Here is a 115,343-nt window from a genome sequence, read left to right on the forward strand (position 1 = left end):
GGCAATAGCCGTGGCTTTCTGATTCTCCGTGATCCCGTCCGGCCAGGTCAGGTAATGTTCGATAGCCGCTCCGTGTTCCATGAAGACGGCAGGCTCATCCCCTGCACTCGCATCCAGATCCCCGTAAAGAATTGCAGCGGCTTTTTCGGACCCGTCTTCAGCAGCCGGGGCAAGCTGAACCTTTTTGCCGGTTGCCGTCACAATGCCCACCACGGTTCCGGAAACATGATTGCCGCCGGAAAGAGTCCCGGGCATCATGATAGGCGGATGATCCCCGATAAAATTTTTGTCTTCAAACGTTCTGGTTGTCATTCCAAAATCCTGCATGGTATGATCTCCTCTTTAAAATTCAGGTTAAGGCCTATTAGCCGTTGACCAGGTTGGCATATTCGGAAGCCTGATCTTCAACGCTTTTGCCCGATGCCTTTTCCTTGTCTTTTTCCAGTCCCACCCCATTGGAATGCGCATTTTCCAGCCCAGCCAGGATTTCTGCCCGGCTTGATTTATCGTCGTCATCTTCCCGGGCCTTATTTGACTGACCGAAAATTTCTTTCAGAGAATTGGCCACATCAGCGCTTGCCCCGGAATTAACAACAACCGTAAATTTTCCGGCGGCATCTTCGCCCAAAACTGCCCCGGCAAGATCCAGAACCCTTTTGGTTTCAGCGTCAACCGCATCCTTGATTTTCTGTTCATTCTCTGCAGCAGCCTCGGCTTTTCCCTTTTCCAGGACCTGGCCATACAGATCAGAGTGCTCATTTTTCAATGTTGTAAGATCCATGATCTTCTCCTTTTTTAAAATTAATGCGAAATATGATTCAAAATCCTGTTCAACCCTGTCGATTAAACCTTTCTCCAGGGCCTCTTCTGCAAGGAAAACTTTACCATCAGCCATGGCCAATGCCTTTTCAGCATCAACCCCCCGGTTCCGGGCCACGGAATCGACAAAAATCGTGTAAAGGTGGTCAAGCCGTGTCTGGAAATAATCCTTGGCCTGTTTACTCAAAGGTTCGTCTTCATTCCCCAGGGCTTTATAAGTTCCTGCCGTAAGGTGGGTGAAATTCAAGCCCGCGTTTTCATTCCATTTTGACCAGTCAACATGAACCGTCCGCACACCGATGCTTCCCACGCTGGCAGTGACCGGGGCTGCAATATGCCGGGCCGCAGAACCGATCCAGTAGGCTGCCGAACACATCAGGCCATCTGCATAGGCGTAAATGTGTTTCTTTTTTCCCGCATCAAAAATAAAGTCCGCAAGTTCCTTACACCCGGTTACAAGCCCGCCCGGAGAAAAAATCTTTAACGCTATGGCCTTAACGGCGGGATCATTGATTGCCGCTTCAACCTGGTTGCGGATCAGATCATATGAAAACCGATAAAGGGAATATTGAACCGGTATGATTGCAATTTCATTTTGAATATTGAGATTTACACCCTTTTGACCGCCGTCTGAAAAAGAAGCGGCCATGTCTTTATTCTCGGCCTGAAGCCGGCGGGCAATGGACTCCAGGGCATCTTCCGTAATGGCCCAGGGCTCGGACAGTATATTAAAATCACTTTTCAGAATCATCGGACGGCTCCTTTTGAGATTGTTTTTTCACCTCGGCGGGCGGAATGATATCAAGTTTCCTTTCCAGTTTCCGTTCGCAGGACCTTTGCTGCAGGTTGGCTTCGTAATCCCCGCCGCCGATCTCCGCCGTAACACCCGCAAGTGTGGAAATGTTATGCTGAATGGCCAGAATATTGGCTTTGATTTCTTTTAACGGATCTACGTTGCCCTTGCGCGGCGGAATCCAGGTGGCACGGGTATAGGCGTGAACCGCATCATACCAGTCCGGGGACCCTTTCGGCAGAACGATCATGCCCCGCAGCCAGGCCTCTTCAAGCACCATGCTCCACACCGGCTGGCAGAATCCGTCCACCATCCATTTTTGATACATGGCAAATACCCGCCCGGCTTCCAGCAACGCCGCCCTGGCGGACGAATAATTGGTTTTTGAAAAATCTTTGGCAATCACTTCATAGGGCATGCCGATGGAAGCACCAATGGCCCGCAGAATCCGCTCCACAAAAGCGTCAAAGGAATTACCCGGGCGGTCGCTTTTAAGAACATGGGGCTTTTCATTGATATTGCCGTAAAGAACCGTACCGGGTACGGATTCATGATACCGTGTTTTTTCAGCATTCGGATCAGCACTGCGCATCCCTTCAGCCGTGCCATAGGGATCAGAGGTTTCGATAAACACAGGGAAAGAAGATGCAATGATGGCACCCACCACCTCAAATTCAAGATAGTCATTGAGATCTTTGAAAAACTTCATGGCAGGTGCAAGGATGGAAACACCCCGAACCTGTTCTTCTGTTTTGGCGATGAAATTATGGATTGCACCTGGCCGGTGTCCGGCCTTGGCCCTGACTTTGGTAAAATCACAGGAAGCAAGATCATAGTTTATGAATGCATCATCAGGATCAGCCACCCAGTATCCGGTGGGCATGCCGTATTCCCCGAACTCCACCCCGTCCTTGATATTTTCTTTTTCCGTCAAATCAGAAGGCGTGTATACTCGCAGCGGATCAACCGCCTGCAGGGCCAGGGAAAATACCCTGCCCGGACGGTTAATCATCAAAGGAATGCGAAAGAATTCCCCTTTGATAAGCATGGTTCGTATGGCCACAAGACAGTTCTGCCAGAAAGAAAGCCTGCCTGCAGCATCACTTTCCTGCTGCCAGATATGCCAGGCCCACTCCGCCTGGGTCTGAAATTCCCGGGACTGAACCTCGTTCCAACCCAGAACCTTTGCATTCGGTCTGGACTGGGGCTGCAACCCGGTTCCAACGGAGTTGACGGCAATGGAATCAATACTGGATGCGGCATGGGTGTCATTTGCGGCAAGATCCTCGGCCCGGTCTGCAATGACCTGTCTTTCCATCCTTGCGGAATAGGCAGTGTTCCTGGATACAAACCAGTTTGAAAGGGTCCCGCGTAATCCACCGGCAACCCTTGACACCTCATATGATCCGTATGGTTTGGCCCCGGTCTGCCGCAATGGCCGGTTATCAGGTCCGTAAAGGACAGGAGGATTGCCGCTCATCTTACAACCCTCCCCTGTCTCATTACTATCCGCCCGGTTCCCGCCTCAACCCGGTCTTTTTCTGCATAAAGTTTATCAAGTTTTTTCTCAATAAACTCAGCATCAACCCGGGTCAACTGCCTGCCGGAAATAGTATACGTCTGTCCGAGGCTTACCGCGTCGTCAGCCGCCTCCCACAATTCTATTTTTTTATTAATTCTGTCTAAGGTATATCGTGCCATAGCCCACAGGCTACCACAATATATAGGGGCAGGTCATGCACACCATGCGCAGTATGCGCACTATGCACAAATACTATTAGATAAATGAAATAATCTTCTAATAGTAAAAAAGCCCGGTAAATTGACCGGGCTTGAGGTGGTGTTGATTTGTACTATTTTATCATATTTCAAACAGAACCCGAGTTATAAAAAACTTCTTCCAGCAATTCAAAATAAGTTAAAAGAGAACTTTCTTCCCTGACCTTATCAAGAAGATACAAATTGAAAACATCATCTATTATTTCCATAGCCTCTTCACTCAGTTTGTAACCCGTTCTTTTAAAAGAATTGTGATGTCTGCCAATTGGTTGTAAATGATCTAACCGGAGAATTGATTCCTTAGGGCCGCCCAATGGCAGTTTATCCCAGATAAATTGAGGATATCTGACATGCCTGACCCGTTCTATGAATTCCGGATTGTACCCGGCCCTTGTTCCGTCCCTGTCAGCCCCGTAATACGGAGCCACAAGATATGTTTGAGCCGTACTATTTTTCGGTTGTCCTCTTCTAACCTTTTGTTCCACTAAATGCCTTGTTTTTCCGATTACCAGGCATGGCCTTAATTTTGCTTTATAGGCGGTCCAAACCTCTTTATCATTCAAAGACATGGCTGCAACTGGAAGGTCTTCACGTTTTCTCGGAGCTTCAATGTTCAACGGAGCGATTTTAACAATTGCTTTATCGTGAATTCTGGCTTCTTGCCTTCCTACCGGGGTAATGGTGTTTGGAATCTGATCAACATATGGAATAAATGCTTTAACGAGGAATCCTCGCTCAACTGTTTTAGAATCGTTTTTTTTCCACCAGGAAGATGAAGGTTCGACTATGGATTGAAGAGAATCATCAGGGAAAGACATTTATTCCGAAAAATCTCCTTTTCGTGATTGTGATTTCCAAATATCAGAAGAAAAACGGGCGTCGAATTCCATCTTGGGTATCGGATCACCGCCAAGACTTTCAACCCAATCCAAACCCTCATCATAAATATCATCATATAAAGGCTTCACTGGAGATTTTATAAACCCATCCTTTTTTTGAGTTTGTTGCGACGCTCTTTTTTCCCTTATGGCCTTCATGGCCTTTCTGAACTTTTTCTTTTTTTTGATCGTTAACCGGTCCCATTGAAGTTCATATACCGGCTTTTCTTTTTTCTTTTTTACGGCAAGAGAAAAGTCAAGTAACTCTCCCGGGGCCGCGGAAATCATTGGTGCAGTTCTGTATACATACCCCAAAAGACTTGGAGTATCTTTGTTATATTTATGAATATCATCCTGAAGTCTGGCACTTATCACCAGGGGAAGGGATTTTCCTTTTTGCTCGAACAAATCATAATTTGCCAAAGAATATCTGATAAAAGTTTCGTTTTCTTCATACCTGCTGTCAATCAACCTTTTTTCAGCGTTTATTTCAGCAAGGGCGGGATCAATGCAACAATGCACCTCATTATTCCAAGGTCCGAAATTATGAAACTTCCATTCTATTCCTGTGTAGGACTCTCCATTATTATATTGGGCATATGCGAGATCCGCCAGATAGACGTATTTGATGATATGAATTGGACCTAAATCCCTGTCAAAAAAGTCATCTTCTTGACCTGCAGCCAGCAACGCATACTGGATAATATTATATATTCTTTTTCGATTCATAAAATATCAACTTTCTTTCGTATTCCAAAGATAAGCTTGTTAAAATAAGAAAACAAGAATAAAAAATCAACCCATTCTTTGTTTGGGGGTTATTTTATTTGGCAGGGGTGATGATAACGTATTCATGAGCAGATACGGCAATGGGTTTTCCGGATAACGCTGAGGGTAACGGGCAGCAAGGGTTTCCAGTAAAATTAATTAAAAGTACCACCGTTCCAAAGTTGTTTCAATATTTAATAAAAAGCCGCCCCTTGCTGTTCGGTTGACCCGTTGGTTGTGTGCCGGGCACGGCACACGTCTTAAGGGTGAGCCTGCATCTTCCTTTATGGAAGTCAAGGCAAGTCCCAAGCCCAGCCAGATGGAGGCGAAGGGCATAGTGTTATCACAACGGGGTCCCGGTGACGGTACTCCGGAAGGCAGTGGCTTCGCCGAGGCGGAGTGGCACAAAAGTACGGGGTGACGTACAGAAATCGAGTTAGGCGTGCATTTGCGGGACGAGCCTGCAACACAAGGTAAAGTCCTCTATCCATTATAGGCAATGTCCGTATACTCGGCACCCACGTATTGAAAGACGTGTGTTTTACCCCGGGAGATCTTCCATGCTGCCCTGGGATGCCGCGTGCGGCAGAAATTGGCTGAGGGCAGGGTAACCTGCTCCGACCGCATGGAAGAAGTCAGCAGAGGGCATAGTAGCCGCAGGAAAACGAGCCGTGAATTCCACGGAGGACTCACCCCGGTGAAGGCCCGAACGGTGCCCGGACCGAATGGTACGGGTAAATGATAGAGACAAATAGGAGGTGTATACTTATGGACATATTGCCACAGCAGATGGAAATGTTCACAGCGTTACAGATCACCGAAAGTCCGACAGAAAGTTCCCGACTCATGGAGTTTATCCTTGAAAGGGGAAACATGTTCAGAGCATTAAAAAGGGTCCGTAGCAACAAAGGGGCACCTGGAATCGACAACATGACCGTTGATCAACTACCGGGTTACCTCAGACGCCACTGGCCCAAAGTTAAGGGAAAGTTGCTGCAGGGAAACTACAAGCCATTACCGGTGAAAAGGAAAGAAATTCCTAAACCCGATGGCGGAGTAAGACTGCTCGGCATTCCAACAGTTTTGGATCGTTTGATCCAGCAAGCCGTCAGCGAGATATTGCAGCAAATATGGGACCCGCATTTTTCTGAGTCCAGTCATGGATTCAGACCTGGAAGATCCCAGCATGATGCCATACTCCAAGGCAAAGTTTATCTGCTCTCAGGATATACACACTCTGTTAATATGGATCTTTCCAAATTTTTCGACAGAGTGAACCATGACCGCCTCATGAGCCGTCTGGCTGAAAGAATAAAGGATAAGCGGGTTCTCAAGCTTATCCGAAGTTACTTAACAGCCGGTGTCATGATCGACGGGGTGGTTGTATCTGCCGCTGAAGGAACTCCTCAAGGCGGCCCTCTTTCACCAGTGATCTCAAATATCGTTTTGGATGAACTGGATAAAGAGTTGGAGAAAAGAGGGCATAAATTTGTCAGATACGCTGATGACTTTGTCATATATCTCAAGAGCAAGAAAGCGGCCGAACGTGTTATGAAAAGTGTTACACGGTTTATAACCGTAAAGCTCAGGCTCAAGGTCAATGAAGAGAAAAGCAAGGTCAGCCGACCATGGCTGGACAAATTTCTCGGCTACACATTTATCAGTATGTGCGGCAAGACCAAGATCCGCATACACCGGAAAACAATCGAGCGCTTCAAAGAAAGGGTTCGAGAATTAACAAACCGGAACTGTGGTCTAAGTCTTCCCCAGATCATTGATAAATTGAATATGTACATCAGGGGATGGTGGAATTATTACTGTCTCACCGAAGCAAGACACATATTCAAGTCCTTGAACGGCTGGATTATCCGCCGCTTGAGATGTGTTGTATGGAAACAGTGGAAAAATCCCGGAACGAAAATCCGGAACCTGCTTAAACGAGGCATACCGTTTCAATATGCCGTCACTTGCGGAAATTCCCGCAAGAAACACTGGCGCATGAGCAGGGTTAAATGGGTTGTCATGGCTCTGCCAAACAAATATTTCCTTTCTCTTGGATTATTTCTGCCCGGGAACTAATCTGCCTGATCAGCCGAACCGCCGGATACGCGATCCGTATGTCCGGTGGTGTGGGAGGGCTCCTCAGTGATGGGGGGTCCTATCCCGATAGCCTTCAAGTTTTCCATTGGCACCGCTCATATTTTCACCTGATCGATGAAGAAACCGTTCAGGCAAAGCCGCACACCTCGATCTTGGGCTTCTTGATATTTTGCCTTGTCTCGATAGAGGACCTTGCCATTGATCAATATTTCAATTACAGGGTCACGACTGCCTTCATGAAGGTGGAAGGAAAAGGCTACGCGCTCGGCTAAATGAACCTGTCCATCGGTACTCTGCATGGAACGAGGAGAGAAGCTATCAATAGGTGAAACGTCGTCGCTCCACTTTCGATCTTCTGGAAAAATGCTAATACGAACTGTTGTGTTGACGCCTTCAGACGGTAGTTGTAAGGGTTTTGTAAGCACCCTATAACCTTGGGCGTTACGACCGTACTCACCTTCAACCACAGTAAAGCCCATAGACTTCCAAAATGGGATTGAAGACAATGGTTTGCATTCGATTTGAAGCACCATTTCGTCTTGCTCCAATGCGAGATCAATGCAATGCTCCACAACGAGGCGACCCAAGCCCTTCCCTCTCCAACTGTTTCGAATTTGCAGAATGCCTGATTGAAGCAGCTGACCCCACTGGTAACCGATAGGAATGCCTTCCATTTTGTCTAATAGGACGAGAAGATTACCTTCTTGATGGCATTGTTTGGTTAAGTTCCAGTTGCAGAGAAAATTACCGTGAACGCCCTGGCTCTTTTCTTCCTGAAGCCACTCATGAATCCTCGGCATGTCTTCGTCTGTTGACCATCGGATCTCTAATGGCCAGTTCTTACCATCTATTTTATGAAGAATTGATTTACTCAACGGATCACCTCTTTAAAGCGCTAATCACTGATTATCAGGTCTACTTGCCTTGATAAGTTGCAAAAAAGGTTAATATCAGGTCAAGTTCCATTGTTGGACATCTGATTCATATCGACTATTCTAAAACCCAATGGTGCAGACATCCAGATGCTGAGTCAGTATCAATATTTTCGTTGTCTGTAAAGATATTTTACTTGCCAACTTTTGTGAAAAAGTAATTTATTGTGATGGAATATGGCAAATTAATTTTTATTGGAGAAAAAAATCATCCTGGGGAATTCAGCTTAAATAAACTTTTTGTATCAGCAACTTTACTTTTGTTCAAATCCAGGGCAACCGCACCGGCAACCCGGGATAAAAATCAATCACTCATCAAGCATCAAGAACCCGAATTCCCAAAACCTGCCAGACCCTGCCACCGTCGTTCCTTGGCCTGTAAGTTCGGATGCCGCCAACCAGCGCATATAATTCCTTGAAAAACACCGCCCTGGAAAGGCCGGGTTCACTGATTTCACTGCAATAGTGCCGATACCTTTCAAAAAGACTATTCTTGCTGGTCATTCCGTCCTCATCAAGCTCGCAGATATCCTCCACAAACCCGCGGACGGTTTTATCCGCCCTGTCAAAGTCAGCCTGGGCGACTTCCGGGTATTCATCATCCATGAATAGCTTTTATTTCCAATCGTACTCCAAGTCCGTTTAAAATACTGACAAGCGTTTTTAAGGTAGGATTCCCTTTTTTAAACATCCGGTAAAGGGATTGTCTTGTCAATCCGGTTTTTCTGGCCAGTTCCGAAACCCCGCCGTCTTTTGATTTAGTGATATAAAAAATCGTTTTCATCAAGCTTTTGAAATTATCATCTTCAGAATTTAAATCCTGGAGCGTGTCCCGTAACAAATCAGGAATTAACCCCGGATTTTCTTTTAACTGCTCAATGATAAAATCATCCATGTCCTGCATGGATTTGATATCTATTTTTCCAGTTCTTTCAGCCATTTTACAGCCCTTTCAATATCCCTGTTCTGGTTTGACTTTGTGCCACCGAGCAGCAATAACATGGTTGGAGATATCATGGTGTAATAAATTCGGTGGCCGTCCTTAAACCGCAATTCAGCGATCTTGTCTCTCAGGTGTTTGTGGTCTCCAAGATTGCCGGTTGTAATCTGAGCAAACCGCCTGATTATTTTTGTTTTGGCCTTGTTTTCAAGAGTCGCAAACCACTCTTTAAAAATTGATTTTCCGTTTTTCTCGGAAATCTTAACTTTCATGACCTTTGTCTCTTTCATGGCTTATAGTGTATGCATATAATTTACATTTGTCAAACAAGAACTTGGAAATAAAATTCATCCGTGTGCTTCTTCTTCTCATCAGCAATTTTATTTTTATTCAAATCCCGGGCAACCGCTCCGGCAACCCGGGATCAGAATCAATCACTCATCAAGCATCAAGAACCCAAATCCCCAAAATCTGCCAGACCCTGCCACCGTCGTTCCTTGGCCTGAAAGTTCGGATGCCGCCAACCAGCGCATATAATTCCTTGAAAAACACCGCCCTGGAAAGACCGGGTTCACTGATTTCATTGCAATAGTACCGGTATCTTTCAAAAAGACTATTCTTGCTGTTGAGCCTTTTTCAGTCGCAGCCCGAAATAGGAAACGGTTCCGCTTTTCATCTTCTCAAATCCGGCTGATAAAATAGCCCCAAATTTCTTTTGCGTCAGCATCTTCATTATCCTCTGGTTCCGGCACCAGGAGCAAAAGGCATTGTACAGGGCCGTGGACGATTCCTGGTACTCTTCGGAAAACTCGCACTGATCAGCCAGAAAGTCTTCAATGACCTGCTTCCCCCATTCCAATGTGCCCACATTTGTTTTGAGCTTTTTTTCATCCAGCTTTTGAATAAGATCATCCACCGGCATACCGGTAAAATAATTCAGCGCCCGCAAGGCTGCCTCTCCCCCGAGATACCTATCCGCACTTTCCACCAGCTTGGACATGGGGAAATACATATTCCCGGCTTTTTTCACACCACTGTCATTGATAAACCCGCTCTGATCGGTTCCCGGTATCTGGTATCCCCCGGTTTTGCGGATGCTGGGCAGGACGTCATTGAAAACCCATTTCCTGAAAATCTCGGCTTCCGGTTTATTAGATCTGAATATCAAACGGTAAAGACCGGGTTCATTGATGACAACCACATTTTGTTCGCCACCAGGGGTGCGCATTCTTTGCGCTCCCTTTTCATCATCGTCCAAAGTTCTGATCGCATCTCTTGCTCTTGGATATTCAAGTATATTGCAAACATCCTTTGCCACCCACCAGGACTCTCCGTTCTCATCCTGAATTACCCTGACCAAATGATCACCAAAATTAAACGGTATAATAGTTTTATTCATGACAGTCTCCTTCTGTAATAAAAGAATCCCTGAGTTTAAAAAACATCGAACTCATTCCATCGGCCATTTCCTGGGAAAGCCCATGGATGCTTTGATACATACCGATAACAAGTAGAAAACAGAACTCACCTTCTTTGATTGAAAAAGATGGAAAAACCGGGTTGCCGGTACAATTCGGAAACGGGATAACATTGATTGGCAAGGCCTGATCAGACCGGGGACATTCTTGTGAAACGTGGATGGATTTGTTCATAGCGGATCTCCTTGTGAAAAAATTATTTGATCCCGCTTTTGCCATGTCAAAAACAAAAACGGGTTGAATCTGGTTGACATACCGGCCCACAAGGAAACCGGCGGGTCTTGCGACCCCCAGACCCAACCCGCGAATAAACAGGCTGAGACGCGCAACAAAAAAAGCGTCAAAAAAACAGACGCCGTTGCGTCTTGTGGATTCCGGATGTCAAACCAGATCGTGGATTTTGCCACGATGGGTTCAGCATATCAGAAGCCGGAAATCTGTCAAGACGTTTTTACGCTTCATTCATCTTGCGGATAAAGATTGCGTAAGATTGTCCGGATATTGCCCTTCAACTCAAACGAACGCACCTTTTCATATGTTTTGATCAAATCCCAATCGACATCCGGATCATTGTCGTTGATCAGAGCGATATTATGACCGTTGTGAACGATCTGAAACCGGCCCACTTCTGCAAGCCCGGATTTATTGGCCAAAATGGAATATATCTGACTAAGCTGGGGGGTGAAAATTTCTCTACAGTCATGGCAAACCATGCTATTATATCCAAATTTTGAAAACATACTGGGAAACTCCTATGAAAAATTTAATTTATAAAACAGAGCCTGAGTATTGCACCGATATTAAAAAGGCCCTATCGAAAGACTTTGAGCTTTTGCCGGAGGAAACAATCCACTGGCCCATTGAAGGAGAAACGAAAAGAGTCGATTTCATCATTCACCCAAAAGCCCACCTGATAAAACACGGCTTTGACGCCGAAAAAATAGCCATTGAAGTAAAAAGCCCGATAAACAAAAATCCTGAAGCCGTCAAAAAACTACTGGACTGCATCTCTCAAGCCCACTCTTACACCATGTGCAAACATAACGGAGAGTACATTGATTTTGTCTTGATCTATCCTGCAATAGAGCTGTTTTTTGAATATGATTTTATCTACAAATACAAATCAGATCCTCGAAACAAGTACACCCGACAAGAGATCAATCTTTTGCACAGAGTGCTGCAAAGGGCAAATATCGGATCACTGAAAATCAATCAGGAATCATATCAAATCAATTTCGCAGGAACCCGATTTTATAGCCCAGAAAAAGGTAGATCAAAAATTAAAAATCTTGGAAAAATTCGCAGAATTGGATCACAAAAAATAATTCTGAAATAATTCCAGCACAACCCATTGTTTGTAATGTTATCCCATATTTATCTTTTCCTGATTGAACGCTTTTGATGAACACCCCAAGTTAGCCGCAATTCATGCTGCATTCATCCAAAAATTTTTCAATTTTACTTTCCTTAACCCGAATACCCTGCCTGCTGCCGATTTTAAACGCCGGCAAAGCGCCTTTTTCAATGAGGTTGTAAACATGCCTTCTACTGCATTGAAGCCTTTGCCCTACCTGGTCAACATTCAAAAGCCGGTCTCTGACCTTTTCCATAGCCCCTCCCAAAATTCTATCTTCTGTTGAACCATGACGGCCGGGACCTCGACCCCGCATCCCGACCATGGCTTTCATTTTTTTCTAAAGCTTTCACTGGTTGATTCGGATTCGGGAACAAATTCACACCACCCCCCGGCCATTCCCAGTCCGCCACGATAGAAGCAATGCACTCACAATCAAGGTAATGATTATCTTTGCGTATCCGCTCCCAGGTTTCCACACCCTTATCATTGACCTGCTTTTCCTCCGCCGTGATCTGCCGGGCATAATCAAGCTGGGTTTCTTTGTGCAGATATGCCCCGCCCTGGTCTTTTTCCATGGCTTTAAACATCCGCTCATAAAACATGTCCTTGAGTTTGTCCGTGTCCAGGATCGCCAGCCGCATGCCCATGCGCAGCGGCTTGCCGGACGGAGTTTTATTTAAGATCGATCCCATTTTCATTTTTGTGGGAAGAGGATTTGAAGACCCTTTGCAGCCCCACACCCGGCAGGTCCTGCTAAAGCCCGCATAATCCTGGAGCCACAGATAAGCCTCTTCTGTGGAAGAAATCTCTTTTTTATATTTACCGCCACCGGTATCCAGCCCGGCCCGCCAGATCCGCATGTGCCTGTCCGAATTTTCAACCGGATAAACCTTTTCAAACAACAGGTCTTCCAGTTCCTTCCAGGTGCCAAGCTGATGGTAATCAATCAGCCAGCTCGTATAATCCTTTGCCCAGGCCCGGACTACATACGGGAACCCGGTCTTTTGCAGATCAATACCCGCCGTGAGCGCAACGGCAGCTTCCGGCACCACCTGGGGCGGCAATTTAGTCTTACATCTCAAAACCTCTTCATCTTCCTTTTTGGCCAGGACCTCGTATTCTTCCCAGGGCATGGCCTCAAAACTGTTTCGAAAATCCTTGAGCTTTTTCTTGGTTTTCATCCCTTTCAAAAAGGCGGCGGCACATTCACTCAACGACACAAAATAACTGTTCCATGCAGGCAGGTGAAACCCCACGTTTGCCGGACGGAATTTTTCAAGATAGCTCTCAATGGAAATAACGGTCCCCCTGGCGATCCAATCCCCATTCCGGGCGGCACGGTTTCTGATATTATCATCCCACAACTCTTGGCAATGTTCGCACTCGTACCGGGCCAGCTTTTTGTTCTTGATTTCTTTTGGATCGGCTTTTGATCCGCCGTCCCATTTAATCCGTTTCATCGTCATCAACTGCAACTGGCCGCAGAACGGGCATTTGACATGGTAGTCAAAAATCACATCCGTGTTGTGATTCAACTCCTGCCAAATATTACCGGATTTAACCGTGGGGGTGGATATCTTCCAGTGCTTTGAAATATCCCTGTAGGTGATCAGCCGCTTATCGATCAGATCCAGGGGAGAGGCCTCCTTTTTGGCATCCCCGAAACCAGGCTTGTCGATCTCATCGGATATGACATACCGGATTGGTTTATTTGCAAGGGCTGATACAGACCCGGCCCAGCCAAAGTAAATGGTCATGTGCTGCAGGTTGATACGTGACGATGACAAATCCTTTTCATAACCGGTCAGGTACGAGCGCAGCCGGACGGAGTTTTGCAGCATCGGAGTCACCCTGTCCTTTGCATTGTCATTGGATGTCTTTTCATCCGGATAGGTATACAGGATATCCCCAGGTGCAAGATCGATCCGGGAACCGATAAAGCTATGCGCCACCTCGGATATACCGGTCTGGGGAGACTTGCAAACAATAATCTCCCGGACAAACGGCAAAGCAGCCGCATCCATAATACCCACGGAATACGGGGTAACACTGTTTTTCCACAACCCCGGCAACACGGATTTAACCAGGACCCGGTGTTTTTCCGACCAGACCGAAGGCTTGATCTGCTTACGCTTTCTCAAAACTTTACGTTCAGCCCTGGAAAAAGCCACATTGACGGACAGCACCCCCTCAATCATCAAACCGGTCAGGGTTTGCCACAGCTCCCGGGAACACCACGCCGGCCTTTTTACCCGGATCTCTTCTTTTTCTTTGAATAACAGAGTCATGATTTTACTCCTCCTCAAACATAACCTGAAAAGTTCTTGTGGTGGCATAGCTGTTCAACTCCGCTTCCAGAGAACTGTGAAGGGCCTGCAGAAAATCCGGGGCCTTTTCAGGCTTGCCCCCGACCAAAGCGATCCACTCCCCCACATTGGTTTTAAAACTATGCTTCAAACCCGTCTCCAGGATCACGGCCCGCGCCGCCAGCTCCGCCTCAAAATCCTTGCGCGGCAAATACTTGCCCTGGTCCCGCTCCAGCTCAAACCGCTGCTTTTCTATTTTCAGATTCAGGCTTTCCACTTCCCTGGACGTCTTCCGGGCATGAATATCGCTCAAGTCCTCAATACTCCCCTCTTTTCTCTCCAGGTTGGCGGCATAAGCCCGAACCTCGGTTTCCGGCACTGTGCCGTCATCATTCACCCGGATCAGATTCTTGCCCTTGTCCCTGGAAATCTTGGATTTTGAAACCTTGAACCCGGCCTGGTCCAAATGCCGCACCACGGCCCGCAGGCTTGGAAATGAGGACGGTGTATTAATGCCTTTTTTGGTCATACGGCCTCTATTTTGTAATCTTTTACAACCATGCCTTCCGACTTATTCCCACGGACATGGGGCTGCCACCAATACAGGCCCGTATATTTTCCGAAAAGCGGAGAATCTTTCGTATAATTTTTAAAATGACCCCGGCAAAGGTGAATTTTCATTTTTATTCCCGAATCCCCGGTGCCGCTTTTGTTTTCGCTTTTTGACGGCAGTACAAGCTTTAAGGTTTTATATACAAACAATTCCTGTTTGCCCTTTTTCTTTCTTTTTTTGTTTAATTTCGCCGGTGGGTGATTATCCTCGGTCACAACGTTTTTGCAGTTCAGAAGCATCAAGGCTGCATTCAATGCCACCAGATCCCGATGGTCGTCCTGCATCAAACCCTGGGACATCCGCATAAATTTTCTGCCCATGGGAATAGGGAAAATGTTCGATGCATAATACGACTGTATAACTTCCGGTGATCCACCATTTCTTTCTATATAAGGCGTTAACAGTTTCCTGAGTTGCTCATTTTGTCCAATCGTCTTGCCGACGGAAATAAGATATTGCTGGGGACTGGCGATCCATTTTCCGTAAAATCTTGGCCAGTTTACAATCCAGGCCATCATCGTGCTTCCGCCAAGGTCCTTGACCAGGACACCGCGCTTGGGGACATCCTCTTCCATGGCCACGTCAGGTGCAAAATTTTCAAATTCAAACCAGCAAAGATCATAAGGCAAACGGACATGCTCCCCGCATTCTCCGTAAAACACCCTTGATTTTTCATGGAAAATTTTGTCCATCGGAGTTATGAAATCCTGGAATTTACCCAAGTGGAAATGCTTGGCCTGTTTTATGGAGTCGATAATAAGCCCGATGCCCTCATTAAAATGGTTGTTTTCAAGAATGTTGTTCTTTCTCAAACAAGCCAGATCTTCTACCACATGATGTCCGTACATATATTCCCCTTTATTGAATTTTAATAAATTAAAACCGCATTAAACCGCATTTTCATTCATCCACTCTTTACCGGACTTGCAGTTACCACCATGGATAATGGAGTCCTTATGATAAACCCGCAGATACCAATGAATTTCATCATCCCCGAAGAACAGGTCCCGGATGCGTTGCCGAATCGCACGATTTTGGAACCCCGGATCAAACAGGATTTCAGCACGGGTTTCTTCTGCATGTATTTTAACCGGATATTTTGACAGAAGCATTTGCAATTCCTGGAGAGGATACATTTCTTCAGGAATCTTGTAGTCCGTGTAGGTTTCCAGGGTCAGTGCCGGTGGAAGCCCGGCCAGGATCCACTCTTTGATCGCCACCCCGGCCCGGAATGCTTCACCGGGATCCTTGCCCTGGGGAACCGGCCACCGTCTGGCATTGTCAAAGTTGTCCAGCCACCATTTTGAAGCCTTGCGCCCGGCTTCGTCATAATCCAGGGCCACCAGGATGCGAAGGGCCTTTTTCAGCCGGTAAAACACGCCGGAACCGGGCTTGATGGCCGCAGACCCCAGGGCCACCGAACCGGTTATGGAGCCTGCCTGCCGGGCAATCATCATTTCATCCAGCTCCGATTCAACCACCACAAACGCCTTGTGATCCGGATTATGACCCATGACATCCTGGCCGGATCCGGGAACGGCGTAATACTTGATATCTTCCTTGGACCGCAGATCCGCTCCGGGCCGTCGAATCCTGATCCGGTATATACGTCCGTCCTTAAAACACGGGATAACAATTCCCCTGGGGATCCAGAGCATTTTCTTTTTGCCGTTGGTTTTCTTGATTACGGGCAGGCCCCAGGCTTCCCGTGGCCGAAACATGCAGTCTTTCCCTTTTTCCCCCTGGAACCAGCCCAACCTGAACCCTTTGACGGCCTGGAGGTCCAGTCCGCGCCCGGCAACGTAACCAAGAACCTTTTTGTTCTCCAGGAGCGCCTGGTGAGACTTGTCCACAAACTCTTCGGCTTTCATCCGCCATGTTTCCACCGGTTCCTCATATGTCCGGGGCCTGAACTCTTTATTCCGGCCATCCGAAACCGGGCGGTACCCGGCAGGCCGGTAATTATCCGGCATGGACCGACCCGCAGCCCGGAACGCCTCCCGGTAATAACAGCCCCGGAAATCCACCAGAAACTGGACGTCATCCCCAGCTTTACCGCACCCACGGCACCAGTAAGAACCACGCCCCCCCTTATCAGCCGGCCAGACGCGAAAACGGTCCCGACCTCCACACGACGGGCACGGCCCGGCATACTCCCCTCCGTTTGTGGAAGACACCTTTTTCAGAACGCCACCAGCACCGCCGATCAACTCAAGCAATCCCATACCGGTTCTCCCTCCCGGACCTGCCGGACATATGCCGGACAAGAAAAAAAGAACGTCCGAAATCCTGAAAGCCTTTATTAATAGTCTTTTTATTTTTCCTTTGGACCTTTGGACCTTTTTCACCAGAAAAAAGAAAAATAAAAATAAGAAAAAATATTCTATAGTTTAGGAAATTTTTGTCCATTTGTCCGAACCTTCCAATCCCTGTGCTTTTTTTCAAGCAAATTCAGTGGGATATATACTTGGATTAATCCTTGAACAGCTCGTTTACACCGTCCGAACCGTCCGAGTCCGAAAGCAGGCCCACACCGTGATAGGTAACGGTCCCACTTTTGGACTTCTCAAACCGTTTTCCGAACAACACACCGAACCGCCGCATCTTCGGTTCCTTGTTGGAGACGTTTTTATGCCACCACTCCACAAACGCCTCATATACCTTGGTCGCGTTCACATGATAATCCGTACCGGTGACGCAGCACTCCCGGATAAAATCACCGACAATATCCTCTTCCTGCTTGTACGCTTCCACGGCCTGCTTGACCGCTGCAGGCCTTTTCAGCCCGATCTTCTGAAATTCAAGACACCCCTTCACCATCCAGGCCAGGATCTGGGGATGCTCGGCCTTCAATTTTTCTTTCAGCTCCAGATCCGCCCGCCGTTCAAACTCCTTTTCCGGCTCCCGGTTCACAAAAGACAAGGTGAACGGGATTTTGACCATCCGTTCCCAGAACGCAAAATCATCTGCTGGTGCATGAGGGTCGTTGTTGGTCTGCAGGAATAAGGTATGGGTGGGCTTGAAATTGACTTCATACTTATCATTCGGATTCCTGCCGGCCATGGTGTCATCGCCGGTCAGCCATTTGACACGGGACGGTGATATCTTGCAGTTCTGGTCCGTCTCAGAGGCAAACACGAACCGGCGCCCACGAAGGGCCATGATATCCGGTGTCGGCCCGGAGGAATTGGTGATCCTGCCCTGATCCAGGAGCATTTCAGACCGGACGGCCCCGGCCAAAGGCCCCATGATTTCGGTTATTCGCTCGATGATCGTGCCTTTGCCATTCCTGCCCCGGCCGGACATGACAATAAAAATACCAACCACCACCATGCCGATCAGCCCCAGGCCGATCAGCCTCTGAAGGAACCGCACCATTTCTTCGTCACCGACCAGGATCTCCATCAAAAATTTTTCCCAAGCCGGGGCCTCGGAATCTATACCGTCCTCGGGCCAAGCTACCGGACTGGCTTTGAGCAGATAATCTTTTTGACGACCAGGCTCCAGCTCACCGGTTCGAAGATTGATCACCCCGTTTGCGCACGGCAGCAACCAGGGCTTCTGGTCAACCTCTTCCCCTTCAATTGCAAGGGGATTTTCAGACGTGCAGGCAAAATACAAACAATTCAACCGCCGGCGCTTTGTTCGAAGAGCCGAAACCCGTTGATTCAACAATTTGCGTTTGACCATCAACTCTCCTACCGGTTCATCTTTGGCTTCAAGCTCACGCATTTTTGATGATGTGCGTTTGGCTTCATCCTGGTAGACCCTGGCCACTTTCTCCACCGAAGCAAGGGCACGGCTTTTTTTATCAATTTCCCAATGATGATCGGACCAACACATCCAGCAATCCATGGAAATGTTGAATACAAAATCATTTGGGAACAATTTCTTAAACAGCTCTCCATCACCCAATTCATTCTGATTCAGGCACTCCATAATAAATTTGGAATCCAGGCCATCACCACCGCCACCATCCTCGGTCTGTTCATCTTTACTGCGCTTCATGACCTGTTCCTTTAAATTTAACACCTTACCCATTTCGTATCCTCGCGAAAAATATTTATAAATTCAACATGTTGTCCCATGTCCCTCCCATTTTAAAAATTAAGTAGACACGTCGACCGAGCTGACACGACCCCTGTAAAACAAAGCCCCGGAAGGACCCAAAAACGTTTTGATAGAATCTCCTGATGATTGGACTTTGGTTTGAGTTTTTCAGTGAAAGGGGCGCGGGGATGGCCGGGGACGCAATCTTCCCCCCTGAAGGGCTACCGGCCAACGCAAATTGTCCGGGTCGTTTTATATCCGTTATCCGGAAAATTTTTTTCAAAGCTGATTCACCTTATTCTGATCATATTTGGGAAGCAAAACGCCCAGGTAACAGCCGCCGTTTTTTCCTGTTTTCACTTTCAAGCCGCATGAACAGGACTGATCACCATTACCGCCTCGGTCACACTCTGAGCAAGCCACCATGGGACGGCCACGATTGTCTTTGTAGGAATGTTTTGGACTCATAAGATATCTCCTGTTTTGATCATATGATTGATGCCGGTTGATACAGCATCATTGATTATTGATTGAAAGCCGGATTCGCACAGGCCAGCTCCGGCAAGCATTTTTATAAGGAAAGTCACACAGTGGAAAAAGGCCCGTTATTAACGCCACGGTGCCGGGCGCAAAAAATTTATCAGACATAAAACACACGCCCCGGGAACACGCTTGGATTCAAAAGGCCCTGGTGAAAGCTCAACATGGCATCTTCGACATCCTGACGGAATTTCATGTCCGTGGCCTCCCTGATCCCGTCCGGGTGGCAGTGCTGATTGTTGGCAATTTTATTGAAATAGATTTCGTGATAATACGGCATATGACGCTCGGCATAGGCCAGCATGCCCTGTGCCAGATCATGGAACCCGGCCACCCAGGTATAGGCTATGACATCGATGATGGTTCGATCCGTAATAACAATATCAAACCGCTCCAGGGCGGTCAGTTCCTGTTTGATCTGATTGCCGAACAACCATTGCTGCGCCACTTCGGTGGTTTCCTTATTAATAGGATATGGGCAGAAGGCCTCCTGGTCGCACAGAACATGAACCGATTTTTTCGGCTGCAGGTATTTCAGATCTACGGCCATGCGATAAGCTGCTGTAGATTTGCCGGTGCCGTGTGTGCCTGAAAATGAAATGATCCTGGACATTCAATAATACTCCTTTTTTCCGGTTAAAGGGTTCATGATGGAACGCTTGCCTTTTTCAGGCTTTTTGGTTTTCTGTACGGGAAGCGTGGCCTTAAGCTCCGCAATCCTGCGTTTTGTTTCCTTGACTAACTCTTCCATTGAATCAATGGCCTTTATTATTGCCAGATGCTCCGGTTTCAGTTTTGTCAGGGACATGATTACCTTCCCGTACCTGTCGCGGATTTACCGTCCGGGACGAATTCAGTTAAAACCGCCTTGTATTTTGCTTTCAGATCAGCCAGGGCGCTCATGGCCTCATCACACTCCTTGATGCCGGTCAAAGCCTCAGACCGACTGACCTTGTTGTCTTCAAGGGCCTGAAGCGTGGCCCGGAAAGCTTCGCCCGATTCCTTGTCGGCATTGGACAAGAGTTTTAAAAAGCCCTTGTTTTTATCCTGATTTTTTGGAATGGTGAAAATGCCCCGATCCATGGAATTCAGCATCATGGAAACGGGTTTGAAATTGCCCGTTATACAGCAGATCTTAAAAATGGTTTTGAACCCCAGTTTATATCTTGGCTGGCCGTCAGGGTTTTCCGGGTCCGGGGGATTGACCTCCAGATTATAATTTGGATCAAGCTGCTTATATAAAGAATTGACCGAAATCCCCAGGTAGTCGGCTAATTCCTTGGAACCGTAATCATGGGCGATTTTCTGCAACTCAAGTAACGCCCCTCTCCAGTCAACATGCACCATAACAATCAATCCCCAATTCCGTTATTTACAATTTGATCCTGTTTTGATTGATTATTACGAGTTCGCCTTCCATTCATAAAAACAGGAGATGAAAAATGACTTATCAAGATGTATTGATCCAAATCCTTTCTGAAGTAACCGGCAAACCAAAAACAGAAGTTGGAAATCTTTTTGATGCAATTAAAACGACGATCCCACCAGGGCATAAATTTGATGAAGAGCTCCCACCTGAAAAGGCGAAAAAAATACTTTCCGACCTCCGAAAGGAAAAAAGCGGGATACTCACTTGGCTTGCTCAAGGCGCTATTAATGCTGAAAAAAAAGCCGGACATGCTTAAGCCACCAATTGCTTGAACAATTCTCGAACTTTTTCACAAATAATCCAGTAGTCATCATCCGTTCGAACAATTGTTCTCAAAAACTTTTCAAAGTCATACAAACCATGGTGGTGGTCATCAACACGGCGCTGCCGTGGTTTGAATACACCTTCAACCGATTCTGAAACCAGATCACGTAATTCCTTATATTTTTCCGCAACATTTTTTCTATCGAGGTTGGCACCTTTAATATCAAGCTCTTTGGCTATGTCCAAAATTCTGATTTTTTGATCATTGGTCAGTGATTCCATTGGAAACTCTCCTTAAAGTTATGGTTCATAACAAACACCCGCCGTGCCTGTTATTTTTATTTGAAAACAATGTGGCTATTCTGCAATCAATTAAGTTCATGCAACCAACATTTTTGGACTTTCTGTTTGCTTTTTACCCGTTTTCGGATTATCTTCTGACTTAGAATGTGTGTCTGACAAACATAATTCAGGAAACCGGAGCTGTATGATTTTTAAAACAACATCACCGGGCGGAGTTGTTTTGCCGGATTCATAAAAGGAAATATTGTAACGTTTTTTATTAATTAATGGGGAAAGCTGATCTTGAGTTAAGCCAAGTGCTTTTCTTGAAACTTTAATAAAAGTTGCTGTATCCATAATTAGCTCCCAATAAAGTGTGTATTACAAGCATTGTGTGCTTAAAATACACACATATATTTGGCCATGTCAATATTTTTTTGCTTAAATTTTAAGCTTTTTTTTAATGAAGTTATGAAAACATCTGAAATAATAAAGAATTTAAGAAAAAAAACGAGCTTAAAACATAAGCATATAGCGGACGTTTTAGGTATGAGCCGCTCAAATTATGGAAATAAAGAAAACGGCAAAATTTCTTTCACAGCCGATGAACTTTTTTTAGTCCTTGAATTCCTAAGAAAACATGTAACAGAAGAAGAATATTTAAATTCTATCACCGACTTAATAGGATCACAAAGCCAGGCCGTAAAAACCGAAATAAAAAAGTCCACTGACCAGCAAAAACAAAAAACACCAGTCCCGATGGACTCCGCCATCCAGATCCTCCAGGAGGCCTTGGAAGAAACCGGCGTCAAAATCAATGAAAAACAAAAACAGGCTGTCCTTAAAATACTCCGGGAAGAACTGGCAAAATCAGAGAATAAAACAAAAGATGATATCAAAAAATATCTTGAGGTTTTTGGGAAATAGAGGTCAGCTTCAATCCACGCCTGATACCGTATTTAACCGATATCCTTATCAATGACATGCGGGAGTTTTATTTGCATTTGTAAATTGTATTATAGATTCAATTTTTCATAAAAAAAAATGCAAAAATAGGGGTTTTCCCTGATTGACTTTTACTTATTTGGATTGTATGTCATAAACACATTGTTCGCAAAAAATCATTAATTACCGATCAATTCATCGGATGAAATTGAGAATTTTTAACAAGAAAAATAATAATAACAGGTGATATATGATTCCACAAGGCGTCAAATATGTAGGCTTCCCATGGTTTGAAAAAAAGAATTTCAAGAAACTGATGAAACTATTCGTTGACAACCATCTTTTGCATGATTCCTATGGTGAATGGCTCAAAGATGCTGAGCATAAATATAACTCTCTCAAGGAAAAAGGCATCACCGTCGACAAAGTCAACATCGATCCGAAGACCTTTCCTTCGTGGTGTAAAAGTAGAGGCTTGAATATCGATACCAAGGCAAGGATGGAGTTCGCCAACGAGTTTGTTGCCAGAAAGTATCTCGGGAAATAAAGCAACTACCTTACTTTTGCCATTATCAATTGATATTACGGCTTTATTGTTACTATGCTGTTTGTTTTTGAGATTCATCTTTTATTACTCCAATTAATTTATCGTAAAAGATAATGCACATTAACAATATATACTCTTTTATACAATGAAAATAAATAAATAAACTCAGGACAAAGCTATTCGATATATTCAAGAATACGGCTGAACCCTGAAAAGGGGCCGGTTAAATTGTATGTCATAAATACATTTTTTATTGACACAATTGATACTCTATTTTATAACGGCTGGGATTTTATACGATTGCATTTTATGCTATTGTTGTTATTATTAACGAAAAAGGAATCAAAAAGAAGGAGGTTGTTATGGCGATACCAATTGCACCGACCCCCGTCTTAAAAGGCAAAGAAGCCGTTGAATTCCAGAAACGTCTTGATGCCGATTTAAAACGGCCGGTTTCATTGGTCGACACACCCAAACTTGAAAAAGCGCGTAAATTAATCAAACAGTATGCCGCACAATACAAGAAATAGGATCAATGAAGACGGGTGGCTCTTAACAAAATTAGTCGACTTTAACTTATCTAAAAACTTCGACTGTGGGGATTGCGATTTGAATGAATATTTCAAAGAAGACGCAGTTGCCCACAGAGAGGAACTTTTAACAGAAACATATCAACTGACAGATACCTCATCGGAGTTACCCTTCCCCATCGGCTTGGTAAGTTTATGTAATGATGCTGTCAGGAAAGAGAAAATCAAAGGGCAGGATTTTTACAAAGACCTTGCAGACAAAAAGCGATACCCGGCCTATCCTGCTGTTAAAATAGCAAGGCTTGGGATTCATATTGATTTTCAAAACGTAAATATGGGTCGGCACATGATTAATTTAATAAAAAGAATGTTTCTGGATGATAATAGAACCGGCTGTCGACTGCTAACTGTGGATGCGTATAACAATGAAAATGAAAAGGTTGTTAATTTTTATAAAAAAAACGACTTTCAATTTTTTAATAATAAAGACGCAACCAGGCAAACCAGAGCAATGTTTTTTGATTTAAAACGACTGTCCTTACATTTAAAATAATTATCCTATCTTGATTCATTAGTTTTTGATGGGGAAGTTATTTCGTCCTCATTCCTAATCAATCTCGACTCTGTTTCGTCCGTTTTGTTTTGCAGCATACAAAGCCTTATCCGCATATTTGATAAGTGAATCTATTGAGATATTTTCATCATTCCATCTTCCTGCGACACCTATACTAACGGTTATTCCAGTTATATTCCCGTCTAAATTCAGAATCATTTTTTCAATGGCCTGCCTCAACCTTTCAGAAATAGTTGCGGCAACCTTACGATTCGACTCTGGCATTATCAATATGAATTCTTCACCTCCGAATCTTCCGAGATGGTCGACATCGCGTATATTAGCTGCAATTGTTGCAGCGAATTCTTTTAATACTTGATCTCCACACTGATGCCCCCAAGTATCATTTACATTTTTGAAATGATCAATATCAAACATCAACACTGAAAGCGGGGTATTCATTCTGATCGAACGCCTCATTTCAATCTCTGCCTGAATTTCAAACTGACGTCTGTTAAAAACTCCAGTCAAAGGATCAATCGCAGCCAATTTTTCAAGCCTTTGCATCAACATTCGCTGTTCGGTAATATCGTAAAATGTGATAATTGTACAAACATGGCTTTTGTTTATGATTTTTATCTGTTTTAAGGATAATTTTAAAAAGACCTTGCTGGTATCAGTTTCTAAAACAATTTCCATACCTGCAATAGAAAAATTATTAATACCGTCTATTATTTCTGGCTGAAAAACAAAAAGCTGCTCCAGACTCTTTCCAATGGCTTTATCGTTGATTGACTTAAATAACGTAGAGCAACGTTTATTAAAATCAATCAGTTGTAAATCAGGATTAACAACAAGTATGGCATCATTCATTTCATCAAATACAACATCCCTTGCAACTGGAACAATATTGAAAAGCGAAAACCAATAGATGGCGGACGCATAGAGAATCGCACTGATTGTAAACATGTAAGGGTTAATATCAAAATGTTTCGGAGCAATTCCGCCCAAATAAATCAGTAAAGTAAACCATTGAAGAATCAATGCGACCATAATCAACAGCGTCTGCATTCGGTACACAAATGCTGTTTTAAAAAAATACTTAATAAACAAAACTGTACAATAACTTAGTGCATAGAGAAGATATATAATATTTATGAAATAAAAAATACCTGCCTCGAAACTCAACATCGGCCCAAAATGAGAGTTAAAGACAGCAGGATTTTTATAAAAAAGTTGGTGATACTGATTTGTCCACCTAGCAACAAATGAGATAAATGGGACTATAAAAAATAATAAACTCCTAATACAGGTTACTTTTTCCCCATAACCTGTATAGCATAAGGTGAAGATTATTAATAATCCGGGTATAAATGGTATTCCGATATATTGAAATTTAGACCAGAAAAGCATGGATTCCAAATTTACGCTCATCCGCTCAAATGCATAACCAAGTGCATAAATAGCTGCTGCTGCTGTAAAAAGTGAAAAACTGAAATTCAGGGGAGTCAATTTAAATCTTAAACTATAGATACAAAGAGAAATACAGAAAAAAAAACTTACAAAAAGCATTATATCGGGCAATCCTATCTCCATGCTATAAATATCATTCTCATGAATTGTAACTTCTTATTTTTCATACGCTACTCATTCTTTATCAATCAAATTAACAGGTTAAATATATTTTTTATAAAATAGCTAAATATTTGAAATTATTAATATTCAAATCAAGCCAAAGCCGTATCTTAAATTTGAATGGCATTTGAAATAACAAAACTAACGTTTGGGTAACGGGCGGCAAGGGTTTCCAAAAAAATTAAATGAAAGCACATCATTCAAAAGTTTTTTTAACCTTTAAAAAGAAGGAGACCCTTACTGTCCGGTTCACACGCTGGTTATCTTTAAAATTTTGTATAGCTAAAAGAGGCTGTCATTCAGTTTAAATTATAAAGTCTACTGACATTAAAACGTTCAAATTCAATTTGTCATGTTGTTAAGATTCAAAAATTAAAGAAAAACAAGAGTATCCTGTTAAAAAGACCATGGGTTTTTATTAACAAGGGTTTTTAAGCTTTCTCCGAATATTAACTTTTTGTACAAAGTTAATATTCAGATAGACATGGATCACTGTCTTTTGATCTTCTCAACCACATCCTTTGGAATATCCCTGGCCCTGATATTATCAGGGTTGGAAAGGTCCATGCATATCCGCTTTTCAAAACCTTCCACCGTTAGTGTGTCATCCGATGCAAGTGTGATCCTGTGATTCAGGTGAACGGTCTTGTCTGTCAGTTCTTCAATGCCGGTGGTGATCCGGATGGTCTCATGATAACGGCCCGGTTTGAAATAGCGACATCCGGTCTCCACCAGTCCGAACCCAATCTGCCTTTTTCCCATCAAATCGTTCAAATTTACGCCCAGAGACTCAAAAAAAAGGTGGCCGCAAGCGTCGATCCATTCATAATAACGGGGGTAAAACACGATTCCCACAGAATCCAGGTCACCCCACATGATTTTCCGTTCCACAATATTTTGATATGTCATTTGAGTTCTCCATTATTGTGCTAAATCAGAGTTATAATAATGATCTGCCTGATCCCGGTCCTTCGAGGACAGAAAAAACTAAAATTTTCTTATAAAGTGGCCCCCATGTCAAGACCTTTCTTGTTGTTTCCTTTTAACAATGAATCTCGTTAAATTTTTGACACAATAAAAATGGAGCTGTTTTAACAGTTTACCTCCTTCCAGTATCTTCTTACATCATAAAAGCCATAACCCCTTTAAATATCCGAATATTAACTTTTTACCAAAAGTTAATATTCAAATTCTCTGAAATGAGAAATTATAAATATACATTTCCAAAGTCAATATTAATTATTATCCTATCTATGAGCATACTAATGATCCAATTTTTTATATACTAAAGTGGATCAATTCCAAAACTGCGGTTGCTGAACGCTTGGGTAACGGGCAGCAAGGGTTTCCAATAAAGTTAATTGGAAGCACATCATTTAAAAGTTTTTCAACCTTTAAAAAGAAGGAGACCCTTGCTGTCCGGTTCACCCGCCTGTTGTGTGCCGGGCACGGCACACGTCTTAAGGGTGAGCCTGCATCTTCCTTTATGGAAGTCAAGGCAAGTCCCAAGCCCAGCCAGATGGAGGCGAAGGGCATAGTGTTATCACAACGGGGTCCCGGTGACGGTACTCCGGAAGGCAGTGGCTTCGCCGAGGCGGAGTGGCACAAAAGTACGGGGTGACGTACAGAAATCGAGTTAGGCGTGCATTTGCGGGACGAGCCTGCAACACAAGGTAAAGTCCTCTATCCATTATAGGCAATGTCCGTATACTCGGCACCCACGTATTGAAAGACGTGTGTTTTACCCCGGGAGATCTTCCATGCTGCCCTGGGATGCCGCGTGCGGCAGAAATTGGCTGAGGGCAGGGTAACCTGCTCCGACCGCATGGAAGAAGTCAGCAGAGGGCATAGTAGCCGCAGGAAAACGAGCCGTGAATTCCACGGAGGACTCACCCCGGTGAAGGCCCGAACGGTGCCCGGACCGAATGGTACGGGTAAATGATAGAGACAAATAGGAGGTGTATACTTATGGACATATTGCCACAGCAGATGGAAATGTTCACAGCGTTACAGATCACCGAAAGTCCGACAGAAAGTTCCCGACTCATGGAGTTTATCCTTGAAAGGGGAAACATGTTCAGAGCATTAAAAAGGGTCCGTAGCAACAAAGGGGCACCTGGAATCGACAACATGACCGTTGATCAACTACCGGGTTACCTCAGACGCCACTGGCCCAAAGTTAAGGGAAAGTTGCTGCAGGGAAACTACAAGCCATTACCGGTGAAAAGGAAAGAAATTCCTAAACCCGATGGCGGAGTAAGACTGCTCGGCATTCCAACAGTTTTGGATCGTTTGATCCAGCAAGCCGTCAGCGAGATATTGCAGCAAATATGGGACCCGCATTTTTCTGAGTCCAGTCATGGATTCAGACCTGGAAGATCCCAGCATGATGCCATACTCCAAGGCAAAGTTTATCTGCTCTCAGGATATACACACTCTGTTAATATGGATCTTTCCAAATTTTTCGACAGAGTGAACCATGACCGCCTCATGAGCCGTCTGGCTGAAAGAATAAAGGATAAGCGGGTTCTCAAGCTTATCCGAAGTTACTTAACAGCCGGTGTCATGATCGACGGGGTGGTTGTATCTGCCGCTGAAGGAACTCCTCAAGGCGGCCCTCTTTCACCAGTGATCTCAAATATCGTTTTGGATGAACTGGATAAAGAGTTGGAGAAAAGAGGGCATAAATTTGTCAGATACGCTGATGACTTTGTCATATATCTCAAGAGCAAGAAAGCGGCCGAACGTGTTATGAAAAGTGTTACACGGTTTATAACCGTAAAGCTCAGGCTCAAGGTCAATGAAGAGAAAAGCAAGGTCAGCCGACCATGGCTGGACAAATTTCTCGGCTACACATTTATCAGTATGTGCGGCAAGACCAAGATCCGCATACACCGGAAAACAATCGAGCGCTTCAAAGAAAGGGTTCGAGAATTAACAAACCGGAACTGTGGTCTAAGTCTTCCCCAGATCATTGATAAATTGAATATGTACATCAGGGGATGGTGGAATTATTACTGTCTCACCGAAGCAAGACACATATTCAAGTCCTTGAACGGCTGGATTATCCGCCGCTTGAGATGTGTTGTATGGAAACAGTGGAAAAATCCCGGAACGAAAATCCGGAACCTGCTTAAACGAGGCATACCGTTTCAATATGCCGTCACTTGCGGAAATTCCCGCAAGAAACACTGGCGCATGAGCAGGGTTAAATGGGTTGTCATGGCTCTGCCAAACAAATATTTCCTTTCTCTTGGATTATTTCTGCCCGGGAACTAATCTGCCTGATCAGCCGAACCGCCGGATACGCGATCCGTATGTCCGGTGGTGTGGGAGGGCTCCTCAGTGATGGGGGGTCCTATCCCGATATGCCATTGATTTCTGATTCTTTTTATTGGTCTGTCATAGCGAGCTTTATTCCAAGTGCTGCAAAGGTGGCAGCAAAGGTACGTTGTAAACAAATAATGATCCTGGGTGAATTAACTACGTATCTACGAACACCATTTGCCGAAATACCATAAAATATGAATACGACTAAAGTCATGGCCATGAACATTAAACTGAGAAGAACCATATTTAAAGTTGGCGAGGAAGCATTTGGATTTACAAAAAGAGGTAAGAAAGCTAAAAAAAATATAGAAAGTTTTGGATTGAGAATGTTGATCAAAAATCCTCTTCTGACTATTTGCCATAATCCAATCTTTGTTGAAGGCGAGTCGAATTTTAATGAGCCTGTTTCTCTCCACATAGCCCAAGCTAAATACAACAAATACGCAGCACCTGCTAATTTGATAACTTGGAATGCGAGAGCACTCATATGAATAATAAAAGATAATCCAAGTATGCTTGCAGATAAATGCGGTATAATTCCTGCTGTGCAGCCAAAAGCAGCCGCAATACTTGCTCGCCAACCAAGGAAAAGGCCATTAGAAATCGTATAAATCACCCCCGTACCTGGTATCAGAACAACGACAAGTGACGTTATCAGAAATTCTGTACTAAACATTTTATTTTCTCCTTAAGCATATGTGACTTTTGATACACGGGTATAACGCTTGGGTAACGGGCAGCAAGGGTTTCCAATCAGTTGATTAAAAGCACATCATTCAAAAGTTTTTTCAACCTTTAAAAAGAAGGAGACCCTTGCTGTCCGGTTCACCCGCCTGTTGTGTGCCGGGCACGGCACACGTCTTAAGGGTGAGCCTGCATCTTCCTTTATGGAAGTCAAGGCAAGTCCCAAGCCCAGCCAGATGGAGGCGAAGGGCATAGTGTTATCACAACGGGGTCCCGGTGACGGTACTCCGGAAGGCAGTGGCTTCGCCGAGGCGGAGTGGCACAAAAGTACGGGGTGACGTACAGAAATCGAGTTAGGCGTGCATTTGCGGGACGAGCCTGCAACACAAGGTAAAGTCCTCTATCCATTATAGGCAATGTCCGTATACTCGGCACCCACGTATTGAAAGACGTGTGTTTTACCCCGGGAGATCTTCCATGCTGCCCTGGGATGCCGCGTGCGGCAGAAATTGGCTGAGGGCAGGGTAACCTGCTCCGACCGCATGGAAGAAGTCAGCAGAGGGCATAGTAGCCGCAGGAAAACGAGCCGTGAATTCCACGGAGGACTCACCCCGGTGAAGGCCCGAACGGTGCCCGGACCGAATGGTACGGGTAAATGATAGAGACAAATAGGAGGTGTATACTTATGGACATATTGCCACAGCAGATGGAAATGTTCACAGCGTTACAGATCACCGAAAGTCCGACAGAAAGTTCCCGACTCATGGAGTTTATCCTTGAAAGGGGAAACATGTTCAGAGCATTAAAAAGGGTCCGTAGCAACAAAGGGGCACCTGGAATCGACAACATGACCGTTGATCAACTACCGGGTTACCTCAGACGCCACTGGCCCAAAGTTAAGGGAAAGTTGCTGCAGGGAAACTACAAGCCATTACCGGTGAAAAGGAAAGAAATTCCTAAACCCGATGGCGGAGTAAGACTGCTCGGCATTCCAACAGTTTTGGATCGTTTGATCCAGCAAGCCGTCAGCGAGATATTGCAGCAAATATGGGACCCGCATTTTTCTGAGTCCAGTCATGGATTCAGACCTGGAAGATCCCAGCATGATGCCATACTCCAAGGCAAAGTTTATCTGCTCTCAGGATATACACACTCTGTTAATATGGATCTTTCCAAATTTTTCGACAGAGTGAACCATGACCGCCTCATGAGCCGTCTGGCTGAAAGAATAAAGGATAAGCGGGTTCTCAAGCTTATCCGAAGTTACTTAACAGCCGGTGTCATGATCGACGGGGTGGTTGTATCTGCCGCTGAAGGAACTCCTCAAGGCGGCCCTCTTTCACCAGTGATCTCAAATATCGTTTTGGATGAACTGGATAAAGAGTTGGAGAAAAGAGGGCATAAATTTGTCAGATACGCTGATGACTTTGTCATATATCTCAAGAGCAAGAAAGCGGCCGAACGTGTTATGAAAAGTGTTACACGGTTTATAACCGTAAAGCTCAGGCTCAAGGTCAATGAAGAGAAAAGCAAGGTCAGCCGACCATGGCTGGACAAATTTCTCGGCTACACATTTATCAGTATGTGCGGCAAGACCAAGATCCGCATACACCGGAAAACAATCGAGCGCTTCAAAGAAAGGGTTCGAGAATTAACAAACCGGAACTGTGGTCTAAGTCTTCCCCAGATCATTGATAAATTGAATATGTACATCAGGGGATGGTGGAATTATTACTGTCTCACCGAAGCAAGACACATATTCAAGTCCTTGAACGGCTGGATTATCCGCCGCTTGAGATGTGTTGTATGGAAACAGTGGAAAAATCCCGGAACGAAAATCCGGAACCTGCTTAAACGAGGCATACCGTTTCAATATGCCGTCACTTGCGGAAATTCCCGCAAGAAACACTGGCGCATGAGCAGGGTTAAATGGGTTGTCATGGCTCTGCCAAACAAATATTTCCTTTCTCTTGGATTATTTCTGCCCGGGAACTAATCTGCCTGATCAGCCGAACCGCCGGATACGCGATCCGTATGTCCGGTGGTGTGGGAGGGCTCCTCAGTGATGGGGGGTCCTATCCCGATATACACTTGAAATAAAATGAATGTATATTGATAAAAACCTATGGCATAATTTTCTAAAATAGTTGCTACTACCTTGAAGCAGTTAATTCAACGATATGTTTTGCCGCCTCTTGGACCAAAACATTTCTAGCCTTATCAGCTCCCTGCAAAGTCGTGGCACCTCCATATTCGTTATTAAACCCGACTTCCAGCCCTGTAAAACGCTCTTGACCTTCCATCTCTGCAAATACTTTCCCGTCTGATGAAATGTATTTCGCAGTATAAATCAAAGACCCTCGACCAGCGCCAAACCCGATAATGAGCCTCGCCGCTGCATTCCCAGGAGAGAAAGTCTTCACATCAACGGCAAGAGTCATCCCTTCTTTTTCATCATCGATATCAAAACCTGCAATGATCAATTTCGCTTTCAAGTACTTCTCTAAATCATGCAGCAACCTATCATCCACGCCTTGCCCAGCTCCATTAATGTGTATTTCAGATATGTTATTTGAAATTGATGCCAGATTACCTGATGGGGCTTGAGCGATATGCTTTGTTGAACATCCAGTTACCAGTACAACTGCAATAAAAATAAAAAATATTGCTTCTCGATATTTGTTCCTTCTCATGATGCCTCCTTCATGTATAACGATTGGGTAACGGGCGGCAAGGGTTTCCAATAAAGCTCGTTGAAAGCACATCATTCAAAAGTTTTTTCAACCTTTAAAAAGAATGAGACCCTTGCTGTCCGGTTCACCCGCTGGTTCAAGTAAGCCGCTACGCGGCAGATTAAGCCGTATCATCATTGTTCAATTCCATTGCTCATGGTATCTTGTTACCGGCTTGCAGGTCGGTATCTTCACCCGACAAGGTTAAAGAAAAAAGGAAGATACCATGAGCAATTTAATCAAACGTTTTAAAGAAGATCTCCAACTTGCCGGTTATGCAAAAAGGAGCATTCAATCCTATACCAGTTCGGTTTTAAGACTACAGCGCTTTTACAATAAACCATTAGAAGATATCACTGAAGAACAGCTCCGTCAATACTGGCTTTGCTGCCAGAATGAATTCGGCTGGAGCGCTGCTACTCTGCGGATCAGTTACTCTGGTATTCAGCATTTTTTTACCAAAACGCTGGTCCGGTCCTGGAACATTTTCAACGACATCAAATGGAAGCGTGAGCAGACCTTACCGACTATTCTGAGTCTGGAGGAAGTCAGAAAGATTATTTATGCCCTTCCCACTGTGCAAAGTCATGCATTTTATTTGACATTATATTCCATGGGACTGCGTTTAAGGGAGGCAACAACACTTCAGGTCAAAGATATTCTTTCCGACAGGGGACTTGTGCATATTCACGGTGGAAAGGGTGCCATGGACAGGACGGTGCCTTTACCCAAAATAACCCTGTTGACGTTGCGCAAATACTATAAAACCCATCGCAATTCAAAATGGATATTCCCTGCTTTGGGCCGCAATGGCGGTAAGGACGCTCAATATGCCAAAAATCATGTCAGTGACAGTGGGGTTCAAGGCGTTTTGCGATCTACTTTGAAACGCCTGAAGTTTAAAAAACATGTTCACCCTCATGTCTTCCGCCATGCCTATGCGACGCATTTGCTGGAAGCTAATATCCCCATACGCCATGTGCAAAAAATATTAGGCCATAAAACCCTTAAAAGCACCATGATTTATCTGCATGTGACCACACAGGCCCAAGTTGATTCCAATGACAAAGTTTCCAAAGTCATGCAGGGGGTGTTGTCATGAGTGCTGTTCAAAAAATCTTCCAAATGTATGGGCCGAAATATCTGACACTTTATGGAGATCGAATGCCGAAGTCTCATAAAAAAACCATACGGGATATCAGTGCCTGCAGAAAGGGTTCCTTTGGAACAATGGTGTATGAATGTGATGACTGCCGTAATCTGCATTTTATTCACTGCTGCTGCGGCAATCGTCATTGTCCCAACTGTCAGCAGAGTAAAGCGGACCAATGGCTGGATCAGCAGATGAAAAAGCTGCTGCCGACCTATTATTTCCTGTTAACCATTACACTTCCCCAGGGCCTGCGGGATGTTGTAAGGTCTCATCAAAAATTATCTTATGGTGCCCTGTTTTCATGCACCAATGAAGCCCTGAAAAAACTGGCACAAGATACACGGTTTATCGGATCTGATCGAATCGGATATCTGGCAGCCCTCCACACATGGGGCGGCATGCTTCAGTATCATCCACATTTGCATATAATAATTCCCGGAGGTGCTTTATCTGATAATGACCAATGGCTTTCTTCCAGACAGGATCTGTTTGTTCACACAAAACCTCTGGCGGTCATTTTTAAAGCCAAATTCAAAGATGCCATAAAAAAAGCCGGGCTGCTCGATAAAATTGATTCCGCAGTATGGAAACAGCAATGGGTGATTGACAGCCAGGCCGTGGGGCAGGGACAAAATTCCCTGCGCTATCTTTCAAGATATGTGTTCCGGGTTGCCATCTCCAATAATCGTATTAAAAGCATTGAAAATGGCGTCATCAAATTTTTGTATAAAGACCGTGAAAAAAAGAAGTGGAAAACTATGGCATTGGATGCCATGGAGTTTATCCGACGGTTCTTGCAGCATGTTCTTCCCAAAGGGTTTATGAAAATTAGACATTATGGATTTCTCAATCCCAACAGCGCATTGTCCATAGAAAAAATCCGTGAACTCATCTCATTCATCCATGACATTATTGCTCTTTTTATTAAAATCCCGGAACTTGAAATACCGGGTATTAAATGCAGCCATTGCGGGCATGATTTGAAATTTATTTTCTTTGCAAAGCCGGAACCAAGAGGCAGGCCCGGATAACTTCACAAAACTGACTACCCGGTGTTGCTCGACTTTAAAAACAGCCTGATAAATGACTATCGACATGCTTCAGTATCCGTACGCCAAATTGACGGTATTTTAATTTTTGACCTGGGTTTTAAGGGCTGAAAACGACCTGAATTTTGATTTTTACATCAGGATAAAGGCCATCTTTTGATATTTTAATCACATCTTGTCATAAACACATCCAGCAAATCGTTAACCTTTCCCCCTATTGATCCGCGGCTTCTTGAACCATAGGATTAGTACCGAGCCTCGTGCCTCGGCACGGTTACTAATCCTTTATTTGTTATGCGGTTTTGTTTGTTCTATGTCCTATTAGACCGTGCCAATATCCTTTTAATCTATTTTTAAGTTTATGCCTGCAATCATCGCAGAATGCTGGAAGATTTGGCATGTTAGTTTTTTCCCTTACCCATATTAGATCAGATGTCGATCTACGATTAAGTAACTCACCGCAATCATCACAGTAGATCTGTGAAAACACTTGTTTTTTCTTTTTATATTTTTTACTCATTAATATCCTTAACGTATTATTTTAAACTGAGGGCTATCATTTTAAGCTAGAACACCCCGTAGAATAAGGATCTTCTGAAAGGGCTTGTTTCTGAGGCTTACACGCTGAAAGATTCTCATCTATCGGTTCAAACTGTCCCGCTTTAGTCAGTAGCTAAGCTGAGCATAACGCTTGGGTAACGGGCAGCAAGGGTTTCCAAAAAAGTTAATTGAAAGCACATCATTCAAAAGTTTTTTCAACCTTTAAAAAGAAGGAGACCCTTGCTGTCCGGTTCACCCGCCTGTTGTGTGCCGGGCACGGCACACGTCTTAAGGGTGAGCCTGCATCTTCCTTTATGGAAGTCAAGGCAAGTCCCAAGCCCAGCCAGATGGAGGCGAAGGGCATAGTGTTATCACAACGGGGTCCCGGTGACGGTACTCCGGAAGGCAGTGGCTTCGCCGAGGCGGAGTGGCACAAAAGTACGGGGTGACGTACAGAAATCGAGTTAGGCGTGCATTTGCGGGACGAGCCTGCAACACAAGGTAAAGTCCTCTATCCATTATAGGCAATGTCCGTATACTCGGCACCCACGTATTGAAAGACGTGTGTTTTACCCCGGGAGATCTTCCATGCTGCCCTGGGATGCCGCGTGCGGCAGAAATTGGCTGAGGGCAGGGTAACCTGCTCCGACCGCATGGAAGAAGTCAGCAGAGGGCATAGTAGCCGCAGGAAAACGAGCCGTGAATTCCACGGAGGACTCACCCCGGTGAAGGCCCGAACGGTGCCCGGACCGAATGGTACGGGTAAATGATAGAGACAAATAGGAGGTGTATACTTATGGACATATTGCCACAGCAGATGGAAATGTTCACAGCGTTACAGATCACCGAAAGTCCGACAGAAAGTTCCCGACTCATGGAATTTATCCTTGAAAGGGGAAACATGTTCAGAGCATTAAAAAGGGTCCGTAGCAACAAAGGGGCACCTGGAATCGACAACATGACCGTTGATCAACTACCGGGTTACCTCAGACGCCACTGGCCCAAAGTTAAGGGAAAGTTGCTGCAGGGAAACTACAAGCCATTACCGGTGAAAAGGAAAGAAATTCCTAAACCCGATGGCGGAGTAAGACTGCTCGGCATTCCAACAGTTTTGGATCGTTTGATCCAGCAAGCCGTCAGCGAGATATTGCAGCAAATATGGGACCCGCATTTTTCTGAGTCCAGTCATGGATTCAGACCTGGAAGATCCCAGCATGATGCCATACTCCAAGGCAAAGTTTATCTGCTCTCAGGATATACACACTCTGTTAATATGGATCTTTCCAAATTTTTCGACAGAGTGAACCATGACCGCCTCATGAGCCGTCTGGCTGAAAGAATAAAGGATAAGCGGGTTCTCAAGCTTATCCGAAGTTACTTAACAGCCGGTGTCATGATCGACGGGGTGGTTGTATCTGCCGCTGAAGGAACTCCTCAAGGCGGCCCTCTTTCACCAGTGATTTCAAATATCGTTTTGGATGAACTGGATAAAGAGTTGGAGAAAAGAGGGCATAAATTTGTCAGATACGCTGATGACTTTGTCATATATCTCAAGAGCAAGAAAGCGGCCGAACGTGTTATGAAAAGTGTTACACGGTTTATAACCGTAAAGCTCAGGCTCAAGGTCAATGAAGAGAAAAGCAAGGCCAGCCGACCATGGCTGGACAAATTTCTCGGCTACACATTTATCAGTATGTGCGGCAAGACCAAGATCCGCATACACCGGAAAACAATCGAGCGCTTCAAAGAAAGGGTTCGAGAATTAACAAACCGGAACTGTGGTCTAAGTCTTCCCCAGATCATTGATAAATTGAATATGTACATCAGGGGATGGTGGAATTATTACTGTCTCACCGAAGCAAGACACATATTCAAGTCCTTGAACGGCTGGATTATCCGCCGCTTGAGATGTGTTGTATGGAAACAGTGGAAAAATCCCGGAACGAAAATCCGGAACCTGCTTAAACGAGGCATACCGTTTCAATATGCCGTCACTTGCGGAAATTCCCGCAAGAAACACTGGCGCATGAGCAGGGTTAAATGGGTTGTCATGGCTCTGCCAAACAAATATTTCCTTTCTCTTGGATTATTTCTGCCCGGGAACTAATCTGCCTGATCAGCCGAACCGCCGGATACGCGATCCGTATGTCCGGTGGTGTGGGAGGGCTCCTCAGTGATGGGGGGTCCTATCCCGATAGATATTTTTTTGTTCCTGGCCCTGGGTTTTGCAAAAATTCCAGATTCTTCATCATATTTATTTTCATATATTTGATTATCTAAATACTTGAACCATTTATGATAAACACATAAGCTGTCGTGTTCAATTGAGTATTTGATATCTTTTTCACTACCGTCTGTTGAAATATTTCCAAAACTCATGTGGTCGCAAATTGGAGCAATTTTGTTAAGCGTTAAACCTCCAATTCTCATGGTTGTTTTTAAACTTGTAAAAATCGAGGGATATATCAATGAGATCAAGCTTTCATTAACTAAACTAGCTGAATTTACACCACAAACGAATCCATTCTTTGTTAATGTTGGTCCTCCACTTAATCCTGGTGGAATTTTATAATTAACGGAAAAACATGGTGCATTTAGGTAGCTTTTTACAAATTTATTAACGTATATATTCGTGATCTCACCTTCATAGACAGCAAAGTCAAAAGAAAGATTGTCTCGCCAATTAAACCTTCCACTCTTGATTTCATCCAAGGGCAAGCCATTTTTACGGTCATAATCGAAATTTGTATACCCACATGAAAATACTTTTGTTCCAATTTCAGGCATAGTTGGTTTTATCGACAAATATTCAATTGGAATCAGAGAATCATGATAAACTGGGGATGCATAAAAGATATCTCCGGGCACACAAGCAGCAATATGTTCAATACTAATAAATGTAATATTAGATACAGTGTCGTTTTTGGAATTAAATCGAATTGCTGCAAAGCCTAAATCACCTTTTACATCAACGTGATACTTTCCTTTTGCAAGCAAATCAGCTACTTGTTGATTGTGATTTGACTTTGATAAACCCTCATCAAATACATGAGAGGCTGAAAGCATTATCCCAAAATTACCAACAAAAAAAATAGTCCCTATCGGATAAAATGAGTTGTCACAGTAATAAGCAAAAAGCATTGTCGAATGGCTCAAAGGATTTGTATGAGGGTTTAAATTCCAAAACATTTGTTCATTCGTTTTGTATGTTGTTATTTGATTTATAAGATTCATTTGATATTTGATATTTATTCTAACGCTTGGGTAACGGGCAGCAAGGGTTTCCAAAAAAGTCGATTGAAAGCACATCATTTAAAAGTTTTTTAACCTTTAAAAAGAAGGAGACCCTTGCTGTCCGGTTCACCCGCCTGTTCTCTTGTGTTTGATTATGCCACTTCTAATTTTAGGCTCTTTCCCAAAGCTTGTGCATAGTTTACAAGAGTTGACAGACGAATATCTTCAGCATGATTCTCAATTCTTGAAATTGCAGATTTGCCAGTTTTTAATTTATTTGCTACTTGTGCTTGAGTAAGCCCTGCATCAAGTCGAGCCTGTTTAAGAAGAGCGCCAATTTTGAACTGCTCATAGCCCTTATCATAGTTTTGAGCAAATGCAGGACTCTCTTTTTTTCTTTTCTCAATATATTTATCAAGGTCATCCATAATTACCTCCTGCTCAAATAATCTTTCTTTCTATTTTCTGCCAATTTAATTTCTTTCCTTGGGGTTTTCTGAGTTTTCTTTTGAAAAGAATTTGTCAAAATTATTAATTCTTGATCCTGTATAAAACCAAGAAGGCGGAAAATATTCTTTCCAACACTAACTCTTACTTCCCATATATCATCTGTGTTGACCAGTTTCTTAAAATATTTGGTTGAGATGTTTTGTGTTTCTCGTATTAATTTCAGAACCCAAGTAATTTTGGTGACCTGAGTATCTGAGAGTGATTCCAAGTGATCTTCAACGGGACATTTGCCTGAGGTGGTCTTGTAAAATGATATCAATCTCATAAATATAAAGTATACAAATATGTGAACTTAGTCAAGCATATTAAAATTTGACGATTAAAAGAGAACGCTTGGGTAACGGGCAGCAAGGGTTTCCAAAAAAGTCGATTGAAAGCACATCATTTAAAAGTTTTTCAATCTTTAAAAAGAAGGAGACCCTTGCTGTCCGGTTCACCCGCCTGTTAGAAAAAAAAACGCTCGAATAAGCCCCACCACCATTATTTAATGATTTTACTCATGATTGATCGAATATTGATGATGAGCTTTACATCTGCGTATATCGCTCACCCAATTTTTACTAAGCGTCACGATCCAGAGTTAGTGCGACGTGAGCATGTTTTTAGCTTGATTGTTTATCTTTTGTTTTTAATCATTCAACCAAGCCTCTGCATCTTTTTTCTCCTCTTTAGAAAAGGCTTTGATTTCAAGACCAGGTATTAGGGCTCCCTCTAATTCACTGACATTTTTTATCCAATTTTTATCTGTGAGTACGGCTGCTTTAGAGAATTTCTTTATAAGTCCGAACATTGAAGGAAGCCTTGAAAATTCTATTACAATGGCACCGATTGACGGAATGTGAAAATCAATAACATCGTATAGCATTTTACCGTTTTCTATAATCTTTGATTTCTCTTCTAATTCATCAAGGGCAATTTTCATTTCTTTAGAATCTAATTTGCCACTCAATTCAATATCTATTCTGTTTTTTCCATTCTGAGTTATTTTGAACATGATGATTCCGATTGTTTTTATATTTATATTTAACGTCTCTAATCATCCGCGCGGTTTTTTGCATCGGCTGAATTTACTTGATTAAAAGGCTTTTTTAGCTCATTCTTCTTTCGGCTGCGAAGATATTATACTTTATTCTGAAACCATCTGTTAAAGAATGATAAGGCTGACATGAAGAGCTATAAAAATGATAGAATCACTTAATATGCATAAAAATAAACTCATAACGCTTTCTTCTGATTCCTATCGGGTAGAAAAGAGGCCTTACGGCCTCTTTCCCCCCTCAGAACCGTACGTGACAGTTTCCCGTCATACGGCTCAAGCATTTCAAAGGCAAAGCCTTGCAGGGCCCGCCCGGCTATTATTGTATAATGTCTTTTTAGCAATTTACAGTGATTGCCATACATTATCTTCTTAACAGCCTTTGAGATACGCATTTACAGTCTTTTAACAAATATATTTTCGTATATTTGCTGGTTGGTGCACCAGCTGACCAAATGGTCGCCGTCATTTGCTTTCCAGCCTTTAAAGATTCTCCAAATTCTCTCTCAAGGAAACACCTGTCCGAGTGTGACTGTAAACACACCCGCCGGACGTCAGCTTCCTTTCGGACCAGATAATGTAATCAATCTGACGATTGATATCAATCCGTATCCACCCCATTACAGGATGGCATTCGCTTTTTCCTACATCTTACTCCCGCACCCCCAACAGTGTGCCTTGCGGTTTCACCTGCCTGATACTCCAGGCGAAGATACGGGGTTTCCACGTTCTACGTTATTGCCGATTATGGATGACTTAGATCTGTTCTCTACACCGGCGACGCAACATCTCCGTATGGGCAGTCAGAAGACCCATACCCTGACCGCTCACCTTTTGGTTCAAGCTTAACAGCCTTTTTAGCTTGTTCCTAATCACGGCGCTGCAAACATTTGCTTATGCTGATCATATCATCCGAACCCTGGCCCTCACCCGGATAAGGCTTCCCGGAGGGTGTCTGTCTCACGATTTCCACCCCTTCTGCTTGCGCAGAATTTGGTACTTTGTCGAAAGGGCTTCATACCAACACCGAATGCACCGGTGAAGCATGCCTCCTAGGGTACCGGCAGGAGAATGCCGGGTTTGGTCGAAGCTTGTGAAAGCCCCGCCAAACAGCCAATAACGTAACCTCGTGTCGCACTCTAACGTTTGGGTAACGGGCGGCAAGGGTTTCCAATAAAGTTCATTGAAAGCACATCATTAAAAGTTTTTTCAACCTTTAAAAAGAAGGAGACCCTTGCCGTCCGGTTCACACGCTGGTTAAGTTTCGATCATACGACTACTCTTTGGGAATAAATTTCGTTGCAAAAATGCTTATTAGGCCTCCCAACATGATATAGCCGAGAATCACTTCAATTGTAATTATTATTTCAGATTTGATATCGTTCGGAACAATATCACCAAAACCCAAAGTCGTAAAAGTAACGATGCTATAGTAATAGTAGGTGAATTTTGTAGGTGGCCGGTCATTTGCGATTGTAAACAATTCTGGGAAGTAAGAATACAGTAAGCGGTAATTAAACCCCATCTACTAAGGCCTCCAGATTTCGCTTAATATCTCTTCTCAAAAAGGAGGTGTGTATTGAGCAAATCGTGGAAGAAAATAAACGAAGAAAAGGCAATATTCTGGAAAACACATATCGATCAATGGACTGAATCCCGCCTGTCCCAAATAGAGTACTGCCGCCAGAATGGCCTGAGGCCGAACAGGTTCACCTATTGGAAGATTAAATTCGGTAAACCAAATCAGCCCACAGGACTGGTTCAGGTTCCTGTGCCGACTCACTTTTGTCAAGCAGGGCTAAAACTGAATATAGGCCGGGAACTGCAAGTGGAAATCCCTGACGGTTTTAAGAAAGAAACCCTTGAGCAGGTGCTTTCTGTATTGAAGGCTGTCCAATGATGAATTTTCCGTCAGACACCAAGGTCTATCTATTCTTAGGCGCAACGGATATGCGCAAAGCTATTAACGGATTGTCCGTCATTGTCAGTGAACAGATGCAACTTGACATATTTTCCTCCAACTTGTTTGTATTCTGCAACCGGACGCAGACCATTTTAAAAATTTTATACTGGGATAAAAATGGCTTCTGTATGTGGCAGAAACGTCTTGAAAAAGACCGTTTCAAGTGGCCGAAAACATCTGACGATGTCATGAATATTACCAGTCGAGAGTTGTCCTGGTTAGTTGACGGCCTGAATATAAATCAGGCACATAAACCCTTGAAATATTCCATGATTTATTGATGTTAAAACTATGAAAAAGCCCGTGGTTATGGTATATACAGTCCATGACTAAAGGCAAGGTAAAAGGTAATCGGAATCTGGATGAAGTGAAGAAAATTGCTTGTGATTTGATTGATGAGAATCAAATCCTTAAAGAGCAGGTTAAATCACTTCAGAATATGATCTTTGGTCGCAAATCAGAGAAAACGCCTAAAGATGACGGGCAAATGTCTCTGTTCGATATGCCTGAACCCGAACTTCCTATCCTGGAAAAAGAGGAGGAAGACGTAACGATTGGTGAACATACCCGTAAAAAACGTGGCCGCAAGCCTTTACCCGCCGATCTTCCCCGTATAGATGTTATACATGAACTCAGCGAGGATGAAAGACAGTGCAACTGCGGTTGCCTTAAGGAACGCATCGGCCAGGAAGAGTCAGAACAACTGGACTATATCCCTGCCAAAGTAAGGGTACTTCGAAACATCCGGTATAAATACGCCTGCAAAAATTGTGAAGGTGTGGAAGACGACGGCCCCACCGTGTCAATTGCCAGGATGCCTGAACAGATTATCCCCAAAAGCATTGCTACCCCGGGCCTTCTGGCACATATTCTGACCGCAAAATTTGCAGATGCCCTGCCGTTTTACCGTCAGGAAAAGCAATTTACCAGGATCGGTATTGAACTTGGCCGGTCGACCATGTGTACATGGGCCATGAAAGTCGCTGACGCCTGTGATATTCTAATCGACATGATGCAAAAGGACATACTGGCAAGCCCGATGATTGGTGCTGATGAAACACCTCTTCTGGTCTTAAAGGGCCCCCGGAAATCAAAATCATATATGTGGATTTTTAGAGGTGGTCCGCCTGATATGCCAATTATTCAATTCCAATATCATCCGACACGATCCGGAGATGTTGCCGCATCATTTTTGAATGGATACAAAGGCATTGTTCAGACGGATGGCTATAAAGGATATGATTTTCTGGACAAAATAACAGATATCATTCATGTGGCATGCTGGACTCACGCCCGCAGGGGATTTAAAAATGTAACAAAAGCTGCAGGGAATAAAAAGAGTTCGTCGGGCAATGCCGGCACCGCTTTAAAGTATATCAGTCTGCTTTATAAAATTGAAAAAGAAGCCCGGGTGCAGGAATTAACGCCTGACCAATTATATGCTCGGAGGCAAAAAGAAGCGGTTCCAATTTTAGAAGAGTTCAAGAAATGGCTTGATGCAAGAGTGGAAAAAGTTCCTCCCAAAAGTCTGCTTGGCAAGGCGATCCATTATACTCTCAACCAATGGCACAGGCTCATCCAATACACGACCGACGGAATCATCAGGCCTGATAACAATCTGGTTGAAAATGCCATCCGACCTTTTGTGGTCGGACGAAAGAATTGGCTTTTCTCGGACACCGTTAAGGGTGCCCGGGCCAGTGCACTGATTTACAGCTTGATTGAAACAGCCAAATCAAATGGGCTGGAGCCATATTGGTATCTCAAATATCTGTTTGAACACTTGCCTGAGGCTATGACGGAAGATGATTTTAAGGCGTTGCTTCCATACAATGTCGATAAAAAACAGTTGGCTTGACCTTCCGCCCCCTGAGTGGGGTTAAAACATCGCTTACGTAACGGGCAGCAAGGGTTTCCAATAAAGTTGATCGAAAGCACATCGTTCAAAAGTTTTTTCAATCTTTAAAAAGAAGGAGACCCTTGCTGTCCGGTTCACCCGCCTGTTATGTGATTACAGGTAAATACGTTATATGGTCACTGTAATGTTTCTATTCTCTTTAAGAATTTTCTAAAAGCTGGCCTTGCAGTAGTAGGCCCATCGTGTGAAAATACACCTTCAATATATGATTTTCTTAAATCAATTTTCACGATGACCTTATTGGCATTGATTATTTTGTTTATAAATTCTTTGCCTACTACATAATCCTGTGATGACCAATTCGACGGAGGGATATAGAGCCCGTTACCGACAAAACCAGATGAAGTGTTGATGTCAGTTAAGCTATCAACAGAATTAAAACTAATTATTTCACCATCAACGTTGAAATGAAGAGAAGCGTCTTTGGCAAAGTTATGTGCTCCTTTGACAACGGCTGTCATTATAATATCATCTTTATTCATTTTTGAGTTCTTGAATAATGCCAATTTAATATAAGTGCTGTAAAGCCATGCTGGTTCCATCGAAACTTGTTTTGTTCCATCAAACTGTGATTTGCTTTCAGAAATTGCACCTGGCATTCCGGGCATACCCGTTACGCATGCCGAAATAAAAAGTATAAACAAAAAACAAGAAAATTTTTGAATTATTCCATATGCTTTCATAGGTCTCTCCTTTTTCAGATAACGGTTGGGTAACGGGCGGCAAGGGTTTCCAAAAAAGTTCATCAAAAGCACATCATTTAAAAATTTTTCAATCTTTCAAAAAAAGCAGACCCTTGCCGTCCGGTTCACTCGCTGGTTCGATTTTAATTTCTTTTGCTATGTCGTATGCCACTCTGCCATCAGGAAGCCTTGACTTGATTTTTGCAATCAACGCTTTCCCCTTCTTTTGTATAAAAAATTTCCCAATATAATTAAAATATTGTTCGTCAAGAGGCTTTTGCGTCAGCGAGAGTAACTCTTTTCCAATCCCAGTAAATTTCCATATTGGAATCTGAACTTTAGTTTTTATTTCACCCCGTTTTAGTAATAATAGGTGAGCATCGGAAAAAAGTGCTATTTCAGTAGTTTTTGAATCTTCAAAAGCATTGAAACTAAGATCTGAAGGGTACATAACTCCAAGTTCTCCTAAAAGAAACTGATGCATGGGGAATATTTGTCGATTATCTTTCAACCACGTTTTATTGTGAACGATTACGACCCATGTATCACCAGGAATTTGAATCGCCAACTTAGCTACCTGTTCAAAAGTATGTGCTTCTTTTTTTGTAAGATTTTTGATAAATTCGAGAGTACGAAGAGAATATGAGCCAGGTTTCTTTATTTCACCTGATAGGATACGCCCCCAAAGCTCTTGCATTTCATCTGAGCTAATGTCTTGGGCACAGTTAAAAAAACGTGTAATCCAATCTTCTTCTGGTGGCTCATTTGGAACATCAGTCTCATGGGCAAGCTCATTTGCAGCTGTGGCAGTAATTTTTTCAATATTTTCCTGCTTTTTCCTTTCTTGATAATCAATGCGATTTGAACAGCGATCAGTAAGGTCTACTTGAGATAAAATAAGAGTACTGTCTTCCGGTTTTTGCCACATTTCAACTGGACCGTTTTTATAAACAACAGGTAAATTTTGCTTTTCTGCTATTCCTTTGAGAGTTTCAGATAACTTATTAGCTTCATAGGCATGAGCATCAGCATCTCGTTTGATTAAGTAAGGTCGAAAAACAGCTCCAATTCCTGATGATACTACCTCAATTAATCTTGTCAGTGGTTTGGTAAGCGATGTTTTAACCCCACTCAGGGGGCGGAAGGTCAAGCCAACTGTTTTTTATCGACATTGTATGGAAGCAACGCCTTAAAATCATCTTCCGTCATAGCCTCAGGCAAGTGTTCAAACAGATATTTGAGATACCAATATGGCTCCAGCCCATTTGATTTGGCTGTTTCAATCAAGCTGTAAATCAGTGCACTGGCCCGGGCACCCTTAACGGTGTCCGAGAAAAGCCAATTCTTTCGTCCGACCACAAAAGGTCGGATGGCATTTTCAACCAGATTGTTATCAGGCCTGATGATTCCGTCGGTCGTGTATTGGATGAGCCTGTGCCATTGGTTGAGAGTATAATGGATCGCCTTGCCAAGCAGACTTTTGGGAGGAACTTTTTCCACTCTTGCATCAAGCCATTTCTTGAACTCTTCTAAAATTGGAACCGCTTCTTTTTGCCTCCGAGCATATAATTGGTCAGGCGTTAATTCCTGCACCCGGGCTTCTTTTTCAATTTTATAAAGCAGACTGATATACTTTAAAGCGGTGCCGGCATTGCCCGACGAACTCTTTTTATTCCCTGCAGCTTTTGTTACATTTTTAAATCCCCTGCGGGCGTGAGTCCAGCATGCCACATGAATGATATCTGTTATTTTGTCCAGAAAATCATATCCTTTATAGCCATCCGTCTGAACAATGCCTTTGTATCCATTCAAAAATGATGCGGCAACATCTCCGGATCGTGTCGGATGATATTGGAATTGAATAATTGGCATATCAGGCGGACCACCTCTAAAAATCCACATATATGATTTTGATTTCCGGGGGCCCTTTAAGACCAGAAGAGGTGTTTCATCAGCACCAATCATCGGGCTTGCCAGTATGTCCTTTTGCATCATGTCGATTAGAATATCACAGGCGTCAGCGACTTTCATGGCCCATGTACACATGGTCGACCGGCCAAGTTCAATACCGATCCTGGTAAATTGCTTTTCCTGACGGTAAAACGGCAGGGCATCTGCAAATTTTGCGGTCAGAATATGTGCCAGAAGGCCCGGGGTAGCAATGCTTTTGGGGATAATCTGTTCAGGCATCCTGGCAATTGACACGGTGGGGCCGTCGTCTTCCACACCTTCACAATTTTTGCAGGCGTATTTATACCGGATGTTTCGAAGTACCCTTACTTTGGCAGGGATATAGTCCAGTTGTTCTGACTCTTCCTGGCCGATGCGTTCCTTAAGGCAACCGCAGTTGCACTGTCTTTCATCCTCGCTGAGTTCATGTATAACATCTATACGGGGAAGATCGGCGGGTAAAGGCTTGCGGCCACGTTTTTTACGGGTATGTTCACCAATCGTTACGTCTTCCTCCTCTTTTTCCAGGATAGGAAGTTCGGGTTCAGGCATATCGAACAGAGACATTTGCCCGTCATCTTTAGGCGTTTTCTCTGATTTGCGACCAAAGATCATATTCTGAAGTGATTTAACCTGCTCTTTAAGGATTTGATTCTCATCAATCAAATCACAAGCAATTTTCTTCACTTCATCCAGATTCCGATTACCTTTTACCTTGCCTTTAGTCATGGACTGTATATACCATAACCACGGGCTTTTTCATAGTTTTAACATCAATAAATCATGGAATATTTCAAGGGTTTATGTGCCTGATTTATATTCAGGCCGTCAACTAACCAGGACAACTCTCGACTGGTAATATTCATGACATCGTCAGATGTTTTCGGCCACTTGAAACGGTCTTTTTCAAGACGTTTCTGCCACATACAGAAGCCATTTTTATCCCAGTATAAAATTTTTAAAATGGTCTGCGTCCGGTTGCAGAATACAAACAAGTTGGAGGAAAATATGTCAAGTTGCATCTGTTCACTGACAATGACGGACAATCCGTTAATAGCTTTGCGCATATCCGTTGCGCCTAAGAATAGATAGACCTTGGTGTCTGACGGAAAATTCATCATTGGACAGCCTTCAATACAGAAAGCACCTGCTCAAGGGTTTCTTTCTTAAAACCGTCAGGGATTTCCACTTGCAGTTCCCGGCCTATATTCAGTTTTAGCCCTGCTTGACAAAAGTGAGTCGGCACAGGAACCTGAACCAGTCCTGTGGGCTGATTTGGTTTACCGAATTTAATCTTCCAATAGGTGAACCTGTTCGGCCTCAGGCCATTCTGGCGGCAGTACTCTATTTGGGACAGGCGGGATTCAGTCCATTGATCGATATGTGTTTTCCAGAATATTGCCTTTTCTTCGTTTATTTTCTTCCACGATTTGCTCAATACACACCTCCTTTTTGAGAAGAGATATTAAGCGAAATCTGGAGGCCTTAGTAGATGGGGTTTAATTACCGCTTACCTTGTCAGTGGTTTGCTAAGACCAGTAAGATCACTAATTTCCATTTTTTACCTCATCGAACGCTTGGGTAACGGGCAGCAAGGGTTTCCAAAAAAGTCGATTGAAAGCACATCATTTAAAAGTTTTTCAATCTTTAAAAAGAAGGAGACCCTTGCTGTCCGGTTCACCCGCCTGTTACATTCTCTTGGATAAACGACCTTAAATGCTATAATTGTTGTCAAGCAATTAAAAATTTAACCTCAATTTTTATAGTTTTGATTTTGTTTCAAATTCTTTATTTAATTGATCTAATAGCTGATCTGTTTCTTGGCATCCAAGAAGCTCTTTGATAAGTTCTTTGATATAAATTTTGGTCTTTGCAACAGCCTTATCTTTTTTAATATCTGTGTGCTTGATCAGAAGTGTAATGGCTTTTTCTATAAAAATACGGGTTTTTTGATTTGAATCTCGATATTTATTGGCATCGAAAGGAATTCCCATGAAACTTCCTATTATAAAAGAACCACTTAGGTCTCTAAAAGGAAATAGGGAAATAAAATCTGCGTCCTTTAAAATTAGGTTAGAATATGTTTTTTGAACACACCGGTCTGTATGCTTTTCGATGAATTCGTTCACTTTGGAGTCGATTCCAATGAATGGCAAGCCAAATTCCTTTTCCATAGCAAGAGCATGCTGATAACCTGTGCCAATAACTGTATTCCCTTCGGTGTGCAGCATTTTACCAACTGTTATGTACCCCCTACACATAATTCCATGACACAATAAATTGTATGATATTGCATTACATTCTTTGAGTAAGGCGATAACGCCAGCCGGGGATTTTTCACTGGACAATATCACACAGTCTGAAACTTGGGTTTTTTGAAAGTCTAAATTGTCATTAACTTTCTTGCTATCTGGACAAATAGTGTGCTCATAGTTGTTAGTTCCAGCCGCCGTTTTTGAAGTAGTAAAAGCCTTAATATAAGATAATAAATCGTTTAAGGTAACACCTAAATTCTTCTCGGATCTTTCTACTAAATTTTTCCAACCGAGAATATCCACGAAGCCTATAATTTTGTCCTTGTATTGTGCCATATTAAATAGTGTCCATTAGTTTTGTTCAACCAGTTTGAATAGTCTGCATTGAAATGTAACGTTGGGGTAACGGGCAGCAAGGGTTGCCAAAAAAGTTAATTAAAAGCACATCATTCAAAAGTTTTTTCAACCTTTAAAAAGAATGAGACCCTTGCTGTCCGGTTCACCCGCTGGTTGTGTGCCGGGCACGGCACACGTCTTAAGGGTGAGCCTGCATCTTCCTTTATGGAAGTCAAGGCAAGTCCCAAGCCCAGCCAGATGGAGGCGAAGGGCATAGTGTTATCACAACGGGGTCCCGGTGACGGTACTCCGGAAGGCAGTGGCTTCGCCGAGGCGGAGTGGCACAAAAGTACGGGGTGACGTACAGAAATCGAGTTAGGCGTGCATTTGCGGGACGAGCCTGCAACACAAGGTAAAGTCCTCTATCCATTATAGGCAATGTCCGTATACTCGGCACCCACGTATTGAAAGACGTGTGTTTTACCCCGGGAGATCTTCCATGCTGCCCTGGGATGCCGCGTGCGGCAGAAATTGGCTGAGGGCAGGGTAACCTGCTCCGACCGCATGGAAGAAGTCAGCAGAGGGCATAGTAGCCGCAGGAAAACGAGCCGTGAATTCCACGGAGGACTCACCCCGGTGAAGGCCCGAACGGTGCCCGGACCGAATGGTACGGGTAAATGATAGAGACAAATAGGAGGTGTATACTTATGGACATATTGCCACAGCAGATGGAAATGTTCACAGCGTTACAGATCACCGAAAGTCCGACAGAAAGTTCCCGACTCATGGAATTTATCCTTGAAAGGGGAAACATGTTCAGAGCATTAAAAAGGGTCCGTAGCAACAAAGGGGCACCTGGAATCGACAACATGACCGTTGATCAACTACCGGGTTACCTCAGACGCCACTGGCCCAAAGTTAAGGGAAAGTTGCTGCAGGGAAACTACAAGCCATTACCGGTGAAAAGGAAAGAAATTCCTAAACCCGATGGCGGAGTAAGACTGCTCGGCATTCCAACAGTTTTGGATCGTTTGATCCAGCAAGCCGTCAGCGAGATATTGCAGCAAATATGGGACCCGCATTTTTCTGAGTCCAGTCATGGATTCAGACCTGGAAGATCCCAGCATGATGCCATACTCCAAGGCAAAGTTTATCTGCTCTCAGGATATACACACTCTGTTAATATGGATCTTTCCAAATTTTTCGACAGAGTGAACCATGACCGCCTCATGAGCCGTCTGGCTGAAAGAATAAAGGATAAGCGGGTTCTCAAGCTTATCCGAAGTTACTTAACAGCCGGTGTCATGATCGACGGGGTGGTTGTATCTGCCGCTGAAGGAACTCCTCAAGGCGGCCCTCTTTCACCAGTGATTTCAAATATCGTTTTGGATGAACTGGATAAAGAGTTGGAGAAAAGAGGGCATAAATTTGTCAGATACGCTGATGACTTTGTCATATATCTCAAGAGCAAGAAAGCGGCCGAACGTGTTATGAAAAGTGTTAAACGTTTTATAACCGTAAAGCTCAGGCTCAAGGTCAATGAAGAGAAAAGCAAGGTCAGCCGACCATGGCTGGACAAATTTCTCGGCTACACATTTATCAGTATGTGCGGCAAGACCAAGATCCGCATACACCGGAAAACAATCGAGCGCTTCAAAGAAAGGGTTCGAGAATTAACAAACCGGAACTGTGGTCTAAGTCTTCCCCAGATCATTGATAAATTGAATATGTACATCAGGGGATGGTGGAATTATTACTGTCTCACCGAAGCAAGACACATATTCAAGTCCTTGAACGGCTGGATTATCCGCCGCTTGAGATGTGTTGTATGGAAACAGTGGAAAAATCCCGGAACGAAAATCCGGAACCTGCTTAAACGAGGCATACCGTTTCAATATGCCGTCACTTGCGGAAATTCCCGCAAGAAACACTGGCGCATGAGCAGGGTTAAATGGGTTGTCATGGCTCTGCCAAACAAATATTTCCTTTCTCTTGGATTATTTCTGCCCGGGAACTAATCTGCCTGATCAGCCGAACCGCCGGATACGCGATCCGTATGTCCGGTGGTGTGGGAGGGCTCCTCAGTGATGGGGGGTCCTATCCCGATGGGAGACCGAGGGTTCTAATTTTTACAAAGGTCAATGTGCATATATGCACAGGATGTTTGCTGATTTAAGCCAGGACTTACTGTAAAATAAGCTTCTTCAGGGAAAACTTTTTTTTGAACCTTACATACCAGAAAAATTATCCAGCAAATTTATCTGGAACCGTTGATAAAAAAATCGGTAAGCAGGGTAGGGAACTATCGGTCAGCTTTTTGAGGAATAACTCCGCTAAATTAACTACAAAATCAATGGTCTCAGTTTAGTGCCTTACTCCTGAATTCCTGTCATAAAAAACAAGCAAAATTTTTGACAAGTCTGAAGATGGGCTTGCAATATAAATTTTTGAACTTTTTGTTATCGGTAGTTTTTTTCATTTTTGGGTTGCGGGCATCGCCCGCTTTGGTGATTATACATATTCCACAAACGGTAAAAAATAATTTCAACGATCATACTGGCTGGTAGGTATCTCAACGTTTGGGTAACGGGCGGCAAGGGTTTCCAAAAAAGTTGATTGAAAGCACATCATTCAAAAGTTTTTTTAACCTTTAAAAAGAATGAGACCCTTGGCGTCCGGTTCACCCGCTGGTTGGGAGACCGAGGGTTCTAATTTTTTACAAAGGTCAATGTGCCTATATATCAGATGATTGCTGTTTCAAGCCGGAACGTCCTGTAAAATAAGCCTTTTTGGGAAAACTTAATTTTTGAGGCTTGCAGGCTGTAGAACTTTTACTGCAAATTTATCTGAAACTGTTGACTAAAGATTGGTGAAGCAGGGTAGGGAACTATCGGTCAATTCTTTGAGGAATAACTCCGCTAAATTCATTACAAAATCAATGGTCTCAGTTTAGTGCCAATGCCGTTTCCTTAACAGAATTTTACCCTCGCTTGCTGCTAATATTTTCAGAAATGACGGGGGATATTCTGTCTGGTAAATTCATCATTTGAGCTTAAGGAAACGGCATTGAGTTTAGTGCTTATACACATTCCTCAAACGGTAAAAAACAATTTCAACGATCATACTGGCTGGTAGGTAATCGGGTAGGAAAGAGGCCTTACGGCCTCTTTCCCCCCTCAGAACCGTACGTGACAGTTTCCCGTCATACGGCTCAAGCATTTCTAAGGCAAAGCCTTGCAGGGCCGCCCGGCTATTATTGTATAATGTCTTTTTAGCAATTTACAGTGATTGCCATACATTATCTTCTTAACAGCCTTTGAGATACGCATTTACAGTCTTTTAACAAATATCTTTTCGTATATTTGCTGGTTGGTGCACCAGCTGACCAAACGGTCGCCGTCATTTGCTTTCCAGCCTTTAAAGATTCTCCAAATTCTCTCTCAAAGAAACACCTGTCCGAGCGTGACTGTAAACACACCCGCCGGACGTCAGCTTCCTTTCGGACCGGATAATGTAATCAATCTGACGATTGATATCAATCCGTATCCACCCCATTACAGGATGGCATTCGCTTTTTCCTACATCTTACTCCCGCACCCCCAACAGTGTGCCTTGCGGTTTCACCTGCCTGATACTTCAGGCGAAGATACGAGATTTCCACGTTCCACGTTATTGCCAATTATGGATGACTTAGATCTGTTCTCTACACCGGCGGCGCAACATCTCCGTATGGGCAGTCAGAAGACCCATACCCTGGCCGCTCACCTTTTGGTTCAAGCTTAACAGCCTTTTTAGCTTGTTCCTAATCACGGCGCTGCAAACATTTGCTTATGCTGATCATATCATCCGAACCCTGGCCCTCACCCGGATAAGGCTTCCCGGAGGGTGTCTGTCTCACGATTTCCACCCCTTCTGCTTGCGCAGAATTTGGTACTTTGTCGAAAGGGCTTCATACCAACACCGAATGCACCGGTGAAGCATGCCTCCTAGGGTACCGGCAGGAGAATGCCGGGTTTGGTCGAAGCTTGTAAAAGCCCCGCCAAACAGCCAATAACGTAACATCGTGTCGCACTCTCAACGGTTGAGTTCAGGGGCCACCGACCGCAGGGAGGGAACAAGGTTCCACTAAATTTTGTTAAGAGCAGCACTGTTCCAAAGTTGTTACAGAATTTGGAAAAAGCCGCCCCTTGTGGTCCGCTGGAATGATTGGTTCTGTGTGATTTTAGATAAACTACTTAAGCAGGGATTGCCAGTGGCTCTATTCCAGAAAGATCAACACTTTGCTTAGCCTGCCAAAGATCATAGCTGTCTTGCATGAGAAGCCAACTTTCAGGAGTACGACCTAAGCATTTAGATAAGCGTAGGGCCATTGCTGGACTGATTGCACTTTGCCCTTTTATAAGCCTTGAAAAGGTTGAAGGTGAGACCTTAAGCAGTAAAGCAACGCTACGGGGCGATACACTTAAAGGCTCTAAATAAACTTCTTTAATGAATTCCCCAGGATGGGGTGGGTTATACATAGCCATTAGTGATAATCCTCATAATCTACTATATAGGCATTACCATCTTTAAATTCAAAAACGATACGCCAGTTTTTGTTTACATCAATCGCCCATAATCCTTGACGATCACCTTTTAAACCATGGAGCCGCCAACCGGGAGTATTCATATCTTCTATACATGTCGCAGTATCAAGTGCAATTAGTCGAATTCTGAGCTTTTGTTTGTGACTGGGTTGAATACCTGACAACTTACCAGTTTCAAAGAACTTACGTAGCCCTTTGTGTTTAAATGTTTTTATCATGAGTTAATTATACAGCATGATGCGCAATACGCAACATTATTTTTTTTATTTGAGGTTTTTACTCTTGCACTAAACACAGAACAGCGTCAATAAGTGGAAAATTTCCATAATATTGATAGTAATAGCTATTAAAATTTTCCACTTATCACGATACTGAGCTATGACAAATGGAAAATCATGCCCTTTTAAAATACTTAACTGCTCTTTTTCAACTTATCGTGCTATTATCAGCCACATCATGGAAAATAAATCAATAAGTTGTTGAACGGTTACGGATATCCTTTATAGTTGAATGATATCCGACCGAAACCATTAACCCCGACTCTTTACCACTCCTTAACCTACCTGTAAATAGGTAAAAACCCCTAGTTTTTCATTTATGACTCAATGCAAGGCAGACAATGGAAACAGAAGCCTGAATTAAAGTGACGGTTACGTTTCCTAAAGCTGATGCGATTGTTAGCCTGGCTCCGTAATGCATACCATGGGTCAAAGCCAGTAACATGCTTGGACCCGGTATGATTGAGGCAACAAATACGGTCATTGAAAACAGCAGTATGAAATTGATGGACATATTATTAACTCCCATTCATGGTGATAATTCTTTTGATCCATTTATACACAAGAAATCACATGGGCCACATATCCTTTTTCAGATGGAGGAAGTAACTTATATCATGTGCCCAATATTTTCTGTTTAAAGATAAAGAAAACAGCTCCCAAAATGCAAAGGCCGGCCCATAAGAAATCCAGTCGCATCTCTTCTTTCATGAACAGAACCGAAAAAGGGACAAAAATTGAAAGGGTTATTACCTCCTGAAGGATTTTAAGTTGACCCAGGCTCATTACCTGATATCCAACCCTGTTCGCCGGGACCTGCAATAAGTATTCGAAAAGAGCGATTCCCCAGCTGGCTAAAACAGCAATAATCCAAGACTTGGTTGAAAGATTTTTCAAATGCCCATACCATGCAAAAGTCATAAATATGTTGCTGCAGCACAGCAACCCTGCCGAAATAAAAAATGTTCGCATTCTGCTATTTCCCTTTACACAAGTAAATGATATCCGGCTATAAATATTAGCCGAATTTCTTTATCACTACTCAGACCGCCTGTAAATATGGAAAAAACACTATTTTTTATTTTTCTATTATACTTTCTCTTTAAAGCAACGCAACTTCAATCATATCAACAAACAAACCATAACAACTAAGGGTTTTCCCCAATTGACAATTACTCGTTTCAATTATATGCCATAAATGTTTTGCGAAATAAATCAGTAATGTTCATATTTAAGCAGAGGTCATATGGATCAACAGAAACTCAAAAACGTCCTAAAGCAGGCCTTGATAGAACAGCAGACGCCACCGGTCAAAAAACCAAAGAGAACACCGGTTTTTATCGTGATCATCATTTGTCTGGTCTTATTTGGCGTGCAGTACAGCACCACACTATTTTCATCTGATTCCGCCACCGGGCCATACGGGAAAATAATTTTACCTTCGACCGGATCCGTAACCGGAAAAGACGTCAATGTCACAGGAGAAACAAAAAACCTTGAATCGGGTCAATATGTCTGGCTGGCAGTTGACAAACCGGGCCTTGGCCTGTGCTGGCCCAAGACCCCCAGGATAAAAGCCAACACCAGATTTAAAACAACCATTTATGAAGGTGGCCCAAAAGAGCCTTATACTTTGTCTTTATATGCTGTCACCAAAATCGTAAATGACCAGTGGCAGGAATGGCTTGAAAAGGAAATGCACGGCGGGGTTCCAATGCCGCCGGATAAAAGACGGCTGGATTCGGTCAGACTTGTGCTGGGGGAGATGGTTACTGCGACAAAAAATTGGTAAGGTTTAATGGAAACGACATGATAAACATAGAAAGAACCATTAAAAAGACAGGTAACTACGGCTTGACAGGCTCCAGTTTTATTTTCAGGCGGCACCCGACCGCTTTAGCGTATCTGCGTAATGTCGCAATAGATGGGGAATGTTTTTTGCTGCCTCCCCCTGCTTCAATTCTAGCGACTGCAGGGGCTTTTGTGTTCATTGCCCTTGCCACATCTTCCTGGGTCATATTGGCTTTTGCCCTTGCTTTCAGCAGCTCATCAAGGAGCGTGAATTCTTCCTCAAGCGCCTCATATTCTGCCATGAATGCAGGATCTTCTTTCCATTTTTTTATCATGTTATCATGGGTGGTCATTTTTTACCTCCTTAAGCCTTTGTCTTGCGATATCAATCTCTTTTCGAGGCGTTTTATTGGATTTCTTAATAAATTCATGAAGAATCACTATTTCATATCCCACAATTGTACAGAAAAAAGCCCGGCCAATTCCTTCTTTCCCTTTGGCACGTATTTCAAACAATCCCTGTCCCATGGGCCGAGTAAACGGCATACCAAGGTTAGGTCCATATATTTTCATTTTTTCTGTTGTTCTTGCATAAAACGCCCTGATCCCAAGCGGTCATTGATCAATAGCGCCTCTTACTTTTTCATTGTAGTATGTAATTTTCCATTTCACACTTATAAACTTAACAAATATGTTAAGTTTGATCAAGGCCTAATTAATAACCGAAAAGGAAACAATGAAAAATGAGCGTCCACAAAACAAAAACCGGGAATTACTTCTGCAAATACCGGATCACGGACGAAACCGGCAGAAGAAAAGAAAAACGGGACTATTTCGGAAAGGGACTTGAAGGAGAGAAACTTGCCATTGAAAGGGATGAAGAACTCAAACAAACGGGTGCCATCTCGGAATACAAAACCGATCCCAAAAACCATGTGACCATAATTTTTTCAGATCTTGCCGAACAATACCTGGCATCCAAGGCAAATGATCTCCCGGAAACAAGTATCAAAAACATGCTGTATAAATTCAAAGGTAGGATTCTTCCCGAACTTGGCCACCTGGCATACAACCAGATCACCCACCACCGGCTGGACCTGTATGTAAAGAAACGGTTGAAAACACCTGTTGTAAAAAGAATGGGCAAAGATGGACAAAAGATTGTCCCGGTGAAGCACCCGGACGGTTCCATGAAAATGACCAGCAAAACAACCGTTCACCGGGAATTGTCGGATATTATCGCCATACTCAACTGGGCTGTTTCCCGTAAATACATCCCCCAGAATCATGCTGCCGGATACCGGAAGCCCAAAAGGGATGATCAAATCATAAGGCCCCCAAGTCCCGGAGAAGTTAAAAAAATTATAAAACATGGCGAAGCACACTTAAAAAGAGCCCTCCTGATAAATTATTATACCGGGTTGAGGCCGGGGAACGCAGAACTGTATAATTTGCAGTGGTATGACATTGACTGGGACAATCTCACTCTCCTGGTCAGGTCTGCAAAAAAGGGCGGGCCGGTTAAACGATCCGTGGCCATACACCCTGCCCTGTTGAAACAATTAAAAATCTGGAAAAAGGAAGATGAGAACAACACCCATCCATACATTATATATTGGAAGGACAAACCGGTGAAACGGATCAGCTCATCTTTCAATACCGCCAAAAGAAAAGCCGGGATTACAAGACGGCTTCGGCCCTATGATTTCCGGCATGCAGCCATCACCCAGATGATCATCAAAGGGGATCTTAAGGCGGCATCGGAAATTGCCGGTCATAGCAATATTGAAATGACCATCAAGCAGTATGAACATATAACATCAGAGATAAAACGACAGACGGTTGAGGTTATTGAGGAGATTGATATTTAATTTTTTAGGAAAAAAAAATGCCGATTAAAGACCTTCATGATGAAAAACCATTTGATTCCGCCACTATAACAAAACTTGAAATCTTTGAAAATTATTTAACAGAATGGCTTCCCACTTTCATTTACAGTAAAAATAATAACGAATTAAACATTTGTGATTTTTTTGCTGGGCCTGGTGAAGACATAATGGGAATGCCTGGAAGCCCACTGAGAATTCTTGAAGTTCTTAAAAAATTTGAAACAGATATAAAACAGCAAAAAATCAAGATAAACTTAATCTTGAATGAACAAAAAAAATGGAAACATGACGTTTTAATAAAAAATATTATGGATAAAACGACATCTTTCAATAATGAATTTCAAAAGCGTATCAAAATTCATTTTTTTAAAGAAGATTTTCAAAATCTCTTTCCACGAATTAAAAATAATATCATCAATGGACCCAATTTATTGTTTTTTGATCAAAATGGAGTAAAACATATAACTCTCAACTTAATAAACGAATTGGAATCCTTTCATCAAACCGACTACCTATTTTTTATTTCTTCTGCATTTTTTAAACGGTTTACCTTTGAAAATATTTTTCCAGATTTAAAATTCAATAAGGATGACGTAAAAAGCAAAGATATTCACAGAACCATTGTTGAACAATTTCGGACGCTGCTTCCACAAGACAGCAAAACTCGTTTATACCATTTCAGTATAAAAAAGAATAAGAACATACATGGCCTTGTTTTTGGATCAAAACATTTATTGGCGGTCCAAAAATTTTTGACCGTCGCATGGAACAAAAACAAAATTAATGGAGAAGCAAACTTTGATATAGATGAAGACCTCGACAAACAATTAGATTTGTTTTCAAGAAAACCTAAGATTACAAAACTACAAAAATTTGAACATAATCTAAATTTATTTATAAAAGAAAAAAAAGTGTTTACCAATCAAGATATTTTTCATTATACTTTGGAAAAAGGTTTCACACCAAAACATGCGACTGCTGTATTGAAAAAATTAAAAAATTCAAATCACATAGAACACTTTTCATATGCAAAAATTGGTTATAACCAAATTTATAAATATAATGAAATAATCACATTCAGGTATATAAAATGAGCTTTTCAAAAATAGAATGGACAGAAGCAACTTGGAATCCGTTAACAGGATGCACAAAGATAAGCACCGGTTGCAAACATTGTTACGCCGAAAAAATGGCTAAAAGGCTTCAAGCAATGAAGTCCCCCAACTATACTAATGGTTTTGAACTCACTTGCCATCCACATGCGCTGGATATACCATTTTCCTGGAAAAAACCTAAAATGGTATTTGTGAACTCCATGAGTGATCTTTTTCATGAAGATGTTCCTGAATCCTTTATTAAAAAGGTATTCAATATTATGAACATTGCATCTCAGCACCAATATCAAGTACTAACAAAACGTTCAGAAATATTATTAAAAATGAACCCAGCACTTAGATGGAATAACAATATCTGGATGGGAGTCAGTGTTGAAACATCTTATTATAAATATAGAATAGATCATTTAAGACAAACAGATGCCAAAGTAAAATTCATTTCCTTTGAACCTTTACTTCATGATATTGGTGACGTGGATTTAAGTGGAATTGACTGGGTAATAGTTGGTGGAGAATCCGGACCAGGAGCAAGACCTATTAAAAAAGAATGGGTCACTAATATTCAACAGCAGTGTCTTGATAAAAATATTTCATTCTTTTTCAAACAATGGGGTGGAGTAAATAAAAAGAAAAATGGACGGCTTCTGGATGGGAAACTCTGGAGCCAGATGCCAAAACTAAAGCTACCAATACCAGCTTTAGTTCCTGCTTGATTGAGAGGCTTGTCACCACCTTATCACCATCTTGTCACCAATATTGGTGACAAGCCTTTAAAGCCCAAAACCCTTTATTGACAAGCGATTCGAGTTGAAATATCCGTTCGGGACGCTGGGGCCGGAGGTTCGAATCCTCTCATCCCGACCAGCACCAATCAAGGGTTTTCAAAGTTTCCATTTCAAGACATCTTAATTTTATTCTGCACATTGTTTTTAATATAAACTATTTAATAAAAAATCAAAAATACAGATTAAAATATTTGGGCATCCAATTCGGTTAGTTACAAATCGAATTATTATATAACTGCCACGGGCAGACTTGGTCTTTCATCCCTTTTTGCCCACAACAAAGATTTAAAGTCTCTGTATGAATTTTTTAAGACTTTACTATAAAAACTTTATTAAACTAATATGCATCAAACAAAAAGAAAAAAACTCCAAATCAAGTCATATAAAAAAAAACATATCAACCGAATACTAATCATGATCTATTTGATAAAATAGCCGGCAACCCGCCATTTGCCATCCGTATCAATCATGACGGTAACGGATTCAACACTTTTTGCTTTATTGGCAAATTTAGAGACATAGCGCAAAATCAAGTATTGACCATCAGGCATCCCAGGCAGAGATGCGGTTAACTGATCATGGAACAGATCCCTTGAAATCAAATTCCCCAAAGGGTCTCTGACCTTTGTAACGATTTTTTCCCACTTATGGGCGGAAACAGAGGATTTGAAAATCCGGGCCGCAGTTTCCCAGCTTTCAAAATAATTCTTGTTATCGACAAGAGCCATCCAATTTTGGGCTGAAATGATTCCATCTTCATTTTCAGCATCATCCCCCTTGGTTCCCTGGGCGAATCCAACTTTGAAAAAGACCAGACTGATCAAAATGCTCAAGACGATTAAATTTCTTTTCTTCATCCTTTATCTCTCCTTTTTTCTTGCGCCGTAAGCGGCCAGGCCCATGACGGCCAAAACCGCTAAAACAGCCATCCATTCAATACCGGATGAGGTCATCTGTGTGGTATCATCCCGGTTTTTGATTTTTTCCATTTTATACCCTTCAACAACTTCGGCAATATCGTTGTTCAGGGATGAATCCTTTTTTTCCGATGTGGCCTCCTGTGCCGAAGGTGCAGGTGCTGCCAGTTCCTCCAGCAGAGCCTTTTGATCAGCCACCTGCTGTTCCATGGATTTTCCCGCCATCTGTTCCACAGCCAGCTTGAACTGTTCAACCAGCTTGGGGTTTAACACCCCGGGAATTGAAATAATGGAAATCACCATCTGATTGAGTACGGGATTATTGCAGGTATGATCACAACAGGCAATCCCTTTTTGAATAACGCTTGTGGCATATTCGGCAGCCAGGGTTTCCAATATTGCCTGATCAGGCTCCCAATATCCTTTCCGGCTGGTTTCAAGCATTCTTGCCGTTATGGACTGGAATGCCCAGGGAGAAGCTTTATTAAAAAATTGATCCAGCTCAAGACCGTATTTGTCTTCCACATAGACTTCATAAACCTGCCGCCATTTGCTTGCATCAACCTTTTCAGGCGTGGTCATATTCCATCCCCAAAGATATTCAACAAAGTCGGCCATGGCTTTGGCACCGGCATAATCTTCTTTTTTCATACCGTCAATCCATTTGGGATTCAGATACCGGCTGCGCATTTCCCGGCCCAGGGTCTTTGCCATATCTTCCACATTGACCTTTCCCTTTTTCTGCTGCTGCGTGATCAAAGTTTCAGGTGTTTTTCCTGATTCATGACGCGCGGCCATGGAAAGTCCTCCCAAATACTGAAACATATCATCATTGTCCAAAAGACCGTAAACATTGGAGGATCGGGAATGAAGCGTGACATCAACGGTGGACAACTGTTCTTTTAACAGCCCCTTTGCCCGGATGCCCCATTGACCTGCTCCAAAGGCAAACCCCATGCGGTTTTCAAATACGTTCACCACCTGGTCAGGATTTTCCCATTTGGAAGAGCCGGAGGCCATTTCCGATACTCCGTTACCGTATGATCCAGGTGCTTCGGAAAAAACGCGGAACCTGGATATTTGATCAGCTTTTTCAGGGTCCATCCCCTGTTTGATGAGACGTGTTTTTATATCCCTGTTATGCCGGGCAATCAGATTTTCAATATCCGTCTGTTTTGCAGCAAGCCTGATGGCCTTGTCCAAGTATAGCATTTTCTCAGGAAAAAGATCCCGGTACAAACCCGAGGCATTAATCATGACATCAATTCTCGGCCGGTTGAGCCGGTTGGCAGGAATCACGTCAATTCCCAATACCCGTCCTGTTTTGGACCATCTGGGTTTTGTCCCGATCAGATACATAATGGTGGATTCATTCACTCCTTCATTGCGAAGGGTTTCAACAGCCCACAGAACCACGGCAACATTTTGGGGATAACTGCCGTTTTTCATGATATGGTTTTCAATGATCTTCCGGGCCGCTTTTTTCCCCAGGCTCCAGGCGGCAGGACTGGGCAGCTTGCCCGGGTTGAATCCATAGAAATTTCTGCCCGTGGGCATGGCGTCCGGATTTCTGACAGGATCATTTCCCGGTCCTGGTCGAATGTATCTGCCGTCAAGGCCGCTGATCATGGCATTAACTTCATCCCTGCCGGATCTTGCAAGCCTTGATGCAAGATCTTTTTTAGTCTGTTCCGGATTCCATTTGAGAATTGCATCTGCCATTTCAGTAGTCTCATCAGGATCAGGGGAACGGCCAAAGGTGTGCATGCCAAATGGAATCAAATTTTCCTTGATCTCCTCAAGATAATGTCCCAAAAGATGTACCATTTCATCCTGGGAAACATCCTCTCCAGCAGTTTGAGAGGAATATTGACCATCATCTTGAGTATGATCTTGACCGTGCTTATGGTTGTCAGCAGTGGTCTGGATATCCTTTAAAATACCTGTCTTTTTTGCCAGAGCCATAAGCTCTTTGAATTTTTCTTCTGCCGTGACGCTCTGCCGTGCTGTGGCCCGTTCATATTCATTTGCCAGTTCTGCCATACGGCTGTAATCTTCATGCAGATCCGCTGTTTTCAAGATCGGCGTCAAATGAGAAATAATGACCCCTCTTCCCCGTCGCTTTGCCTGAATGCCTTCCCCCACATCATCCACAATATAAGGATAAATATTGGGGATATCACTTATCAGAACTTCCGGCGGGCATGAAGGTGAAAGCCCGGCCTGTTTACCCGGAGTCCATTCATAGGTGGAATGAGTCCCCAGATGGATAATGGCATCGGCCTTAAAATGTTTGGACAGCCAGAGATAAACCGCCAGATACTGGTGATGGGGATAAAGTGTGGTGTCATGATAAAGCTTCATGGGATCATCTCCCCATCCACGGACAGGTTCGGGAAGCAGGATCATGTTTTCAGCCTGAACAGCCGGAATAATAAAATCCTTGCCGTGTATCATTATCCCGGACTCTTCAGGCCCCCCCCACTGTTGAATAACCTTGTTCTTAAAATCTTGAGGAAGGTCTTCAAACCAGTGATTGTATGTTTCAACCGGCAGGCGCACCACCTTGCCGGTTGAAATCAGCTTGTCAAGTTCTCCGGGTGCCCAGGACCCGATGTTTCTGGCTGAACTGAGAATCAGCTCTTTTATCTCTTGTTCGGAAAGGGGCTTCCCGGTTGTATACCCATTTTCCTTAAGGGCCTGAAGGATGGTTTCAAGACTTTGAAATACATTCAGATAAGAGGCTCCGATATTCTGTTTTCCCTGGTGATGGTTGTAAAACATAATGGCCAGTTTTTTTTCAGGATTGGGCTTTTGCTGGAGAGCAATCCATTTTTTCAGCCTGGGGATAAGCCGGTCAATATTTTCCATGACCGGTCGGCTCAGGAAAAAAGATTTTTTTGTTTTCGGGTCAACAACCTTTTGCTTGGCCGAAAGCACGTTGGGCTCAACCAGGCCGGACAGTTCAGGTACGGCCAGAGACCAGGCCACCTCAATGGAATCAATACCAACAGGACTTTTTCGCCAATGGTCGATGGTGTTTTTATACAGGCTGACCGCACTTATTACAGGTACGTCCAGCTGATTGAGCAGCAGGCCAAGTTCCGGAGTCAAAGCATTATAAAACTTAAAGGAATAGGCCAGCACCAGGTCCACCCTGGCTGATCCTGATTCATCCAGAAGAAAAGATTTCAAGATGTTCTGCTCACGGCCAAAACAGGGCATGACATTGAATCCATTATTTTCAAGCTGCTGAATCAACGTATCAATGGGTGCCTTCTGCCCCTTAGTGAGAAAGGATGAAAAAAAAACCAGGCCGATTCTTGGACATTTTGAATCAAATCCAGGCCGATTTTTTTGCCAGGTTAAAAAATCTTTGACCCGAATGAAAACATCAGGGGCATCCGGATGATACACGCCAAGCCGGGGGATTTTGAGCACCTTGTCATAGGATATGGTATTGTCAATGTGGCGATGGGCGATCAGGCGAAGCATGTTTTGAATATTTTCTTTGGAAAGGTTGCTGTAATACTCTGCCACCTTAGAATCAAACACAAACCCTTTTTTTACGAGCGATTCATTATCAAGGGAACCGCGAAGAGCATATATGATTTTTGAATCAAGATCAATATGATCCGTCAAAAAAGTTTCAAATTCCCGGCCCATGACATCCGCGACAATAATGTTTGTTCCCTGGATCTCTTGTTTTATTCTTTGAGCATCCCGTGTCACGTCATGACTGGTGATGACCTTAATATCAATGGGAAGATCAAGTTTTTCTACAGCCATGCAGGCAAGATAAGAATTATGATCCAAAACCATAAAAGCCATATCCGCTGCATACAGATGCCATGGCCAGAAAAAAAGAAGAACAATCAAACGTTTCATGAGGTGTTTCCTTAATTACAGCAACAGTGTTTAATCCGGGATATAAATCATTGAACCGTTTGCCAGTTTATAGGCGGTTCCAAGACGCTCTCCTTTGCCTTTGGCTTTTTCTTTGGTCACTTTTACAGCGTCTATTGTTTTCCCTTTTTTTGAAATAATTTCCATCTGGCCGTCTGCAGATTTTTTAACAATGGTCAGTTCAGATGTCTGCGACAGCAGGTCCTCAATATGATATGCACCAAACAGGGCAATCAAAAGTCCCACAATAAAGACAAGGCCCAAATCAAACAGGTTGGCAACGCCTGACATTGGATCATTGTCGGAAAAACCTGTGCCCCGGTTCTGTTTAGGTTTCAGATATCTCATGACCATGTGTATCTCCTGTTAACAATTCAGCAGCCAGTTCCATATTTTTGATATCCTGCTCAACCCACCGGCGCTGAATTGTAAAATAAAAATAGGCCAGCAATCCCAAGGCCATGCCCACAACTGTTGTGGTAAACGCAACCACAAGGTCCTGGCTCAACTGACCCAGATCTCCCTGACCCAGGGATGCCAGTCCTGTGCCCATGGGGATAAGCGTGCCGATCAGCCCCAGTCCCGGCCCGATCCGGATCATTATTTTCAAGGGATCAAGGGATTTCCACATGCGATGCTCAGCATCCCTTAACAGGTTGACAACCGGAATGGGATCATATGATCCTTTTAAGGATTCCAGGGCCTGGACAATCCTTGTCACCGAAGCCGGAAGACTGTTTTGATATCTGCCTGACATCATTTGTTCCGGCAGGTTCTGATCCTGTTTTTTAAGTCGGCTTCTTTCCAGCCAGAGCCTGAAAAAGGTGCCGGAATAGACCAGCATCCAGACAAACAAACAGGACAAAATCAGCAATACCGGCAAGAACAGGGAAGAGGCAATCAAATAAATAAATGTTTTTAATACAGCCATTATCTGCATGTTTATTCTCTTTTTAAAGGGTTAATAAAGCCTGTAATCAAGGCGCTTATGCTCAGGATGAGCAGGATGATTTTCTCCCGGGACAGCTCAAACATACTGTCTGTGAAAGATATCCTGTAAATTTTATCCAAATCGGCAAATTGTGGAATCACAATGACCGAAAGAATAAAGTAAACGGCAATATAAAGCATCAGCCTGCCCAGAAATGATTTGGCAGCTCCCTGGTTAGTGACCAGGCGTCTGACAGTGAACGCCACAACCAGGCTGATCAGAATAAAGCCTGCATAGAGAGCGAAAAAAACCACGGAATTATCCGGATAAATAGCACTGACAAAACTACAGGATAAAAGGATGACGACAAAACAGACCGGACAGGGCACCACCAGGGGAATCCATCCCCTGGTGGATGTTTGTTTTTCATGGCAGTTCTTTATCAGATTGCCCCCCCAAACCAACAGCAACAAGGCTAAAAGGAGATGAAGGGTCATCCCGCTCTTGAAAAACGCCTGCAGCAGATCAATATGCGCCATCAGATCGACGTTCAGCAAAACAGCAGCAGCAACGGCAAAGACAATGCCGTACCCTGCCATGAACAGCAGGGTTGTCAGAAGTTGTCTTGTTCTGCCGGGCGCCTGCAGAAAAACATAAGATAGCCCTCCACCGCTTTTAACGGCAAAAGCCCCGGTTGATAGAAACAGGCCCAATATCAGCGATTTAAGTTCCATTTAGTCATTTACCTTATAACAGAACAGACACTGGTAAAGTCTGGGCTGTGTTTTTTTAATATCGAATTAAAAATCATATCTCATACCGACATAGAAATTTCTTTCCGGCATGGGGTATCCTTTTATATATTCATATTCTTCATCAAACAGATTGTTGATACTGGCATTTAATGCCAATCTGCCTTTTTTATCCGTGGCAAATAAAACTTTGGTAATGGTCAGATCTGCAACGGTAAAATCCCGGGCTTTTATATCCTGATAAGGCCATCCGCTCTCATAATCGGTTATTGTCTTTTCTCCGAAATAGGCAAAATTAAGTCTTGCTGAAAATCCATTCAAATCAGATACTGAAATACCATAAGATGCTGTTAAATCTGACGTCTCAAAAAGATCAGCACCCGTTATCCTGTCCTCATATTCCGTCAGATAGGTAAATCCGACAAAGGGTCTGATTTCAAAATCCCATCCAAAATAATCGCCAATATCAACACTTAGATTTCCCTCAAAACCGGATATTCTGGCTTCTCCGACATTATCCCATGATCTGTCTCCGTTTGCCCGGGTGACAGATTCTATTTTGTCCTTAAAATCAGTATAAAAATACCCCAGAGAACCGGACAAGGAGAGGTAGAAAACATCCAAACCGCCTTCGCAGGTTTTGCTTGTTTCAGGCGAAAGGTCTGGATTACCCACATAGTTGCTGCCAAAGACAGAGTAGGCGGCAGCCATCTGATCCGCACCCGGCATAACAAAGGCTTCGGAGTAACCTGCCCGCAGTTTTAAATAATCCGTCAAAAGATAGGAAATACCAATATTAGGCGTCAGGTGATTGTCGTCCGCAGTCTTGCCTGCAGGGTCTATGACCTCCACCTCATAGGTATCATACCGTAATCCGGCAGACAGAGTCAGCCGGTCATCTAAAAGTTTTAGTTTACCCAATAAAAATCCTGCAGGATTGTCATAAGATGTTTTTTGGGGATTCCAGGACGCTTCAATATCGTAATCCGCCCAGTCAAAACCGGTGGTAATAAGCGCCTGCCCTAAATCAACTGAAATCTGGGCCTGGATACCTTTGCTCTCTGTTTTTTGTTCGGAAAGGATTGCGTCATCCCATCCATCAGGGTTGCTGCCGGTTGGATCATTCCATGTATCCTCATCTTTACCCTGGAAATATTTTAATTTCCAAACAAAGCGTGAATCTGTTGTCTGGCCGTCCAGTACGATATCAAAAGAATAATTTGATTTGTCTGTATAATCATCCAGATCATTCTGGCTTAAATAACTTGGAGAGCCGGCTTCATCCACATTAAAACCGTGATAAAGAAATGCAATTCGATTATTGGGAAACGGTGTATACCCCATATTCATGCTGATGCTTTCCCTGCTGTCAAACCCGGTATTATGGTATTTTGTTCCACTGGCTGTGGTATAATCATCTTCCGTCTCTCTTGTGACACTGCCGGAAAAATCAAACCCATTATACTCTCCTGCAAAACCGGCACTGATATCTTCATGCCCGAAACTGCCCAGATTCCCTTCACCAAAAGCAGATAATTTGCCTTTTCCCCTTCGGGTAATCACGTTCACAACCCCACCGACAGCGGCAGAACCATATAAAACAGATGCCGGCCCTCTGATGATTTCTATACGCTCAACATTTTTGGTCATAATTTTTGCCACATTTCCAGTGCCCGATCTTCGACCGTTAAGCAGGATAAGAACATGCCCTTTCAGGTCATTCCCATGGGAATCTGTTCTAAATCCCCTGATGCCTATGGTAGTAAGATTTCCAGGATATTTTTTGATGGCACCGATGCCTTTTTGCGCTAAAAGATCGCCAACATCCCTGGCAGACGACATTCGGATTTCCTGCTCATCAATCACGGCAACATTATTGACAATCTCTTTTTTGGATTCTGCAACTCTCCCTACTGTTACAACAATATCCTCAAGTTTTGTTTTGGATTGATTTTTATCAGAAGCTAAAGCCTGCCCCATGCCAGGCAGCAGCAACATGACAACAGCCAGAAGAACTGCCGATACGGATTTATTCATATTTTTCCCCTTTTAAATCGGGGGAACGCGAAAAAAAGCTCACAGCAGGAATAAAAAAATAAAATTAATTTTACATCCCGATATTGCTCAGGCAACTTTTTTTCAAGGCCTCCCCTTTTTTGCCGGGGATTTGCAAAAAAAAACCCCGGACCATTTATTGATAATGATCTGAGGTTCCCTGATTTTTCCACAGATTGGATTTGCCCCACCCTTGTCCACGAGGTATGACAGATTAAACTTTTTCAGGCAGGTCTTCTGACTTTCGGGTCATCCTATTAACTGCGTCTTCCCAGCGTTATAAAGCCAGTGACATAAATGCAGCGTTCGTCTCCGATCACAGCGGCGGGCCCATCCCTGATTCGCACAGGGTTCCCTATTGTGCCTTAACAGGCACCTGAAATTTTTATATTGACTTAAATTAAAAAAGAATCTAAGTCAATATAAAAATTTCAAATATGTTTATCTTGACAAATTCAGACAATAAATATAGAATTCAGAGTTTTTTAAAATTGCGAAAAGTATTGAAATAATAAGGAGAGTTTAAAAATGTACGCAGTTATCAGAACCGGGGGAAAACAATATAAGGTTCATGAAGAACAGATCCTGAAAGTTGAAAAGCTTGATGGTACGGAAGGTTCTCAGGTTGAATTTGATGATGTCCTCATGTATTCAGATGGTGAAACCATCACTCTTGGAAGTCCGAAAGTTGAAAATGCGGCAGTCAAAGCGCACATTCTTGAGCAGGGAAAGGACAAAAAGAAACTGGTCTTCAAGTATAAACGCCGGAAAGGCTTTAGAAGACTCAAAGGCCACAGACAAAATTATACTGAAATTAAAATCGAATCCATTACGGTTTAGATAGCAAGGAGAAATTCAGATGTCACATAAAAAAGCAGCAGGTAGTTCAAAAAACGGTCGCGATTCAAACTCACAGCGCCGTGGTGTTAAAAAATTCGGCGGAGAAAATGTTCTTGCAGGAAATATTCTTATCAGACAGGTGGGAACTAAAATCCATCCGGGCAACAATGTTGGTATGGGCAAAGATTATACTATTTTTGCCAAAATTGACGGTGTTGTGACCTTTGAAAGAAAAGGCCGCGACAGAAAAAAAGTCAGCGTATATGCCGCGTGAAATTTGTAGATGAAGCAATTATCACTGTCAAGTCAGGCGATGGTGGCCGAGGATGCACAAGTTTCCGAAGGGAACGGTACATTGAATTTGGAGGACCTGACGGTGGAGATGGCGGCGATGGTGGTCATGTTATTCTGAAAATTGATCAGAGTAAACGAACACTTTTTGATTATCGCCGTCAAAAATTGCTCAAGGCCAAAAATGGTGAGTCAGGCCAGGGCAAACAAAAACATGGGAAAAACGGGAAAAACTGCACAATCACCCTTCCCCCTGGAACCATTGTCTCCAATGCAGATACCAATGAAATCATTGTCGACCTAACCGACACAGAGGATGAATATATTATTGCCCGTGGCGGCATGGGAGGCCGAGGCAACAAACGGTTTGCAAGTTCCACCAACCGGGCACCCAGGTATTCCCAGCCAGGACTCCCTGGGATTGAAATACATCTGAAATTAGAGTTAAAACTGCTTGCCGATGTCGGACTTGTAGGATTACCCAATGCCGGTAAATCAACGCTTATCAGCAGCATCTCAGCAGCCCGTCCCAAAATAGCCGACTATCCGTTTACAACACTGTCCCCTATCCTTGGGATGGTTGAACCTCCTTTTGGAGAACCGTTTGCTGTGGCCGATATCCCAGGTCTCATTGAAGGTGCCCATGAAGGAATCGGCCTTGGGATCAGTTTTTTAAAGCATATTGAAAGGACAGGCATCCTGGTGCATCTGATTGATGTTTCCCAGATAGATCCGGAGTCTCCACTGACATCTTTTAACCTGATCAACAATGAGTTGTCCAAATACAGCCAATCTCTGGCCCAAAAGATGCAGATTGTAGTTCTCAACAAAATGGACTTGCCGGATACACAGGAAAAAGCCGATGCTTTCCAAAACGCATTAAAAGACATCCAGGTACTGACTCTGTCAGCTGCAACCGGGAAAGGGGTAAAAGATCTTGTAAAGCTTTTATCATCCAAGCTTACAAAGAGTTAAAAATGAAAGTGGGACTTTTCGGAGGAACATTTAATCCCTTTCACAATGGCCATATTGGAATTCTTCAGCATGTCAAACAAACCTGTGGCCTGGAAAAAATATTTTTAATCCCTTCTGCAACACCTCCCCACAAACCTGACATCAATCTTGCACCTGCCGGTGAAAGATTTAAGATGGTAAAAGAAAGCTTAAAGGGCCATAAAAATTTTTGGGTGTCTGATAAAGAATTGCTCAGAAAAGGCCCCTCTTTTACCATTGACACCATCAAAGAATTTAAAAAAGAATATGGCCTGCAAACCTTTTTTTTTCTGTTAATGGGATCTGACGCTTTTTTAGATATAACCACCTGGAAAAAAAAGGATCAAATTTTCAAAGCAGTTCCCATTATCATCATGTTGAGAGGAGATTGGAAAAACACCCATGCCATTGCCTCTTTTATTGACGAAAACATATCACAGGGGTACACCTTTAATGAACAGAACAATACATTTTCCCATACAAAGAAACAGAAAATTATCATTTGCAAGGTGCCCAGAATAGATATTTCATCCACCATGATCCGGGAAAGGGTCAAAAACAATAAATCCATAAAAGAGTTTGTGCCTGCAAATGTTGAAAAAATTATTAGAGCAAAGGAATTGTATAAATGACAAACCCCATCGCATCACCAGACGATCTTAAACCATATCTTATTCCGGCATTTGAAAGAAAGGCAAAATCAATTACCGCCATTAATGTCAAAGCGCTAACCTCTTATACCGACACCCTTGTCATTATTGAAGGAAGTTCCCACCGCCAGGTGACATCCATTGCAGAACATTTGATCAAAAGCTTGAAAAATCAGAAAAAAAAAGCCATTGGTGTAGAAGGCGTTAAAGAAGGTGAATGGGCTTTGCTTGATTACGGAGATGTCATTATTCATATTTTCGAATCTGAAAAAAAATCGTTTTATGATATCGAAGGCTTGTGGGCCGATGCCAAACGGATAGATCTTTCCGAATTTAAAGACGCTTACAGATCAGAGGAGACCGACGATGAGTTCTAATTCCCACCCTGTCAATATCTTAATGATCCTTGACGGCTGGGGAATACGTGATGAAACACATGGGAATGCATTTGCACTGGCCAAAACGCCGTTTCTGGATTCTCTGATAAAAAAATTTCCAACCTGCAAACTTTTATGCTCAGGCAATGCCGTCGGACTTCCAGAGGGAACCATGGGCAACTCGGAAGTCGGGCACATGAATATCGGTGCCGGTCGAAAAGTGCTGCAGGATTTTGTAAGAATTAACAAAGCCATTGAAGATCAGTCTTTTTTTAAAACCCCTGCTCTTTTGGATCTCATGGCACAGGTTTCAAATAACCAAAAAAGCCTCCACATCATGGGACTGCTGTCTGACGGAGGGGTTCACAGCCATATTTCTCATTTGTTTGCCTTGATTGACATGGCAAAACAAAACAAAGTGGAAAATCTGTTCATTCATCCCATCCTTGACGGACGGGACACCTCACCTGCCAGCGGTATCAACTATATAAAACAACTTCAGGCATATCTGGATCACCATGAATACGGTAAAATTGCCACGCTTGTCGGCAGGTACTGGGCCATGGACAGGGATACCCGATGGGACCGGGTTGAAAAGGCATATAAACTTTTTACGGCAGCCGCAGGTGTGATGGAACAAGACCCGGTTTGCGCCGTACAAAACGCCTATGATTCAGATAAAACTGATGAATTTGTCCCCCCGATTTTTCTTGAAAAAAATTTATCACAAAACAAAAAGATCAATAACGGAATAGTTCAAGATGGAGACGGCCTGATTTTTTTTAATTTCAGGGCGGATCGGGCTAAGGAAATCACCCGGGCGTTTACCGAATCTGCTTTTAATGAATTTGCCAGGGGAAAAAAGATAGACCTGGCAGGATTTGTCTGTATGACCCAATATGATGAAACCTTTAATCTTCCAGTAGCCTTTGCTCCTCAGCATCTGGATCAGGTTCTGGGAGAAATATTGAGTCAAAACAGTATTTCCCAGCTTAGAATTGCCGAAACTGAAAAATATGCTCATGTCACCTATTTTTTCAATGGCGGAGATGAAAAAGTTTTTGACGGGGAAAAAAGGATTTTGATCCCTTCTCCACGAGACGTTGCAACCTATGATGAAAAGCCCCAGATGAGTGCTTTTGAGCTTGCCGACAAAGCATGTGAACAAATAAGGGCAGGAGCATTTCAGTTTATTATCCTGAATTTTGCAAACATGGACATGGTGGGACATACCGGAATCCTAAAAGCTGCTGTTAAGGGATGTGAGACCGTGGACAAGTGCGCACAAAAGGTTGTTGAGGCTATATGGGAAACCGGTGGATTTGCCATAGTCACAGCCGATCATGGAAATTCGGAACAGATGATCGCCGATGACGGTTCCGCCCACACTGCCCATACCTTGAACCCTGTAAGACTGATACTTGCAGGAGACAAGCTAAAAGAAAAAAAACTAAAGGATGGTATTCTCGGCGATATCGCACCGACCATTCTGAAATTATTAAATATAGAGCAACCGCTACAAATGACAGGAACATCTTTAATATGAACTTTAAGTATATTATCACTGATTATATTACCGGAAAATCCGTAAGAAATATTGGCCCTGAGGCCAGCAGACAGATATTTGAAAAATTCCTGGTGGATGAAAAAGGATATGCAAAAGAAGATATCTGTGTGGATGAAGAACTGATTGTCCAGTTTAAAGGGGAAGACTATATTTCATCCATTGACCTGATTGTAAGTTGCAAAGATAAGGCATTGATGGCCATTACCTGTGTTGCAGGCTCCATAGGGTCCTATGAAAGAGAGATCCTGGCCGGTGCCAGGCTGGTTCATGACTATCAAATTCCTTTTGCCGTTTCAACCGATGCAAGGGATGCCGTGGTAATGGATACACTTTCCGGTAAAACAGTTGGCAAGGGCCTGGATGCGATTCCATCAAAACAAGAGGCTCTTGAGCTTATTGAATCAATTGAGTATAAACCTCTTGATAAAGACAGAAAAGAGCGGGAAATGATCATTTACCGCTCTTTTAACCTGGAAAAAGTCAACAAGTAACGCAAAAATTTAGTCTATGGGGGACAGATTTCAAATCTGCCCCTTAACCACGTGGTATCTCTTTGTTGCAATGCTTGCAAAGCGTGGCCCGTTTTTTAATAATCTCGGCACAATAGGGACATTCCCGGGTAAAATGTCTTTCATGAAGCTGGACAATTGCATCTTCCACGCCTTTTTGAAGAACAGGAGTGGGAAACTTATGATTGATTAAATGCTCTGTTGCTTCAATACCACCCAATTCCCCTACCATCTCAGCAGCTTTTAACCTTGCCTTGGGGGGAATATTGGGATCAAGACAAATTTTTAAAATTTCATCCCAATCTTTTGACATATAATAATCAGTTAAAATTGAGAAAGTTTTTTTCAACAGCTCTTTTCTGACTTCCTCCCGGATCAAAACTTCATCATCCAGTTTTCCACCCTGGGCACCCATGGGACTGAATACCGGCATATACTCAAAATTTTTCTGTCCCGGTTCAACATAGCATCTGTAGGATGCAGCCGCCTCCATGGTTTCACTCATGTTATCCCAGCCATGTTTATAGCTTGAGCAGTCATCATTAAAACAGACAAACAAATAGGGGGTTCCCCACCCCAATCCATCACTAAAATTAATGGGGGGAACCTCCCATAGTGTCATATCGGTATCACAGTGCGGACACCGTGGTTTATCCATTTTTATATATTTTTCAAGAAGTTCTTCTTTTGTTTCAAACGCCATTATCTCAATCTCCTTTGGTAGTCTGTCATTCCAGACTACCAAAGTAAGCATATCAAATGTTTTGTCAAACCGTATTATTCGATAACAACCAGGACATCTCCCTTGGCAACGTTATCACCGCTGCTGTAGTTCACGGCACTAATAACACCACTTACAGGTGCAGGCAGAGCATTTTCCATTTTCATGGCTTCAATGACCACAACTGTTTCTCCTTCATTTACCGAATCCCCTACATTTTTCTCATAGGCAATCACCATCCCAGGCATGGGTGCTTTAATAGGTGTTCCGGTCGCAGCTGCAGGTGCGGGTTTTTCTTTTGCTTCAGGCACAGGTTGGGCTTCAGGGGCCGCTGCAGGCGCCTGAGCAGGTGCTGCAGGTGCTGCAGGTGCCATCTGGGCTGGAGCAGGCTGAGCAACTTGAGCCGGAGCCGCATAGGTAATAACAGGAGCGCCGCCAACTTCATCAACACCCACTTCAAAATATTCCCCTTCTACAAAAACATTAAAGGTACGGGCATTTTCACTTTTTTCAGGGGCATTACCCAATTTGGCTTTTTCAACCAGCTCGCCTCTTTTGAGTTTTTCAATCATTGCATCTTGTTTTGCCACATCTTCAAGGGTAATAGGTCTTATGCTGTCAGGCATCTGTTCCTTACCATATTTTTGCATAAGATATTTTTTGCCGGTAACAGGGAAAAGAGTATATAAAATCAGATCTTCATCATCTTTGGCCAGGGTGCCGATCTTTTCTCTTGCTTTTTCAAGTTCCGGTTCAAGAACTTCTGCAGGCCTGCATGTAATAGGCTCTTCGCCTCTGTCATAGCCTTTGAGGGCTTTTTTCTGCACTTCAGGATCAATGGGGACGGATGTTTTTCCATAAAGTCCGTAACAAAGGTCTTTGACCTGAGCAGTTACCATCTTATACCGTTCATCAGGTGTATCAAACAGCACATTATTAACTGTCTGGATACCAACAATCTGACTTGTCGGTGTCACAAGAGGAACCTGACCCAACTCTTTTCTAACCCTTGGCAGCTGTTTGTAAACCTCATCAATCTTATCCAAGGCATCCATCTCCTTCAACTGATTCACAAGATTGGACAGCATTCCGCCGGGTGTCTGATGCAGCAACACGTTAATATCAATCACAGACACCTTTGAATCATCCAGAAGGTGTTTATATTTGGGCATCACTTCTTTTTCAAGGGTTTCATTGATATCGGCCAGTGCATTTATATCAAACCCTGTATCCCTGTTGGTTCCCAAGAGCGACATCACAAAAGGCTCCAAAGCAGCATGGGATGTCCTGTAGGCATAAGGAGTCAGGCAGGTGTCAATAATATCAACCCCGGCTTCAATGGCTTTAAAAAGAGTCATGGGAGACATGCCGGATGTAAAATGACTGTGAAGATGAATCAAAGGTTTGACATTCTCTTTTAATGCTCTGACAAGTCTGTAGGCATCATAAGGTGCCATAAGCCCTGCCATGTCCTTGACACAGATACTGTCCGCGCCCATGTCTTCAAGCTCTTTTGCTTTTTTAATATAGTAATCAAGGTTATAAACATCTCCGCCAAGTCGCGGTTCTGTCAATGTATAGCAGATACAGCCCTGAAAATGAGCTCCGCATTCCTTGATCACAGGTACAACCGATTCAAAATTACGATAATCATTGAGCGCATCAAAGGTTCTGAAAACTTCCATCCCGTTATCAACTGTCTTTTTCACAAACAGCTTTGCCACGTCATCAGCATAATTTCTATATCCCACAAGATTCTGACCTCTCAGGAGCATTGAAAACGGGGTCTTTTTAAAATACCGTTTAAGGGTCCGAAGTCTTTCCCATGGATCTTCCCCTAAAAAACGGTGCATGGTGTCAAAAGTTGCGCCGCCCCATACTTCCACCGCCCAGAAACCGATTTCATCCATTCTTTCGGCAACAGGAATCATATCTTCGGTTCTTCCACGAGTGGCAAATAAAGACTGATGTCCGTCACGCAAAGATAAGTCCTCTATTTTAAGGGGATTTTTTGCTTTTGGCCTGTCTTTGCCATACTTCATTTCAACCATTTCAATTTCAGTGTGATTACTCATCAATTTTCTCCCAAATATTTTATTTTTATTTCATCATTTCAGTGTGTTATAAAAGCTTATGCTAACTCCAGTCATGACTTTCAATTTTTGTTATTGGCAAATCATTACAAAAAGCCAGGCCTGCCCGTTGCAGTTACTTGAACATACGCAATTGCATCATTGAGTTGGCCTGCATATGGGTTTGACGTCCTGATATTCCCCAGATATTATTTGGCTGCATGATCTGGGGCTGTTGTGCGCCAGTTTCCGGAACCGATCCATAAGCTCCGGAAACACTATAAGCTGCAGCTTCTTCTGATGTTTTTATGCAGGCAAAAACGGCAGAAATGGCTGCCGCAAGTTTCTTTTTATCCATTTTAATCCCTTTGTCCTATACAGGTATATTTCCATGTTTTTTGGCCGGTCTTAATTCTCTTTTCGTTGCCATGGCCTCAAGGGCATCAATAAGCACCGGTCTTGTCTGAGACGGTTGAATAACTGCATCCACATAGCCTCTGGCAGCAGCACAATACGGGTTGGAAAATTTTTCATTATATTCTTCTATTTTTTCCTTTCTTTCTGCCACAGAATCCTTTGCTCCGCTAATTTGCTTTGCATGTATAATATTGGCAGCCGCATCAGCCCCCATGACGGCAATCTCTGCAGTGGGCCATGCAAAGGCCATATCAGCACCCAGATGTTTTGAACACATTGCAAGGTAGGACCCGCCATAAGCTTTGCGTGTAATCAGCAACAGTTTAGGCACGGTAGCTTCAGAATAACACCATAAAAGCTTGGCTCCATGCCGTATAATACCACCCCATTCCTGAGTGCTTCCCGGCAGATATCCGGGCACGTCGGCAATTGTCAGCAAAGGAATATTGAATGCATCGCAAAACCGGATAAACCGGGTGGCCTTGTCAGAAGCATCAATGTCCAAACATCCGGCCAGGTGATTAGGCTGATTGGCAATAATCCCAATGGACCTACCATTGAGCCTTGCAAAACAGATCACCATATTTTTGGCATAATACTGGTGGGGCTCAAAATATTTTTTGTCATCCACAATCGCGGTGATCACATTTTTAATGTCATATGGTGCATTGGGATTGTCCGGTATGATGGTATCCAGGGATTTATCAGTCCTGCCGGGATCATCCTTGCTCGGAACATATGGGGGATCTTCCATATTGTTGGACGGCAGATAAGACAGGAGTTGTTTTATCTGCAAAATAGCATCTTCATCAGAGTCACATGCAAATTGTGCCACACCGGATTTCTCATTATGGGTCATGGCACCGCCAAGCTCTTCAAAACTAATCGCTTCACCAGTAACCGCTTTAATAACATTGGGTCCGGTGATAAACATATAACTGGATTTTTTAACCATGAAAACAAAATCCGTCATGGCAGGTGAATACACAGCACCACCGGCCGTGGGCCCCATAATTGCTGAAATCTGGGGAATAACACCGGAAGCCGCTGAATTCCTGAAAAAGATTTCTCCATACCCGGCCAAGGCACCAATTCCTTCCTGGATTCTTGCGCCGCCTGAATCATTCATACCAATGATGGGGGCACCCGCTTTTATGGCCATATCCATTACCTTACAGATTTTCTTGGCGTGCATTTCCCCCAGAGACCCTGCCCTTGCAGTAAAATCCTGGGCATAGGCAAATACGACCCTGCCATCAACCTTACCATGCCCTGTTATAACACCATCCGCCGGTATATCTTTATTTTCCATTCCAAAATTGGTACACCTGTGGCTAACAAACATATCCAGCTCTCTAAAGGTTCCCTTGTCAAACAAAAGATCAAGCCGCTCTCTGGCATTCAATTTTCCTTGTTCGCGTCGCTTTTCAAGGACTGCTCCCTCGCCCATTTCCAAAATTTTCTGTTCTTTTTGCTTTAGCTCCTTAATCTTGTCAGATGTGACTCCCATAAGATAAATCCCTTCTTAATAATTTTATTTATTATTTTAAACTATTTATTCATTACTTTGATTGCTCAACTTAAACCGCCATGCACAAAACCAATCTTCCGGATGAATATCCGGTGGACACCCTATACATTCCGTTTCAATTCTTTTATCAATGCCCCTTGCAAAATATGCATATTCAACCAGTCCTGCTGATTTACAGGGATAATCATCCAATTTTTTCCTTTTTCTCGCAGACTGTACCCTGCAGTCGTTCATTTGGAAGATAAAACTTTCAGGACCTTCATCAACAATAGATTGCTTATTGATAATTGAATACATCCTGAAATTTAACGCTTTTTTTAACCCTGCAAGCCCGCAACCGTCATTGAGTTTTAGAAACTTTTTTATCGCAAAGGCTTCGTAGGGTGAAAACTGTGCCCAACAAGAATCATTACATCTTTTGGCATCATTCATTCCATTGTCAAATTCAACCGCCTGAAACCAGACCCCATCATTAACCAACCAGTTTTTTGCCACTGCCGCCATTAAGGCGTCAATGTTTTCTTCCTTCATGTCCATTAATACTTTTGGCAAACCATCTTCAAGCTCGAAACCCAAAACATCTGCGAATCTTTTCAGGCCAATTGAAAAGCTTTTTTCCGTAGCTTTTTCAAAAATTTCCAAAGCCTTTTCCATGCCCATCTGGTGCCTGACTTCCGTAAACCAAAAACTATAGTGAACTACAATTCGAGTTAACATGTCAACAATTAATCTTGTTTTCATACTTTTATTCAGATCTGAAAAGTTTTCATTTTCATTTTCCATCAGGCTTATTTCCTTTTTTAAATAATTTTAAGTTTCTATTATCATTAACATATTCCGCCAAGAACCAATTCAGGGCAAAATTATTGTCAAAATTTGATTACAATATTTTTCAACGGCTGAATCAAAGGCAAAAATCATTGAATTCAGAATAAAAATATTCTATTAATAAACAAAAAAAAATGTTTTTTTCAAATTAAGATAAAATTTTTACAATATTAAGGTTATCAGCAAGGACAAATTAAAATGAGTGTTAAAATAAATATACATGTTACACATCGCCAGCATACCAATGGAAAAAAAACAATAGAAGTTGAAGGAACAACTGTTGGTGAAGCATTAAATGATTTTGTTGCCATGTATCCTGATATGAAAAAGGAGTTGTTCGATAAAAAAGGGAAACTGCTCAACTATATTGAGATCTACCTGAATAAAAAAAGTGCATACCCCGGAGAACTGGAAAAAAAGGTGACAGATGGTGATGAAATCCAGATCATAACCTTCCTTGCCGGTGGATGATGCATAACACTGACGATCACATCGCGTTTGAATGAGTGTCGAGGCCAATGAATGAAATCTGAATATCAACACAAAGTACTGATAGTTGACAATGACGACCGAATCAATGAAACCATTAATCAAGTTCTTCAAATGGAAGAAATTCAGGCTGTTTTTGCAGACAGTGGGGAATCCGCACTTGAGGAAATTAAAAAAACGAACCGCCCCTTTTCATTAATCATTGCAGATCAAAATTTGCCGGGTATGAAAGGAACCAAGTTTTTTGAGCATACAAAGAAACTCACCCCGGAGACTGCCCGTTTTATGATTACAGGCCATATGCAAGTGGAAACCATTATTAATGCCGTCAATAAAGGTGCAATTCAAAGGTATAATGTCAAACCATGGCAATATGATGATCTTGTCGAGGCTATCAAGACCGGTATTAAACAGTATGAATTCTTTTTAGACTATGAAAACCTTTTAACTCTTGCCAAAAAACAGAATGCTGAATTATATGAACTTGCTTGTGAATTAACAGAGACAACAAAAAGTCATGGCAGGATACTCCACGAACTTGATAATGATATTGAACGAATTAAAAAAGAAATTAAAAATCTTTTATCCCATCCCACAAATCAGAATATACTTCCGGATGAAATCGAAAAAATTGAGACTCTTTTTTCAGAGACCATTAAAGAGATGTATGGCCAATTCAAGGAATTAGGCTATAGAAACGGTTTTGATATGCCTCATATACAATATGAAAGAAAATAATGGAAAGAAAAAGACCTAAAGCCATCATCCTTGAAAACAATGACACTGTCCGGAAGCATGCCAAATCCATCTTGAATAAAGAGGGATGGACGGTAATTTGTGAACAAATACCCGAAGATGCAATGAACACCCTTTGTCAAGCATCTAAAACAATACCCTTTGCTCTGGTCATAAGCAACTTTAAACTGCCTGAAATGGGAAACAATGATATTCTGCAAAAGGTAAAACTCATATCTCCACTAACTCAAAGAATGCTGCTGGTATCGGCTGACAAACTCGAAACTTTGATCCATGCCGTTAACAAAGCGAATATTCATGCATGTATCACCTCACCATTTAAAGATGAGGATCTGATTGATCAAACCAGGAATTGTTTTCGACAATTCAAACATGCATTAAAAAGGCAACAATTAAAACGTGTAGTGCTTCATCAAAACAAACAATTGCTTGAAATCACACAAAAACTCAAAAAAAAAGAGACCGCATATACGCATCTTATTAATGAAAAAAAAAATCAAATATTGAGACTGAAATCAAAAAAAAGAGAAATTGAAGCCGCTCATGATTTAAATATCAATATATCCCTTTCTCGCCTAATGGACGATAAAGGGATCATGCCATCACAAGATGCGTTTAAGAAAGAGTTTATTGCTCTTTATGAAACCATCCAGAACTTTTTTGATCAACTGAGCAACAAATACCATTCAGATCCGATAAATCTTAATCTGGAAGAAATTTTATATCCTGAAAAATACGATGCCCAACAAGCCCCCCAAACGAACCAACCAGAATACCCCGAACTTATAGAAAAAATTTTAAAATCAGCTTTCATCCATAGGGCAAATACAAAAAAACAGGATCATGATCTGATATTTGAACCCAATAATACCATGATAAATACCAAAGAATTTATTATGGACAAGTACTTTGAAATTTCAATTTCTGAAGATCAGACAAAGGCTTATGTTCAAAAAATCAAGAGGGCTGATCATAACAAACCATTGCCCAATTTTTTCAACCTTCTTGACCTGCTGAAACAAAATAGAATTTGCCATGGGATTCTCGATGATGAGAGCATTAAAGCCTGGATTGCCAAACCATCTGCAGAAAAATTTCTCATTGCCAAAGGGACAAATCCGATTTATGGCCGTGATGCTAAAATAACTTTTTATTTTAAAACTGATTTTACAGATCCCGGAAAAATCGAAAAAAACGGCAGCATTAATTTCAGGGAAAGGGGAGAGATCTCCCATGTCAAAAAGGGAAACCTTCTTGTCCAAAAAGTACCGGCACAAGACTGCAAACCCGGCATTTCCATCTTTGGTGTCCCAATCACTGTGGATGAACCAATGGAAAGTATTTTCATCCCCGGTTCTGGAACTAAAATATCAGAAGATGGCTTAAGACTGTATGCCGCTATTGATGGCCAACCACACATAGATGCCCTATGTACTGTTTCGGTTAACCCGGAACTTGTCATCCCGGGTGATGTAGATTTTAAAACCGGCAATATCAACTTTGAAGGGGATATTATTGTCAAAGGCACTATCAAAGAAGGATTCACCGTAAAGGGAATAAACCTGACTGCCCGAGAAATAGAAGGAGCTACCATAGATCTGTCAGGAAATTTGAAAGTTTCTGCAGGAATTAAAGGCTCAAGCATTTCAACCCATGGAAACATTTATGCAAAATTTATCAATCATTCCAATATCATGGGATTTGGAGACCTGATTATATCAAAGGAAATTATTGACTCGGACATTTTATTGAGCGGGGCTTGCCTAAATCAGACAGGCCATATTATTTCTTCCCAAATTACTGCCAGACTGGGTATTGAAGCAGGCAATATCGGTACACACGCTTCAATATCGTCCAAACTCAAAATAGGTACAAATGATCATATAGAGGCAATTGAAAAACAAATTAGTAAGGCTTTGAAAATATCGGTTGATGCATCCAACGTATTAAGAGATGAAATTAAAAAGCTTGAGCATCAGGATCAGGAACTCTACCGGCAGATATCTGAAAACGCCCATATACAGGATCGCGCCCAGATAGAAATAAAGGAATTAAAAAAAAATCTGGCAGATATCGAAACATCAACTAAAATAGAAAAGCTGATCGAAGCAGTAAAAAATTCTGAGCAGGAATTAAACACTGCTTTTAAAATTCAGGATAAAATAGCCGACAAAATTGAACAAATTAAAACACAACTCACTGAAATGGAAGAAAAAAATAAGCAGCTTGTCATTAAAAAAACTGCATTAAAAGAATTTTCAAAAAAAGACATCACCCGGGCACTTGTCACCATAGCAAAAACCATCACCCAGAATTCAGCCATCATGGGGCCAAACTCTTCCATTATTATAAAAGAAGACATATCCCGGTGCAAAATCCAGGAAATTGTCTCATCAGCGAACGATGGTAAACTCCATGAAATGAATATTTCAGCAATTTAAACCGATAAACCCAGATTCAAATAGTATTCCCCTTCTTCTTCTTTTCCGCGTTTTATGCAGCCATTCCCATATATGGTGCATTTTTTTTTCAAGACCTTTTTTGTTTTTTCAACCTGATCTTGCGTCAGACTGTTTGATTCCAGAAGAGCTGATAATGAACGAATTCTGAATTTATCCTGAGAATGAAAGCTTGAAAGTTGATCTTTATGTCCTCCCCGCTTTATGGTATAGGGCTTATCAATCAAAAAAATCGGAATGGTGGAACTGACACGGAGCCATAGATCATAATCCTCACAAACAATAAATTCTTCATTAAAATACCCTTTTAATTCAAACAATTGTTTTCGCATCATCACTGCAGACGGGCTTACCAGGCAAAGATTCAATGAGGGTTCAAATATCATCCCGGAAGGTTTCTTGTGTTTGACTTTTGGATTAACCCGCTTGCCATTCCTGATCCAGATCTCTTCGGTCTGACAAATAAGGGCCTCTGAATGGCGCTTAAAAAATGCCACCTGGCAGGATATTTTTCTTTTATCCCAGGTGTCATCGGAATCCAGCAAGGCAATAAATGCCCCTCTGCTATTTTTTATCCCTGCATTTCTTGCAGCGCTGACCCCTGAATTTTCCTGTTTTAAAACAATGAGTTTATTTTTATATTCCTCTTTATATTTCTCAAGCAATTTTTGCGTATGGTCTGTTGATCCGTCATCTATCACAATCAGTTCGATATGGGGATAATCCTGTGAAAAAACGGAGTCCAAGGCGTCTTTTAATGCCCATGCACGGTTGAATGAGGGCAGAATAACACTGACAAGATTTTCATTTGTTTTATCATTCATTGCACCTGTATATCATTTATTTTTTGGCGGGGCAATCATGGCTAAAAGTTGCATGCAAGGCATAAGAAGAAAAATCATTCTTATAAAATAAAAAGAAATAATCATGATTAATTTAAATATTGGTTATCCTTGACATACAAATATAAATCACTTAATGAAAAGCCTTAATTCACAGATATTTATTATCTAATATGAGGATATTATGGGAAAAGGCAAAACGTCTAAACATTTAATTGACAAGGAATGGTGCAAAGGGTGTGGTATCTGCATTCATTTTTGTCCAAAAAATGTACTTGAATTTGATGAGTACGGAAAGGCACAAGCAATAAGGCCTGAGGATTGTATTTTATGCAAACTGTGCGAAATTAGATGCCCCGATTTAGCAATACAAGTCATGGAAAAAGAGGAAGGGGAAGAGAAAAATGAATAATGAACAGGATGTAAGGTTTATTCAGGGAAACGAAGCCTGCGTGGAAGGCGCTCTCTATGCCGGGATTGATTTTTTCGCAGGATACCCGATCACCCCATCCACTGAAATTGCAGAAACCCTTGCATTGAGGCTTCCCCAAAAAGGCGGCAAATTCATCCAGATGGAGGATGAAATCGCATCAATGGCTGCCGTTATAGGCGCCTCTCTCACAGGAAAAAAGGCAATGACAGCCACATCCGGCCCTGGCTTTTCTCTTAAACAGGAAGCCTTAGGCTATGCATGCATGGCTGAAATCCCCTGTGTTATTGCCAATGTACAGCGCGGCGGCCCTTCAACAGGCAATCCCACCCATGTAAGCCAGGGAGATATTAATCAAGCCAGATGGGGAACACATGGAGATCATGCCATAATTGCGCTTACCGCATCCAATCATCAGGACATTTTTAAAATCACAGTTGACGCCTTTAATATGGCTGAAACCTATCGAACCCCGGTTATCCTACTGCTGGATGAAGTCATCGGACATATGCGGGAAAAACTTGTGATTCCGGAACCCGGTGAAATTCCCGTTGTGGAACGCCTCAGAACCTCGGTCAAAAAAGGGGTGGATTATCATCCATACCTTCCAAGAGAAGACGGTCGGCTGCCCATGTCTGATTTCGGCGGTGAACACCGTTATAATGTTACCGGACTATTCCACGACATGTGGGGTTTTCCCAGCAACAACCCCAGAATTGTTGACGGACTCTTAAGACACCTGATGGATAAAATAGAAAACAATATTAATGACATCAGCATGTATAAAGAATACTGGCTGGATGATGCGGAATATATTCTGATCTCTTATGGATCTTCTGCCAGATCCGCTATTCACATGGCAAAAAACAGGCGTTCATGGGGAGTTAAGATAGGGGTTCTGGAATTACAGACCCTCTGGCCCTTTCCTTCTGGTATGGTCAGGGAAAAATGCGCGAGAGCCAAAGCAGTTATCGTGGTTGAAATGAATATGGGCCAGGTGGTCACCCAGGTCAAAAATGCAGTCAACAACCCCAATGCTGTTTTTCTTGCAAACAGGGTGGACGGAGAATTGATTTCACCGACTAATATTAAAAGCATTCTAAGGATGATCCAGGGAAAAGGGGTATGAGATGACAAAAAAACCATTTGACGTTAAAGACTATATTCGATCACGGTTCTTTCCCCATCTCTGGTGTCCCGGCTGCGGTCATGGAATCGTTTTGAGTGCCTTGCTGCGGGCGGTTCATGAACTTGAGCTGGATAAAAATGAAATCGTTGTAACTTCGGGTATCGGTTGTTCATCCAGGATTTCAGGATATGTTGATTTTCACTCACTGCATACCATCCATGGAAGGGCACTTGCCTTTGCAACAGGGGTTAAGCTGTCAAAACCCAATTTAAAAGCCATTGTTCCCATGGGGGATGGAGATGCCCTTGCCATTGGCGGCAACCATTTTATACATGCGGCCAGACGAAACATAGACATTACAGCCATTGTGATGAACAACAAAATTTACGGCATGACAGGCGGACAGTTTTCTCCTTTGTCCGGCTGCGGTAAAAAAGCCACAACCGCACCTTTTTCAAGTATTGACAGAAGTTTTGACATTGCCGAACTGGCCAGGGGTGCAGGTGCGAGCTTTGTGGCCAGATCCACTGTATACCATGCCAATGAATGTAAGGATTTTATAAAAAAAGGTATCACCCACAAAGGATTTTCAGTTGTGGAAATCCTGACCCAATGTCCGACCCATTATGGAAGAAAAAACAAAGAAGGGGATGCCATCCAGATGATGGAAGGGTATAAAACCCAAACCGCTAAAATAGGCTCCAAAAAACTGGAAAAAAATCCAGGGTTGATCCAGAGAGGAATTTTTGTTGAAAATACGGATATCCCGGAATATTGTGAGGCATATGATCAAATTATTGAAAAAGCAAAGAAAGGAACAGCATAATGGAACGGTCACGATTGGTTTTTTCAGGTTCAGGAGGCCAAGGCGTCATAACTGCTGCCATCATACTTGCAAAGGCTGCTGCGATTTTTGAACATAAAAATGCCATTCAGTCCCAAAGTTATGGTGCGGCTGCAAGGGGCGGCATCACCAGAAGTGATGTCATTATTGATGATTCTAAAATATTTTTTCCCAAAGTAACACAACCCAATATTCTGGTCAGCCTGACCCAGGAAAGCTACAATAATTTTGCTTCCATCATCAGGCCGGGGGGACTGCTTTTGGTGGATTCAAAATATGTCACCATTGAAAACAAAGTAGTGGCAAAACATATCAGTCTCCCCATGTATGATACAGTTATAAAAGAGATCAAAACACCCATTGTGTTTAATATCTGCATGCTTGGAACCCTGATAGGGATTTCAGAACTCATCAAGCCTGAATCCATTATAAAAGTTCTTGAAAACATCATTCCCGAAGAATTTATGGAGATGAACCAAAAAGCCCTGAATATAGGATTAGAAATGGGTGGAAAGAAAAAATATTAATTGTCTTTTGAAGTCGGTGCCGGCGAACCGGCTTCAGGGAAAAGATCTTCTAAGTTCAATCCTTTTATTTTTTTTAAGCAGTCTTCCAATGCGTTTTGCTCATTGTCACCTGCGCCCTGGTGTTCCGGTTTTGCCACAATATTGACCAGATTGGGAACCGCTATGAATTTATCTGCCAGGTTTCCCTGGATTTTTGAAGACTTTCATATAAAAACACGCCACCCGTAAAAGGGAATAGCGTCCCATTGATTTTTGGCTATTTTATTCCAGTAGCACTTTAATTAACAATACAAACGGAAAATATCAAATCAATAAAATTATTTCCATTGTGTTAATACGTCAGCAACAGAAGGCAAGTTTTTGAATCATCAGCAGTGGAAAGTTGGTTATAAAAATTTTAAATGTTATTTTTTAGAAATCTTTTTCCACCGGTATCTAAAAGTATGATGGTTCATGTTTAACAATCTTGCGGCTTTGCTTTCATTGCCTTTGGAAAATTCAAGAGCCTGTTCCATATATTTTTTTTCAGTGGTTTCAAGCAATTGGTCAAGATCAATTCCCTCAGGGCCAAGCTTATGATCCTGTTTGATGTCAAGCGGTGGGGTATCATTTATTAAAGTTGGTGCCCCCTTGAGTTTATCCAGCTCCAGCCGATCTGTTTTTGAAATAAGTACGGCCCGTTCGACCATGTTTTTCAATTCCCTGGCATTGCCAGTGAATTCATAGGACAAAAGATGATTTTCCGCATCTTTAGAAAATCCTTTTAAAGTTTTTGAAAATTTTTTATTAAATTCATGCAAAAAATGTTTGGCAAGAGGAAGGATATCCTCTTTTCGTTCATTCAGGGACGGAACTTCAGCCTTGATCACACACAACCTGAAATACAAATCTTTTCTGAATTTTTCCTCATCCACAAGATCATCAATTTTTTTATTTGTTGCTGAAACAACACGAGTCCTGACATGGTATCTTTTGGTTCCGCCCACCTTGTAGAATTCCCCGTCTTCTAAAAATCTCAACAGCTTTGCCTGGCCCGCCAGACTCAAATCCGCCACCTCGTCCAAAAAAAGGGTGCCGCCATCCGCCTCTTCTATAAATCCTTTCTTTCCCTGGCTGCTGGCCCCGGAAAAGGCACCTGATTCATATCCGAAAAGCTCTGACTCAATAAGGTCTTCGGGAAATGCCGAACAATTTACAGGAATAAACGGCCCTTGAAAAACAGGACTTCTGGCGTGGATGGCCTTTGCAATAAGTTCTTTTCCCGTGCCGGTTTCCCCCAAAATCATAATAGGCGTATCAGAACTTTTTGAAACCATATTAATAAAATCCATTACATTTTCAATATTCTTGCTCTCCCCGATAAAACAGGGCAGGTTATCTTGAAGATACTTTTCCTGGAGAATTTTGACTTCCTTTATCAGAGCAATAGACGAAATAGCCTTTTGAATGGTAAGTTCAAGGATATCGAGATTAATGGGTTTCAAAATAAAATCAAACGCCCCGATTTTCATGGACCGGATCACCATATTAATATCTTCATATGCAGTTATCATAATAACGGGAATGTCATTATGTTTTTGTTTCAGGATTTCAAGAGCCTCTATACCAGTCATTATGGGAAGGCCGATATCCATCAACACCAGATCCGGGGTTTGTTGTTCAAGGGACGCTAAAAAAGATTCCGCGCTTTCGAAAAGGATTATATCATATTGATCGGAAAGTGTTATATCAAGCGCATCCCGGATGATCTCTTCATCATCAACAATGGCAATGGAATACTTTATCATAATAACCGGATCACCCCTCTTTATGTTCGATGGGCAGTTCGATAATAAACCTGGCTCCACCGTTTTTAGTTGTATGAAACTTTAAGGCTCCTCCGTGATCTAAAATGATACGATGACAAATACTTAATCCGATACCGGAACTATTGGATTTTGTCGTATAAAAAGGATCAAAAATTTTGGACTGTCCCGACAAAGGTATACCCGGCCCCGTGTCCCTTACACTTATGACTACATTATTATCCTTTTTAAAGGTTTTCAGAATTATTAATTTTTCACCTTGAAACTCTTTCATTGCTTCTGCCGCATTGGTGATCAAATTTAAGATGACCTGTTCTATCAAATGAGGTTCTGCAAAGCATTTTGGGATATTCGGATCAAGGTATTTTTCAAATCTAATCCCGCTTTTTCTTAAGGTAACCGATGTCAGTTTTGTCACTTCGTCAATATAATCATTCAAATTTGTCATGATAAATTGAGGCTGGCTGGGTTTTGAAAAATCCATTACCCGTTTTATAATGGATTCGATCTTGTATGACGCCAGTTCAATTTTATCAATAATTGATACCACCTTTGTGATATCCCCCATTTGATTATAAATTTTTTTCAAGGCTTTAAGATAAATATATATTCCGGATAACGGGTTTCTAATTTCATGTGCAATGCCTGCTGTTACCCGCCCAAGGGAAGTCATTTTGTCTTGTATCCTTAAAAAATTCTCTCCCTCTTTTGAATCCGTGATATCCATGATATTTGTCAATACGGATTCAACCCCCAGATAATTGATTTTGGTCGCGCTTAAGAAAGCCCACCTGATTTCAGGATCGGCTTTATCCTCATCAAAAGGGCTGTATCTGAAATCAGTTTGAATATGCTTAATTTTATTTGACAGCAATTCAATGTACAATTTTTTTATCCGGGCACGGTCATCCACATACACATCTAAAAATCCAGGTGGTTGAAATACGTCCGTCATCAAACCATGAATCTTTCTAAGCCCGGCTTTTTTATATACGATTTTATGGTTCTGTATAATGGAGATGCAATTCAAGGAATTCTCTATAAGGGTTTTGAACCTAACCTGGCTTTGCTTACGGTCTTGTTCCGCAAACTTTCTTTTTTCTTCCAATTCCAGCCGATACAGGCCAAAAGCAATATCATTTGAAATTTCTTTTACAATATTCTTTTCTGTTTCATCCAAAGCAAGCTCTTTGGGTATTGACACGACCATAAACCCATAGTTCGTCTCCTCGTATTCCAGCCGGACGGCCAAAGCGCCTCTGTGTGAATAATTTTCAGACAAAAGACAGTCTGCACATTCTTTAATGGGATCATCAGTTGAAAAAACCTCTTTTGAAACTAGTGTATGCTCAACACAACGGGTGAAAATCTGGTTTTCAATATTTGTTTTAACATCATCAAACCGGATGTCCATGCCGGAATCAGCAATGAGATCAATTATTTTATCACTGGCTTTGCCACTAAAATTACCACTGAATTTGCCAGAGCTGAACAACCCTATCCAGGCATTATAATATCCCCTTTTTTCAACCAGGATATTACAAATTCCTTTGATTAATTTTTCCCTGTTATTTTCACTGATCAAAAGCCTTCCCACATCCCGGATTGTTCTCAAAACCAGGTTGAGACGTTCAATCTTTTTTATTTTTAAGTCTTTCTCCACAAACATTCCTTACAGGTTAAAAAATATTATTCCCTTGATTATTTGTTTTTTACCTTAATGACAAGAAAAAACCAAACTTTTTCCAAGGTTAATCCTGTTAGAGTTATCTCAGAGATATCTGCGGTTTCAAAGAATCAGTCATATCAATCATAGAACATGCCCAATATGATTAGCTTTGACAAACTGTTTAACCTATCTTGAGCCATAAAGGTCTTTTTGGTCTTGGTGACCTTTAAACTCAAACCTGGTTGTTTATTATCCCAATACTAATAAGGCTTAATGCCTTTGGCAATAAGATTTTTTTCAATAAAGTTGGCTGTAAATCTTATGACCATGTCACCCCCCCAGTAGCTTTCAAGTACCAGTACTCGCCTGGTACTCCTTTTTTACCAAAAATGAATTAATTTTACTGAAGTGACATATAGATGACAAACAAAGTAAAGGCGATAGAGGTAGTATTTTTAATCATCCAAGTTTATATGAAAAAACTTTTAACCTTCTGAAATTAAATATCTTTCATTATTGTGGCAGAGTGATCTGCCATGGCTGTTATTTATACTTAACGCGCACCAATGATATACCGGAAATTATCCATAGCAGTGCCGGAAATGTTGAGATCTTTCAATAAAGTATCTGCAAGTTTTTTAATAAATGTAATTTTATCTTCTTTTGGGTAAACAGGCTTTAACTCCCCTTTGATATTGGCCAGTTCCCCTGTCCACCGAACTGCATCATCAAGATTTCCCAGACGGTCAATCAATTTCAAATTAAGAGCTTTTGCACCTGTATAAATTCTTCCGTCCGCAAGGGCCTCCATGGTCTTAACAGCCATACCCCTTGCATTTGCAGCATCATTTACAAATTGGAGATGAAGTTCATCCACAAGGGCTTGAAGAATTTTCTTTTCCGGCTCCTTAAGCTCCCTCAACGGTGAACCCATATCCTTGAACTGGCCACTCTTAATAACAACCGGAGATATACCAATTTTCCTGGCAATTTCCATGACATTGGCATATTCCATGATCACACCGATACTGCCGGTAATGGTTCCCGGATTAGCAATAATCTTGTCAGTTGCAGATGCAATATAGTACCCGCCAGAAGCTGCTACAGATCCCATGGAAGCGATGATTTTTTTTTCCATTCTGGTTTTCATGACTTCCCGGTAAATTTCCTGAGAAGGTCCAATTCCTCCACCGGGAGAGTCGATTCTTAAAATTATGGCTTTGATCGCATCATCATCACGAAAAGTTTTAATGTTTTGGATAATATCTTTTGAAGACAGAATCATTCCATTGATTTCAACAATACCTATATTGCCGCCGGCAGATGTATAGTGCCGGGAAAATTGAGTGTTCAGCATTGTTGAACTCAGTGACACAAGCACTACAAATCCTGAAAACATAACCGTTAAACAGACTGAAATAATCATCAAAAAAAAGAGGAATGGATGTCTTCTGGCAAACATATAACCGTCCTGATAAGCAATATTAAAAAAGGGTTAAAAAAAAGGCCGGATTAACATCATGTTATCCGGCCCTTTATACACTATTTTACATCAGAAAACGATTGTGTCGTTTCCTTAATGTTATTCTTCAGATTTGTCAGCATCTTCACTGTCTTGCTTTTGTGCTTCCTGAACTTTATTTGCTTCAATCTGCTCCTGGATATTGGTTCTCAAAATTTCTCCAAAAGATGATGTTGCAGGTTTCATGTTTTTGGCAAAATCTTCAAGATATTTATCATCATCGTCTTCTTCAAGGCGTTTGATAGAAAGACCGATACGTCTTTCATCACTATTGATGTTCATTACTTTTGCAGTAATGGTTTCGCCGATCTGATAATGTTCTTTCGGACTTTTCACATTTTCTTTGCTGATTTCAGACACATGAACAAGGCCTTCAATGCCTTCTTCAAGTTCAACAAACACACCAAAATCCGTCAAATTTGTGATAACACCGGATATTTCCTTACCCACTTCATAACGCTGACTAACCGATTCCCATGGATCTGCCTGGGTCTGTTTGATGCCCAGAGAAAATCTTTCATTGGCTTTATCAATATCGAGAACCACAGCCTGAATGGTATCGCTTTTCTTGTATACTTCAGACGGGTGTTTGATCCTCTTAGTCCAGGAAATATCAGAGATATGAACAAGACCGTCAATATCATCATCAATTCCGATAAAAAGACCAAATTCCGTAATATTTTTAATTTTACCCTCAATAATAGTGCCTACCGGGTATTTCTGAGAAATAACTTCCCATGGATTATCGACGGTCTGTTTGATACCAAGAGAGATTCTTCTGTTATCCGGTTTAAGATCAAGAACAACCGCTTCGATGATTTCACCAACCGTTACCATCTGGGACGGATGGCGAATCTTTCTTGTCCAGGACATTTCAGACACATGAATCAGTCCCTCAACACCCTCTTCAAGCTCAATAAACGCACCGTAATCTGTAAGACTGACCACTTTACCGGTTATTTTTGAGTCAACCGGATATTTATCAACCGCTGTTGTCCATGGATCCGGAGTCAATTGTTTCATACCAAGTGATACTCTCTCTTTTTCAAGATCAAAAGAAAGAATCTTAACATTGATTTTGTCACCGATAGAAAAGAGTTCTGAAGGATGTTTGACCCTGCCCCATGAGATGTCGGTAATATGAAGAAGACCGTCCACTCCGCCAAGATCGACAAACACACCGTATTCAGTGATATTTTTAACGATCCCTTCCATGACCTTGCCGTCTTCAATCGCCTCAAGAGTCGTACTTCTAAGCTTATCTCTTACAGCCTCAAGAAGAACTCTTCGTGAAAGTACGATATTGTTTCTCTTTTTGTTGTATTTGAGAATTTTGAATGTATAGGTCTGGTTAACCATTTCATCCATGTTGCGGATGGGTCGAAGATCTGCCTGTGATCCCGGAAGGAATGCCAAAAGCCCGATATCAACCGAGAACCCGCCTTTCACCCGACTGGTGATAACACCTTCAATAGTTCCATCGTCATCGTAAATGTCTTTAATTGCGTCCCAAACCTTAACTTTCTTGGCTTTTTCATGGGACAAAAGAACAGTTTCCTCTTCTTCATCCCAGACTTCAATCATTACCTCAAACTCATCATTGACATTGACATTGACATTGCCTTCCTCATCAATGAATTCCTGAATAGAGATCTGCCCCTCAGACTTATATCCGACATCCACAAGGACCGAATCCCTGCCAACGGATATTACAGTTCCGGTTACGACCTGCCCCTCTTCAAATTTTTTAAGACTGGACTCATAGATGTCCAAAAGCTCTTCCATTGTTTCTTCGCCTGTAATTTCAGGCGAAGATGCATCCTGTTTTTCTTCAGGTGCAGGTGTTTCCTGTTTCTCTAAGGTTTCAGTATTCATTTTTTGATTTTCGTTTTCTTCAGCAATGTTGTTCATTAATATTATTCCCCCTAATCGAATTTTTATACCCTACTATAAAGAACAGAATATAGGTAGGTACAATTTTCTTTTATATCAAAAAAAAATAAAATTATCAATAAAATTATTACGATTTTCAAGGTTTTTCAATAATTCCAATCATTCTTTCAACAACTTGTTCAATAGTTAAAAAAGAGGAATCTATTTTTATGGCATCTTCTGCCAGTTTTAGAGGCGCTGACTTTCTCCGGGAATCTTTATAATCCCTCATCTCCATTTGTTTTTGAACCCTGCGAATATCCTTTTTTTCATCCGGCATCTCATCGTATCGTCTTGCTGCACGAACATTTAAATCAGCAAAAAGAAAAAACTTATATGCCGCATCCGGGAAAACCACCGTCCCCATATCCCTGCCTTCAAAAACCGCATCTTTTGTTTTGGCAATGTTGCGTTGAATATCCAAAAGAGCTGCTCTAACCTGTGGTTTTGCCGAAGAAGAAGATGCCAGCATGGTGATGTCTGGCGTTCTAATAAAGTTGGTGATATTTCTTCCAGATGACATTAAGGCAAGCGCCTTTTTTTCAATAACAAAATTAAGATCCAGATCTTTTAAAAATTCTTCAAGTGCAGCATCATTTTCCCAGTCAATTTTCTGCTGCCGGATTTCAAAGGCCACCCCCCTGTAAAGGGCTCCGGTGTCAACATGGACGCACCCAAGCCTTTGTGACAACAAACGGCTTACCGTAGTCTTGCCCGCTCCGGCAGGACCGTCAATGGTAATGATTCGCGTGTTCATCTTTAATCCTTATTTTTTTAAAACCTTTTTAAGGGCCTGAATAAAAGCGATATTTTCTTCTTTTGTTCCCGTATTAACCCGTAAAAACGTATCATACCCGTACGAACTCATTGACCGCACAATAACACCCAGTTTCAGCATTTGTTCAAATACTTGAGTGGCATCAATTTCAAGATCCAGCATCAGAAAATTAGACTGGGTAGGCAAGCAGCGGATACCAATACCGGCAAGTTCATCAAACAGAAAATCAAGGCCGTCATGAGTGGTTCGGATACTTTTGTTTAAAAACGCCTCGTCATCAAGGGCGGCGACAGCCGCAACCTGGGCAAGACTGTTCACATTAAACGGCTGCCTGATCCTGTTTAAAATTTCAGCAATTTGCGAATCCATTATGCCGTACCCTACCCTGAAACCGGCAAGTCCATAAGCCTTGGAAAATGTCCTAAGTGTCACAACCCTTGGATCCTGCAATGGATTTTTCAAGGAATTATAAACAGCATCATCTCTTACAAATTCAATATAGGCTTCATCCACAACAATAATGACATCGTCCGGTACATTTTGAGAAAATTCATTAAACTCATCACAGGTAATCGTACTGCCTGTGGGATTAAACGGATTGGTAATAAAAATCAACCTGGTTTTAGAGGATATGCTGTCAACAAGACCTTCAAGATTGGTTGCAAAATCAGCCAGAGGAACCATGACCGGCACCCCTTTTGCTGTTTTAACACTGATTTCATACATTAAAAAAGAAGGCAGGGGCATGAGTGCCTCATCCCCTGGATTTAAAAACCCATGGGCCAATAATGCGATAATATCATCAGAACCATTTCCCAAGACAATATTCTGCGGGGTAATATGAAATTTTTTTGCAAGCTTATTGTTTAAAACATAGGCTGAAGATTCAGGATACCGATTCATATCCTTCATATGTTGCGACACGGCATCATAAACTTTTGGAGAAAATCCAATGGGATTTTCATTGGATGCAAGCTTGATAGGATTTGAAATATGGTACTCTCTTTCAACTTCCTTGAGCGGTTTACCCGCCACATAGGGTTTAATCGTAGCTATCTGTTCGCTAATTTTAAATTTCATAACCTTCAGTCTCCTAAAAAATAAAAAGAATTATATTTAGTTAGGATTTGAAATTTTGTCAATGGTTATGATATTTAAAACCCTTAACCCATAATAAGCTTAAGGATTTTATGAATAAACATGTAACCATCGGACTTGAGAACCTGATTGCAAATCCGCCGGATTTTTTAAAAGGAAAACGGCTTGGCCTTTTATCCAACCCCGCATCAGTTGACCATCATTTCAACCACGCTTCAAAACTGATTCATCGCCGTTTCCCGGATCAATTAAAAATACTTTTTTCTCCCCAGCACGGATTTTATGCGGAAAAACAGGACAATATGATTGAATCCGAACACTTTGTGGAACCTGATCTGAATATCCCTGTGTACAGTTTATATAATGAGACAAGAATCCCAACCAAAGAGATGTTTGATCAAATGGATGTTCTGCTCATTGATATTCAGGATGTCGGCACCCGGGTCTATACCTTTATCTATACGATTTCCTTTTGTCTTGAAGTGGCGGCAAAGTTCAATAAGCAGGTTGTTATCCTTGACCGGCCCAATCCCATCGGCGGAATACAGGTTGAGGGCAATCTCCTGGCAGAAGAGTATGCTTCCTTTGTTGGAAGATTTCCTATTCCCATGCGGCATGGATTAACGGTGGGAGAAATATCTCAATTTTTCAATAAGCAATTCAATATGGGGTGCGATCTGACCATCATCCCCATGACTGGATGGACAAGACAAATGTACTGGAAGGATACAGGGCGTTTCTGGATACCCCCTTCTCCTAATCTGCCGACACCGAATTCGTGTATAGTCTATCCGGGACAAGTTATTTTTGAAGGCACCAACATATCAGAAGGACGCGGCACCACTCTGCCGTTTGAACAATTTGGAGCCCCTTTCCTGGATACAAAAAAAATCAAAGCCAAAGCAGATAAAATAATTAAAGGTGCCTGTCTTCGTCCGGTTAATTTTGAACCGACATCTGGAAAATGTCAGGGCAGTATTTGTAAAGGCTTTCAAATTCATGTAACCTCCCCCTATGAATTCAAACCATATTTTTCATCCATGATCTTACTTCAGCTGATTATCCGGCATCACATGGATGACTTTAAATTCAAAGAACCCCCTTATGAATATGAATTTAAAAAAATGCCCATAGATCTTATCTTGGGCAGCAAAGCTATGCGTAAAAAGCTGACTAATTTGGAAGATTTAACTCTTTTGCCAGACAAATGGCAACAAGATCTGGAAAGATTTAAAAGCCTTTCAGGAAAATATTATTTATATGAATGACGCAGCTGATTTGCTTGCAACTTTTGTCATCAAAAAAAGCCCTGCTGTAAAGCAGGCTTTTTTTGATGGCTGTATTTTTTATTTTTATGTTCGTTTCAAATGTATCAATTTAAGATTTAGCATCCTGAGATGTGGGTGCATCAACGCCCTCATCTTTTTTCCAGGAATCTTTCAACTCGTCAAATCCCAGATAAAGACCAAGACCACCACCCAAAAGAAGAACAAGTGGAACACACCCTGCCAGAAGCTTTAAAAATTCATCAAACCAGACAGCCAAGCCCACAACACCCAGAAGAACTGCAATCGCTCCACCAATTAATGTTTTCATAAAAAGGTCCTCCTAAAATTTTAATTTAAGCAGTAAATTATTCATTCACAATCAAATAAATATGAAAATTGTCAACATAAGTTTCGAAAAAATAGCACAAGCCTTTGTTTTTTTCAAGGCTATTTTAAGATTGCCATTCCAACAAACCTTTGATAATTAGGGCACAGTTATATCATTAATCGAAAAATCCTTTATAAGGAAAACTAATGGCGTTATTTCAAAAGCTTAAAGGCCTTAGTCTAAAACTATGGCCTAAGCTTGGCAGGCTGACAAACCCCATGCCGGAGAATACAGAAGATCACTTTCTATGCTTTTATCCCGGCAACTCAGGATATCTTATTCAAAAGCTGATTAAACGATTGATCAACAAGCTTAATTTTGATGATCACAATATAGAAAAAATAAAAAATATTGATACAAACAACATAGTTGTTTATGCCAGTAAAAACAAAAGAGTCCTGGATTTTTTGTATTTTCACACAAAATTAAAAAACCTTAACCTGCCATATCCCCAGATAGGGTTTGATTTCAGGTTTCTTTTTCTTTTGCCTGTAAAACAGCTGTGCCGGATCTTTATCTGCCATATGAATTATTTTTTCCGCCATTTTCATTTTGAAGATGCCTATACAACAGGTTATGCCACAAAACAATTATTAAACGGCAGATCCGGATTTATCTGCTTAATTGAAGAAGAAGATTTCTATAAAAGATTTATTAAATCAACCCCTGATCCACTTTTCCTTTTAATTGAACTTCAAAAAAACACAAAAAAATCCGTCATAATTATCCCGGAAGATATTATTTATATCACAAAACCAATGAGAAAAAATCCGACATTAGCGGATATCCTTTTGGGAACCCATGAAAAACCAGGATTAATCAAACGTTTTTTTATCATACTCAAAAAGCCTGAAAAAATAAGGGTTGAAATCACAAAACCGGTTAATTTAAAACAATTTATCAGCAGGCCCGAAATTGAACAGCTTGCTTCGGAATTCCAGGTCCATCGATTGAGAAGCCACCTGGTAGACATCCTGAACAGACAGAGAAAAAGCATTACCGGCCCTGTTTTAAAATCCAGACAGGAAATCACCGAAGATATCCTGACAAAAAAATCTTTACGCGAGTACCTGGCTGAATATGCATCGGAAAACAAACTTACCTTGAGTAAGACCCATAAAAAAGCGGCCGGATATATTAAAGAGATTGCAGCAAATTACAATCTTCAAATCATCAATTTCGGCAACTGGCTGTTGGCCTGGGTGTTTAAAAATATTTTTGAAGATCTTGTTGTCAACCAGGAACAGATCAACCGAATGAGGGAAAAATCGACCAAAGCCCCGCTTATCCTTGTGCCATGTCACAAAAGCCACCTGGACTACCTTTTATTGCCCTATGTCATGTTTAAAAACAATATGCCCTGTCCACACATTGCAGCCGGGAAAAATCTGTCTTTCTGGCCATTAGGCCCTTTGTTCAGGGGGGGTGGAGCATTTTTTCTCAGACGCACCTTTAAAGGTGCGCCGCTCTATGCAAAAATTTTTGCCGCATACCTGGAAAAACTTCTGTATGAAGGATTTAATATAAAAATTTTTATTGAAGGTGGAAGAAGCCGGACAGGAAAACTTTTAAGCCCGAAACCCGGAGGGCTTGCCATGCTTATTAATGCATATATTAATGGTGCATGCAGCAATCTTTACTTTGTGCCTGTTTTTATCGGTTATGACCGTGTTCTTGAAGAAGATGCCTATCTAAAAGAAATTGAAGGCGGCAAAAAAACACCGGAAACGTTGAAAGGACTCATCAATGCCCGTAAATTTCTAAAGAAAAAATACGGCAAAGTCTACATGAGATTTGATGAACCCATCTCCATAAAAGAGTATATTCAAAAAAAGAATATTGATCTTTCCAAAACTTCAAGTGATGAGTATATAAAATTTATAAAAAGTTTTGGTTATAAGCTTATAAATGCCATCAATACCAATGCCGTTGTAACCCCCCATGGTATTATTGCAAGCGCCGTATTAAACTGCTCTAAAAACAGTTTTACAAAAAAACAGATGATTGCCAGGGTCAACACCTATATGAATCTGTTGACATTTATGAATGCAGAGCTTTCCGATACACTTTTGATTGATTCTGATAACACACTGAATTCGGTCGTCAACGACTTTATTTCAAGAAATTTTATCGAACTTGCAGATGAAGATGACAACGATATCACAGAACACACTGTTTTTATTGTAAAAGACAACAAACGGGCAATTCTGGACTATTATAAAAATTCCGTGATATCATTTTTTGTTAAATTTGCCTACACTGCAGTTGCCATCCTTGAGACAGACAGGTTTCAATTTTCGTCTTCAGATCTTGTTGTCCGATATAAATTCCTGGAAAAGATATTCACGGATGAATTTTTCTTTGATGAAGAGACAACTTACGAAGAAGATATTTCAACATGTATCAAGGGATTTATAAACGACGGTATAATTGTACCTGATTCCCGGCAATTGGATATGTTCAGCATCACATCCCAGGGGTTGCGCAAACTCAAATGGTTTGCAGCCTTTTTACAGCCTTTTTTTGAATCTTACAAAACCACCCTTCTTTACTTTGAAAAATATGAAGCCGGCAAGCATGAGGGAAAAGAGCAAATCAAAAAAATTCATTCCAAGGGAACTAAACTTTATAAAGGGAAAATAATCACCTTTAAAGAATCCTTATCCCTGGTGAATTATAAAAACGCGGTCCATTATTTTACCAAATCCGGGATTAACGGGTCCCAGGATCATACACAGATTGAGTATTACAAAAACATTATTGACCGATTAATTCTTTTAATAGCATCATAAAACCATGAAAGCACTTATTCTTTCAGCAGGATTCGGCACCCGGCTGTTACCCTACAGCAAAACAATCCCAAAGCCTTTGTTTACATTGATGTCAAAACCCGTGCTTGAACATGTCATCAAACACCTTGTGGACAATGGATGTGACTATATCCTGATCAATACCCATCATTTGCACGACCAGATAGAAGCCTTTGTTGATCAACTTGATGTTCCTATTGATATTAAAACCATCCACGAACCTGTTATCCTTGAAACCGGAGGTGCCATTGCCAATGCAAAACCTTTTTTAACGGATGATCCTTTTTTTGTCATTAATTCCGATGTCATTTCAAATGTGAACCTGAACAAGTTATATGCGTTCCATAAAGAATCAAAAAGTCTGGCAACGCTTGTTCTTCATGATCATGACAAATTCAATAAAGTCAGCATTGATGATCAGGGATATATCCAAAATTTTGATTCAAAAGCAAATGGTCTTGCATTTACCGGCATACAGGTTTTGTCTCCACAAATTTATGATTATTTTCCCGACAAAAAATCATTTTCAAGCATTGAAGTATATCAACGCCTCATCCGTCTAAAACAGGTAAAAGCATTTGTGGAAAAAAATATTTTCTGGTCTGATATCGGCACATTAGAATCTTATTCAAGAACTTCCCTTCTTGAACTGGCTGCATCCCGGTTCGGGGTTGAACACGACAAAATCAAAGACATTCAAATTGACACCCTTGCCGGAGACGGATCAGACAGGCAATGGTACAGGGCATCATATGGTAATCAAACCGCTGTTATCAGCGACCATGGCATCTGCATGCCGGCAACGGATCGCCTGCGGCAACTCAAAGCCTTTATCCATATCGGAAATCATATTTTTTCCAGGAACATTCCAGTCCCCCGCATCCTCAATCACGATGAGCTTTCAGGAATGGTAACCCTTGATGATCTTGGAGATATACACCTTGAAACCAGGATCAAACAAAAAAATAACACCTCATTTACATTAAAGATTTATAAACAGGTAATCGACTTTGTCATTGATTTTTCAATCAAGGGCTTACAGGGATTTAATAAAAAATGGACCTGCCAGACCGAAACCTACTCAAAAGAATTGATTATTGAAAAAGAATGCCGGTATTTCATAGAGGCATTCATCCAGGGGTATTTAAACCTTGATATATCATTTCATGAGTTTTCAAATGAATTTGACCATATTTCAGACCATGCATTAAAACACGGATTTATCGGGCTGATGCACCGAGATATGCAGTCAAGAAATATCATGATACACAACAATAAGCCGTTTTTTATTGATTTTCAATCAGCCAGATCCGGGCCTTTGCAATATGATCTTGCATCTTTGCTCATCGACCCTTATGTTAACTTAACAGGTAAAATACAAAAGGATCTTTTGCAATACACCACGGAAAAATTAAAATTGAGCCAAACGGAAAGACAAAATTTTTTAGACTGCTATCAATATTGCTGTTTAACAAGAAATCTGCAATTTTTAGGCGCTTTTAGTTTTTTGACTCAAACAAAAAAGAAAACCGGGTTTGAACAGTATATCCCATATGCTGTAAAATCTTTAAAAAAAATCATCTCCGGTTTGAATACGGATAAAATACCCAAACTGTCAAAACTTGTTAAAGCTATATAAGGAATTTTTTTAAAATGGAAAAAATAAATATCATGATCAATGGGCTGCCGGGCAATGTTGCTAAAACAATGGCCCGGTCCGGCATCACCGACAACCGGTTCAATGTCATGCCCTTTTCCCTTACGGGTCAGGAAATCGAAGACAAAACCATTACGATCGACCAGATGAGATTTGAACTTGTCAAACCCGATGTAAGGGATGAAAAAATCATCCGGATTAAACGCCAGTTTAACTCTTTTATTACCATTGATTATACTCACCCCACTGCCGTAAACTCAAATGCGCTTTTTTATACCCAAAACCAGATTCCCTTTGTCATGGGAACCACGGGAGGAAACAGGGAGCAACTTGAGCAGGTTGTAAAAAAATCTTCTACTCCTGCTGTTATTGCGCCGAATATGGCCAAGCAGATTGTGGGATTCCAGGCAATGATGGAATATGCGGCAAACACATTCCCAGGCCTTTTTGAAGGGTATACTCTTCAGGTGTCGGAAAGCCATCAAAACGGAAAAGCAGACACTTCAGGGACTGCCAAGGCAATGGTAGGATATTTTAATCAGCTGGGCGCAAATTTTGATGTGAACAAAATTCAAATGGTACGAGATCCTGAAGTACAAAGAAAAGAATGGAAAATCCCCAAAGAACACATAGCCGGTCACGGATGGCATACCTATACATTAACCGCACCGGACGGATCAGCTTTGTTTGAATTCAAACACAATATCAACGGCCGGGATATTTATGTCAGCGGCACCTTTGATGCTGTTGTTTTTTTGATGGAAAAACTTAATAAACCTGATGACTCCAAAAAACTATATACGATGATTGATGTATTAAACAGGCCGTAATAAATTGAATTTTTATGTAAAACTGGCTTTAATCATATTCGCACTGGCATATCTGATCAGCCCTGTGGATATCATTCCTGATCTATTATTGCCCTATATCGGCTGGATTGATGATGGTGTTATTCTCGGCACCATTGTCTATCTGATCCGTTATGGAAGACTGCCCAATTTCCTGTTTAAAAACCAGGCACCTTTCAACCAGTCTTTTGAACAAAAAAATGCGAATTTTACCTCAAACAAAAAATACAGACAAAAGACCAGCCAAAAGACAAGTCAGGCCTATCAGGAAAAAACCACCTCTGAAAATATTCCCAAAAACCCTTATGCTGTTTTAGGTATTGAACCCGGTGCATCAAAAAAAAAAATCCAGGAGGCATATAAGGAGGCTATAAAAAAATACCATCCTGATAAAGTATCCCATATGGGCAAAGAATTTTCCGATCTTGCCAATAAAAAATTCCTTGAAATCCAACAGGCTTATGACACATTAATGAATAAATAAGGAAAGTGGCCTATGGAATTTTTAAAAATAGGTTCCAAAAAGATTGAAGTGCAGTGGCATAAGCAAAGACAAAAAGATCATCCCACCCTGATCTTTTTGCATGAAGGTCTGGGGTGTGCAAAAATGTGGAAAGATTTCCCCCAAAGGGTCTCCCAAATGACATCTTGTCCCTGTTTGGTTTTTTCAAGATTTGGATACGGCAATTCAGATCCATGCCCCGTCCCCTGGAAAATCAACTTTATGCACAAACAGGCCCTTAGCATCCTGCCGGCCATCATAAAAAAAGCTCAAATTAAAGATTATATTTTGATTGGTCACTCGGATGGCGCATCCATTGGCATCATCTTTGCCGGCAGCCCATATGCACGAGGCTTGAAAGGGCTTATCACTGAAGCCGCACATTTGTTTTGTGAACCCGTCACTGTAGAGTGCATTCAACAGGCAAAAACCAATTATGAACAGCATGATTTAAAGCAACGCCTTGAAAAATATCATGGTAAAAATACAAAGAATGCATTCCGCGGCTGGAATGATGTCTGGCTAAACCCGAATTTTATCAACTGGAACATTGAAAAATACTTAAAGCACATCAATGTTCCCATGCTTGCCATCCAGGGAAAAGACGATCAGTATGGAACCGTAAGGCATATTCATTCCATTCGCCGCCATGTAAATCATGCCAGAACTTGCCTGATTGATAACTGCAGACACTCTCCACACCTTGAGCAGCCTGAAAAAGCATTAAACATCATAACTGAATTTATTAGTCATATTCTATGAAAGCAGCATAAAAAATAAAAAGTCAGGCATAATAACCACTCATATGATCAAGCCTGACAATTCATTAAGTAATATGTTTTTCATTGTAAAATTCAAATACCTCTTTATTTTTACACAAATAATTGTTACTGGATCGCAAATAATTAAATTAGAGGAAATCTAAAAAAGGAATATTCTTGAATGTCACATATCAATAATCCCATGGAAATCTTTAAGTTGCTGAATGGTTCTAACTGTAAAGAATGTAATGAAAAAACCTGCCTGGCATTTGCAGTGGCTGTATTTAAGGAAAAAAAACCGATACATGCGTGCCCTTATTTGGAAAAAAAAGTGATTGAACAGTATGGGGGGGCAATTGAAAAACCCAATACCATTGATGAATATAAAGCAGAAGCTATTGAAACACTCAAACAAAAGATATCCTTGATTGATATTTCCAAAGCAGCGAAACGCATAGGAGCCCAGTTTTACAACAATAAACTTACCGTAAAAATTTTTGGTAAGAATTTAAGTATTGATGCAAAGTGCAACATATCATCTGAAATTCATATCAATGCATATATGATGGTGCCTGTATTAAACTATATCTTGAACGGATCAGGTAAATCTCCGAACGGAAATTGGATCACATTTCGGGAGTTGACTGGCGGAGCTTCCCGATATGCTCATTTTCAACAGCGTTGTGAAAAACCGTTAAAGCGGATTGCTGATATCTATACGGATCTGTTTAAAGATATGCTGGAAATTTTTGACGGAAAAAAAATTGTCAGTCATATTGATTCGGATATTTCAATTGTTTTGTATCCTTTGCCTCTTTTTCCGATAATGGTTTGCTACTGGAAGCCGGAAGATGGTCTTGAGTCTAGTCTTCACATCTATTTTGATACTACGTCTGATGATAATCTTGACATTGAATCCATCTATACGCTTAGTGAAGGTTTTGCTTTGATGTTTGAGAAAATCGCCTTGAAACATGGTTTTTAATAACGGCCATGGCAGATTTGTACGATAAAAATTCCAAAATTATTATTTTTTTATTGAATAAAACATCAATCTTTAATATATTTTTATATCTGCGATATTTATTCACCAAGATAACAGGTATTAAAACACATTAAATAATGTTATGACTTATTTATCCATAATTATTTTAATAGGTTAAGATTTATTTCATATTACCCACTTGCAGTATTTATTATTTTTAGAAATAATTTTTCGAGTTATTTATTAACACGCATTATTTATTAAAAAATGGTTCGGTAATTTTTTTAACCTGCAGCATATAAAATCATAACTATCTAAATTTACCATAACCTGACTTTTAGAATGGCTTCCATAAACTATTGTTATAATTCAAAGATATTTTTTACCAAACTTTTTTACCGACCATTGATTAAAAAAATCAACTTTTTTTGTTGACTTAAGCCTTATATCTTAATATGGGTTAAATACAATATATAAACAGAATTCACTTTATAATTACGATTTCTCTTCTCATTTGGCGCATCGTATGTCCTTGACCTGAAACGACTGAAGCATACTGGTATCAATGTAATTAAACTTTGTAATGAAACCTTAAATGAAAAACATTTCAATTTTTTAATACTGTATTTTATTCTGTAAAAAAGGAGGTGGTGCCGTCTTTATCGTTTTCTTTATCATTTTAGCACCTTGACCGTTAAAACCGCATAAACACAAAGGAGATGATCATGAGCAAAAAAGAAGTCGTTGAAACCACAGAAGCCCAAATCGCAGTTCACTGGAAAGAAGAAAACTATTATTATCCATCCACAAAATTTATTGCTCAGGCCAACCTTAACGATGTTGAAGTTTTTGACCGGTTCAGCCTGGATAATTTCCCGGACTGTTACACAGAATATGCAGAACTTCTAACCTGGTATAAATACTGGGATGAGGTATTGGATTCAAGTGATGCCCCCTGCTTTAAATGGTTTAAAGGCGGACTTTTAAATGCCAGTTACAATTGCATAGACCGTCATCTGAAAAACAATAAAAACAAAACTGCGATCCATTTTGTCCCTGAACTGGAAGAAGAAAAAATTGAGCATATTACCTACCAGGAACTTTATGTGAAAGTAAATGAATTTGCGGCATTATTACGGGATTTTGCCGGGTTAAAAAGAGGAGACAGAGTTACCATTCACATGCCCATGTCGGCAGAGCTTCCCATCACCATGCTGGCCTGTGCAAGGATCGGCGTCATCCACTCTGTTGTATTTGGCGGGTTTTCCGCCAGTGCTTGTGCTGACAGGATTGTGGATTCAAATTCCCGTGTATTAATCACCATGGACGCCTATTACAGGGGAGGAAAACTTCTCAACCACAAGGTGAATGCAGATGAGGCAGTAAAAATTTCTGCTGATGACGGCCAAGTGGTTGATAAAGTATTGGTATGGCAACGATATCCGGGTAAAATTTCGTCTGACACACCCATGGTAAAAGGTCGCGATTTTTTTGTTAATGATGAACTCAAAAAATTCTATGGTGCCCGGGTAGAACCTGAAAAAATGCTGTCTGAAGATCCTCTGTTTCTTATGTATACCAGCGGAACAACCGGCAAGCCCAAAGGTTGTCAGCATGGCACCGGTGGCTATCTTGCCTATGTGACGGCCATGTCAAAATACATCCAGGATATCCACCCTGAAGATGTTTACTGGTGTATGGCTGACATTGGATGGATCACAGGACACTCTTTCATCGTATACGGCCCTTTGGCCCTATGCGCCTCTTCTGTGATTTATGAAGGCGTGCCTACCTATCCCGATGCCGGACGTTCCTGGAGAATTGCCCAGGAACTGGATGTCAATATTTTCCATACGGCTCCAACCGCTATCCGGGCGTTAAGAAAATTAGGCCCGGATGAACCTGCCAAATACAATTACCATTTCAAACACATGACAACCGTTGGAGAACCCATCGAGCCTGCTGTATGGAAATGGTATGAATCCGCTGTCGGCAAAGGGGAAGCCATAATAGTAGACACTTGGTGGCAAACGGAAACCGGTGGATTCCTTTGCAGTACCGTTCCGGGACTCAGTCCCATGAAACCGGGCAGTGCAGGTCCCGGAGTTCCCGGCATTCACCCCATCATTCTGGATGACGACGGCAATGAAATCACTGAACCGGGCATTGCCGGAAATATTTGCATCCAAAACCCATGGCCTGGAATGCTCCAGACAGTGTGGGGAAACAGACAAAGATTTGTTGACACCTATTTTGCCCAGTATTGCAAAGACCCCAACAGCAAAGACTGGAGAGACTGGCCCTACCTGGCGGGAGATGCTGCAACAAAATCGGAAGACGGATACTACAGGATTCTGGGCAGGATTGATGATGTTATCAATGTGTCGGGTCACCGCCTTGGAACCAAAGAAATCGAATCAGCAGCCATGGTAGTCGATGAGGTTGCAGAAGCCGCTGTTGTACCGGTTTCCCATGATATCAAAGGCAAGGAGCCTGACCTGTATATTGCCCTTAAAACTGGGGTTGAACCAAGTGAAGAGCTGGCCAGAAAAATCTCCGATGCCATTTGCGACCAAATCGGCAAAATCGCCAAGCCCAGAAAAGTATGGCTGGTTCCTGATATGCCCAAAACCAGATCCGGTAAAATCATGAGACGGGTCTTGGGTGCCATCTCCAACAAAGGGGATGTGGGCAATGTCATGACATTGGCAAACCCGGAAGTTGTTGAGGAAATCAAACACATGGTTCAAAAATAATAATTTATCCGCTGAAGTTTCAGGAGGTTATTGTATGTCCAATTTGTATGCAAAAGCTTATGAACAATCCATAAACAATCCTGACAAATTCTGGGGATCTATTGCTGAAGACTGCCACTGGTATAAAAAATGGGATAAAGTTCTGGATGACTCAAACAAACCATTCTACAGGTGGTTCACAGGTGCAGAAACAAATTCCTGCTACAATGCAGTTGATCTTCATGTGGATAACGGCAATGGGGAACAAGATGCAATTATTTATGACAGCCCGGTAACAGATACCATCAAAAAATACACTTTTTTTGATCTCAAAGACCGGGTTGCAAAATTTGCCGGGGTTTTAACCTCAAAAGGCGTTGGCAAGGGAGACAGGGTTATTATTTATATGCCCATGATACCGGAAGCCGTATTTGCAATGCTGGCCTGCGCAAGGATCGGTGCTGTCCATTCTGTTGTTTTTGGCGGATTTGCAGCCAATGAACTGGCCACCCGGATCAATGATGCCAAACCCAAGGTGATTGTATCGGCATCCTGCGGCATTGAGGTGACACGCGTCATAGAATATAAACCTCTTTTGGATGAAGCCATTAATCTGTCCGAGTCAAAACCGCAAACCTGTATCATTTTCCAAAGGCCCCAGGCAACAGCAAATATGATTGAGCAAAGGGATTATGACTGGAATGATGAAATGGCAAAGGCAGTTCCCCAGGATTGTGTTCACGTCAAAGCAACAGACCCGCTCTACATTCTTTACACGTCCGGCACAACCGGACAGCCCAAAGGTGTTGTAAGGGATAACGGCGGACATATGGTGGCGTTAAAGTGGACCATGAAAGCTGTTTATGGTGTTGATAAAGGGGATGTATACTGGGCAGCTTCCGATATCGGATGGGTCGTAGGCCACTCATACATTGTCTACGGCCCCCTCTTTAAAGGGTGTACCACCATCCTTTTTGAAGGCAAACCCGTGGGAACTCCTGATGCAGCAGCTTTCTGGAGAGTGATCTCTCAGCACAAAGTCAAAACAATGTTTACAGCTCCAACGGCATTCAGGGCCATTAAAAGGGAAGATCCAAATGCCCAATTGATGAAAAATTTTAACCTGTCCTGTTTCAACTACCTGTTTCTGGCCGGAGAACGGCTGGACCCGGACACATTGTCGTGGGCTCAAAATGCCCTCAAGATACCGGTGATTGATCACTGGTGGCAGACGGAAACCGGTTGGGCCATTGCAGCCAATTGTGTAGGACTTCACCGGTTTGATGTCAAACCCGGATCTCCCACAAAAGCTGTTCCAGGATGGAATATGGTTGTTCTGGGCCCTGACGGACGGGCTGCCCGTGCAGGGGAGATAGGTGCCATCGTAGCCAAATTGCCGCTTCCTCCGGGCACATTGCCCACACTCTGGCAAAACGATCAAAGATATGTTGATTCATATCTGACAATGTTCCCTGGATACTATGAAACTGCTGACGCAGGATTTATTGATGAAGACGGGTATGTCTATGTTATGGCCAGGACAGACGACATTATCAATGTGGCAGGCCACAGGCTTTCCACCGGAGCTATGGAAGAAGTCATTGCAGAACACCCGGATGTTGCAGAGTGCGCCGTCATGGGTGTTGAGGATAAACTCAAAGGCCAGATTCCTCTTGGGATGATGGTATTAAATGCCGGTGTGGATCGGGATAATGATGAAATTGTAAAGGAAGTTGTTGACCTGGTCAGAAGTAAAATCGGGCCGGTTGCTGCGTTTAAAACCGCAACCGTCGTAAAACGGCTTCCCAAAACAAGATCCGGGAAAATTCTCAGGGGAACCATGCGGGCAATCGCAGACAAAAAAAAGTATAAAATCCCTGCTACCATTGATGATCACACAACACTTGATGAAATTGAAGAATCCCTTGGAAAAATCGGATACGGCAACAAGGCCTGAAATTTTCACAAATGAGTCAGCATCAAACATATAAAACAATTCACGGAAGGGAGGTGGTGCAGTATGCCCTGATTATCTTTGTCAATCGATAATCATGTAAGTGATCCGATCAATCGAAATGTAAGACGAAACAAAAGGAGACGTATTATGGATCCAAAGATGTGGGTATACATCCTGCTTGGACTATACATTATTTATTGTTTCTGGTGGGGGCTAAGGGGCTTTTTTACTGAAAAAACCGCTTCAGGTTATGGAATTGCAGGGCGTTCCATACCTTTTATCGCATTTTTGATGGCGGCAACGGCTGCATCTTTTTCCGGGTGGACATTCATAGGGCATCCCGGTTTGATCTGGAAGGCAGGGCTTGTGTATGCTTTTGCCTCGTTCTATGTTCTAACCATACCCATCACAGGTGCATTTTTTGCCAAAAGAAACTGGCTCATGGGCAAACGGTACGGGTTTATCACACCGGGTGACATGTTCGCCTACTATTACAATAATGAAGGTGTCAGGTGGCTGACGGTTCTTGCAGCATTTCTCTACTCTATTTTTTACTCAGGCCTCCAGCTTATTGCCGCAGCAAAACTCTTTTACTGGGTTGCCGGTGTTCCCCAGACCATCGGCCTGATCTTCATGGCCTTCATTGTGTGGTTCTATGTTGTAACCGGAGGTCTTAAAGCAAGTACCTGGGTCGGGGTTCTTCAATTCTGTCTCCTGGTCGGCGGTATTATACTCCTGGGTTTTTATGTTATCACATCACCTCTTTTTGGCGGCTGGACAGGTTTTGCAGCATCAATGAACGGCCTTGAAGACAAATATATGAAAGTTCCCGGTTTGATCCACTTTGGCCTTGGCACTGGAGGCTGGACTGCGGTGATGATTTTAACCTACATGTTTGCTCTCATGGGTATTCAGTCATCACCTGCTTTTACGCTATGGAACTTTGGCCTTTCATCTCCCAAACCCCTTGCCTGGCAGCAGGTATTCATGTCAACCTTTGTTGTTGGCCTGGCTCTTTTCTTTTTTACGGCTTTCCAGGGTATTGGTGCAAGGATATTGATGATGGCAGGTGAACTTGCCCCCAAAGTCGACGGTGACGTGGTGCCCATGCTCATGACCAAATTCTTGCCCGGACCGGTTCTGGGCCTGGTTTTCTTAGGGGCCATTGCAGCCATTCACTCAACGGCTGCTCCCTATATCGGAACCGGTGGCACCATCATCCAGAGGGATGTCTGGTGGAGGTATGTCAGAAAACAAGGGGGATCTCACAGAGAACAGATCTGGACTAATCGTATTTTTGCAACCATTCTGGCGGTCGCAGCAGTTGTGGTAAGTTTGACCTCCACGGATGCCATTGTTATGATCGGTGGTTTTGCAACCGCTTTTGGCACGATTATGTACATCTGTCTGCTGGGTGTTCACTGGGGATTTAAATTCCCCAGTATTGGTGCGGTGTTAGGCCTTATTTCAGCTATTGTTGCATGTTTTTTAACCTATTATGTCTGGAAATATCCGCTTTCCATGCACACGGCTTTCTGGGGTATTTTTACAGGCCTTATCGTGGCTTATCTTTGCCGTGGTATAGGGTTTAAAGACAGTGAAGAAACCATTGCCCGTCAAAAAGAAGTGAGAGCTTGGCTTGACTCTGTGGATGGCCCGTCTGAAAACGGTAAAAAATGGCGATCCAGAATGAAAATAATTGTTCCTGTATGGTATTTACTGGCTCTTGGTCCGGGTGTTCTTATCGGCAATACCGCATTTACGTTCTGCGGATTCCCGCCCATCTGGGCATGGCAGATCGTCTGGTGGATACTGGGTATTGTAATGATGTGGGCTCTTTGCTTTAAAGCTGAAATGTCAACAACGTCCGATGAACAGATCAGACGCGCAGATACAGAGACAATGGATGTGACAAAGGAAGCGGATTAATTGTTTTTAAACAATTTAATTTAAGGAGAACATATCATGGCATTAGAAGACAAATACCTGATTGCAACCATTTTGTTTTGCATCCTTTTTGTTGCCAGTTTCGGCTGGGGATGGTGGGGATAATTATAAATTAATAAACATTAAACCTTAAAAAAAAAGAAGAATTCCGGATAACTGTTTTAGCCGGGATTCTTCTTGTCTTTGGATAAAATGAAGCAGACCAACCGATTCTGGAAATTTGTCTTTTTTGCCCTGGCTGCAACCCTGGTTGTTATTACCGCGATTTTGTCTTTGTTATGGCAGGCATTGAGCCGGGAAGAAGGCAGGATTCTCATTTCCCTGGCAAATGATTATTTTTTGTATATTATCAGTGCGGTTTTTATTTGCATTGCCGTTGCATTTGCCGGGCTTGAAATAATATTTATTACATACATCAAGCCTTTAAAAAAAATTTGTGACGAAGCCTCCATGATTTATTCATCCAACCCCTCCCACCGTATAACCATTAACGGAAACAAAGATATAAAAGCCTTGTCATACGTTATCAATAGTTTTGCAGACCTGTTTGAAAACCTGAATAAAAATATTACCGAACAGATACTGGCTGCCAGAAAAAAAACAGAAGAAGAAAGAAACCTTTTGGCAGCTATTATGGCTGAACTTCCCCAGGGTGTATTTATCTGCAATAAATGCGGCAGAATTTTGCTGTTTAATTCTCTTGCAAAAAAAATATTTTCACAGGAAAGCAAGTCTTTGAAAGCCGAATATTTTATCGGACTTGGCAGATCCATATTTCACCTGATTGATAAAGAATTGATTGGCCATGCCATTGAAGAAATTCAAACACGTCTGAAAAATGAGCAAAAAAGTGTGGCATCTTATTTTATTACCCCCATTCATACCGGGCATTTAATCAGTGTTGAAACCATTCCAATCCTTGACCAGAAAAAAGAAATGACCGGTTTTATTCTCACATTTCAGGACGTGAGCGATGACATCAATACCTATGATATCACCCATAAAACCCTTGTAACCTTAAAAAAAGAACTGTCAAAACATATTTTGCTGGTAAAAGAAGAATTAATTCAATCATACGATAAAAACAGAATGAATTCATCAGGACGACTTCCTCTGATTAAGATTCTTGATCAGCTTCCCCGTCACCACGAAAGGGTTTCAGATATCGTGCTTGATGCCATATTAACCAAAGTACCCTTGACAAAACTCTTGTTGTCGGATTTTCTCAATTCAATGAAATCAAAGGCTGATTCGCAATATGGAATAAAACTGAATATCATCCATCAGACTGAAAACAACAGGATACAGGCTGATAAATATTTATTCACAACAGCATTGATCCTATTGTTTAAAAACCTGTCGGATATTATTTTGAACAATGAGTTTAACATCGCTTCTCTAAAAACAGGCAACAGAATAATTTTTGAAATAACCTGGCAGAATCGTCTGTCAAACAAAAACCAGATAAACAAAAACCAGGTCGAAAAACTTCTGTATAAAAGGTTTAATGAGCTGCCCAGTCTTTTTTATATTTTAAAACTTAACAAGGCTCAATTGCGGATTATCTGTGACAGTTTTGACTTTTGTTCTCAAATCAATATCATCACCAGAGCTGAATTCAAGACACCTTTAAGAGAAAAACTACGCCCCCCCGTTATTGCCGGCAGCAGACCTGAATTTTATGATTTTAACCTGTTCAAGACAGAAGATGAAAACCTTGATCTTCTGGATACAAATTTGAGAACCATCACTTATACGGTTTTTGACACGGAGACAACCGGCCTGAATCCGGATGGCGGTGATGAGATCATTTCCATTGCTGCAGTGAGAATCGTCAATCTCAGGATCGCATACCAGGATATTTTTGAGGAACTGGTTGACCCGAAAAGAGACATTCCCATGGAATCTTATAAAATTCACGGCATTAATTATGAAATGGTCAATGGTAAAAAAGATATCCGCACCATTTTGCCAATATTCAAACAATTTACTTCAAACACGGTGATTGTGGGACATAATATCGCTTTTGACATGAAGATGCTGAAAGTCAAGGAAAAGACCACTCAAATCAAGTTTTCAAACCCGGTACTGGATACGCTTCTTTTATCTGCCATCCTGCACCCGGTCCATGAACGGCATGATATGGAAAATATTGCAAAACGCTTGGGGGTGAATATTATCGGCAGACATACGGCCCTTGGGGATGCCATTGCAACAGCAGAAATTTTTTTAAAACTGCTCCCTATTTTAAACAGCAATGGTATTCTGACCCTTAAAGATGCCATTAAAGCATCCAAAAAGAGTTACTATGCACGGTTAAAATATTAATTTCAAAGGAGCTGCACATGCTTGAACCATGGTTAAAATTTACTGGAATCTGTTCTGTTGTGATGGCAATTATTGTATTTTGTGTTATTTTCGGAGGGTACAGCAGTTTTGTAAGATCTCAGAATCGAATTGAAGCGTCAAAATCACTTTTGACCGATGCCTGCCAAAAGAGGTTGGATATAGTGCCGGAACTTGTTGAAATAATAAAAACAAGCAGGATAAAAACATCCATACCATCCATAAACCAGACAGCACAAAAAGCAGCCATCATCTTAAAACAGGTCATTGCCCATGAATCTGCCGTTGAAAATGCTTTGATAAAAGATTTTGAACTTTCACAAACACAACTGACGTTTCAGATAAAGCAAACATTATCCCAATTGGAAGCCTTGGTTGATAAAAACAGTTCACAATATGTTAGTTCACAACAATTTTCTGCTTTAAAAAAACAAGTTGATACGACCCAGGACAACCTGTTTGTAATACAAAAACGGTATAACAAAGAAGTGGCATATTTTAATTTAAGAACAAAAGTATTTCCCGGGTTTTTAATCGCAAAACTGTTTGGATTCAACAAGATTCACTATACAAGTATTTCAAAAGATCTTTTTTTGCCTGCCCAAAAAACTTTTGCACCCGTAACATCATGAATTTAAAACATGAACTCTAAATTTGAAACAAGAACTCTAAAAAGGATGGGTTTAATTTGAAAAAATCAGATATTTATCCATTTTCAGTGCTTTCAAATCAGGAACAAACCAAACTGTATTCTGCTTTTTCCTATGAAAAACTCAAAAAAGGCACTGTCCTTTTTGTACAGGATATCACAAAGGTGGAAAAACTTTATATCCTCTCCAAAGGCCTTGCCCAATATTATTATGCACTCAACCATACAAACATACTGACCGGAGAATTACGGCCCGGAAACAATTTTGGCGGCATTTCAATTTTATTGAATGATGCAATTGCCATCAGGTCTTTAAATGTTCTTGAAGATTCTGTTTTTTTAACCCTTAAGGCGGATATTTTCCTGGCCGCCTGCAAAACAAATTCAAAGTTTCAAGATTATTTTACCAATGAATTTGGAAAATGCATGTTGAACAAATCCTTTGCCGGAATCATTGCAAGACAGATCAACGACAAGGAGTTCAACCTGCCCTTTTTCAATCAGCCCATACGGTCTATTTTTAAGCCAAATATTTCCACATGTCCCATGGAAACAAGCATTGAAAGCGCTGCCCTTAAAATGAGCCAAAATAATACCAGTGCCATGCTGATAAAAAAAAACAAGCACACCATTCATGGCATTGTAACTGATGCGGATCTTAAAAACAAAGGCATTGCAAAAAACCTGGATCTGTCTGAACCTGTTTCAACCATCATGTCCTCCCCCCTTGTTTCAATTTCAGCGGACTGCCAGGTTTTTGAAGCATTTTTATCCATGGTTGAACATGACAAGCGGCACCTGGTTGTTCGTGGTCAATCCGGTGATATTACCGGTATCATCAGTGAAAAAGACCTTATTTATGCCCAGTCGCAATCCACGCATCTGCTGATAAAAACCGTTCAATCGGCCAGCACCATACGGGAAATTGAAAACATTCATTCAAAGCTTGAAAACATGCTGGTTGACCCAATCAAGAACGGAGCCAACCCCGAATATATAACACGGCTGATCACTGCGTTTTCAGATGCCATCATTGATAAAATAATTGTCTTCTCGCTTGAAAAAATGGGGCCTGCGCCTTGTAAATTTACCTTCTTAACCATGGGGTCTGAGGGCCGTGAAGAACAAACCCTGATATCCGACCAGGACAACGCCATTGTTTATGAAGATACAGACGATCCAAAAACGGCAAAAAACTATTTTGACGGCCTGGCAAATTTGATCTGCGACCAGCTGGATATGGCGGGATACCGGTTCTGTGAAGGCAATAACATGGCAAAAAATCCGAAATGGTGCCAACCCCTGTCTCGTTGGAAAAACTATTTTAACACCTGGATTAAAACCTCAAATCCGGAAAATTTGCTTCATTCCAGCATATTTTTTGATTTCAGGGGAACCTGGGGGGATCTGACCATAGCGGAAGACTTGAAACACTATCTTCTGGATGCAATTGCAGGCTGGTCAGGTTTTTTACGCAACCTTACGGAAAACACACTTT

General features: G+C 42.0%; 119 protein-coding genes and 1 riboswitch (2 of these 120 cut by a window edge). Of the genes, 47 read left to right on the plus strand and 72 right to left on the minus strand.

What is annotated here, in order from left to right; genetic code table 11:
• The 7 genes from TOL2_RS16280 to TOL2_RS24980 all read right to left on the minus strand — a co-directional run.
• A protein-coding gene (locus TOL2_RS16280; protein WP_014958410.1) for a head decoration protein crosses the window boundary here: on the minus strand, positions 1 to 327 show its 5' portion. The gene continues 33 nt to the left of window position 1, outside the view; 327 of the gene's 360 nt are visible here — the first part of the coding sequence; its start codon is at positions 325 to 327; the stop codon falls past the left edge of the window.
• 37 nt (positions 328 to 364) lie between these two features.
• Entirely contained in the window at positions 365 to 1,570 is a 1,206-nt protein-coding gene (locus tag TOL2_RS16285; protein ID WP_014958411.1) for a S49 family peptidase, read from the minus strand.
• Positions 1,554 to 3,092 carry a phage portal protein gene (locus tag TOL2_RS16290; protein WP_014958412.1) on the minus strand — a complete coding sequence of 513 codons (1,539 nt, stop codon included), beginning with the start codon at positions 3,090 to 3,092 and terminating at the stop codon, positions 1,554 to 1,556. The genes TOL2_RS16285 and TOL2_RS16290 overlap by 17 nt, the downstream gene beginning before the upstream one ends.
• Entirely contained in the window at positions 3,089 to 3,313 is a 225-nt protein-coding gene (locus TOL2_RS16295) for a hypothetical protein (protein WP_014958413.1), read from the minus strand. Before TOL2_RS16295 ends, TOL2_RS16290 begins: the two co-directional genes overlap by 4 nt.
• Before the next feature lie 167 nt (positions 3,314 to 3,480).
• Positions 3,481 to 4,209, minus strand: coding sequence for a hypothetical protein (locus TOL2_RS16300; protein ID WP_014958414.1), 729 nt, complete (start codon positions 4,207 to 4,209; stop codon positions 3,481 to 3,483).
• A complete protein-coding gene (locus TOL2_RS16305; RefSeq protein WP_014958415.1) occupies positions 4,210 to 4,998 on the minus strand; it encodes a hypothetical protein in 789 nt (262 codons plus the stop codon). It abuts the gene before it with no gap.
• A gap of 198 nt (positions 4,999 to 5,196) precedes the next feature.
• Positions 5,197 to 5,373: a hypothetical protein gene (locus TOL2_RS24980; RefSeq protein WP_158406130.1), complete on the minus strand. Its 177-nt coding sequence runs from the start codon at positions 5,371 to 5,373 to the stop codon at positions 5,197 to 5,199.
• A gap of 402 nt (positions 5,374 to 5,775) precedes the next feature.
• Between TOL2_RS24980 and ltrA (TOL2_RS16310) the strand changes: the two genes are divergently transcribed.
• Positions 5,776 to 7,116: a group II intron reverse transcriptase/maturase gene (ltrA, locus tag TOL2_RS16310; protein WP_014957509.1), complete on the plus strand. Its 1,341-nt coding sequence runs from the start codon at positions 5,776 to 5,778 to the stop codon at positions 7,114 to 7,116.
• Positions 7,117 to 7,232: 116 nt separating this feature from the next.
• Here ltrA (TOL2_RS16310) and TOL2_RS16315 read toward each other — a convergent pair whose 3' ends face one another.
• The 7 genes from TOL2_RS16315 to TOL2_RS16355 form a co-directional block, all read right to left on the minus strand.
• A complete protein-coding gene (locus TOL2_RS16315) occupies positions 7,233 to 8,012 on the minus strand; it encodes a GNAT family N-acetyltransferase (RefSeq protein WP_014958416.1) in 780 nt (259 codons plus the stop codon).
• 372 nt (positions 8,013 to 8,384) lie between these two features.
• On the minus strand, positions 8,385 to 8,675 hold the full coding sequence (locus TOL2_RS16320; RefSeq protein ID WP_014958417.1) for a hypothetical protein: 291 nt from the start codon (positions 8,673 to 8,675) through the stop codon (positions 8,385 to 8,387).
• Positions 8,668 to 9,009, minus strand: coding sequence for a helix-turn-helix domain-containing transcriptional regulator (locus TOL2_RS16325; RefSeq protein ID WP_041279574.1), 342 nt, complete (start codon positions 9,007 to 9,009; stop codon positions 8,668 to 8,670). Before TOL2_RS16325 ends, TOL2_RS16320 begins: the two co-directional genes overlap by 8 nt.
• Entirely contained in the window at positions 8,985 to 9,281 is a 297-nt protein-coding gene (locus tag TOL2_RS16330) for a type II toxin-antitoxin system RelE/ParE family toxin (RefSeq protein ID WP_232507957.1), read from the minus strand. The genes TOL2_RS16325 and TOL2_RS16330 overlap by 25 nt, the downstream gene beginning before the upstream one ends.
• A gap of 341 nt (positions 9,282 to 9,622) precedes the next feature.
• On the minus strand, positions 9,623 to 10,408 hold the full coding sequence (locus TOL2_RS16340) for a BRO-N domain-containing protein (RefSeq protein WP_014958421.1): 786 nt from the start codon (positions 10,406 to 10,408) through the stop codon (positions 9,623 to 9,625).
• On the minus strand, positions 10,401 to 10,661 hold the full coding sequence (locus tag TOL2_RS16345) for a hypothetical protein (RefSeq protein WP_041279575.1): 261 nt from the start codon (positions 10,659 to 10,661) through the stop codon (positions 10,401 to 10,403). Before TOL2_RS16345 ends, TOL2_RS16340 begins: the two co-directional genes overlap by 8 nt.
• Positions 10,662 to 10,945: 284 nt before the next feature.
• The gene (locus TOL2_RS16355) at positions 10,946 to 11,227 is read right to left on the minus strand and encodes a hypothetical protein (RefSeq protein WP_014958423.1); all 282 of its coding nucleotides are present in this window, start codon (positions 11,225 to 11,227) and stop codon (positions 10,946 to 10,948) included.
• A 14-nt stretch (positions 11,228 to 11,241) separates the two neighbouring features.
• Here TOL2_RS16355 and TOL2_RS16360 point away from each other — a divergent pair, with 14 nt between their 5' ends.
• On the plus strand, positions 11,242 to 11,823 hold the full coding sequence (locus TOL2_RS16360) for a hypothetical protein (RefSeq protein WP_014958424.1): 582 nt from the start codon (positions 11,242 to 11,244) through the stop codon (positions 11,821 to 11,823).
• Between the two features lie 79 nt (positions 11,824 to 11,902).
• On the opposite strand, the gene TOL2_RS16365 is transcribed toward TOL2_RS16360, so the two are convergent.
• The 10 genes from TOL2_RS16365 to TOL2_RS16415 all read right to left on the minus strand — a co-directional run bounded on the left by TOL2_RS16365 (position 11,903) and on the right by TOL2_RS16415 (position 20,700).
• Entirely contained in the window at positions 11,903 to 12,097 is a 195-nt protein-coding gene (locus TOL2_RS16365; protein ID WP_014958425.1) for a helix-turn-helix transcriptional regulator, read from the minus strand.
• A 16-nt stretch (positions 12,098 to 12,113) separates the two neighbouring features.
• The gene (locus tag TOL2_RS16370; RefSeq protein ID WP_014958426.1) at positions 12,114 to 14,132 is read right to left on the minus strand and encodes a terminase gpA endonuclease subunit; all 2,019 of its coding nucleotides are present in this window, start codon (positions 14,130 to 14,132) and stop codon (positions 12,114 to 12,116) included.
• 4 nt (positions 14,133 to 14,136) lie between these two features.
• Positions 14,137 to 14,679, minus strand: coding sequence for a hypothetical protein (locus tag TOL2_RS16375; RefSeq protein ID WP_014958427.1), 543 nt, complete (start codon positions 14,677 to 14,679; stop codon positions 14,137 to 14,139).
• On the minus strand, positions 14,676 to 15,611 hold the full coding sequence (locus TOL2_RS16380; RefSeq protein ID WP_014958428.1) for a hypothetical protein: 936 nt from the start codon (positions 15,609 to 15,611) through the stop codon (positions 14,676 to 14,678). Before TOL2_RS16380 ends, TOL2_RS16375 begins: the two co-directional genes overlap by 4 nt.
• 39 nt (positions 15,612 to 15,650) lie before the next feature.
• A complete protein-coding gene (locus TOL2_RS16385) occupies positions 15,651 to 16,988 on the minus strand; it encodes a primase-helicase zinc-binding domain-containing protein (protein WP_148278137.1) in 1,338 nt (445 codons plus the stop codon).
• 247 nt (positions 16,989 to 17,235) lie between these two features.
• Positions 17,236 to 18,804 carry a DNA primase family protein gene (locus TOL2_RS16390; RefSeq protein ID WP_014958430.1) on the minus strand — a complete coding sequence of 523 codons (1,569 nt, stop codon included), beginning with the start codon at positions 18,802 to 18,804 and terminating at the stop codon, positions 17,236 to 17,238.
• Between the two features lie 288 nt (positions 18,805 to 19,092).
• Positions 19,093 to 19,281: a hypothetical protein gene (locus TOL2_RS16400; RefSeq protein WP_014958431.1), complete on the minus strand. Its 189-nt coding sequence runs from the start codon at positions 19,279 to 19,281 to the stop codon at positions 19,093 to 19,095.
• A 172-nt stretch (positions 19,282 to 19,453) separates the two neighbouring features.
• Entirely contained in the window at positions 19,454 to 19,966 is a 513-nt protein-coding gene (locus TOL2_RS16405) for an AAA family ATPase (protein WP_014958432.1), read from the minus strand.
• Positions 19,967 to 20,161, minus strand: coding sequence for a hypothetical protein (locus TOL2_RS16410; protein WP_014958433.1), 195 nt, complete (start codon positions 20,159 to 20,161; stop codon positions 19,967 to 19,969). It abuts the gene before it with no gap.
• Positions 20,162 to 20,163: 2 nt separating this feature from the next.
• On the minus strand, positions 20,164 to 20,700 hold the full coding sequence (locus tag TOL2_RS16415) for a phage regulatory CII family protein (RefSeq protein ID WP_014958434.1): 537 nt from the start codon (positions 20,698 to 20,700) through the stop codon (positions 20,164 to 20,166).
• 95 nt (positions 20,701 to 20,795) lie between these two features.
• On the opposite strand from TOL2_RS16415, the gene TOL2_RS16420 reads away from it, so the two are divergent.
• On the plus strand, positions 20,796 to 21,038 hold the full coding sequence (locus TOL2_RS16420) for a hypothetical protein (protein ID WP_014958435.1): 243 nt from the start codon (positions 20,796 to 20,798) through the stop codon (positions 21,036 to 21,038).
• On the opposite strand, the gene TOL2_RS16425 is transcribed toward TOL2_RS16420, so the two are convergent.
• Both TOL2_RS16425 and TOL2_RS16430 read right to left on the minus strand, forming a co-directional pair.
• Positions 21,035 to 21,328, minus strand: a complete 294-nt coding sequence (locus TOL2_RS16425; protein WP_014958436.1) for a hypothetical protein — start codon at positions 21,326 to 21,328, stop codon at positions 21,035 to 21,037. The two genes, TOL2_RS16420 and TOL2_RS16425, sit on opposite strands and share 4 nt — an antisense overlap.
• Positions 21,329 to 21,424: 96 nt before the next feature.
• On the minus strand, positions 21,425 to 21,685 hold the full coding sequence (locus TOL2_RS16430) for a helix-turn-helix domain-containing protein (protein WP_014958437.1): 261 nt from the start codon (positions 21,683 to 21,685) through the stop codon (positions 21,425 to 21,427).
• A 114-nt stretch (positions 21,686 to 21,799) separates the two neighbouring features.
• Between TOL2_RS16430 and TOL2_RS16435 the strand changes: the two genes are divergently transcribed.
• From TOL2_RS16435 to TOL2_RS16445, 4 genes are all read left to right on the plus strand, one after another.
• Positions 21,800 to 22,255, plus strand: a complete 456-nt coding sequence (locus tag TOL2_RS16435; protein WP_041279578.1) for a helix-turn-helix domain-containing protein — start codon at positions 21,800 to 21,802, stop codon at positions 22,253 to 22,255.
• A gap of 268 nt (positions 22,256 to 22,523) precedes the next feature.
• Positions 22,524 to 22,820, plus strand: coding sequence for a hypothetical protein (locus TOL2_RS16440; RefSeq protein WP_014958439.1), 297 nt, complete (start codon positions 22,524 to 22,526; stop codon positions 22,818 to 22,820).
• A gap of 362 nt (positions 22,821 to 23,182) precedes the next feature.
• Positions 23,183 to 23,350, plus strand: a complete 168-nt coding sequence (locus tag TOL2_RS24990) for a hypothetical protein (RefSeq protein ID WP_158406132.1) — start codon at positions 23,183 to 23,185, stop codon at positions 23,348 to 23,350.
• Between the two features lie 79 nt (positions 23,351 to 23,429).
• Entirely contained in the window at positions 23,430 to 23,903 is a 474-nt protein-coding gene (locus TOL2_RS16445; RefSeq protein WP_014958440.1) for a hypothetical protein, read from the plus strand.
• A gap of 54 nt (positions 23,904 to 23,957) precedes the next feature.
• Here TOL2_RS16445 and TOL2_RS16450 read toward each other — a convergent pair whose 3' ends face one another.
• The 3 genes from TOL2_RS16450 to TOL2_RS24330 form a co-directional block, all read right to left on the minus strand.
• Positions 23,958 to 25,487 (minus strand): histidine kinase N-terminal 7TM domain-containing diguanylate cyclase, encoded by a 1,530-nt coding sequence (locus TOL2_RS16450; RefSeq protein ID WP_041279579.1) that lies wholly within the window; start codon positions 25,485 to 25,487, stop codon positions 23,958 to 23,960.
• 540 nt (positions 25,488 to 26,027) lie between these two features.
• The gene (locus tag TOL2_RS16455; protein ID WP_014958442.1) at positions 26,028 to 26,447 is read right to left on the minus strand and encodes an acyl-CoA thioesterase; all 420 of its coding nucleotides are present in this window, start codon (positions 26,445 to 26,447) and stop codon (positions 26,028 to 26,030) included.
• 369 nt (positions 26,448 to 26,816) lie between these two features.
• Entirely contained in the window at positions 26,817 to 27,074 is a 258-nt protein-coding gene (locus TOL2_RS24330; RefSeq protein ID WP_083863725.1) for a hypothetical protein, read from the minus strand.
• A gap of 402 nt (positions 27,075 to 27,476) precedes the next feature.
• On the opposite strand from TOL2_RS24330, the gene ltrA (TOL2_RS16465) reads away from it, so the two are divergent.
• Positions 27,477 to 28,817, plus strand: coding sequence for a group II intron reverse transcriptase/maturase (gene ltrA / locus TOL2_RS16465; protein WP_014957509.1), 1,341 nt, complete (start codon positions 27,477 to 27,479; stop codon positions 28,815 to 28,817).
• 112 nt (positions 28,818 to 28,929) lie between these two features.
• On the opposite strand, the gene TOL2_RS16470 is transcribed toward ltrA (TOL2_RS16465), so the two are convergent.
• Together TOL2_RS16470 and TOL2_RS24995 are read right to left on the minus strand one after the other, a co-directional pair.
• Positions 28,930 to 29,544: a LysE family translocator gene (locus tag TOL2_RS16470; RefSeq protein ID WP_014958443.1), complete on the minus strand. Its 615-nt coding sequence runs from the start codon at positions 29,542 to 29,544 to the stop codon at positions 28,930 to 28,932.
• A gap of 96 nt (positions 29,545 to 29,640) precedes the next feature.
• The gene (locus TOL2_RS24995) at positions 29,641 to 29,805 is read right to left on the minus strand and encodes a hypothetical protein (protein ID WP_158406100.1); all 165 of its coding nucleotides are present in this window, start codon (positions 29,803 to 29,805) and stop codon (positions 29,641 to 29,643) included.
• 402 nt (positions 29,806 to 30,207) lie between these two features.
• Between TOL2_RS24995 and ltrA (TOL2_RS16475) the strand changes: the two genes are divergently transcribed.
• On the plus strand, positions 30,208 to 31,548 hold the full coding sequence (gene ltrA / locus TOL2_RS16475; RefSeq protein WP_014957509.1) for a group II intron reverse transcriptase/maturase: 1,341 nt from the start codon (positions 30,208 to 30,210) through the stop codon (positions 31,546 to 31,548).
• 157 nt (positions 31,549 to 31,705) lie between these two features.
• Here ltrA (TOL2_RS16475) and TOL2_RS16480 read toward each other — a convergent pair whose 3' ends face one another.
• Positions 31,706 to 32,245 carry a DUF4410 domain-containing protein gene (locus tag TOL2_RS16480; RefSeq protein ID WP_051012437.1) on the minus strand — a complete coding sequence of 180 codons (540 nt, stop codon included), beginning with the start codon at positions 32,243 to 32,245 and terminating at the stop codon, positions 31,706 to 31,708.
• A gap of 265 nt (positions 32,246 to 32,510) precedes the next feature.
• Here TOL2_RS16480 and TOL2_RS16485 point away from each other — a divergent pair, with 265 nt between their 5' ends.
• Entirely contained in the window at positions 32,511 to 33,386 is an 876-nt protein-coding gene (locus TOL2_RS16485; RefSeq protein ID WP_014957515.1) for a tyrosine-type recombinase/integrase, read from the plus strand.
• Positions 33,383 to 34,468 (plus strand): IS91 family transposase, encoded by a 1,086-nt coding sequence (locus TOL2_RS16490; protein WP_014957514.1) that lies wholly within the window; start codon positions 33,383 to 33,385, stop codon positions 34,466 to 34,468. The genes TOL2_RS16485 and TOL2_RS16490 overlap by 4 nt, the downstream gene beginning before the upstream one ends.
• 310 nt (positions 34,469 to 34,778) lie before the next feature.
• On the opposite strand, the gene TOL2_RS16495 is transcribed toward TOL2_RS16490, so the two are convergent.
• Complete coding sequence (locus tag TOL2_RS16495) at positions 34,779 to 35,006, minus strand: hypothetical protein (protein ID WP_041279581.1); 228 nt, start codon at positions 35,004 to 35,006, stop codon at positions 34,779 to 34,781.
• Positions 35,007 to 35,225: 219 nt separating this feature from the next.
• A complete protein-coding gene (locus TOL2_RS25000; protein ID WP_158406100.1) occupies positions 35,226 to 35,390 on the minus strand; it encodes a hypothetical protein in 165 nt (54 codons plus the stop codon).
• A gap of 402 nt (positions 35,391 to 35,792) precedes the next feature.
• Between TOL2_RS25000 and ltrA (TOL2_RS16505) the strand changes: the two genes are divergently transcribed.
• Positions 35,793 to 37,133 carry a group II intron reverse transcriptase/maturase gene (gene ltrA / locus TOL2_RS16505; protein ID WP_014958445.1) on the plus strand — a complete coding sequence of 447 codons (1,341 nt, stop codon included), beginning with the start codon at positions 35,793 to 35,795 and terminating at the stop codon, positions 37,131 to 37,133.
• Here ltrA (TOL2_RS16505) and TOL2_RS16510 read toward each other — a convergent pair.
• The 5 genes from TOL2_RS16510 to TOL2_RS26095 all read right to left on the minus strand — a co-directional run bounded on the left by TOL2_RS16510 (position 37,130) and on the right by TOL2_RS26095 (position 41,331).
• Positions 37,130 to 38,260 carry a hypothetical protein gene (locus tag TOL2_RS16510; protein WP_014958446.1) on the minus strand — a complete coding sequence of 377 codons (1,131 nt, stop codon included), beginning with the start codon at positions 38,258 to 38,260 and terminating at the stop codon, positions 37,130 to 37,132. The genes ltrA (TOL2_RS16505) and TOL2_RS16510 overlap by 4 nt on opposite strands.
• 152 nt (positions 38,261 to 38,412) lie before the next feature.
• The gene (locus tag TOL2_RS16515) at positions 38,413 to 38,688 is read right to left on the minus strand and encodes a helix-turn-helix domain-containing protein (RefSeq protein ID WP_014957538.1); all 276 of its coding nucleotides are present in this window, start codon (positions 38,686 to 38,688) and stop codon (positions 38,413 to 38,415) included.
• Positions 38,689 to 38,690: 2 nt separating this feature from the next.
• Positions 38,691 to 39,035, minus strand: coding sequence for a type II toxin-antitoxin system RelE/ParE family toxin (locus tag TOL2_RS16520; RefSeq protein WP_041279438.1), 345 nt, complete (start codon positions 39,033 to 39,035; stop codon positions 38,691 to 38,693).
• A 363-nt stretch (positions 39,036 to 39,398) separates the two neighbouring features.
• Positions 39,399 to 39,764 carry a SpoIIAA family protein gene (locus TOL2_RS16525; RefSeq protein ID WP_014958447.1) on the minus strand — a complete coding sequence of 122 codons (366 nt, stop codon included), beginning with the start codon at positions 39,762 to 39,764 and terminating at the stop codon, positions 39,399 to 39,401.
• A 1,318-nt stretch (positions 39,765 to 41,082) separates the two neighbouring features.
• A complete protein-coding gene (locus TOL2_RS26095; RefSeq protein ID WP_041279584.1) occupies positions 41,083 to 41,331 on the minus strand; it encodes an ion channel in 249 nt (82 codons plus the stop codon).
• 54 nt (positions 41,332 to 41,385) lie between these two features.
• On the opposite strand from TOL2_RS26095, the gene tnpA (TOL2_RS16540) reads away from it, so the two are divergent.
• The 3 genes from tnpA (TOL2_RS16540) to tnpC (TOL2_RS16550) are packed head-to-tail and all read left to right on the plus strand — an operon-like array spanning position 41,386 to position 43,627.
• Positions 41,386 to 41,706 carry an IS66 family insertion sequence element accessory protein TnpA gene (gene tnpA, locus TOL2_RS16540; protein WP_014956142.1) on the plus strand — a complete coding sequence of 107 codons (321 nt, stop codon included), beginning with the start codon at positions 41,386 to 41,388 and terminating at the stop codon, positions 41,704 to 41,706.
• Positions 41,703 to 42,050 (plus strand): IS66 family insertion sequence element accessory protein TnpB, encoded by a 348-nt coding sequence (tnpB, locus tag TOL2_RS16545; RefSeq protein WP_014956143.1) that lies wholly within the window; start codon positions 41,703 to 41,705, stop codon positions 42,048 to 42,050. The genes tnpA (TOL2_RS16540) and tnpB (TOL2_RS16545) overlap by 4 nt, the downstream gene beginning before the upstream one ends.
• A gap of 44 nt (positions 42,051 to 42,094) precedes the next feature.
• Positions 42,095 to 43,627, plus strand: a complete 1,533-nt coding sequence (tnpC, locus tag TOL2_RS16550) for an IS66 family transposase (RefSeq protein WP_014956144.1) — start codon at positions 42,095 to 42,097, stop codon at positions 43,625 to 43,627.
• Between the two features lie 176 nt (positions 43,628 to 43,803).
• Here tnpC (TOL2_RS16550) and TOL2_RS16555 read toward each other — a convergent pair whose 3' ends face one another.
• The 7 genes from TOL2_RS16555 to TOL2_RS25005 all read right to left on the minus strand — a co-directional run bounded on the left by TOL2_RS16555 (position 43,804) and on the right by TOL2_RS25005 (position 49,186).
• Positions 43,804 to 44,370, minus strand: a complete 567-nt coding sequence (locus TOL2_RS16555) for a hypothetical protein (RefSeq protein ID WP_041279585.1) — start codon at positions 44,368 to 44,370, stop codon at positions 43,804 to 43,806.
• A gap of 88 nt (positions 44,371 to 44,458) precedes the next feature.
• The gene (locus tag TOL2_RS16560) at positions 44,459 to 45,520 is read right to left on the minus strand and encodes a DUF2806 domain-containing protein (RefSeq protein ID WP_014958450.1); all 1,062 of its coding nucleotides are present in this window, start codon (positions 45,518 to 45,520) and stop codon (positions 44,459 to 44,461) included.
• Positions 45,517 to 47,049: an IS66 family transposase gene (tnpC, locus tag TOL2_RS16565; RefSeq protein WP_014956144.1), complete on the minus strand. Its 1,533-nt coding sequence runs from the start codon at positions 47,047 to 47,049 to the stop codon at positions 45,517 to 45,519. The genes TOL2_RS16560 and tnpC (TOL2_RS16565) overlap by 4 nt, the downstream gene beginning before the upstream one ends.
• A gap of 44 nt (positions 47,050 to 47,093) precedes the next feature.
• Complete coding sequence (gene tnpB / locus TOL2_RS16570) at positions 47,094 to 47,441, minus strand: IS66 family insertion sequence element accessory protein TnpB (protein WP_014956143.1); 348 nt, start codon at positions 47,439 to 47,441, stop codon at positions 47,094 to 47,096.
• Positions 47,438 to 47,758, minus strand: a complete 321-nt coding sequence (tnpA, locus tag TOL2_RS16575; protein ID WP_014956142.1) for an IS66 family insertion sequence element accessory protein TnpA — start codon at positions 47,756 to 47,758, stop codon at positions 47,438 to 47,440. The genes tnpB (TOL2_RS16570) and tnpA (TOL2_RS16575) overlap by 4 nt, the downstream gene beginning before the upstream one ends.
• A 322-nt stretch (positions 47,759 to 48,080) precedes the next feature.
• The gene (locus tag TOL2_RS16580) at positions 48,081 to 48,911 is read right to left on the minus strand and encodes a hypothetical protein (RefSeq protein ID WP_014958451.1); all 831 of its coding nucleotides are present in this window, start codon (positions 48,909 to 48,911) and stop codon (positions 48,081 to 48,083) included.
• Between the two features lie 110 nt (positions 48,912 to 49,021).
• Positions 49,022 to 49,186: a hypothetical protein gene (locus TOL2_RS25005; protein WP_158406101.1), complete on the minus strand. Its 165-nt coding sequence runs from the start codon at positions 49,184 to 49,186 to the stop codon at positions 49,022 to 49,024.
• A 402-nt stretch (positions 49,187 to 49,588) separates the two neighbouring features.
• Here TOL2_RS25005 and ltrA (TOL2_RS16585) point away from each other — a divergent pair, with 402 nt between their 5' ends.
• Entirely contained in the window at positions 49,589 to 50,929 is a 1,341-nt protein-coding gene (ltrA, locus tag TOL2_RS16585; protein ID WP_014958452.1) for a group II intron reverse transcriptase/maturase, read from the plus strand.
• A gap of 2,217 nt (positions 50,930 to 53,146) precedes the next feature.
• Here ltrA (TOL2_RS16585) and TOL2_RS16590 read toward each other — a convergent pair.
• From TOL2_RS16590 to TOL2_RS16605, 4 genes are all read right to left on the minus strand, one after another.
• Positions 53,147 to 53,437, minus strand: a complete 291-nt coding sequence (locus TOL2_RS16590; RefSeq protein ID WP_041279586.1) for a HigA family addiction module antitoxin — start codon at positions 53,435 to 53,437, stop codon at positions 53,147 to 53,149.
• Positions 53,437 to 53,715: a type II toxin-antitoxin system RelE/ParE family toxin gene (locus tag TOL2_RS16595; protein ID WP_041279587.1), complete on the minus strand. Its 279-nt coding sequence runs from the start codon at positions 53,713 to 53,715 to the stop codon at positions 53,437 to 53,439. Before TOL2_RS16595 ends, TOL2_RS16590 begins: the two co-directional genes overlap by 1 nt.
• Positions 53,716 to 54,088: 373 nt before the next feature.
• A complete protein-coding gene (locus TOL2_RS16600; protein WP_014958455.1) occupies positions 54,089 to 54,289 on the minus strand; it encodes a hypothetical protein in 201 nt (66 codons plus the stop codon).
• A gap of 101 nt (positions 54,290 to 54,390) precedes the next feature.
• Positions 54,391 to 54,747 carry a DMT family protein gene (locus tag TOL2_RS16605; RefSeq protein WP_041279588.1) on the minus strand — a complete coding sequence of 119 codons (357 nt, stop codon included), beginning with the start codon at positions 54,745 to 54,747 and terminating at the stop codon, positions 54,391 to 54,393.
• Between the two features lie 274 nt (positions 54,748 to 55,021).
• Between TOL2_RS16605 and TOL2_RS16610 the strand changes: the two genes are divergently transcribed.
• On the plus strand, positions 55,022 to 55,567 hold the full coding sequence (locus TOL2_RS16610; protein ID WP_014958456.1) for a hypothetical protein: 546 nt from the start codon (positions 55,022 to 55,024) through the stop codon (positions 55,565 to 55,567).
• A gap of 55 nt (positions 55,568 to 55,622) precedes the next feature.
• Here the strand turns inward: TOL2_RS16610 and TOL2_RS16615 are convergent, their stop codons facing one another.
• Entirely contained in the window at positions 55,623 to 55,919 is a 297-nt protein-coding gene (locus tag TOL2_RS16615; protein WP_014958457.1) for a helix-turn-helix domain-containing protein, read from the minus strand.
• A complete protein-coding gene (locus TOL2_RS16620) occupies positions 55,906 to 56,172 on the minus strand; it encodes a type II toxin-antitoxin system RelE/ParE family toxin (RefSeq protein WP_269764205.1) in 267 nt (88 codons plus the stop codon). The genes TOL2_RS16615 and TOL2_RS16620 overlap by 14 nt, the downstream gene beginning before the upstream one ends.
• A 137-nt stretch (positions 56,173 to 56,309) precedes the next feature.
• Between TOL2_RS16620 and TOL2_RS16625 the strand changes: the two genes are divergently transcribed.
• Genes TOL2_RS16625 through TOL2_RS16635 form a run of 3 tightly spaced genes read left to right on the plus strand, consistent with a single transcriptional unit; the run spans position 56,310 to position 59,283 of the window.
• On the plus strand, positions 56,310 to 57,437 hold the full coding sequence (locus tag TOL2_RS16625) for a tyrosine-type recombinase/integrase (protein ID WP_014958459.1): 1,128 nt from the start codon (positions 56,310 to 56,312) through the stop codon (positions 57,435 to 57,437).
• Between the two features lie 17 nt (positions 57,438 to 57,454).
• The gene (tcmP, locus tag TOL2_RS16630; RefSeq protein WP_014958460.1) at positions 57,455 to 58,549 is read left to right on the plus strand and encodes a three-Cys-motif partner protein TcmP; all 1,095 of its coding nucleotides are present in this window, start codon (positions 57,455 to 57,457) and stop codon (positions 58,547 to 58,549) included.
• Positions 58,546 to 59,283 carry a DUF5131 family protein gene (locus TOL2_RS16635; protein ID WP_014958461.1) on the plus strand — a complete coding sequence of 246 codons (738 nt, stop codon included), beginning with the start codon at positions 58,546 to 58,548 and terminating at the stop codon, positions 59,281 to 59,283. Before tcmP ends, TOL2_RS16635 begins: the two co-directional genes overlap by 4 nt.
• 491 nt (positions 59,284 to 59,774) lie before the next feature.
• Here the strand turns inward: TOL2_RS16635 and TOL2_RS16640 are convergent, their stop codons facing one another.
• From TOL2_RS16640 to TOL2_RS16665, 6 genes are all read right to left on the minus strand, one after another.
• Positions 59,775 to 60,212, minus strand: coding sequence for a DUF4019 domain-containing protein (locus TOL2_RS16640; RefSeq protein WP_014958462.1), 438 nt, complete (start codon positions 60,210 to 60,212; stop codon positions 59,775 to 59,777).
• 3 nt (positions 60,213 to 60,215) lie between these two features.
• Positions 60,216 to 64,160, minus strand: coding sequence for a cobaltochelatase subunit CobN (locus TOL2_RS16645; RefSeq protein ID WP_014958463.1), 3,945 nt, complete (start codon positions 64,158 to 64,160; stop codon positions 60,216 to 60,218).
• Positions 64,161 to 64,190: 30 nt separating this feature from the next.
• On the minus strand, positions 64,191 to 64,526 hold the full coding sequence (locus tag TOL2_RS16650) for a DUF2149 domain-containing protein (RefSeq protein ID WP_014958464.1): 336 nt from the start codon (positions 64,524 to 64,526) through the stop codon (positions 64,191 to 64,193).
• Entirely contained in the window at positions 64,507 to 65,118 is a 612-nt protein-coding gene (locus TOL2_RS16655) for a MotA/TolQ/ExbB proton channel family protein (RefSeq protein ID WP_014958465.1), read from the minus strand. Before TOL2_RS16655 ends, TOL2_RS16650 begins: the two co-directional genes overlap by 20 nt.
• Positions 65,119 to 65,120: 2 nt before the next feature.
• Entirely contained in the window at positions 65,121 to 65,843 is a 723-nt protein-coding gene (locus tag TOL2_RS16660) for a DUF2162 family putative transporter (RefSeq protein ID WP_014958466.1), read from the minus strand.
• 66 nt (positions 65,844 to 65,909) lie between these two features.
• Positions 65,910 to 67,898: a TonB-dependent receptor gene (locus tag TOL2_RS16665; RefSeq protein ID WP_014958467.1), complete on the minus strand. Its 1,989-nt coding sequence runs from the start codon at positions 67,896 to 67,898 to the stop codon at positions 65,910 to 65,912.
• A gap of 228 nt (positions 67,899 to 68,126) precedes the next feature.
• Positions 68,127 to 68,311: riboswitch (cobalamin riboswitch) on the minus strand.
• A 133-nt stretch (positions 68,312 to 68,444) separates the two neighbouring features.
• Here TOL2_RS16665 and rplU point away from each other — a divergent pair.
• The 7 genes from rplU to TOL2_RS16705 are packed head-to-tail and all read left to right on the plus strand — an operon-like array spanning position 68,445 to position 73,125.
• The gene (gene rplU, locus TOL2_RS16675) at positions 68,445 to 68,756 is read left to right on the plus strand and encodes a 50S ribosomal protein L21 (RefSeq protein ID WP_014958469.1); all 312 of its coding nucleotides are present in this window, start codon (positions 68,445 to 68,447) and stop codon (positions 68,754 to 68,756) included.
• A gap of 19 nt (positions 68,757 to 68,775) precedes the next feature.
• The gene (gene rpmA / locus TOL2_RS16680; RefSeq protein ID WP_014958470.1) at positions 68,776 to 69,030 is read left to right on the plus strand and encodes a 50S ribosomal protein L27; all 255 of its coding nucleotides are present in this window, start codon (positions 68,776 to 68,778) and stop codon (positions 69,028 to 69,030) included.
• Positions 69,027 to 70,022 carry a GTPase ObgE gene (gene obgE / locus TOL2_RS16685; protein ID WP_014958471.1) on the plus strand — a complete coding sequence of 332 codons (996 nt, stop codon included), beginning with the start codon at positions 69,027 to 69,029 and terminating at the stop codon, positions 70,020 to 70,022. Before rpmA ends, obgE begins: the two co-directional genes overlap by 4 nt.
• Before the next feature lie 2 nt (positions 70,023 to 70,024).
• Positions 70,025 to 70,672, plus strand: coding sequence for a nicotinate-nucleotide adenylyltransferase (gene nadD / locus TOL2_RS16690; protein WP_014958472.1), 648 nt, complete (start codon positions 70,025 to 70,027; stop codon positions 70,670 to 70,672).
• Complete coding sequence (rsfS, locus tag TOL2_RS16695; protein ID WP_014958473.1) at positions 70,669 to 71,067, plus strand: ribosome silencing factor; 399 nt, start codon at positions 70,669 to 70,671, stop codon at positions 71,065 to 71,067. Before nadD ends, rsfS begins: the two co-directional genes overlap by 4 nt.
• Positions 71,057 to 72,613 carry a 2,3-bisphosphoglycerate-independent phosphoglycerate mutase gene (gpmI, locus tag TOL2_RS16700; RefSeq protein WP_014958474.1) on the plus strand — a complete coding sequence of 519 codons (1,557 nt, stop codon included), beginning with the start codon at positions 71,057 to 71,059 and terminating at the stop codon, positions 72,611 to 72,613. The genes rsfS and gpmI overlap by 11 nt, the downstream gene beginning before the upstream one ends.
• Positions 72,610 to 73,125: a type I restriction enzyme HsdR N-terminal domain-containing protein gene (locus tag TOL2_RS16705; RefSeq protein WP_014958475.1), complete on the plus strand. Its 516-nt coding sequence runs from the start codon at positions 72,610 to 72,612 to the stop codon at positions 73,123 to 73,125. The genes gpmI and TOL2_RS16705 overlap by 4 nt, the downstream gene beginning before the upstream one ends.
• Positions 73,126 to 73,168: 43 nt before the next feature.
• Here the strand turns inward: TOL2_RS16705 and TOL2_RS16710 are convergent, their stop codons facing one another.
• The 5 genes from TOL2_RS16710 to TOL2_RS16730 all read right to left on the minus strand — a co-directional run bounded on the left by TOL2_RS16710 (position 73,169) and on the right by TOL2_RS16730 (position 78,667).
• Positions 73,169 to 73,846 (minus strand): zinc ribbon domain-containing protein, encoded by a 678-nt coding sequence (locus tag TOL2_RS16710; RefSeq protein WP_014958476.1) that lies wholly within the window; start codon positions 73,844 to 73,846, stop codon positions 73,169 to 73,171.
• A gap of 74 nt (positions 73,847 to 73,920) precedes the next feature.
• Positions 73,921 to 75,939 (minus strand): pyruvate carboxylase subunit B, encoded by a 2,019-nt coding sequence (locus tag TOL2_RS16715; RefSeq protein WP_014958477.1) that lies wholly within the window; start codon positions 75,937 to 75,939, stop codon positions 73,921 to 73,923.
• Between the two features lie 133 nt (positions 75,940 to 76,072).
• Positions 76,073 to 76,294 carry a hypothetical protein gene (locus TOL2_RS16720; RefSeq protein WP_014958478.1) on the minus strand — a complete coding sequence of 74 codons (222 nt, stop codon included), beginning with the start codon at positions 76,292 to 76,294 and terminating at the stop codon, positions 76,073 to 76,075.
• A gap of 15 nt (positions 76,295 to 76,309) precedes the next feature.
• A complete protein-coding gene (locus tag TOL2_RS16725; RefSeq protein WP_014958479.1) occupies positions 76,310 to 77,863 on the minus strand; it encodes an acyl-CoA carboxylase subunit beta in 1,554 nt (517 codons plus the stop codon).
• A 45-nt stretch (positions 77,864 to 77,908) separates the two neighbouring features.
• Positions 77,909 to 78,667, minus strand: coding sequence for a DUF6125 family protein (locus TOL2_RS16730; protein ID WP_014958480.1), 759 nt, complete (start codon positions 78,665 to 78,667; stop codon positions 77,909 to 77,911).
• A gap of 243 nt (positions 78,668 to 78,910) precedes the next feature.
• On the opposite strand from TOL2_RS16730, the gene TOL2_RS16735 reads away from it, so the two are divergent.
• From TOL2_RS16735 to TOL2_RS16745, 3 genes are read left to right on the plus strand one after another with little or no spacing between them, the layout of a single operon-like run.
• Positions 78,911 to 79,183 carry a MoaD/ThiS family protein gene (locus TOL2_RS16735; protein WP_014958481.1) on the plus strand — a complete coding sequence of 91 codons (273 nt, stop codon included), beginning with the start codon at positions 78,911 to 78,913 and terminating at the stop codon, positions 79,181 to 79,183.
• Between the two features lie 51 nt (positions 79,184 to 79,234).
• On the plus strand, positions 79,235 to 79,939 hold the full coding sequence (locus tag TOL2_RS16740; RefSeq protein WP_014958482.1) for a response regulator: 705 nt from the start codon (positions 79,235 to 79,237) through the stop codon (positions 79,937 to 79,939).
• Positions 79,939 to 82,398 carry a flagellar assembly protein A gene (locus TOL2_RS16745; RefSeq protein ID WP_014958483.1) on the plus strand — a complete coding sequence of 820 codons (2,460 nt, stop codon included), beginning with the start codon at positions 79,939 to 79,941 and terminating at the stop codon, positions 82,396 to 82,398. Before TOL2_RS16740 ends, TOL2_RS16745 begins: the two co-directional genes overlap by 1 nt.
• On the opposite strand, the gene TOL2_RS16750 is transcribed toward TOL2_RS16745, so the two are convergent.
• Positions 82,395 to 83,240: a glycosyltransferase family 2 protein gene (locus TOL2_RS16750; RefSeq protein ID WP_014958484.1), complete on the minus strand. Its 846-nt coding sequence runs from the start codon at positions 83,238 to 83,240 to the stop codon at positions 82,395 to 82,397. The genes TOL2_RS16745 and TOL2_RS16750 overlap by 4 nt on opposite strands.
• Before the next feature lie 202 nt (positions 83,241 to 83,442).
• Here TOL2_RS16750 and TOL2_RS16755 point away from each other — a divergent pair, with 202 nt between their 5' ends.
• From TOL2_RS16755 to TOL2_RS16770, 4 genes are read left to right on the plus strand one after another with little or no spacing between them, the layout of a single operon-like run.
• Complete coding sequence (locus tag TOL2_RS16755; protein WP_014958485.1) at positions 83,443 to 83,670, plus strand: 4Fe-4S dicluster domain-containing protein; 228 nt, start codon at positions 83,443 to 83,445, stop codon at positions 83,668 to 83,670.
• Positions 83,663 to 84,817 carry a 2-oxoacid:acceptor oxidoreductase subunit alpha gene (locus tag TOL2_RS16760; RefSeq protein WP_014958486.1) on the plus strand — a complete coding sequence of 385 codons (1,155 nt, stop codon included), beginning with the start codon at positions 83,663 to 83,665 and terminating at the stop codon, positions 84,815 to 84,817. The genes TOL2_RS16755 and TOL2_RS16760 overlap by 8 nt, the downstream gene beginning before the upstream one ends.
• A 1-nt stretch (position 84,818) precedes the next feature.
• Entirely contained in the window at positions 84,819 to 85,643 is an 825-nt protein-coding gene (locus TOL2_RS16765) for a 2-oxoacid:ferredoxin oxidoreductase subunit beta (RefSeq protein ID WP_014958487.1), read from the plus strand.
• Positions 85,643 to 86,188, plus strand: a complete 546-nt coding sequence (locus TOL2_RS16770) for a 2-oxoacid:acceptor oxidoreductase family protein (protein ID WP_014958488.1) — start codon at positions 85,643 to 85,645, stop codon at positions 86,186 to 86,188. The genes TOL2_RS16765 and TOL2_RS16770 overlap by 1 nt, the downstream gene beginning before the upstream one ends.
• Here the strand turns inward: TOL2_RS16770 and TOL2_RS25015 are convergent.
• From TOL2_RS25015 to hisC, 7 genes are all read right to left on the minus strand, one after another.
• Positions 86,185 to 86,325 carry a hypothetical protein gene (locus TOL2_RS25015; protein ID WP_158406134.1) on the minus strand — a complete coding sequence of 47 codons (141 nt, stop codon included), beginning with the start codon at positions 86,323 to 86,325 and terminating at the stop codon, positions 86,185 to 86,187. The two genes, TOL2_RS16770 and TOL2_RS25015, sit on opposite strands and share 4 nt — an antisense overlap.
• A 267-nt stretch (positions 86,326 to 86,592) precedes the next feature.
• Positions 86,593 to 87,975, minus strand: a complete 1,383-nt coding sequence (locus TOL2_RS16780) for a sigma-54-dependent transcriptional regulator (RefSeq protein WP_014958489.1) — start codon at positions 87,973 to 87,975, stop codon at positions 86,593 to 86,595.
• Positions 87,976 to 87,985: 10 nt separating this feature from the next.
• Positions 87,986 to 89,656, minus strand: a complete 1,671-nt coding sequence (locus TOL2_RS16785) for a sensor histidine kinase (RefSeq protein ID WP_014958490.1) — start codon at positions 89,654 to 89,656, stop codon at positions 87,986 to 87,988.
• Between the two features lie 559 nt (positions 89,657 to 90,215).
• Positions 90,216 to 91,124, minus strand: coding sequence for a signal peptide peptidase SppA (gene sppA / locus TOL2_RS16790; protein ID WP_014958491.1), 909 nt, complete (start codon positions 91,122 to 91,124; stop codon positions 90,216 to 90,218).
• A gap of 120 nt (positions 91,125 to 91,244) precedes the next feature.
• Positions 91,245 to 93,095, minus strand: a complete 1,851-nt coding sequence (locus TOL2_RS16795) for a 30S ribosomal protein S1 (protein ID WP_014958492.1) — start codon at positions 93,093 to 93,095, stop codon at positions 91,245 to 91,247.
• Between the two features lie 118 nt (positions 93,096 to 93,213).
• Positions 93,214 to 93,873: a (d)CMP kinase gene (gene cmk, locus TOL2_RS16800; RefSeq protein WP_014958493.1), complete on the minus strand. Its 660-nt coding sequence runs from the start codon at positions 93,871 to 93,873 to the stop codon at positions 93,214 to 93,216.
• A gap of 9 nt (positions 93,874 to 93,882) precedes the next feature.
• The gene (gene hisC, locus TOL2_RS16805) at positions 93,883 to 94,974 is read right to left on the minus strand and encodes a histidinol-phosphate transaminase (protein WP_014958494.1); all 1,092 of its coding nucleotides are present in this window, start codon (positions 94,972 to 94,974) and stop codon (positions 93,883 to 93,885) included.
• A gap of 110 nt (positions 94,975 to 95,084) precedes the next feature.
• On the opposite strand from hisC, the gene TOL2_RS16810 reads away from it, so the two are divergent.
• Complete coding sequence (locus TOL2_RS16810; protein WP_014958495.1) at positions 95,085 to 96,260, plus strand: exo-beta-N-acetylmuramidase NamZ family protein; 1,176 nt, start codon at positions 95,085 to 95,087, stop codon at positions 96,258 to 96,260.
• Positions 96,261 to 96,369: 109 nt separating this feature from the next.
• Here the strand turns inward: TOL2_RS16810 and TOL2_RS16815 are convergent, their stop codons facing one another.
• Positions 96,370 to 96,588 carry a hypothetical protein gene (locus TOL2_RS16815; RefSeq protein WP_014958496.1) on the minus strand — a complete coding sequence of 73 codons (219 nt, stop codon included), beginning with the start codon at positions 96,586 to 96,588 and terminating at the stop codon, positions 96,370 to 96,372.
• Between the two features lie 206 nt (positions 96,589 to 96,794).
• On the opposite strand from TOL2_RS16815, the gene TOL2_RS16820 reads away from it, so the two are divergent.
• The 12 genes from TOL2_RS16820 to TOL2_RS16875 all read left to right on the plus strand — a co-directional run.
• Positions 96,795 to 99,440, plus strand: coding sequence for a 1-acyl-sn-glycerol-3-phosphate acyltransferase (locus TOL2_RS16820; protein ID WP_014958497.1), 2,646 nt, complete (start codon positions 96,795 to 96,797; stop codon positions 99,438 to 99,440).
• Positions 99,441 to 99,444: 4 nt separating this feature from the next.
• Entirely contained in the window at positions 99,445 to 101,097 is a 1,653-nt protein-coding gene (locus TOL2_RS16825; protein ID WP_014958498.1) for a sugar phosphate nucleotidyltransferase, read from the plus strand.
• A gap of 14 nt (positions 101,098 to 101,111) precedes the next feature.
• Positions 101,112 to 101,945: a dihydrodipicolinate reductase gene (gene dapB / locus TOL2_RS16830; protein ID WP_014958499.1), complete on the plus strand. Its 834-nt coding sequence runs from the start codon at positions 101,112 to 101,114 to the stop codon at positions 101,943 to 101,945.
• Positions 101,946 to 101,949: 4 nt separating this feature from the next.
• Positions 101,950 to 102,447: a DnaJ domain-containing protein gene (locus tag TOL2_RS16835; protein ID WP_014958500.1), complete on the plus strand. Its 498-nt coding sequence runs from the start codon at positions 101,950 to 101,952 to the stop codon at positions 102,445 to 102,447.
• Positions 102,448 to 102,459: 12 nt separating this feature from the next.
• Complete coding sequence (locus TOL2_RS16840; protein WP_014958501.1) at positions 102,460 to 103,227, plus strand: alpha/beta fold hydrolase; 768 nt, start codon at positions 102,460 to 102,462, stop codon at positions 103,225 to 103,227.
• A 180-nt stretch (positions 103,228 to 103,407) separates the two neighbouring features.
• Entirely contained in the window at positions 103,408 to 104,211 is an 804-nt protein-coding gene (locus tag TOL2_RS16845; protein WP_014958502.1) for a DUF3786 domain-containing protein, read from the plus strand.
• Between the two features lie 725 nt (positions 104,212 to 104,936).
• Positions 104,937 to 106,967, plus strand: coding sequence for an acetate--CoA ligase (gene acs / locus TOL2_RS16850; RefSeq protein WP_014958503.1), 2,031 nt, complete (start codon positions 104,937 to 104,939; stop codon positions 106,965 to 106,967).
• 34 nt (positions 106,968 to 107,001) lie between these two features.
• Positions 107,002 to 108,903, plus strand: a complete 1,902-nt coding sequence (locus TOL2_RS16855; protein WP_014958504.1) for a propionyl-CoA synthetase — start codon at positions 107,002 to 107,004, stop codon at positions 108,901 to 108,903.
• A gap of 147 nt (positions 108,904 to 109,050) precedes the next feature.
• A complete protein-coding gene (locus TOL2_RS16860) occupies positions 109,051 to 110,832 on the plus strand; it encodes a sodium:solute symporter family protein (protein ID WP_014958505.1) in 1,782 nt (593 codons plus the stop codon).
• Positions 110,833 to 111,042: 210 nt separating this feature from the next.
• Positions 111,043 to 113,178, plus strand: coding sequence for an exonuclease domain-containing protein (locus TOL2_RS16865; RefSeq protein WP_041279590.1), 2,136 nt, complete (start codon positions 111,043 to 111,045; stop codon positions 113,176 to 113,178).
• 17 nt (positions 113,179 to 113,195) lie between these two features.
• Positions 113,196 to 113,828, plus strand: a complete 633-nt coding sequence (locus TOL2_RS16870) for a LemA family protein (RefSeq protein WP_014958507.1) — start codon at positions 113,196 to 113,198, stop codon at positions 113,826 to 113,828.
• A 56-nt stretch (positions 113,829 to 113,884) separates the two neighbouring features.
• Positions 113,885 to 115,343, plus strand: the 5' portion of a protein-coding gene (locus tag TOL2_RS16875; RefSeq protein WP_014958508.1) for a DUF294 nucleotidyltransferase-like domain-containing protein. The gene runs 413 nt beyond the window's last position; 1,459 of the gene's 1,872 nt are visible here — the first part of the coding sequence; its start codon is at positions 113,885 to 113,887; the stop codon falls past the right edge of the window.

Source organism: Desulfobacula toluolica Tol2 (assembly GCF_000307105.1).
Lineage (GTDB): Bacteria > Desulfobacterota > Desulfobacteria > Desulfobacterales > Desulfobacteraceae > Desulfobacula > Desulfobacula toluolica.

Coding starts and splice junctions, on each gene's coding strand:
- TOL2_RS16285 (WP_014958411.1), bottom strand. CDS start 1,570: ATGATTCTGAAAAGTGATTTTAATATACTGTCCGAGCCCTGGGCCATT.
- TOL2_RS16290 (WP_014958412.1), bottom strand. CDS start 3,092: ATGAGCGGCAATCCTCCTGTCCTTTACGGACCTGATAACCGGCCATTG.
- TOL2_RS16295 (WP_014958413.1), bottom strand. CDS start 3,313: ATGGCACGATATACCTTAGACAGAATTAATAAAAAAATAGAATTGTGG.
- TOL2_RS16300 (WP_014958414.1), bottom strand. CDS start 4,209: ATGTCTTTCCCTGATGATTCTCTTCAATCCATAGTCGAACCTTCATCT.
- TOL2_RS16305 (WP_014958415.1), bottom strand. CDS start 4,998: ATGAATCGAAAAAGAATATATAATATTATCCAGTATGCGTTGCTGGCT.
- TOL2_RS24980 (WP_158406130.1), bottom strand. CDS start 5,373: ATGCCCTTCGCCTCCATCTGGCTGGGCTTGGGACTTGCCTTGACTTCC.
- ltrA (WP_014957509.1), top strand. CDS start 5,776: ATGATAGAGACAAATAGGAGGTGTATACTTATGGACATATTGCCACAG.
- TOL2_RS16320 (WP_014958417.1), bottom strand. CDS start 8,675: ATGGATGATGAATACCCGGAAGTCGCCCAGGCTGACTTTGACAGGGCG.
- TOL2_RS16325 (WP_041279574.1), bottom strand. CDS start 9,009: ATGGCTGAAAGAACTGGAAAAATAGATATCAAATCCATGCAGGACATG.
- TOL2_RS16330 (WP_232507957.1), bottom strand. CDS start 9,281: ATGAAAGTTAAGATTTCCGAGAAAAACGGAAAATCAATTTTTAAAGAG.
- TOL2_RS16340 (WP_014958421.1), bottom strand. CDS start 10,408: ATGAATAAAACTATTATACCGTTTAATTTTGGTGATCATTTGGTCAGG.
- TOL2_RS16345 (WP_041279575.1), bottom strand. CDS start 10,661: ATGAACAAATCCATCCACGTTTCACAAGAATGTCCCCGGTCTGATCAG.
- TOL2_RS16355 (WP_014958423.1), bottom strand. CDS start 11,227: ATGTTTTCAAAATTTGGATATAATAGCATGGTTTGCCATGACTGTAGA.
- TOL2_RS16360 (WP_014958424.1), top strand. CDS start 11,242: ATGAAAAATTTAATTTATAAAACAGAGCCTGAGTATTGCACCGATATT.
- TOL2_RS16365 (WP_014958425.1), bottom strand. CDS start 12,097: ATGGAAAAGGTCAGAGACCGGCTTTTGAATGTTGACCAGGTAGGGCAA.
- TOL2_RS16370 (WP_014958426.1), bottom strand. CDS start 14,132: ATGACTCTGTTATTCAAAGAAAAAGAAGAGATCCGGGTAAAAAGGCCG.
- TOL2_RS16375 (WP_014958427.1), bottom strand. CDS start 14,679: ATGACCAAAAAAGGCATTAATACACCGTCCTCATTTCCAAGCCTGCGG.
- TOL2_RS16380 (WP_014958428.1), bottom strand. CDS start 15,611: ATGTACGGACATCATGTGGTAGAAGATCTGGCTTGTTTGAGAAAGAAC.
- TOL2_RS16385 (WP_148278137.1), bottom strand. CDS start 16,988: ATGGGATTGCTTGAGTTGATCGGCGGTGCTGGTGGCGTTCTGAAAAAG.
- TOL2_RS16390 (WP_014958430.1), bottom strand. CDS start 18,804: ATGGGTAAGGTGTTAAATTTAAAGGAACAGGTCATGAAGCGCAGTAAA.
- TOL2_RS16400 (WP_014958431.1), bottom strand. CDS start 19,281: ATGAGTCCAAAACATTCCTACAAAGACAATCGTGGCCGTCCCATGGTG.
- TOL2_RS16405 (WP_014958432.1), bottom strand. CDS start 19,966: ATGTCCAGGATCATTTCATTTTCAGGCACACACGGCACCGGCAAATCT.
- TOL2_RS16410 (WP_014958433.1), bottom strand. CDS start 20,161: ATGTCCCTGACAAAACTGAAACCGGAGCATCTGGCAATAATAAAGGCC.
- TOL2_RS16415 (WP_014958434.1), bottom strand. CDS start 20,700: ATGGTGCATGTTGACTGGAGAGGGGCGTTACTTGAGTTGCAGAAAATC.
- TOL2_RS16420 (WP_014958435.1), top strand. CDS start 20,796: ATGACTTATCAAGATGTATTGATCCAAATCCTTTCTGAAGTAACCGGC.
- TOL2_RS16425 (WP_014958436.1), bottom strand. CDS start 21,328: ATGGAATCACTGACCAATGATCAAAAAATCAGAATTTTGGACATAGCC.
- TOL2_RS16430 (WP_014958437.1), bottom strand. CDS start 21,685: ATGGATACAGCAACTTTTATTAAAGTTTCAAGAAAAGCACTTGGCTTA.
- TOL2_RS16435 (WP_041279578.1), top strand. CDS start 21,800: ATGAAAACATCTGAAATAATAAAGAATTTAAGAAAAAAAACGAGCTTA.
- TOL2_RS16440 (WP_014958439.1), top strand. CDS start 22,524: ATGATTCCACAAGGCGTCAAATATGTAGGCTTCCCATGGTTTGAAAAA.
- TOL2_RS24990 (WP_158406132.1), top strand. CDS start 23,183: ATGGCGATACCAATTGCACCGACCCCCGTCTTAAAAGGCAAAGAAGCC.
- TOL2_RS16455 (WP_014958442.1), bottom strand. CDS start 26,447: ATGACATATCAAAATATTGTGGAACGGAAAATCATGTGGGGTGACCTG.
- TOL2_RS24330 (WP_083863725.1), bottom strand. CDS start 27,074: ATGCCCTTCGCCTCCATCTGGCTGGGCTTGGGACTTGCCTTGACTTCC.
- ltrA (WP_014957509.1), top strand. CDS start 27,477: ATGATAGAGACAAATAGGAGGTGTATACTTATGGACATATTGCCACAG.
- TOL2_RS16470 (WP_014958443.1), bottom strand. CDS start 29,544: ATGTTTAGTACAGAATTTCTGATAACGTCACTTGTCGTTGTTCTGATA.
- TOL2_RS24995 (WP_158406100.1), bottom strand. CDS start 29,805: ATGCCCTTCGCCTCCATCTGGCTGGGCTTGGGACTTGCCTTGACTTCC.
- ltrA (WP_014957509.1), top strand. CDS start 30,208: ATGATAGAGACAAATAGGAGGTGTATACTTATGGACATATTGCCACAG.
- TOL2_RS16480 (WP_051012437.1), bottom strand. CDS start 32,245: ATGAGAAGGAACAAATATCGAGAAGCAATATTTTTTATTTTTATTGCA.
- TOL2_RS16485 (WP_014957515.1), top strand. CDS start 32,511: ATGAGCAATTTAATCAAACGTTTTAAAGAAGATCTCCAACTTGCCGGT.
- TOL2_RS16490 (WP_014957514.1), top strand. CDS start 33,383: ATGAGTGCTGTTCAAAAAATCTTCCAAATGTATGGGCCGAAATATCTG.
- TOL2_RS16495 (WP_041279581.1), bottom strand. CDS start 35,006: ATGAGTAAAAAATATAAAAAGAAAAAACAAGTGTTTTCACAGATCTAC.
- TOL2_RS25000 (WP_158406100.1), bottom strand. CDS start 35,390: ATGCCCTTCGCCTCCATCTGGCTGGGCTTGGGACTTGCCTTGACTTCC.
- ltrA (WP_014958445.1), top strand. CDS start 35,793: ATGATAGAGACAAATAGGAGGTGTATACTTATGGACATATTGCCACAG.
- TOL2_RS16510 (WP_014958446.1), bottom strand. CDS start 38,260: ATGAATCTTATAAATCAAATAACAACATACAAAACGAATGAACAAATG.
- TOL2_RS16515 (WP_014957538.1), bottom strand. CDS start 38,688: ATGGATGACCTTGATAAATATATTGAGAAAAGAAAAAAAGAGAGTCCT.
- TOL2_RS16520 (WP_041279438.1), bottom strand. CDS start 39,035: ATGAGATTGATATCATTTTACAAGACCACCTCAGGCAAATGTCCCGTT.
- TOL2_RS16525 (WP_014958447.1), bottom strand. CDS start 39,764: ATGTTCAAAATAACTCAGAATGGAAAAAACAGAATAGATATTGAATTG.
- TOL2_RS26095 (WP_041279584.1), bottom strand. CDS start 41,331: ATGGGGTTTAATTACCGCTTACTGTATTCTTACTTCCCAGAATTGTTT.
- tnpB (WP_014956143.1), top strand. CDS start 41,703: ATGATGAATTTTCCGTCAGACACCAAGGTCTATCTATTCTTAGGCGCA.
- tnpC (WP_014956144.1), top strand. CDS start 42,095: ATGACTAAAGGCAAGGTAAAAGGTAATCGGAATCTGGATGAAGTGAAG.
- TOL2_RS16555 (WP_041279585.1), bottom strand. CDS start 44,370: ATGAAAGCATATGGAATAATTCAAAAATTTTCTTGTTTTTTGTTTATA.
- tnpC (WP_014956144.1), bottom strand. CDS start 47,049: ATGACTAAAGGCAAGGTAAAAGGTAATCGGAATCTGGATGAAGTGAAG.
- tnpB (WP_014956143.1), bottom strand. CDS start 47,441: ATGATGAATTTTCCGTCAGACACCAAGGTCTATCTATTCTTAGGCGCA.
- TOL2_RS16580 (WP_014958451.1), bottom strand. CDS start 48,911: ATGGCACAATACAAGGACAAAATTATAGGCTTCGTGGATATTCTCGGT.
- TOL2_RS25005 (WP_158406101.1), bottom strand. CDS start 49,186: ATGCCCTTCGCCTCCATCTGGCTGGGCTTGGGACTTGCCTTGACTTCC.
- ltrA (WP_014958452.1), top strand. CDS start 49,589: ATGATAGAGACAAATAGGAGGTGTATACTTATGGACATATTGCCACAG.
- TOL2_RS16590 (WP_041279586.1), bottom strand. CDS start 53,437: ATGGCTATGTATAACCCACCCCATCCTGGGGAATTCATTAAAGAAGTT.
- TOL2_RS16595 (WP_041279587.1), bottom strand. CDS start 53,715: ATGATAAAAACATTTAAACACAAAGGGCTACGTAAGTTCTTTGAAACT.
- TOL2_RS16600 (WP_014958455.1), bottom strand. CDS start 54,289: ATGTCCATCAATTTCATACTGCTGTTTTCAATGACCGTATTTGTTGCC.
- TOL2_RS16605 (WP_041279588.1), bottom strand. CDS start 54,747: ATGCGAACATTTTTTATTTCGGCAGGGTTGCTGTGCTGCAGCAACATA.
- TOL2_RS16610 (WP_014958456.1), top strand. CDS start 55,022: ATGGATCAACAGAAACTCAAAAACGTCCTAAAGCAGGCCTTGATAGAA.
- TOL2_RS16615 (WP_014958457.1), bottom strand. CDS start 55,919: ATGACCACCCATGATAACATGATAAAAAAATGGAAAGAAGATCCTGCA.
- TOL2_RS16625 (WP_014958459.1), top strand. CDS start 56,310: ATGAGCGTCCACAAAACAAAAACCGGGAATTACTTCTGCAAATACCGG.
- tcmP (WP_014958460.1), top strand. CDS start 57,455: ATGCCGATTAAAGACCTTCATGATGAAAAACCATTTGATTCCGCCACT.
- TOL2_RS16635 (WP_014958461.1), top strand. CDS start 58,546: ATGAGCTTTTCAAAAATAGAATGGACAGAAGCAACTTGGAATCCGTTA.
- TOL2_RS16640 (WP_014958462.1), bottom strand. CDS start 60,212: ATGAAGAAAAGAAATTTAATCGTCTTGAGCATTTTGATCAGTCTGGTC.
- TOL2_RS16645 (WP_014958463.1), bottom strand. CDS start 64,160: ATGAAACGTTTGATTGTTCTTCTTTTTTTCTGGCCATGGCATCTGTAT.
- TOL2_RS16650 (WP_014958464.1), bottom strand. CDS start 64,526: ATGAGATATCTGAAACCTAAACAGAACCGGGGCACAGGTTTTTCCGAC.
- TOL2_RS16655 (WP_014958465.1), bottom strand. CDS start 65,118: ATGCAGATAATGGCTGTATTAAAAACATTTATTTATTTGATTGCCTCT.
- TOL2_RS16660 (WP_014958466.1), bottom strand. CDS start 65,843: ATGGAACTTAAATCGCTGATATTGGGCCTGTTTCTATCAACCGGGGCT.
- TOL2_RS16665 (WP_014958467.1), bottom strand. CDS start 67,898: ATGAATAAATCCGTATCGGCAGTTCTTCTGGCTGTTGTCATGTTGCTG.
- rplU (WP_014958469.1), top strand. CDS start 68,445: ATGTACGCAGTTATCAGAACCGGGGGAAAACAATATAAGGTTCATGAA.
- rpmA (WP_014958470.1), top strand. CDS start 68,776: ATGTCACATAAAAAAGCAGCAGGTAGTTCAAAAAACGGTCGCGATTCA.
- nadD (WP_014958472.1), top strand. CDS start 70,025: ATGAAAGTGGGACTTTTCGGAGGAACATTTAATCCCTTTCACAATGGC.
- rsfS (WP_014958473.1), top strand. CDS start 70,669: ATGACAAACCCCATCGCATCACCAGACGATCTTAAACCATATCTTATT.
- gpmI (WP_014958474.1), top strand. CDS start 71,057: ATGAGTTCTAATTCCCACCCTGTCAATATCTTAATGATCCTTGACGGC.
- TOL2_RS16705 (WP_014958475.1), top strand. CDS start 72,610: ATGAACTTTAAGTATATTATCACTGATTATATTACCGGAAAATCCGTA.
- TOL2_RS16710 (WP_014958476.1), bottom strand. CDS start 73,846: ATGGCGTTTGAAACAAAAGAAGAACTTCTTGAAAAATATATAAAAATG.
- TOL2_RS16715 (WP_014958477.1), bottom strand. CDS start 75,939: ATGAGTAATCACACTGAAATTGAAATGGTTGAAATGAAGTATGGCAAA.
- TOL2_RS16720 (WP_014958478.1), bottom strand. CDS start 76,294: ATGGATAAAAAGAAACTTGCGGCAGCCATTTCTGCCGTTTTTGCCTGC.
- TOL2_RS16725 (WP_014958479.1), bottom strand. CDS start 77,863: ATGGGAGTCACATCTGACAAGATTAAGGAGCTAAAGCAAAAAGAACAG.
- TOL2_RS16730 (WP_014958480.1), bottom strand. CDS start 78,667: ATGGAAAATGAAAATGAAAACTTTTCAGATCTGAATAAAAGTATGAAA.
- TOL2_RS16735 (WP_014958481.1), top strand. CDS start 78,911: ATGAGTGTTAAAATAAATATACATGTTACACATCGCCAGCATACCAAT.
- TOL2_RS16740 (WP_014958482.1), top strand. CDS start 79,235: ATGAAATCTGAATATCAACACAAAGTACTGATAGTTGACAATGACGAC.
- TOL2_RS16745 (WP_014958483.1), top strand. CDS start 79,939: ATGGAAAGAAAAAGACCTAAAGCCATCATCCTTGAAAACAATGACACT.
- TOL2_RS16750 (WP_014958484.1), bottom strand. CDS start 83,240: ATGAATGATAAAACAAATGAAAATCTTGTCAGTGTTATTCTGCCCTCA.
- TOL2_RS16755 (WP_014958485.1), top strand. CDS start 83,443: ATGGGAAAAGGCAAAACGTCTAAACATTTAATTGACAAGGAATGGTGC.
- TOL2_RS16760 (WP_014958486.1), top strand. CDS start 83,663: ATGAATAATGAACAGGATGTAAGGTTTATTCAGGGAAACGAAGCCTGC.
- TOL2_RS16765 (WP_014958487.1), top strand. CDS start 84,819: ATGACAAAAAAACCATTTGACGTTAAAGACTATATTCGATCACGGTTC.
- TOL2_RS16770 (WP_014958488.1), top strand. CDS start 85,643: ATGGAACGGTCACGATTGGTTTTTTCAGGTTCAGGAGGCCAAGGCGTC.
- TOL2_RS16780 (WP_014958489.1), bottom strand. CDS start 87,975: ATGATAAAGTATTCCATTGCCATTGTTGATGATGAAGAGATCATCCGG.
- sppA (WP_014958491.1), bottom strand. CDS start 91,124: ATGTTTGCCAGAAGACATCCATTCCTCTTTTTTTTGATGATTATTTCA.
- TOL2_RS16795 (WP_014958492.1), bottom strand. CDS start 93,095: ATGAACAACATTGCTGAAGAAAACGAAAATCAAAAAATGAATACTGAA.
- cmk (WP_014958493.1), bottom strand. CDS start 93,873: ATGAACACGCGAATCATTACCATTGACGGTCCTGCCGGAGCGGGCAAG.
- hisC (WP_014958494.1), bottom strand. CDS start 94,974: ATGAAATTTAAAATTAGCGAACAGATAGCTACGATTAAACCCTATGTG.
- TOL2_RS16810 (WP_014958495.1), top strand. CDS start 95,085: ATGAATAAACATGTAACCATCGGACTTGAGAACCTGATTGCAAATCCG.
- TOL2_RS16815 (WP_014958496.1), bottom strand. CDS start 96,588: ATGAAAACATTAATTGGTGGAGCGATTGCAGTTCTTCTGGGTGTTGTG.
- TOL2_RS16820 (WP_014958497.1), top strand. CDS start 96,795: ATGGCGTTATTTCAAAAGCTTAAAGGCCTTAGTCTAAAACTATGGCCT.
- TOL2_RS16825 (WP_014958498.1), top strand. CDS start 99,445: ATGAAAGCACTTATTCTTTCAGCAGGATTCGGCACCCGGCTGTTACCC.
- dapB (WP_014958499.1), top strand. CDS start 101,112: ATGGAAAAAATAAATATCATGATCAATGGGCTGCCGGGCAATGTTGCT.
- TOL2_RS16840 (WP_014958501.1), top strand. CDS start 102,460: ATGGAATTTTTAAAAATAGGTTCCAAAAAGATTGAAGTGCAGTGGCAT.
- TOL2_RS16845 (WP_014958502.1), top strand. CDS start 103,408: ATGTCACATATCAATAATCCCATGGAAATCTTTAAGTTGCTGAATGGT.
- acs (WP_014958503.1), top strand. CDS start 104,937: ATGAGCAAAAAAGAAGTCGTTGAAACCACAGAAGCCCAAATCGCAGTT.
- TOL2_RS16855 (WP_014958504.1), top strand. CDS start 107,002: ATGTCCAATTTGTATGCAAAAGCTTATGAACAATCCATAAACAATCCT.
- TOL2_RS16860 (WP_014958505.1), top strand. CDS start 109,051: ATGGATCCAAAGATGTGGGTATACATCCTGCTTGGACTATACATTATT.
- TOL2_RS16865 (WP_041279590.1), top strand. CDS start 111,043: ATGAAGCAGACCAACCGATTCTGGAAATTTGTCTTTTTTGCCCTGGCT.
- TOL2_RS16870 (WP_014958507.1), top strand. CDS start 113,196: ATGCTTGAACCATGGTTAAAATTTACTGGAATCTGTTCTGTTGTGATG.